This is a genomic window from Amycolatopsis sp. NPDC114478, from assembly GCF_055633805.1.
Window position 1 is genome coordinate 53689 of sequence record NZ_JBVKDO010000012.1, and the last position, 109183, is coordinate 162871.

General features: G+C 72.6%; 119 protein-coding genes and 1 pseudogene (2 of these 120 running past the window's edge). 62 read left to right on the plus strand and 58 right to left on the minus strand.

Features of this window, described 5'->3' with window-relative positions; genetic code table 11:
- From ACZ7OH_RS29835 to ACZ7OH_RS29895, 13 genes are all read right to left on the minus strand, one after another.
- A protein-coding gene (locus ACZ7OH_RS29835) for a serine hydrolase (RefSeq protein WP_470283844.1) crosses the window boundary here: on the minus strand, window positions 1-524 show its 5' end (the start). It extends 2824 nt beyond the left edge of the window; the window shows 524 of its 3348 coding nt (coding positions 1-524); its start codon is at window positions 522-524; the stop codon falls past the left edge of the window.
- Between the two features lie 26 nt (window positions 525-550).
- Complete coding sequence (locus ACZ7OH_RS29840) at window positions 551-1480, minus strand: ABC transporter ATP-binding protein (protein ID WP_470283845.1); 930 nt, start codon at window positions 1478-1480, stop codon at window positions 551-553.
- Window positions 1477-3366, minus strand: a complete 1890-nt coding sequence (locus ACZ7OH_RS29845) for a dipeptide/oligopeptide/nickel ABC transporter permease/ATP-binding protein (RefSeq protein ID WP_470283846.1) — start codon at window positions 3364-3366, stop codon at window positions 1477-1479. The genes ACZ7OH_RS29840 and ACZ7OH_RS29845 overlap by 4 nt, the downstream gene beginning before the upstream one ends.
- A gap of 1 nt (window position 3367) precedes the next feature.
- On the minus strand, window positions 3368-4348 hold the full coding sequence (locus ACZ7OH_RS29850) for an ABC transporter permease (RefSeq protein ID WP_470283847.1): 981 nt from the start codon (window positions 4346-4348) through the stop codon (window positions 3368-3370).
- The gene (locus ACZ7OH_RS29855; protein ID WP_470283848.1) at window positions 4345-5931 is read right to left on the minus strand and encodes an ABC transporter substrate-binding protein; all 1587 of its coding nucleotides are present in this window, start codon (window positions 5929-5931) and stop codon (window positions 4345-4347) included. Before ACZ7OH_RS29855 ends, ACZ7OH_RS29850 begins: the two co-directional genes overlap by 4 nt.
- A complete protein-coding gene (locus ACZ7OH_RS29860) occupies window positions 5928-6818 on the minus strand; it encodes a serine hydrolase (protein ID WP_470283849.1) in 891 nt (296 codons plus the stop codon). The genes ACZ7OH_RS29855 and ACZ7OH_RS29860 overlap by 4 nt, the downstream gene beginning before the upstream one ends.
- Window positions 6815-8194, minus strand: coding sequence for a serine hydrolase domain-containing protein (locus ACZ7OH_RS29865; protein ID WP_470283850.1), 1380 nt, complete (start codon window positions 8192-8194; stop codon window positions 6815-6817). The genes ACZ7OH_RS29860 and ACZ7OH_RS29865 overlap by 4 nt, the downstream gene beginning before the upstream one ends.
- 109 nt (window positions 8195-8303) lie before the next feature.
- On the minus strand, window positions 8304-8456 hold the full coding sequence (locus tag ACZ7OH_RS29870; RefSeq protein WP_400899566.1) for a hypothetical protein: 153 nt from the start codon (window positions 8454-8456) through the stop codon (window positions 8304-8306).
- Complete coding sequence (gene menC, locus ACZ7OH_RS29875) at window positions 8453-9559, minus strand: o-succinylbenzoate synthase (protein WP_470283851.1); 1107 nt, start codon at window positions 9557-9559, stop codon at window positions 8453-8455. Before menC ends, ACZ7OH_RS29870 begins: the two co-directional genes overlap by 4 nt.
- Window positions 9556-10440 carry a GNAT family N-acetyltransferase gene (locus ACZ7OH_RS29880; RefSeq protein WP_470283852.1) on the minus strand — a complete coding sequence of 295 codons (885 nt, stop codon included), beginning with the start codon at window positions 10438-10440 and terminating at the stop codon, window positions 9556-9558. The genes menC and ACZ7OH_RS29880 overlap by 4 nt, the downstream gene beginning before the upstream one ends.
- Before the next feature lie 31 nt (window positions 10441-10471).
- Complete coding sequence (locus tag ACZ7OH_RS29885; RefSeq protein ID WP_470283853.1) at window positions 10472-11593, minus strand: M20 family metallopeptidase; 1122 nt, start codon at window positions 11591-11593, stop codon at window positions 10472-10474.
- Window positions 11590-13062: an amidohydrolase family protein gene (locus tag ACZ7OH_RS29890; protein WP_470283854.1), complete on the minus strand. Its 1473-nt coding sequence runs from the start codon at window positions 13060-13062 to the stop codon at window positions 11590-11592. Before ACZ7OH_RS29890 ends, ACZ7OH_RS29885 begins: the two co-directional genes overlap by 4 nt.
- A 241-nt stretch (window positions 13063-13303) precedes the next feature.
- Window positions 13304-13954 (minus strand): TetR/AcrR family transcriptional regulator, encoded by a 651-nt coding sequence (locus ACZ7OH_RS29895; RefSeq protein WP_470283855.1) that lies wholly within the window; start codon window positions 13952-13954, stop codon window positions 13304-13306.
- A 125-nt stretch (window positions 13955-14079) separates the two neighbouring features.
- Here ACZ7OH_RS29895 and ACZ7OH_RS29900 point away from each other — a divergent pair, with 125 nt between their 5' ends.
- From ACZ7OH_RS29900 to ACZ7OH_RS29910, 3 genes are all read left to right on the plus strand, one after another.
- Window positions 14080-14502, plus strand: a complete 423-nt coding sequence (locus ACZ7OH_RS29900; RefSeq protein WP_470283856.1) for a DUF6010 family protein — start codon at window positions 14080-14082, stop codon at window positions 14500-14502.
- Window positions 14499-14699, plus strand: coding sequence for a hypothetical protein (locus tag ACZ7OH_RS29905; protein ID WP_470283857.1), 201 nt, complete (start codon window positions 14499-14501; stop codon window positions 14697-14699). Before ACZ7OH_RS29900 ends, ACZ7OH_RS29905 begins: the two co-directional genes overlap by 4 nt.
- A gap of 105 nt (window positions 14700-14804) precedes the next feature.
- Window positions 14805-16118 carry a jacalin-like lectin gene (locus ACZ7OH_RS29910; RefSeq protein ID WP_470284082.1) on the plus strand — a complete coding sequence of 438 codons (1314 nt, stop codon included), beginning with the start codon at window positions 14805-14807 and terminating at the stop codon, window positions 16116-16118.
- Here the strand turns inward: ACZ7OH_RS29910 and ACZ7OH_RS29915 are convergent.
- Complete coding sequence (locus ACZ7OH_RS29915) at window positions 16103-17308, minus strand: MFS transporter (protein WP_470283858.1); 1206 nt, start codon at window positions 17306-17308, stop codon at window positions 16103-16105. The two genes, ACZ7OH_RS29910 and ACZ7OH_RS29915, sit on opposite strands and share 16 nt — an antisense overlap.
- Window positions 17309-17375: 67 nt before the next feature.
- Here ACZ7OH_RS29915 and ACZ7OH_RS29920 point away from each other — a divergent pair, with 67 nt between their 5' ends.
- On the plus strand, window positions 17376-18347 hold the full coding sequence (locus tag ACZ7OH_RS29920) for an ArsR/SmtB family transcription factor (RefSeq protein ID WP_470283859.1): 972 nt from the start codon (window positions 17376-17378) through the stop codon (window positions 18345-18347).
- Here ACZ7OH_RS29920 and ACZ7OH_RS29925 read toward each other — a convergent pair.
- The gene (locus ACZ7OH_RS29925; protein ID WP_470283860.1) at window positions 18344-19567 is read right to left on the minus strand and encodes a hypothetical protein; all 1224 of its coding nucleotides are present in this window, start codon (window positions 19565-19567) and stop codon (window positions 18344-18346) included. The genes ACZ7OH_RS29920 and ACZ7OH_RS29925 overlap by 4 nt on opposite strands.
- Window positions 19568-19718: 151 nt before the next feature.
- On the minus strand, window positions 19719-19883 hold the full coding sequence (locus ACZ7OH_RS29930) for a hypothetical protein (RefSeq protein WP_470283861.1): 165 nt from the start codon (window positions 19881-19883) through the stop codon (window positions 19719-19721).
- Between the two features lie 129 nt (window positions 19884-20012).
- Between ACZ7OH_RS29930 and ACZ7OH_RS29935 the strand changes: the two genes are divergently transcribed.
- Window positions 20013-20855, plus strand: coding sequence for an alpha/beta hydrolase fold domain-containing protein (locus ACZ7OH_RS29935; protein ID WP_470283862.1), 843 nt, complete (start codon window positions 20013-20015; stop codon window positions 20853-20855).
- Between the two features lie 7 nt (window positions 20856-20862).
- Here the strand turns inward: ACZ7OH_RS29935 and ACZ7OH_RS29940 are convergent, their stop codons facing one another.
- The 5 genes from ACZ7OH_RS29940 to ACZ7OH_RS29960 all read right to left on the minus strand — a co-directional run bounded on the left by ACZ7OH_RS29940 (window position 20863) and on the right by ACZ7OH_RS29960 (window position 26321).
- Window positions 20863-21681, minus strand: a complete 819-nt coding sequence (locus ACZ7OH_RS29940) for a hypothetical protein (RefSeq protein WP_470283863.1) — start codon at window positions 21679-21681, stop codon at window positions 20863-20865.
- Window positions 21682-21853: 172 nt separating this feature from the next.
- Window positions 21854-24088, minus strand: coding sequence for an FtsX-like permease family protein (locus ACZ7OH_RS29945; RefSeq protein ID WP_470283864.1), 2235 nt, complete (start codon window positions 24086-24088; stop codon window positions 21854-21856).
- A gap of 151 nt (window positions 24089-24239) precedes the next feature.
- Window positions 24240-24920: an ABC transporter ATP-binding protein gene (locus ACZ7OH_RS29950; RefSeq protein ID WP_470283865.1), complete on the minus strand. Its 681-nt coding sequence runs from the start codon at window positions 24918-24920 to the stop codon at window positions 24240-24242.
- Entirely contained in the window at window positions 24917-25438 is a 522-nt protein-coding gene (locus tag ACZ7OH_RS29955) for a PadR family transcriptional regulator (RefSeq protein ID WP_400899537.1), read from the minus strand. Before ACZ7OH_RS29955 ends, ACZ7OH_RS29950 begins: the two co-directional genes overlap by 4 nt.
- A 43-nt stretch (window positions 25439-25481) precedes the next feature.
- Entirely contained in the window at window positions 25482-26321 is an 840-nt protein-coding gene (locus ACZ7OH_RS29960; RefSeq protein WP_470283866.1) for an NAD(P)H-binding protein, read from the minus strand.
- An 80-nt stretch (window positions 26322-26401) separates the two neighbouring features.
- On the opposite strand from ACZ7OH_RS29960, the gene ACZ7OH_RS29965 reads away from it, so the two are divergent.
- Window positions 26402-27025: a TetR/AcrR family transcriptional regulator gene (locus ACZ7OH_RS29965; RefSeq protein WP_470283867.1), complete on the plus strand. Its 624-nt coding sequence runs from the start codon at window positions 26402-26404 to the stop codon at window positions 27023-27025.
- A gap of 95 nt (window positions 27026-27120) precedes the next feature.
- Complete coding sequence (locus tag ACZ7OH_RS29970; RefSeq protein WP_470283868.1) at window positions 27121-29409, plus strand: PQQ-dependent sugar dehydrogenase; 2289 nt, start codon at window positions 27121-27123, stop codon at window positions 29407-29409.
- A gap of 31 nt (window positions 29410-29440) precedes the next feature.
- Here the strand turns inward: ACZ7OH_RS29970 and ACZ7OH_RS29975 are convergent, their stop codons facing one another.
- Entirely contained in the window at window positions 29441-30727 is a 1287-nt protein-coding gene (locus tag ACZ7OH_RS29975) for an RNA polymerase sigma factor (protein ID WP_470283869.1), read from the minus strand.
- A gap of 400 nt (window positions 30728-31127) precedes the next feature.
- Between ACZ7OH_RS29975 and fadD8 the strand changes: the two genes are divergently transcribed.
- Window positions 31128-32723: a fatty-acid--CoA ligase FadD8 gene (fadD8, locus tag ACZ7OH_RS29980; RefSeq protein ID WP_470283870.1), complete on the plus strand. Its 1596-nt coding sequence runs from the start codon at window positions 31128-31130 to the stop codon at window positions 32721-32723.
- A 4-nt stretch (window positions 32724-32727) separates the two neighbouring features.
- On the opposite strand, the gene ACZ7OH_RS29985 is transcribed toward fadD8, so the two are convergent.
- Together ACZ7OH_RS29985 and ACZ7OH_RS29990 are read right to left on the minus strand one after the other, a co-directional pair.
- Entirely contained in the window at window positions 32728-33603 is an 876-nt protein-coding gene (locus ACZ7OH_RS29985) for an RNA polymerase sigma-70 factor (protein WP_470283871.1), read from the minus strand.
- Window positions 33604-33676: 73 nt separating this feature from the next.
- On the minus strand, window positions 33677-34084 hold the full coding sequence (locus ACZ7OH_RS29990) for a cupin domain-containing protein (RefSeq protein WP_470283872.1): 408 nt from the start codon (window positions 34082-34084) through the stop codon (window positions 33677-33679).
- A gap of 71 nt (window positions 34085-34155) precedes the next feature.
- On the opposite strand from ACZ7OH_RS29990, the gene ACZ7OH_RS29995 reads away from it, so the two are divergent.
- The 5 genes from ACZ7OH_RS29995 (at window position 34156) to ACZ7OH_RS30015 (ending at window position 37045) form a co-directional block, all read left to right on the plus strand.
- Window positions 34156-34752 carry a nuclear transport factor 2 family protein gene (locus ACZ7OH_RS29995; protein ID WP_470283873.1) on the plus strand — a complete coding sequence of 199 codons (597 nt, stop codon included), beginning with the start codon at window positions 34156-34158 and terminating at the stop codon, window positions 34750-34752.
- A 56-nt stretch (window positions 34753-34808) separates the two neighbouring features.
- Complete coding sequence (locus ACZ7OH_RS30000; protein WP_470283874.1) at window positions 34809-35552, plus strand: SDR family oxidoreductase; 744 nt, start codon at window positions 34809-34811, stop codon at window positions 35550-35552.
- Window positions 35549-35983, plus strand: coding sequence for an Ohr family peroxiredoxin (locus ACZ7OH_RS30005; protein ID WP_400899518.1), 435 nt, complete (start codon window positions 35549-35551; stop codon window positions 35981-35983). Before ACZ7OH_RS30000 ends, ACZ7OH_RS30005 begins: the two co-directional genes overlap by 4 nt.
- Before the next feature lie 108 nt (window positions 35984-36091).
- Entirely contained in the window at window positions 36092-36481 is a 390-nt protein-coding gene (locus ACZ7OH_RS30010) for a nuclear transport factor 2 family protein (protein WP_400899516.1), read from the plus strand.
- 6 nt (window positions 36482-36487) lie between these two features.
- On the plus strand, window positions 36488-37045 hold the full coding sequence (locus ACZ7OH_RS30015) for a PadR family transcriptional regulator (protein ID WP_470283875.1): 558 nt from the start codon (window positions 36488-36490) through the stop codon (window positions 37043-37045).
- On the opposite strand, the gene ACZ7OH_RS30020 is transcribed toward ACZ7OH_RS30015, so the two are convergent.
- From ACZ7OH_RS30020 to ACZ7OH_RS30040, 5 genes are read right to left on the minus strand one after another with little or no spacing between them, the layout of a single operon-like run.
- Entirely contained in the window at window positions 37042-37686 is a 645-nt protein-coding gene (locus ACZ7OH_RS30020) for a response regulator (RefSeq protein WP_470283876.1), read from the minus strand. The genes ACZ7OH_RS30015 and ACZ7OH_RS30020 overlap by 4 nt on opposite strands.
- The gene (locus ACZ7OH_RS30025; protein ID WP_470283877.1) at window positions 37683-38816 is read right to left on the minus strand and encodes a sensor histidine kinase; all 1134 of its coding nucleotides are present in this window, start codon (window positions 38814-38816) and stop codon (window positions 37683-37685) included. The genes ACZ7OH_RS30020 and ACZ7OH_RS30025 overlap by 4 nt, the downstream gene beginning before the upstream one ends.
- Before the next feature lie 25 nt (window positions 38817-38841).
- Window positions 38842-39516, minus strand: a complete 675-nt coding sequence (locus ACZ7OH_RS30030; RefSeq protein WP_470283878.1) for a hypothetical protein — start codon at window positions 39514-39516, stop codon at window positions 38842-38844.
- Window positions 39513-40412, minus strand: coding sequence for an ABC transporter ATP-binding protein (locus ACZ7OH_RS30035; RefSeq protein WP_470283879.1), 900 nt, complete (start codon window positions 40410-40412; stop codon window positions 39513-39515). The genes ACZ7OH_RS30030 and ACZ7OH_RS30035 overlap by 4 nt, the downstream gene beginning before the upstream one ends.
- Complete coding sequence (locus ACZ7OH_RS30040; protein ID WP_470283880.1) at window positions 40409-40657, minus strand: PLD nuclease N-terminal domain-containing protein; 249 nt, start codon at window positions 40655-40657, stop codon at window positions 40409-40411. The genes ACZ7OH_RS30035 and ACZ7OH_RS30040 overlap by 4 nt, the downstream gene beginning before the upstream one ends.
- Window positions 40658-40830: 173 nt before the next feature.
- Here ACZ7OH_RS30040 and ACZ7OH_RS30045 point away from each other — a divergent pair, with 173 nt between their 5' ends.
- From ACZ7OH_RS30045 to ACZ7OH_RS30065, 5 genes are all read left to right on the plus strand, one after another.
- Window positions 40831-41781, plus strand: a complete 951-nt coding sequence (locus ACZ7OH_RS30045) for a hypothetical protein (protein ID WP_470283881.1) — start codon at window positions 40831-40833, stop codon at window positions 41779-41781.
- 256 nt (window positions 41782-42037) lie between these two features.
- On the plus strand, window positions 42038-43234 hold the full coding sequence (locus ACZ7OH_RS30050) for a hypothetical protein (RefSeq protein WP_470283882.1): 1197 nt from the start codon (window positions 42038-42040) through the stop codon (window positions 43232-43234).
- A gap of 65 nt (window positions 43235-43299) precedes the next feature.
- Entirely contained in the window at window positions 43300-43593 is a 294-nt protein-coding gene (locus tag ACZ7OH_RS30055; RefSeq protein WP_470283883.1) for a hypothetical protein, read from the plus strand.
- A 57-nt stretch (window positions 43594-43650) separates the two neighbouring features.
- Window positions 43651-43818, plus strand: a complete 168-nt coding sequence (locus tag ACZ7OH_RS30060) for a hypothetical protein (RefSeq protein WP_470283884.1) — start codon at window positions 43651-43653, stop codon at window positions 43816-43818.
- A gap of 78 nt (window positions 43819-43896) precedes the next feature.
- The gene (locus ACZ7OH_RS30065) at window positions 43897-44688 is read left to right on the plus strand and encodes an IclR family transcriptional regulator (protein ID WP_470283885.1); all 792 of its coding nucleotides are present in this window, start codon (window positions 43897-43899) and stop codon (window positions 44686-44688) included.
- On the opposite strand, the gene ACZ7OH_RS30070 is transcribed toward ACZ7OH_RS30065, so the two are convergent.
- Both ACZ7OH_RS30070 and ACZ7OH_RS30075 read right to left on the minus strand, forming a co-directional pair.
- Complete coding sequence (locus ACZ7OH_RS30070; RefSeq protein ID WP_470283886.1) at window positions 44655-45680, minus strand: hypothetical protein; 1026 nt, start codon at window positions 45678-45680, stop codon at window positions 44655-44657. The genes ACZ7OH_RS30065 and ACZ7OH_RS30070 overlap by 34 nt on opposite strands.
- A complete protein-coding gene (locus ACZ7OH_RS30075; protein ID WP_470283887.1) occupies window positions 45681-47042 on the minus strand; it encodes an MFS transporter in 1362 nt (453 codons plus the stop codon). It lies immediately after the preceding gene.
- Window positions 47043-47190: 148 nt separating this feature from the next.
- Between ACZ7OH_RS30075 and ACZ7OH_RS30080 the strand changes: the two genes are divergently transcribed.
- Genes ACZ7OH_RS30080 through ACZ7OH_RS30105 form a run of 6 tightly spaced genes read left to right on the plus strand, consistent with a single transcriptional unit; the run spans window position 47191 to window position 52217 of the window.
- Window positions 47191-48075, plus strand: a complete 885-nt coding sequence (locus tag ACZ7OH_RS30080) for a DUF6282 family protein (protein ID WP_470283888.1) — start codon at window positions 47191-47193, stop codon at window positions 48073-48075.
- A gap of 12 nt (window positions 48076-48087) precedes the next feature.
- Window positions 48088-48951 (plus strand): cupin domain-containing protein, encoded by an 864-nt coding sequence (locus tag ACZ7OH_RS30085; protein ID WP_470283889.1) that lies wholly within the window; start codon window positions 48088-48090, stop codon window positions 48949-48951.
- Window positions 48948-49718, plus strand: coding sequence for an HpcH/HpaI aldolase family protein (locus ACZ7OH_RS30090; RefSeq protein WP_470283890.1), 771 nt, complete (start codon window positions 48948-48950; stop codon window positions 49716-49718). Before ACZ7OH_RS30085 ends, ACZ7OH_RS30090 begins: the two co-directional genes overlap by 4 nt.
- Entirely contained in the window at window positions 49715-50554 is an 840-nt protein-coding gene (locus ACZ7OH_RS30095) for an LLM class flavin-dependent oxidoreductase (RefSeq protein ID WP_470283891.1), read from the plus strand. The genes ACZ7OH_RS30090 and ACZ7OH_RS30095 overlap by 4 nt, the downstream gene beginning before the upstream one ends.
- Window positions 50554-51474 (plus strand): 3,5-dioxohexanoate:acetyl-CoA acetone transferase, encoded by a 921-nt coding sequence (kce, locus tag ACZ7OH_RS30100; protein ID WP_470283892.1) that lies wholly within the window; start codon window positions 50554-50556, stop codon window positions 51472-51474. The genes ACZ7OH_RS30095 and kce overlap by 1 nt, the downstream gene beginning before the upstream one ends.
- Window positions 51471-52217: an SDR family NAD(P)-dependent oxidoreductase gene (locus ACZ7OH_RS30105; RefSeq protein ID WP_470283893.1), complete on the plus strand. Its 747-nt coding sequence runs from the start codon at window positions 51471-51473 to the stop codon at window positions 52215-52217. Before kce ends, ACZ7OH_RS30105 begins: the two co-directional genes overlap by 4 nt.
- A 187-nt stretch (window positions 52218-52404) precedes the next feature.
- On the opposite strand, the gene ACZ7OH_RS30110 is transcribed toward ACZ7OH_RS30105, so the two are convergent.
- Window positions 52405-53565: an LLM class flavin-dependent oxidoreductase gene (locus ACZ7OH_RS30110; protein WP_470283894.1), complete on the minus strand. Its 1161-nt coding sequence runs from the start codon at window positions 53563-53565 to the stop codon at window positions 52405-52407.
- Window positions 53566-53706: 141 nt separating this feature from the next.
- On the opposite strand from ACZ7OH_RS30110, the gene ACZ7OH_RS30115 reads away from it, so the two are divergent.
- The 4 genes from ACZ7OH_RS30115 (at window position 53707) to ACZ7OH_RS30130 (ending at window position 56430) form a co-directional block, all read left to right on the plus strand.
- Window positions 53707-55263: an HD domain-containing phosphohydrolase gene (locus ACZ7OH_RS30115; RefSeq protein ID WP_470283895.1), complete on the plus strand. Its 1557-nt coding sequence runs from the start codon at window positions 53707-53709 to the stop codon at window positions 55261-55263.
- Window positions 55264-55329: 66 nt separating this feature from the next.
- Window positions 55330-55695 carry a DsrE family protein gene (locus tag ACZ7OH_RS30120; protein ID WP_400899466.1) on the plus strand — a complete coding sequence of 122 codons (366 nt, stop codon included), beginning with the start codon at window positions 55330-55332 and terminating at the stop codon, window positions 55693-55695.
- Window positions 55696-55699: 4 nt separating this feature from the next.
- Window positions 55700-56071, plus strand: coding sequence for a hypothetical protein (locus ACZ7OH_RS30125; protein ID WP_470283896.1), 372 nt, complete (start codon window positions 55700-55702; stop codon window positions 56069-56071).
- Between the two features lie 92 nt (window positions 56072-56163).
- A complete protein-coding gene (locus ACZ7OH_RS30130) occupies window positions 56164-56430 on the plus strand; it encodes a GlsB/YeaQ/YmgE family stress response membrane protein (protein WP_247023841.1) in 267 nt (88 codons plus the stop codon).
- Window positions 56431-56438: 8 nt separating this feature from the next.
- Here the strand turns inward: ACZ7OH_RS30130 and ACZ7OH_RS30135 are convergent, their stop codons facing one another.
- Both ACZ7OH_RS30135 and ACZ7OH_RS30140 read right to left on the minus strand, forming a co-directional pair.
- Entirely contained in the window at window positions 56439-57530 is a 1092-nt protein-coding gene (locus ACZ7OH_RS30135) for a S1 family peptidase (protein WP_470283897.1), read from the minus strand.
- Between the two features lie 179 nt (window positions 57531-57709).
- A complete protein-coding gene (locus ACZ7OH_RS30140; RefSeq protein ID WP_470283898.1) occupies window positions 57710-58531 on the minus strand; it encodes a helix-turn-helix domain-containing protein in 822 nt (273 codons plus the stop codon).
- Between the two features lie 64 nt (window positions 58532-58595).
- On the opposite strand from ACZ7OH_RS30140, the gene ACZ7OH_RS30145 reads away from it, so the two are divergent.
- The 4 genes from ACZ7OH_RS30145 to ACZ7OH_RS30160 all read left to right on the plus strand — a co-directional run bounded on the left by ACZ7OH_RS30145 (window position 58596) and on the right by ACZ7OH_RS30160 (window position 61833).
- Window positions 58596-59357: an alpha/beta fold hydrolase gene (locus tag ACZ7OH_RS30145; RefSeq protein WP_470283899.1), complete on the plus strand. Its 762-nt coding sequence runs from the start codon at window positions 58596-58598 to the stop codon at window positions 59355-59357.
- A 99-nt stretch (window positions 59358-59456) separates the two neighbouring features.
- Complete coding sequence (locus tag ACZ7OH_RS30150) at window positions 59457-60257, plus strand: alpha/beta fold hydrolase (protein WP_470283900.1); 801 nt, start codon at window positions 59457-59459, stop codon at window positions 60255-60257.
- Window positions 60254-61480 (plus strand): PP2C family protein-serine/threonine phosphatase, encoded by a 1227-nt coding sequence (locus ACZ7OH_RS30155; RefSeq protein ID WP_470283901.1) that lies wholly within the window; start codon window positions 60254-60256, stop codon window positions 61478-61480. The genes ACZ7OH_RS30150 and ACZ7OH_RS30155 overlap by 4 nt, the downstream gene beginning before the upstream one ends.
- On the plus strand, window positions 61477-61833 hold the full coding sequence (locus ACZ7OH_RS30160; protein ID WP_470283902.1) for an STAS domain-containing protein: 357 nt from the start codon (window positions 61477-61479) through the stop codon (window positions 61831-61833). Before ACZ7OH_RS30155 ends, ACZ7OH_RS30160 begins: the two co-directional genes overlap by 4 nt.
- On the opposite strand, the gene ACZ7OH_RS30165 is transcribed toward ACZ7OH_RS30160, so the two are convergent.
- A complete protein-coding gene (locus ACZ7OH_RS30165) occupies window positions 61812-62414 on the minus strand; it encodes a hypothetical protein (protein WP_470283903.1) in 603 nt (200 codons plus the stop codon). The genes ACZ7OH_RS30160 and ACZ7OH_RS30165 overlap by 22 nt on opposite strands.
- Before the next feature lie 101 nt (window positions 62415-62515).
- Between ACZ7OH_RS30165 and ACZ7OH_RS30170 the strand changes: the two genes are divergently transcribed.
- Window positions 62516-62647, plus strand: a complete 132-nt coding sequence (locus ACZ7OH_RS30170) for a hypothetical protein (RefSeq protein ID WP_400899448.1) — start codon at window positions 62516-62518, stop codon at window positions 62645-62647.
- A 52-nt stretch (window positions 62648-62699) separates the two neighbouring features.
- Here ACZ7OH_RS30170 and ACZ7OH_RS30175 read toward each other — a convergent pair whose 3' ends face one another.
- Complete coding sequence (locus tag ACZ7OH_RS30175; RefSeq protein ID WP_470283904.1) at window positions 62700-63554, minus strand: LysR family transcriptional regulator; 855 nt, start codon at window positions 63552-63554, stop codon at window positions 62700-62702.
- An 81-nt stretch (window positions 63555-63635) separates the two neighbouring features.
- Here ACZ7OH_RS30175 and ACZ7OH_RS30180 point away from each other — a divergent pair, with 81 nt between their 5' ends.
- The gene (locus ACZ7OH_RS30180; protein WP_470283905.1) at window positions 63636-64583 is read left to right on the plus strand and encodes a substrate-binding domain-containing protein; all 948 of its coding nucleotides are present in this window, start codon (window positions 63636-63638) and stop codon (window positions 64581-64583) included.
- Between the two features lie 34 nt (window positions 64584-64617).
- Complete coding sequence (locus tag ACZ7OH_RS30185) at window positions 64618-65043, plus strand: pyridoxamine 5'-phosphate oxidase family protein (protein ID WP_470283906.1); 426 nt, start codon at window positions 64618-64620, stop codon at window positions 65041-65043.
- Between the two features lie 315 nt (window positions 65044-65358).
- On the opposite strand, the gene ACZ7OH_RS30190 is transcribed toward ACZ7OH_RS30185, so the two are convergent.
- Window positions 65359-65793 carry a hypothetical protein gene (locus ACZ7OH_RS30190; protein ID WP_470283907.1) on the minus strand — a complete coding sequence of 145 codons (435 nt, stop codon included), beginning with the start codon at window positions 65791-65793 and terminating at the stop codon, window positions 65359-65361.
- A 424-nt stretch (window positions 65794-66217) separates the two neighbouring features.
- On the opposite strand from ACZ7OH_RS30190, the gene ACZ7OH_RS30195 reads away from it, so the two are divergent.
- The 4 genes from ACZ7OH_RS30195 (at window position 66218) to ACZ7OH_RS30210 (ending at window position 69516) form a co-directional block, all read left to right on the plus strand.
- The gene (locus tag ACZ7OH_RS30195; RefSeq protein ID WP_470283908.1) at window positions 66218-68230 is read left to right on the plus strand and encodes an MGH1-like glycoside hydrolase domain-containing protein; all 2013 of its coding nucleotides are present in this window, start codon (window positions 66218-66220) and stop codon (window positions 68228-68230) included.
- A 147-nt stretch (window positions 68231-68377) separates the two neighbouring features.
- Entirely contained in the window at window positions 68378-68695 is a 318-nt protein-coding gene (locus ACZ7OH_RS30200) for a hypothetical protein (protein WP_470283909.1), read from the plus strand.
- 36 nt (window positions 68696-68731) lie between these two features.
- A complete protein-coding gene (locus tag ACZ7OH_RS30205; RefSeq protein WP_400899434.1) occupies window positions 68732-69205 on the plus strand; it encodes a hypothetical protein in 474 nt (157 codons plus the stop codon).
- A complete protein-coding gene (locus tag ACZ7OH_RS30210; protein WP_470283910.1) occupies window positions 69202-69516 on the plus strand; it encodes a hypothetical protein in 315 nt (104 codons plus the stop codon). The genes ACZ7OH_RS30205 and ACZ7OH_RS30210 overlap by 4 nt, the downstream gene beginning before the upstream one ends.
- Before the next feature lie 44 nt (window positions 69517-69560).
- On the opposite strand, the gene ACZ7OH_RS30215 is transcribed toward ACZ7OH_RS30210, so the two are convergent.
- Entirely contained in the window at window positions 69561-69965 is a 405-nt protein-coding gene (locus ACZ7OH_RS30215) for a ChaB family protein (RefSeq protein ID WP_470283911.1), read from the minus strand.
- A 10-nt stretch (window positions 69966-69975) separates the two neighbouring features.
- A complete protein-coding gene (locus ACZ7OH_RS30220) occupies window positions 69976-70629 on the minus strand; it encodes a TetR/AcrR family transcriptional regulator (protein WP_470283912.1) in 654 nt (217 codons plus the stop codon).
- Between the two features lie 114 nt (window positions 70630-70743).
- On the opposite strand from ACZ7OH_RS30220, the gene ACZ7OH_RS30225 reads away from it, so the two are divergent.
- Both ACZ7OH_RS30225 and ACZ7OH_RS30230 read left to right on the plus strand, forming a co-directional pair.
- Window positions 70744-71328: an SRPBCC family protein gene (locus ACZ7OH_RS30225; RefSeq protein ID WP_470283913.1), complete on the plus strand. Its 585-nt coding sequence runs from the start codon at window positions 70744-70746 to the stop codon at window positions 71326-71328.
- A gap of 21 nt (window positions 71329-71349) precedes the next feature.
- Window positions 71350-71673 carry a hypothetical protein gene (locus tag ACZ7OH_RS30230; RefSeq protein WP_470283914.1) on the plus strand — a complete coding sequence of 108 codons (324 nt, stop codon included), beginning with the start codon at window positions 71350-71352 and terminating at the stop codon, window positions 71671-71673.
- Here ACZ7OH_RS30230 and ACZ7OH_RS30235 read toward each other — a convergent pair.
- Together ACZ7OH_RS30235 and ACZ7OH_RS30240 are read right to left on the minus strand one after the other, a co-directional pair.
- Entirely contained in the window at window positions 71663-71959 is a 297-nt protein-coding gene (locus tag ACZ7OH_RS30235; protein ID WP_364455042.1) for a DUF1540 domain-containing protein, read from the minus strand. The genes ACZ7OH_RS30230 and ACZ7OH_RS30235 overlap by 11 nt on opposite strands.
- A 132-nt stretch (window positions 71960-72091) precedes the next feature.
- Window positions 72092-72931 carry an LLM class F420-dependent oxidoreductase gene (locus ACZ7OH_RS30240; RefSeq protein WP_470283915.1) on the minus strand — a complete coding sequence of 280 codons (840 nt, stop codon included), beginning with the start codon at window positions 72929-72931 and terminating at the stop codon, window positions 72092-72094.
- Between the two features lie 121 nt (window positions 72932-73052).
- Here ACZ7OH_RS30240 and ACZ7OH_RS30245 point away from each other — a divergent pair, with 121 nt between their 5' ends.
- The 3 genes from ACZ7OH_RS30245 to ACZ7OH_RS30255 all read left to right on the plus strand — a co-directional run bounded on the left by ACZ7OH_RS30245 (window position 73053) and on the right by ACZ7OH_RS30255 (window position 75232).
- A complete protein-coding gene (locus ACZ7OH_RS30245) occupies window positions 73053-73538 on the plus strand; it encodes a hypothetical protein (protein ID WP_470283916.1) in 486 nt (161 codons plus the stop codon).
- A gap of 334 nt (window positions 73539-73872) precedes the next feature.
- Entirely contained in the window at window positions 73873-74634 is a 762-nt protein-coding gene (locus ACZ7OH_RS30250; RefSeq protein WP_470283917.1) for a choice-of-anchor P family protein, read from the plus strand.
- Window positions 74635-74638: 4 nt separating this feature from the next.
- Complete coding sequence (locus ACZ7OH_RS30255) at window positions 74639-75232, plus strand: class F sortase (RefSeq protein ID WP_470283918.1); 594 nt, start codon at window positions 74639-74641, stop codon at window positions 75230-75232.
- Here ACZ7OH_RS30255 and ACZ7OH_RS30260 read toward each other — a convergent pair.
- Genes ACZ7OH_RS30260 through ACZ7OH_RS30270 form a run of 3 tightly spaced genes read right to left on the minus strand, consistent with a single transcriptional unit; the run spans window position 75198 to window position 78561 of the window.
- Window positions 75198-75935 carry a succinate dehydrogenase/fumarate reductase iron-sulfur subunit gene (locus tag ACZ7OH_RS30260; RefSeq protein WP_470283919.1) on the minus strand — a complete coding sequence of 246 codons (738 nt, stop codon included), beginning with the start codon at window positions 75933-75935 and terminating at the stop codon, window positions 75198-75200. The two genes, ACZ7OH_RS30255 and ACZ7OH_RS30260, sit on opposite strands and share 35 nt — an antisense overlap.
- Window positions 75932-77863, minus strand: coding sequence for a fumarate reductase/succinate dehydrogenase flavoprotein subunit (locus ACZ7OH_RS30265; RefSeq protein WP_470283920.1), 1932 nt, complete (start codon window positions 77861-77863; stop codon window positions 75932-75934). Before ACZ7OH_RS30265 ends, ACZ7OH_RS30260 begins: the two co-directional genes overlap by 4 nt.
- Window positions 77863-78561 (minus strand): succinate dehydrogenase cytochrome b subunit, encoded by a 699-nt coding sequence (locus ACZ7OH_RS30270; protein ID WP_470283921.1) that lies wholly within the window; start codon window positions 78559-78561, stop codon window positions 77863-77865. Before ACZ7OH_RS30270 ends, ACZ7OH_RS30265 begins: the two co-directional genes overlap by 1 nt.
- An 82-nt stretch (window positions 78562-78643) precedes the next feature.
- Between ACZ7OH_RS30270 and ACZ7OH_RS30275 the strand changes: the two genes are divergently transcribed.
- Genes ACZ7OH_RS30275 through ACZ7OH_RS30285 form a run of 3 tightly spaced genes read left to right on the plus strand, consistent with a single transcriptional unit; the run spans window position 78644 to window position 81673 of the window.
- The gene (locus tag ACZ7OH_RS30275; RefSeq protein ID WP_400899411.1) at window positions 78644-79579 is read left to right on the plus strand and encodes a LysR family transcriptional regulator; all 936 of its coding nucleotides are present in this window, start codon (window positions 78644-78646) and stop codon (window positions 79577-79579) included.
- A 23-nt stretch (window positions 79580-79602) separates the two neighbouring features.
- A complete protein-coding gene (locus tag ACZ7OH_RS30280) occupies window positions 79603-81168 on the plus strand; it encodes an amidase (RefSeq protein WP_470283922.1) in 1566 nt (521 codons plus the stop codon).
- 31 nt (window positions 81169-81199) lie between these two features.
- Entirely contained in the window at window positions 81200-81673 is a 474-nt protein-coding gene (locus ACZ7OH_RS30285) for a MarR family winged helix-turn-helix transcriptional regulator (protein WP_470283923.1), read from the plus strand.
- 10 nt (window positions 81674-81683) lie between these two features.
- Here the strand turns inward: ACZ7OH_RS30285 and ACZ7OH_RS30290 are convergent, their stop codons facing one another.
- Window positions 81684-82817, minus strand: coding sequence for an alpha/beta hydrolase family protein (locus ACZ7OH_RS30290; RefSeq protein ID WP_470283924.1), 1134 nt, complete (start codon window positions 82815-82817; stop codon window positions 81684-81686).
- A gap of 34 nt (window positions 82818-82851) precedes the next feature.
- The gene (locus ACZ7OH_RS30295; RefSeq protein WP_470283925.1) at window positions 82852-83436 is read right to left on the minus strand and encodes a helix-turn-helix domain-containing protein; all 585 of its coding nucleotides are present in this window, start codon (window positions 83434-83436) and stop codon (window positions 82852-82854) included.
- A gap of 65 nt (window positions 83437-83501) precedes the next feature.
- On the opposite strand from ACZ7OH_RS30295, the gene ACZ7OH_RS30300 reads away from it, so the two are divergent.
- From ACZ7OH_RS30300 to ACZ7OH_RS30320, 5 genes are read left to right on the plus strand one after another with little or no spacing between them, the layout of a single operon-like run.
- A complete protein-coding gene (locus ACZ7OH_RS30300) occupies window positions 83502-84023 on the plus strand; it encodes a class I SAM-dependent methyltransferase (protein WP_470283926.1) in 522 nt (173 codons plus the stop codon).
- Window positions 84020-85567 carry an MFS transporter gene (locus ACZ7OH_RS30305; protein WP_470283927.1) on the plus strand — a complete coding sequence of 516 codons (1548 nt, stop codon included), beginning with the start codon at window positions 84020-84022 and terminating at the stop codon, window positions 85565-85567. Before ACZ7OH_RS30300 ends, ACZ7OH_RS30305 begins: the two co-directional genes overlap by 4 nt.
- On the plus strand, window positions 85564-86847 hold the full coding sequence (gene eno / locus ACZ7OH_RS30310) for a phosphopyruvate hydratase (protein ID WP_470283928.1): 1284 nt from the start codon (window positions 85564-85566) through the stop codon (window positions 86845-86847). The genes ACZ7OH_RS30305 and eno overlap by 4 nt, the downstream gene beginning before the upstream one ends.
- Before the next feature lie 37 nt (window positions 86848-86884).
- Entirely contained in the window at window positions 86885-88333 is a 1449-nt protein-coding gene (locus ACZ7OH_RS30315; protein WP_470283929.1) for a phospholipase D-like domain-containing protein, read from the plus strand.
- A gap of 35 nt (window positions 88334-88368) precedes the next feature.
- Window positions 88369-89139: an isocitrate lyase/PEP mutase family protein gene (locus ACZ7OH_RS30320; protein WP_470283930.1), complete on the plus strand. Its 771-nt coding sequence runs from the start codon at window positions 88369-88371 to the stop codon at window positions 89137-89139.
- Between the two features lies 1 nt (window position 89140).
- Here the strand turns inward: ACZ7OH_RS30320 and ACZ7OH_RS30325 are convergent, their stop codons facing one another.
- From ACZ7OH_RS30325 to mftR, 6 genes are all read right to left on the minus strand, one after another.
- Window positions 89141-90715, minus strand: coding sequence for a succinic semialdehyde dehydrogenase (locus ACZ7OH_RS30325; RefSeq protein WP_470283931.1), 1575 nt, complete (start codon window positions 90713-90715; stop codon window positions 89141-89143).
- On the minus strand, window positions 90712-92340 hold the full coding sequence (locus ACZ7OH_RS30330; RefSeq protein ID WP_470283932.1) for a GMC family oxidoreductase: 1629 nt from the start codon (window positions 92338-92340) through the stop codon (window positions 90712-90714). The genes ACZ7OH_RS30325 and ACZ7OH_RS30330 overlap by 4 nt, the downstream gene beginning before the upstream one ends.
- An 84-nt stretch (window positions 92341-92424) precedes the next feature.
- On the minus strand, window positions 92425-92751 hold the full coding sequence (locus tag ACZ7OH_RS30335) for a hypothetical protein (protein WP_470283933.1): 327 nt from the start codon (window positions 92749-92751) through the stop codon (window positions 92425-92427).
- A gap of 77 nt (window positions 92752-92828) precedes the next feature.
- Complete coding sequence (locus ACZ7OH_RS30340) at window positions 92829-93731, minus strand: DUF1648 domain-containing protein (RefSeq protein ID WP_470283934.1); 903 nt, start codon at window positions 93729-93731, stop codon at window positions 92829-92831.
- Entirely contained in the window at window positions 93728-94075 is a 348-nt protein-coding gene (locus tag ACZ7OH_RS30345) for a GntR family transcriptional regulator (RefSeq protein ID WP_470283935.1), read from the minus strand. Before ACZ7OH_RS30345 ends, ACZ7OH_RS30340 begins: the two co-directional genes overlap by 4 nt.
- A gap of 61 nt (window positions 94076-94136) precedes the next feature.
- The gene (gene mftR / locus ACZ7OH_RS30350; protein WP_470283936.1) at window positions 94137-94790 is read right to left on the minus strand and encodes a mycofactocin system transcriptional regulator; all 654 of its coding nucleotides are present in this window, start codon (window positions 94788-94790) and stop codon (window positions 94137-94139) included.
- Window positions 94791-94895: 105 nt separating this feature from the next.
- On the opposite strand from mftR, the gene mftA reads away from it, so the two are divergent.
- From mftA to mftD, 7 genes are all read left to right on the plus strand, one after another.
- Window positions 94896-94994: a mycofactocin precursor MftA gene (mftA, locus tag ACZ7OH_RS30355; protein ID WP_086681996.1), complete on the plus strand. Its 99-nt coding sequence runs from the start codon at window positions 94896-94898 to the stop codon at window positions 94992-94994.
- A complete protein-coding gene (mftB, locus tag ACZ7OH_RS30360; RefSeq protein ID WP_400899379.1) occupies window positions 94984-95277 on the plus strand; it encodes a mycofactocin biosynthesis chaperone MftB in 294 nt (97 codons plus the stop codon). The genes mftA and mftB overlap by 11 nt, the downstream gene beginning before the upstream one ends.
- A complete protein-coding gene (mftC, locus tag ACZ7OH_RS30365; protein WP_470283937.1) occupies window positions 95277-96443 on the plus strand; it encodes a mycofactocin radical SAM maturase in 1167 nt (388 codons plus the stop codon). The genes mftB and mftC overlap by 1 nt, the downstream gene beginning before the upstream one ends.
- Entirely contained in the window at window positions 96407-97111 is a 705-nt protein-coding gene (mftE, locus tag ACZ7OH_RS30370) for a mycofactocin biosynthesis peptidyl-dipeptidase MftE (protein ID WP_470283938.1), read from the plus strand. The genes mftC and mftE overlap by 37 nt, the downstream gene beginning before the upstream one ends.
- Window positions 97108-97881: a mycofactocin-coupled SDR family oxidoreductase gene (locus ACZ7OH_RS30375; protein WP_470283939.1), complete on the plus strand. Its 774-nt coding sequence runs from the start codon at window positions 97108-97110 to the stop codon at window positions 97879-97881. The genes mftE and ACZ7OH_RS30375 overlap by 4 nt, the downstream gene beginning before the upstream one ends.
- A 305-nt stretch (window positions 97882-98186) precedes the next feature.
- The gene (mftF, locus tag ACZ7OH_RS30380; RefSeq protein WP_470283940.1) at window positions 98187-99605 is read left to right on the plus strand and encodes a mycofactocin biosynthesis glycosyltransferase MftF; all 1419 of its coding nucleotides are present in this window, start codon (window positions 98187-98189) and stop codon (window positions 99603-99605) included.
- Window positions 99602-100786, plus strand: coding sequence for a pre-mycofactocin synthase MftD (mftD, locus tag ACZ7OH_RS30385; RefSeq protein ID WP_470283941.1), 1185 nt, complete (start codon window positions 99602-99604; stop codon window positions 100784-100786). The genes mftF and mftD overlap by 4 nt, the downstream gene beginning before the upstream one ends.
- Here mftD and ACZ7OH_RS30390 read toward each other — a convergent pair.
- On the minus strand, window positions 100778-101206 hold the full coding sequence (locus tag ACZ7OH_RS30390; protein WP_400899369.1) for a MerR family transcriptional regulator: 429 nt from the start codon (window positions 101204-101206) through the stop codon (window positions 100778-100780). The two genes, mftD and ACZ7OH_RS30390, sit on opposite strands and share 9 nt — an antisense overlap.
- Before the next feature lie 37 nt (window positions 101207-101243).
- Between ACZ7OH_RS30390 and ACZ7OH_RS30395 the strand changes: the two genes are divergently transcribed.
- The gene (locus ACZ7OH_RS30395) at window positions 101244-101861 is read left to right on the plus strand and encodes a class I SAM-dependent methyltransferase (RefSeq protein WP_470283942.1); all 618 of its coding nucleotides are present in this window, start codon (window positions 101244-101246) and stop codon (window positions 101859-101861) included.
- On the opposite strand, the gene ACZ7OH_RS30400 is transcribed toward ACZ7OH_RS30395, so the two are convergent.
- Entirely contained in the window at window positions 101848-104112 is a 2265-nt protein-coding gene (locus ACZ7OH_RS30400; protein ID WP_470283943.1) for a glycoside hydrolase family 3 N-terminal domain-containing protein, read from the minus strand. The genes ACZ7OH_RS30395 and ACZ7OH_RS30400 overlap by 14 nt on opposite strands.
- Window positions 104113-104261: 149 nt before the next feature.
- Here ACZ7OH_RS30400 and ACZ7OH_RS30405 point away from each other — a divergent pair, with 149 nt between their 5' ends.
- Window positions 104262-105665, plus strand: coding sequence for an alpha/beta hydrolase (locus ACZ7OH_RS30405; RefSeq protein WP_470283944.1), 1404 nt, complete (start codon window positions 104262-104264; stop codon window positions 105663-105665).
- Here the strand turns inward: ACZ7OH_RS30405 and ACZ7OH_RS30410 are convergent.
- Window positions 105575-105937: pseudogene (locus ACZ7OH_RS30410) on the minus strand (trypsin-like serine protease); the annotation flags it as partial. The gene ACZ7OH_RS30405 and the pseudogene ACZ7OH_RS30410 sit on opposite strands and share 91 nt — an antisense overlap.
- Window positions 105938-106239: 302 nt before the next feature.
- Between ACZ7OH_RS30410 and ACZ7OH_RS30415 the strand changes: the two are divergent.
- Entirely contained in the window at window positions 106240-107001 is a 762-nt protein-coding gene (locus tag ACZ7OH_RS30415) for a polysaccharide lyase family 7 protein (protein ID WP_470283945.1), read from the plus strand.
- 122 nt (window positions 107002-107123) lie between these two features.
- Here ACZ7OH_RS30415 and ACZ7OH_RS30420 read toward each other — a convergent pair whose 3' ends face one another.
- From ACZ7OH_RS30420 to ACZ7OH_RS30430, 3 genes are all read right to left on the minus strand, one after another.
- A complete protein-coding gene (locus tag ACZ7OH_RS30420; protein ID WP_470283946.1) occupies window positions 107124-108146 on the minus strand; it encodes an LLM class flavin-dependent oxidoreductase in 1023 nt (340 codons plus the stop codon).
- A 91-nt stretch (window positions 108147-108237) separates the two neighbouring features.
- Complete coding sequence (locus ACZ7OH_RS30425; RefSeq protein ID WP_470283947.1) at window positions 108238-108855, minus strand: hypothetical protein; 618 nt, start codon at window positions 108853-108855, stop codon at window positions 108238-108240.
- Between the two features lie 14 nt (window positions 108856-108869).
- Window positions 108870-109183, minus strand: partial view of a hypothetical protein gene (locus ACZ7OH_RS30430; RefSeq protein ID WP_470283948.1) — the 3' portion only. 130 nt of this gene lie beyond the right edge of the window; 314 of the gene's 444 nt are visible here — the last part of the coding sequence; its start codon lies beyond the right edge, outside the window; the stop codon is at window positions 108870-108872.

A 109183-nucleotide genomic window follows, 5' to 3' on the forward strand; every position in this document is an offset into this window, starting at 1 on the left:
ACGTCGAGGACGTGGACGTGCTGGCGCAGCGTGCGGAGCAATCCGGCGCCGTCGGCCTTGAAGTCGAGCCGGTCGGCGACCACGGGGGCGCTTCCGCGGCGGCCCTGCGCGCCGTCGTCTTCGCCTTCCTCGGCCGCGAGGTCGATCGGGGCGCTGAAGGCGATCTCGGCGCCGTCGGGCCGCCACACCGGGGTGCCCGCGCCGAGCGGCAGGGTGGTGACCTGCTCGGGCTCGCCGCCGTCGGCGGGCAGCAGCCACAGCTGCGCCGGGCCGTCCTGGGCGCGCAGGAACGCGATCCGCGTGCCGTCCGGCGACCACACCGGGGCGCCGTCGGCCCGGCCGCGGGTCAGCCGGCGGGCCTCGCCGCCGCCGGTGGCGACCTGCCAGAGCGAGCGGGTGTCGGTGTCCTTCTCGCGGTCCGCGGTGCGCACCGCGTAGACGATCCGGGCGCCGTCGGGCGAGATCGCCGGCTGTTCGGGGAACTCCAGGGCGTACAGGTCGTCGGTGCCCAGACGTCGGGTCATGCGGGATCTCCTTGTGGGAAACGGTTTCACGCGGCGAAGTGGCAGGCCGCGCGGTGCGGCCGGTGGGCGGCGTCGTCGGCCGGGTCGGCTTGGGTGCAGAGCGTGCGGTCGGTGTGCACGAGCGGGCCGATCGGGCAGCGCGGGTGGTAGCGGCAGCCGGCCGGCGGGTGGTGCGGGTCGGCGGGTTCGGTGTCGGCGAGCGGGTCGTCGGTGTCGGCGAGCAGGCTGCGGTGCGCGGACGGCGCGGAGGCCAGCAGGTCCCGCGTGTACGGGTGCTGCGGGTCGGTGAGCACCTGCTCGGCCGGCCCGGCCTCGACGATCCGCCCGAGGTACATCACGGCGACGACGTCGCTGACGTACCGCACCACGGCGAGGTTGTGCGAGATGAACAGCATCGACAGTGCCAGCCGCCGCTGGACGTCGCGGACCAGGTTGAGCACCGCGCCCTGCACCGAGACGTCGAGCGCCGAGGTGATCTCGTCGGCGATCAGCACCTTCGGCTGCCCGGCCAGTGCCCGGGCGAGCGCGACGCGCTGGCGTTGCCCGCCCGAGAGCTGCCCGGGCCGCATCGCGGCGCGTTCCGGGTCGAGCTGGACGAGCTCGAGCAGCCGGGCCACCTCGGCGCGGCGGGCCGCGCGGGCCGTGCCGCGGGGCATGGCCTCGGTGATCGACTCGCCGATCGCCATCCGCGGGTCCAGCGACGAGTACGGGTCCTGGAACACCATCTGCACCCCGCGGCGCCGGGGCGGCCGGCGCACGTCGACGCCGTCGAGCAGCACCCGGCCGGCGTTCACCGGCGCGAGCCCGACCGCGGCCCTGGCAAGCGTCGACTTGCCCGAGCCGGACTCGCCGACCAGGCCGACGACCTGTCCGGACGGGACGGTCAGGCTCACGCCGTCGACGGCCGTCAGCCTGCCGTAGCGGACGCTCACGGCGTCGAACTCCAGGGCACTCATGCCGCTCCCTCCTCGTGCGACTGTCCGGAAAGGACACTCACCTGCGGGTGCCAGCAGGCGACCCGGTGACCGTCCGCGGTCGGTGCCAGTACCGGGTCCTCGGCCCGGCACTCCTCCGAGGCCAGCGGGCAGCGGGCGGCGAACGCGCAGCCGCCGGGCACCTGGTCCGGCTCCGGCGGGCGGCCGGGGATCACGGCCAGGGGCTCGTCGCGGTCGGTGTCGAGGTCCACCGTCGTGGCCAGCAGCGCCCGCGTGTACGGGTGCTGGGCCGGGCTCCCGGTCGGCAGGTCCTCCACCACGCGCCCGGCGTACATCACCAGCATCCGTTCGCACGTCTGGGAAACGACGGCGATGTCGTGGCTGATGAGCAGGATCGCCGCGCCTTCCGCATCGCGGGTGCGGGCGAGCAGGCGCAGGACCTGCCGCTGCACGGTGACGTCGAGCGCGGTCGTCGGCTCGTCGGCGATGACGAGCTTCGGCTGCCCCATCAGGCCCATCCCGATCATCGCCCGCTGCCGCATGCCGCCGGAGAACTCGTGCGGGTACTGCCGGGCCCGCCGGGCCGCGGCCGGGACGCGCACCGCGGCCAGCCGGTCGACCGCGCGGGCGAACGCCGCGCGCCGGGACAGGCCGTGGTGCTGTTCGGACACCTCGGCGAGCTGCCGCCCGACCCGGCGGGCCGGGTTGAACGACGTCATCGGGTCCTGGAACACCATCGCCAGCGACGTGCCGAGCTCCCGATCCGGCGCCTTGTCCACGGGCTTGCCGTCGAACTCCAGCCGGTCCGCGGTGACCACGCCGGGCGCTTCGATCAGCCGCGACACCGCCAGCGCGGTCAGGCTCTTGCCGGAGCCCGATTCGCCGACGACGCCGATCGCCTCGCCGGGACGGACGCTGAAGCTCACCCCGCGCACCGGCACGGTCCAGCCGGCCGGGCCCGGGAACGCGACCCGGAGGTTCTCGACAACCAGCACCGCGTCGGCGGCGGGTTCGGCCCCGACAGTGTCCCCCGACGCGGCCGGCAGCGGTCCCGCGGCGCGCCGCGACGCGCGCGTGCGGACGCCGACCACCGCGGCCACCGTCTCCCCGACCAGGTTGAACGCCAGCCCGGCGAGCACCACCGCCGCGGCGGGCGCGAGCGCGGCCACCGGGCTGACGTAGATGCCGTCCAGCCCTTCGCGCAGCAGCCGGCCCCAGTCGTAGTCCGGGGCCTGCACACCGATCCCGAGGAACGACAGCCCGGCGAACGCGAGCAGCGACGAGCCGGCCCCGATCGTCGCGTTGACGACGAGGGGCTCCCCGATGTTGGGCAGCACGTGCCGGGCCAGCAGCCGGATGCGGCCGACACCGGCGATCCGGGCCGCGGCGATGTAGTCGCGCCCGCTCACCGACGCCGACAGCGTCTGCACGAGCCGGGCGAACCCCGGCGCCATCGCGAACGCGATCGCCAGCACCGCGCCCTGCGTGCCGACGCCGAAGATCACCGCGAAGAACAGCGCCAGCAGCAGCCCGGGGAACGCGACCGCGATGTCGACGGCCGCGACGAGCAGCCGTCCTGCCCACCGCGGCAGCACCGACGGCAGCGTGCCGAGCAGGACCCCGACCCCGACGCCGATCGCGGTCGCCAGGAGGGCGAGCCCGATCGAGAGCCGGGTCGCGACCAGGGTGCGGAAGAACAGGTCGCGGCCGAGGGAGTCGGTGCCGAACCAGTGCGCACCCGACGGCCCCTGGCCGATCGCGTCGGTGTCGATGGCCCCGGCGGCGTCGCCCCACACCAGCGGGGCGACCACCGCGAGCAGGACCACCACGGCCAGGAGCACGGCCGAGCACGCGCCCACCGGGGTGCGCACGGCGGCCGTCCACGCCGATCCACGTCGTCGCGCCATCTCAGGCCTCCCGAATCGCCGAGCGGGGGTCGAGCAGCCCGAGCACGACGTCGACCAGCAGGTTGACCAGCAGCACGCCGACGCCGTAGACGAGCACGATCCCCTGCACCAGCGGGTAGTCCTTCGTCACGATCGACTGCACGATCGTCGAGCCGAGACCGGGCCAGGCGAACACGTTCTCCACCAGGACCGTGCCCGCCACCATCGCGGTCAGCATCAGCCCGCCCAGGGTGAGCGTCGCGGTCAGCGCGTTCGGCAGCGCGTGCCGGATGTAGACCAGCCGCGCGGGCAGCCGCTTCGCCCGCGCGGTGCGGACGAAGTCGGCGCCCAGCACGGAAAGCAGCTCGACGCGGATGATCCGGGCCAGCACCGCCGCCGGCCCGATCGCCAGCGCCGCCACGGGCAGGACGTACGAGGTCGCGTCGTCGGTGCCCGCCACCGGGAACCAGCCGAGGCCGACGGCGAGCAGCGCGACCAGCCCGACCCCGATCAGGAACTCCGGGATGGCGGCGATGAACACGCTCACCGACGTGAAGCCCAGCTCCGCGCCCCGGCGGCGGCCGCCGCGGGTGAGCACCGCGAAGCCGACGCCGGCCGGGACTGCGACGACCACCACGACCGCGAAGGCCAGCACGGCCAGCTGCAACGTCGACGGCAGCCGGTCGCCGATCACCTGCGCCACCGGCTGCCCGCTCGCCATCGACGTCCCGAAGTCGCCGGTGAGCAGGCCGCGCACGTAGTGCCCGTACTGCACCCACAGCGGGTCGTCCAGGCCGAGTTCAGCCCGCTTCGCCGCCACCAGCGCGGCGGGGGCGGTCATCCCGAGCGACGCGCGCACCGGGTCGCCGGGGACCAGGTGGATCATCAGGAACGCCGCGGTGAGCAGCGCCCACAGCGAGACGGCGAACCGGGCCAGCCGCCGCGCGGCGAACGCCGGCCACGGGTTGCCCCGCAGGCCGGCGGGCGCCGCCGCCGTGGTCATTTCGCGTACATCCGGATCGAGGCCGGCGTCAGGCTGCCCTGGCTGAGGGCGAACTTCGCGCCGCTGGCGTAGGTCGGCACGACGGAGTCGAAGTACGGCACCGCGTCCACCCGCTTGATCAGCGCGGTCTCCGCCGTGTTCCAGTCCGCGCAACTGGCGTCGCCGGGCTTCGCCGCCGCCTGCTGCGCCGCCTGGTCGTACCCGGGGTTGGCGACGTGGGCAAAGTTCGTCCCGTCGGGCGCGGCCGGGCCGGAGACGAACGGCACCAGCTGGCTCGGCAGCGAGAACCCGACCGGGGCGAGGGAGACCTCCCACTCGCCGGTGCCGAACAGGACCTGGCTGAGGCCGGGGCTGTCGACGGCCTTGAGCGCCACGTCGGCGCCGAGCGACTTCCACTGCTGCTGGACCAGCTCCGCGGTCGGCGCCATCGTCGGGCCGAGCTGGGTGCCGTAGAGGACGGTGAGCGAAAGCTTCTTGCCGCCCTTGGCGCGCACGCCGTCCGCGCCCTTCGTCCAGCCCGCGGCGTCCAAAGCGGACGCCGCCGCGGCCGGGTCGTGGGCCGGCAGGTTCCCGGTGACGGTGTCGCCGGGGCACACCTCCGGCTCGTTCGTGATCATGCCCTTCGACGGCTTGCCCGCGCCGCTGGTCAGCACCTTGCCGAGCTGGGGCAGGTCGAGGGCGTGGGTGAGCGCGCGGCGGACGGCTTCGTCCTGCCCCGGCCGCCCGGCCACCTCGTTGTAGAACACCTCGCCCATCGGGGCCGTGAAGTCGGCGTGGAAGAGCTTGCGCGCCTCCAGCCGCTGCCGGTCCGGCCCGTTGATCTGCGCGGCGTTCAGCTCGCCGGACAGCAGCAGGTTGGTGGCGGTCGTCGTGTTCGGGATGACCCGGACGACGACCTTGTCCGGCAGGCCCGGTTCGGCCTTCCAGTCGCCGGGACCCCACGTGTAGTCCTTGCGGCGGGTGAACGTGTAGTGGTCGTTGGGCACGGCCTCGCTGACGGTGAACATCCCGGTGCCGGCCTCGCCCTTGGCGAGCAGCTTGCGGTCGGCGAGCCCCTTGGCGCAGGCGATCGGCACGCCGCCGACGTTGCGGGCCAGGAACGCGTCCGGCTTCCCGCTGGTGACGCTGATCGTGCCGGCCGCGTCCGCGGTCGCCTTGGTGCCCGGGGCGATGTACAGCCCGGCGATGGGCGACTTGTTCGCCGGGTCGCCGATGAAGTTGATGTTGGCCGCGACGTCGGCGGCGGTCAGCGGGGTGCCGTCCGCGCAGGTGAGGCCGGGGCGCAGCGTGAAGGACGCCGTCGTGGTCGACGCCTCCCACTTCGCGGCCAGCCCGGCGATCGGCTTGCCGCTGTCGTCGAGGTTCAGCAGCGTGTCGTAGAGGAACCGGTCGACCTGGATGGCCACCGACAGCACGGTCATGTGCGGGTCGAGGCTGCCGGGGTCGGAGCCGACGCCGAGGCTGAAGGTCTTGCCGTCGACCGGCGTGCCGTCCCCGCTGCCGGCGCTGCCCGATCCCCCGCAGGCGGTCGCGGTGAGCGCGAGCACCCCGAGCACGACCCCCGCCGTCCGAGTCCTGGTCATGGCGTTTCCTTCCGGAGGTGGTCCACGGCGAGGCGGGCGGCCTTGCCGATCGCGGCGTCGACGGCGGGTTGCCGCTCGGCCAGGGAGTCCGCGCGGGTGAAGACGGCGACGGCGAACCGGCGGCCGTCCGGGTAGGACACGACGCCGGCTTCGTTGCGGACGGCCGGGAGCGTCCCGGTCTTGGCCGCGATCCGTGCGTCGGAGCCGAAGCCGGAGGAGATCCGGTGCGGCCAGATCTGCTGCGCCATGATCGTGCGGACCCGCTCGCACGCGGCGGGCTCGCCGGCGCGGTCGGTCCAGATCGCTTCGAGCAGGGTGGTGACTTCCCGGGGCGTGGACGACGTCGTCCGCTCCGGGTCGAGCACCGCGAGCTTCCAGGTGCGTTCGGGCGTCGCCCCGGCGAACACGGCCTCGAGGTCGGCGTCCTCGGTCGCGCCGAGGTCCGCCAAGACGGAGGCGAAGAGGTCTTCGCAGCAGCCGATCAGCCGGGTGCGGTGCAGGCCCAGATCGGTGAGGACGCGGTCGACGGCGGCCTGGCCCACGCGGTGGTAGATGACGTCGGTGGCCGCGTTGTCGCTCATGGTCAGCATGAACAGCGCGAGGTCGCGCCACGTCATTTCGACGTCGTCGGCGCAGCCGGCGGTGGCGATCCCACCGATGCGGTAGCGCTTGCCGACGCGGGTGCGCTCGGTTTCGTCCAGCCGGCCGGCGACGACCTCGCGGGCGTAGGCGACGGCGACCGGGATCTTGAACACCGACGCGAGCACCACCGGGTCGTCCGCGCCGGCGGCCACCTCCCCCTCGCCGCCGATCTCCCGCGCGTGCAGGAAACCCCGCGCGCCGGCCGCCAGGAAGGCGTCCGCGATCCGTTGTTCGACCTTGCTCACGCGCTCACCCGCCGGTCGGCGCGGCCGGTGTGCAGGTACAGCGCGCGGCCGGTGCCGTCGTCGCCGACGAAGGCGTGCGGCAGGTACATCCCCTGCATCGGCTCGCGCAGGATGAGCGTGTCGCCGTTCATCGCGACCAGCTCGGTCTTCTCCGGCTTGGCCAGCTCGGCGAAGATCCCCTTCGGGACGCGCTCGACCCAGACGCGGCCGTCGTCGTCCTGGCTGACCGTGATGTCCGCGACCGACGACGAATACTCGCCGACGTACCGGGTGGCGTCGATCCGCGGCGCGGCCGGGTCGGGCACCGGCGGCGCCTTGAGCTCGATACCGGTCAGCTCCTTCAGGAGGTGGCCGACGACTTCGTGGTAGACGGCGATCGGGTTGCCGCCGTTGGTCAGCAGCGCCACGGCGACGCCCTGCTCCGGCGCGAGGCGCAGGAAGGCCGACTGGCCGATCGTGCCGCCGTCGTGGCCGACGACCGCGCCGCCCTCCGACAGCGACCAGCCGAGGCCCCACGCGTCGCCCATCATGCCGAGGTCGGGCAGCTCCACCACGCGTTCCCGCATGGCGCGGGCGCTTTCCGCGCTGAGCACGCGGGTGCCGTCCGGGCCTTCGCCGTCACGCAGGTGCATGCCGGCGAACGTCACGAGGTCGCGCGGGCGCATGGCGAGCATCGAGCCGGCCGGGGCGTTGGACGCCGCCAGCGCCCAGACGCCCGCGGGCTGCGGGTCGGCCCCGGGCTCGGGCGTGAGGTGGCCGAGCGCGGCCCGGAAGCGGATCGCCTCGTACGGGCTGGCCGCGGCGTGCGTCAGTCCCAAGGGGACGAACAGGTGGTCGGCCAGGCAGTCATTGTAGGACTTGCCGCGCAGCACTTCCACGACCCGGCCGAGCACGCAGAAGGCGGCGTTGTTGTAGGAGAACATCTCGCCGGGCGGGAACAGCTGCGGGACGTCGCCGAGGGTCGCGACGTACTTCTCGACGCAGTCGGCGCCGCGGCCGGTGTCGGTGAAGATGTCGCCTTCGAAACCGGAGGTGTGGCACATCAGCTGCCGGACGGTGATCTTGGCAGCTGAAACACGGTCGGCGATCGTGAACTCCGGCAGGTACTTCCGCACCGGCTGGTCGAGGTCGAGCAGGCCCTCGTCGGCAAGCTGCAGGGCCAGCGTGGTCGTCCAGATCTTGGTGATCGACCCGATCTGGAACAGCGAGTCGGCGTCGGCCTCGACGCCGGTGCCCTTGTTGAGCACCCCGGCCGCGTGGTCGATGATCTCGCCGCCGGCGTACACGGCCACGGCCGCGCCGGGCACGTCGTGTTCGGCCAGCACAGCGGGGAGCCGGGTCTCGAGCCAGGCGGCGAGTTCGGTGAGTTTCGACATGGTTGCCTCTCTGGGAACCGGCGTTGCGGGGGATGCTAGGACGGGAACCGGGGCGGCCGATTCGTCGAAACCGACGAGACCCGGCGGAACTTTCATCGCGGGGGACGAATCACCGCGGGTCGCGCGGCCGGAACCGCCGGGACGGCGCGGCCCGCACCGCCGCGTACGCCACCGCGACCCGGACCCGCGCCTTCGACGTGGCGACCGCCGCCTTGAGCGCGTACTCCCGGACCCGCGCGGCCACCGCGTCCACTGTGGTCATGACGTCAGCCAGGACTTGGCGGTGGTGACCTCGGCGAGCCGCTCCGGGATCGGCGTGACGCCGAGGCCCGGTCCGGACGGCACCGGCAGCCGGCCGCCTTCGAGCACGAACGGCTCGGTGATGTCGCTGGTGTAGAACCGGTCCGACGCCGAGGTGTCGCCGGGCAGCGTGAACCCGGGCAGCGAGGCCAGGGCGACGTTGGCCGCCCGGCCGAGCCCGGTCTCGATCATGCCGCCGCACCACACCGGGACGCCGTGGGCGGCGCAGACGTCGTGCACCCGCCGCGCCTCCAGGTACCCGCCGACGCGGCTCGGCTTGATGTTGACGATCCGGCAGGCGCCGAGCTTGATCGCGTCGGCGGCCGAGCGCGCGGAGACGACGGACTCGTCCAGGCAGATCGGCGTCCGGATGTGCTTGGCGAGCTCGGCGTGGCCGAGCACGTCCTCCTCTTCGAGCGGCTGCTCGATCAGCAGCAGCTCGAAGGGGTCGAGCCGCTGCAGCTGCGGCACGTCCGAGAGCGTGTATGCGGTGTTCGCGTCGACCTGCAGCAGGATGTCGTCGCCGAAGCGTTCGCGGACGGCGCGCACCGGCTCGACGTCCCAGCCCGGCTCGATCTTCAGCTTGATCCGCACGTACCCGGCGTCCAGGTAGCCACCGACGACGTCGAGCAGGTGCGGGATCGTTTCCATGATGCCGACCGACACCCCGCACGGCACCGAGTCCTTTGTGGACCCCAGCGCCGTCGCGAACGACATGCCGTGCGCGCGGAGCTCGGCGTCGAGCACCGCCATCTCCAGCGCGGCCTTGGCCATCCGGTGGCCCTTGAACTTCGCCAGCAGCGGCGCGACTTTGTTCGCGGTGAGGTCGTCGGCGGCCAGCAGCGCCGGCACGAGGAAGGTCCGCAGGACGTGCTCGACGCCGTCGACGTACTCCGACGAGTAGAGCGGGTCGACCATCGCGCCGCACTCGCCCCAGCCCTCGCCCTCCGACGTCACCGCGCGCAGGACCAGGAGTTCGCGTTCGGCCTGCGTGCCGAACGACGTCCGGAACGGTGCCACCAGGGGCATCCGGACGCGCAGCAGTTCCACTCCGGTGAGTTTCACGACGTTCGCTCCTTCGCGACCACGTACCAGCCGGCCCGATCGAATCCGATGACCGAGGCGCCGTCGGCGAGCAGGCCGCCGAGCACCTCCCGCAGGGCGACCCGCCACGCGCGGCCCCGGTCGGGGTCGGCGCGCCGGAGCGCCTCGATGTCCGGCGGCACGGCGACGAGCACGACCGGCGCGTCGGCCGGTCCGGTGACCGGGCCGCCGCCGGAGTCCGCCGCCAGCGCGACCGCGGCACCCTGGGCCCTGAGCGCCGCCGCGTCGAAGGGCGCGGGCGAGCCCTCGGCGGCCGACCGCACGGCCGGGCTCGCCAGGTCCCACACGGCCATGATCCGGTCGGTGTCGCCGGCGCCGTTGATGCCGTCGTGCATCGGGCCGTAGAAGTCGGGCAGGTACTGCTCCGGGCGGGCGGCGAGCTTGGTCAGGTTGAAGTGGGCGTTGCGGCGCACCAGCGGGTCGAACGTCCACGAGATCACCGGGACGTCCTGGCGCAGCGCCCACGCGCGCTGGTGCAGCTTGAGCGCGAAGCCGATGCCGCGGCCGTGCCCGGCGGTGGCGACGCCGGCGATGTGGCTGTGCAGTCCCCCCTTCGCGGGACCGCCGAAGAACCCGAAGCAGGCGCCGAGCAGCTCGGGCCCGTCGAAGGCGCCGGCGACGTAGTTGCCCGCCGAGACCATGGCCCGCAGCAGTTCCGACGTCACCGGCTGGTTTCCCGGCGCGGGGCGCCAGATCGACTCGAAGAGCCGGGTCACGGCGGTCAGGTCGGCGACCTCGGCCAGGGTCCGGACTTCGACCCCCGAGGCCGTGGCGGCGGCGGTCGCCGCGGCGGCCGCCTCGTCCCGCAGCGGCGGGGCTGTGTTCGTCACGACTTCTGTCACACTCCGATCCTGGCCGCAGAAGCCCCGCGGGTCACCGTTGTCCCGCACCGGTTTCGCCCCGCGTGTTCGTCGGCGCGGACGAACTTCGTTGCGCCAGCACGGTTTCGGTGAGCGCTGCGAGCAGAGCGGTGCGGCGGGGCAGCTCGGCGACGACGACGTGCTCGTCGTCGGCGTGGGCACCGCCGCCGACCGCGCCGAGGCCGTCGAGCGTCGGAATGCCCAGTCCCGCGGTGAAATTGCCGTCGGAAGCGCCGCCCACCGCGGCTTCGGTGAGCGTTCCGCCCGCGAGTTCGTTCGCGAGCACGAACAGCTCCGCCGACGCCCGCGCGTCCAGCGGCGCGCGGTTGATGCCGCCGGCGATGTGGATCCTGGCCTCTTCGTGCACCGGTGCCAGGCTTCTGATGGCGCGGTCGACGCGTTCTTGTTCGGCCGCGTCCCACACCCGCACGTCGACGGCAACACTTGCCTTGGCGGGCACCGTGTTCGTCGTGGTCCCGGCCGCCAGCGCGGTCGGGACGACGGTGGTGCCCCGGTCCAGGTCGGCGAGCGCGGCGATCGCGAGGATCTGGTGCGCGACCTCGATCCCCGCGTTGACGCCCTTCTCCGGCTCGAGCCCGGCGTGCGCGGCGCGGCCTTCGACCTCGACGCGGTACAGGGAAACGCCTTTGCGGCGCGTCTTCAGCGCGCCGCCGTCGGCCGAGGCTTCGAGCACGAAGACCGCGTCGCAGCTCTTGGCTTCCTCCTCGATGAGCGAGCGGGACAGCGGCGAGCCGATTTCCTCGTCACCGGTGATGAGGATCGAGAGGCCGTCGCGGCCGGGCAGCGCGGCAGCGGCGTGCAGGGCCATCACGACACCGGCCTTCATGTCGAAGCAGCCGGGGCCGCGCAGGGTCCCGTCGCGGACTTCGAAGGGGTGCGTCCGCAGGGATCCCAGCGGCCACACGGTGTCGTGGTGGCCGAGCAGCAGGACCCGCGGCTCGCCTTCGCCGAACCGCCAGCGCAGGTGCGTGCAGCCGTCGGTGACGATCCGTTCGGGCTCGACGCCGAGCAGGCGCCGGCCGATCCCGGCGACGACCTCGGCACTGCGCGCGACGGCTTCGTGGTCGGCCGAGGGCGACTCGCAGCGGACGAGCGCCTCGATGTCGTCGATCACCGCGGCTCACCCCGCAGCGGCTTCCCGGGCAGCGCGTCGGTGTTCAAGTTTCCGTCGCCGACCACGGGAACCCCGCCGACGTAGAGGTGCCGCACTCCCACTGACGGCCGGGTCGGGTCGGTGTAGGTCGCGGTGTCGGTGATCGCAGCGGGGTCGAGAACCACGAGGTCGGCGTCGGCTCCGGCACCGAGGTGGCCCTTGCCGCGGGCGGCGGGCGCGACGTCGTCGAGGAGCCGCGAGGGCAGGTACGAACAGCGGCGGAACGCTTCGAGCCAGCTCCACGCCCCGGTTTCGCGGACCATCAGGCGCAGGGTCTTCGCGAAGGTGCCCGCGGTCCGCGGGTGCGTCGTGCCGCCCGGCGGCAACGGCCACTCGGTGCTCTCGGTGCGGCCGTCCTTCCAGTACACCGGCATCGCGTCGCTGGCGACGACGGCGTCGGGGAAGGCGAGCGCCTGGTGCAGCAATCCGCGTTCGCGGGGGTCGGTCTCGTCGAGGAACTCCAGCAGACAGGGCGCGCCCGGGTCTTCCGCCCGCAGCTGCCGCAGCCGGGCTTCGTCGCGCACCCGCTCCCCCGTCTCCAGGATGACGACGCTCGACGGCTTCAAACCCTTGAGCCGCAAGCGGTCCGGCTCGATGAAGGCGGCGCCGACCGCCGTGCTGCCCGCGCCGTACGGGTAGGCCTCGACGGTGACCCGCGAGCCTTCGCTCCGGGCGGTTTCGAGCGTGGCGAGCACGCGGTCGATGTGGTGGCCGGAGGTGCTGTTGACGTGGCAGTGGTGCATCGCGGCGCCGGTCTCGCCCGCGGCGGCGACGATCTCCACGGAACCGTCGACCGGGATCGCCGGGTCGACCTCGACCAGCTCGCGGACGTGGGTGTAGGTCGGCACGCCGGCCTTCGCGGCGAGGTGCGCGACGGCCAGGAACTCGCCGGGGTCGGTGGCGGGCGCGTAGCCCATCAGGATGCCGATGCCGAGGGCGCCCCGGGCCAGCTCGCCTTCGAGCAGCGCGAGCCACGCGACCAGTTCCTTCTTCGACGAACTCCGTTGCCACTGCGGGTTTCCGAGGATCGAGAGCCCGCTGTCGATGCTCGCGTCGGGCGCGATGTTCGCGAGCACCTGGGCCCGGGCGGCGCCCCAGGAGGCGGAGAAGCCGTAGTTCAGCGGACGGCCGGCTTTCGCGGCTTCGGCGTAGGCACGCTCGATCGGCATCAGCCCGGCTTCGAGGTCGAGAGCGGTCGTGACGCCGTCCATGGCCTGCAGCCGCTGCCCGGCGACGGAGTGCACGTGGCTGTGCAGGTCGACGAACCCGGGCCCGACGACCAGCCCGGTGACGTCGACGACGACCGCGTCCGGCGCGTCGAGGTCCGGGCCGACGGCTTCGACCCGGCCGCCGTCCAGCAGGACGTCGGCGACGCCGTCGAACCCGCTCCCGGGGTCCACGACCCGGCCGCCCCGCAGAAGTATGTGCACCCGTCCGCCTCCTCGTCGTCGCTTCCCGGCGACGTTAGGAGGATTTGCGGCGGGGCCGTTCGTCCGCGGCGACGAACCGGGACGGCGGGGTTCAGCGGCGCGGACGAACCGGGTCGCGCGGACCGGCCTGGCGACCGCCCGGAAGTGGGCTGTTCGGAGACCGCCCGCGGCGAGGGGGCGGCCGCCCAACGCAACCGGACCACCGAGCTGGCCGCACCCCGACCGGCCGCCGCGGCGGGGTTCAGCCGCGCGGACGAACCGGGGTCACCGGGGCCAGGAGGAGGCCGGTGATCGCGTCGATCAGGCCCGTCCCGGCGTCGTCCCACGTCGCGCGCGGGGTCGGCGTGCCCTCGGCCAGGGCCCGCTCGCGCTCGGCCACCATGTGGATCATCAGCTGGCGGGCCATGTCGCCGCGCTCCGCGCGGACGTCGGCGGGCAGGCCGTCGAGGCAGCGGTTCAGCCCCTCGACCGCGCGGGCCAGCGCCGGGGACGACAGCGACTCCTCGGCGATGATCTCGCGCAGCGCCGGGTCGGTCATCACCTGGGCGCTGAACCGGGCGAACCACGTCGGGGCGCCCAGCTCGCGCAGGTACGTCGTGCTCGGGAGGACCAGGCAGGCCACCCAGGCACGCAGGTCGCCGTCGCCGTCGATCGCCTCGACGAGCTCCGCGCGCAGCCGCTCCATGCGCTCGGCGTGCCGGCGGACGATCGCCCGGACCAGGTCGACCTTCGTGCCGAAGTGGTAGTTGACGGCGGCGTTGTTGCCCTGCCCGGCGGCCTCGCTGATGTGCCGGTTGGACACCACCTGCACGCCGTGCTCGGCGAAGAGCCGCTCCGCCGTCACGAGGATGCTTTCCCGCGTCGCACTCGCGCGGGCCGCCTTCACGTTCATTCCGAAACCACCTGATCATCCACCGGCCCCCTACCTTACGGAGCCGCCCCGGCTGGCGAGAAACCGGCGGAACGTGGCAGAACAGCCACTGGCCGCCCCGGGCGGCCGTTCCTAGCGTGTCGATCATGATCGCAGTGCTCGCGCCGATCCTGATCGGCCTCCTCTACGTCGGGCTCAACTCCCTCATCGCCGAGCCGCACCGGCAGAAGTTCAACGCCCTCATGGTCGGCGGCGCGGGCGCGGCCTACCTCTCCGGCGGCGCACTCGGGCCATGGGAACTCGTGTTCTGCGCGGTCATGACGTACGTCGCCTTCCGCGGGCTCGACTCGTGGACGTTCATCGGGATCGGCTGGCTCCTGCACACCGGCTGGGACGTCGTCCACCACCTCAAGGGGCAGCCGATCCTGCCGTTCGCGCACGACTCGTCGTTCGGCTGCGCGTTCTGCGACCCCGTGATCGCGATCTGGTGCTTCACCGGCGGCCGGTCGGTGTGGCGCCGGTCCCGGCGGGTTGACGCGCCGGAGCCCCGGGTACTCGGGGGAGCATGAGCACCGACGTCGAACGCGCCGCGCACGCCTTCTGCCCGCGGTGCCACCCCTATCCGCAGCCGGGCGACGTGCTCATCGCGCTGTGCGGCGCCCGGCACCCGTACTACGGGCGCCGCGACCGGCCGGTGAACACCTGCCCCGCGTGCGTCCGGCTGGCCTCGGCGTCGGTCTACGCGTGCGGTCACCCGGGGGGCTGAGGGGCGGTTGTGTGAGCGCGAACAACGGGCTAACGTGAGAAACATTCACGATCCTGCCGGCTGTTCCCGCTCCCCCGCCACGGAAGGAACACCGCCTTGCGCAGAGTGTTCACCGCCTTCGCGACGGCCCTGCTGGCCGCGTCCGGGCTCGCCGCCGCCACCCTCCCCGCTGCCGCCGGCGGAGGCACGTTCAGCGTGCTGAGCTACAACGTCGCCGGCCTGCCCGAGGGCATTTCCAGCGCGCCGACCCCGCGCGCGTCGAGCACGACGGCGATCGGGCAGCGCCTCGGCCCGTACGACGTGGTGCACGTCCAGGAAGACTTCAACTACCACGCCAACCTGTACGCGGCCGACACCCATCCGTACCGGACGCCGACCAGCGGCGGCGCCGGGATCGGGAGCGGGCTGAACAGCCTGTCGTCCGTGCCGTCCGACGAGCTGGAACGCGTCCATTGGGACTCGTGCCAGTTCGACTCCGGCGACTGCCTGACGCCGAAGGGCTTCACGTTCACCCGGCTGCGGCTCGCCGAAGGCGTGTACGTCGACGCGTACAACATCCACACGAACGCGGGCACGAACGACGGCGACCTCGCGTCGCGCGCGGCGAACCTGCGCCAGCTCACGGCGTACATCGCCACGCATTCGGCGGGCAACGCGGTCGTCGTCATGGGCGACACCAACACGCGCTACACGCGGGCCGCCGACACGATCCGGGCGTTCGCCGCGGACAACGGCCTGACCGACGCGTGGGTCCGGCTCGAACGCGGCGGTGTCCCGCCCGCGGCCGGCAGCGATCCCCTGGTGTGCGACGAAACCGCGGTCACCAACGCCTGCGAGGTCGTCGACAAGGTGCTCTACCGCGGCAACAAGCAGATCTCCCTGGACGCGACGTACTACAACAACGAGCACAACGCGTTCCTCGACCCCTCGGGCGCGATGCTGTCGGACCACGATCCGGTGACCGTGCGGTTCAGCTGGTCGGCCGACCCCGCGTTCCGGCTGAGCGACCGCTTCGGCGGCCCGCACGGGACGCCGTTCACCGACCTGGACCGCGTCCCGCCGGCCGCCCGTGCCACGAGCCTGGCGTTGAGCGCGGGCAGCCGCGTCGACCGGATCGGCTTGACTCTCGCCGACGGCACGAGCCTCGGCCACGGTGGAACCGGCGGCACGGCACGGACTTACCAGCTGGCCGAGGGCGAGTACGCCGTGTCCGCCGAGCTGTGCCGCGGCAGCTACAACGGGCACACGCGGATCTTCTTCGCCCGCTTCACGACGAACCGGGGCGGCGTGCTGGCGGGCGGCACGACGACGGCGGACTGCACCACGGCGACCGCTCCCGACGGGTGGCAGATCGCGGGCTTCCACGGCCGGGCGGGCGACGAGGTCGACCAGTTGGGCCTGATCTACACCCGCCGCTGACCGGCATACGTCCACTCAGGACTACGCAGCGATCGGACCAGTACGGGCAGGACCGCCAGCAGGGCGATCCCGCGCACGGCGGCCGCCACGAGGTAGGGCGCCCGCAGCCCCAGCTGATGGGCGACCAGCCCGCCGGCCAGGGTGCCCACCGGGATCAGACCCCAGCCGAGCAGGCGGTACGCGCTCGTGACGCGGCCCAGCAGCGCGGCCGGGACGAGCTGCTGCCGAAGTCCGATGGTGACGATGTTCCACAGCGTCGTCACGAAGCCGGTGACCGCGAGGAACCCGCCGAGCACGACGGGATCGCGGCTCAGGCCGGCGCCCGCGAACGCGCCGACGTTGGCCGCGAGCGCGGCCAGCAGCGCCGCCCGGGCGCCGATCCGGGCCACGATCCGCGCGTTGACCAGGCCGCCGAGGACGCTGCCGAGCGCCGCCCCGGCGAGCAGCAGGCCGTAGCCGCCCGCGTCGAGGTGCACGACTTCGGTGGCGAGCAGCACCAGCGTCGCGGCGGCGAGCTGGCCGCAGAAGGTGTTGACGCCCACCAGTATCGCCAAGGTGCGCAGCAACCGGTGCCTCGACAGCCACGACAGCCCTTCCCGGACCGCGGAACGCGTCCGGACGACGTGTGTTCGCCGGGGCAGCGTCGCCACCAGCACCGCGGAAAGCGCGAACGAAACGGCGTCGAGGGCGAACGGCAGGGCCGCCGCGACGCCGAACAGCAGGCTGCCCAGCGGCGGGCCGGCGAACTGCCCGGTGATCGTCGTGACGGCTTGCTGACGACCGTTGGCGCGCGGCAGCAGGGGCTGTGCGACCACGTCCGGCAGGATCGCCTGCGCGGCGGTGCCGAACACGACGTCGCCCGCGCCGATCCCGAACGCCGTGACGACGAGGACCGGCACCCCGGCCGCGCCGCACACGGCCAAGACCGCGGTCACGGCGACCAGCACGGCCTGCACCGCTTGGGCACGCCACATCAGGCCGGCCCGGTCGTGGCGGTCGGCCAGCGCCCCGGCGGGCAGGGACAGCAGCAGCCACGGCAGGTACGCCGCGGCCGACACGAGCGAGACGAGCCGGGGGTCGTGGGTCACCGTGACGGTCAGCAGCGGCACCGCCGCGGTGAACGCGCCGGTGCCGAGGTTGTCGATGCCGGTGGCCCACCAGAGCCGCCGATACGCCGTCGGCAAGGTCATGATCCGGAGCCTGCTGGCCCCCACCGGGCCGGGACACCATTTAGCGCGGTGCTACATACTCGGGACCATGGTCCTGACGATCGAACTCGACGTCGCGGAGCTGGCCGCGACCCGCGTCGCGATCTCCCCGCTGTCGGAGACGGTCGCGTGCCTGCGGCAGCTGGGCGGCCGCGAACGGCAGGCGAGCGCGCTGCCGTGGCTGCGCTGGGCGGAGGACGAACTCGCCCGCGCACCGCTGGACCTGGCGTGGACGTGGCCGCTGGTCGTCAGCGACCGGCCCAACTGGCCGGAGTTCCTGGTGCCCGCGCCCAGCGGCGCCGGTCCGTCCATAGAGGACGATCTGGCCGCGCTCCGGCGGACCACCGCGCGGCAGGTCCGGCGCAGTCTCGGCCGGGTCTTCGGCACAGACCTGCGCGGGACGACCGCCGACCTCGCCGAGCGGCCGGCGGAGGGGCTGAAGGTGATCGCCGGCGAGCTGCGGGAGGCGCACGACCGCCTGATCGCCCCGCACTGGCCGCGGATCCGGGCCGTCCTCGACGCCGACGTCGCCCACCGCGCCCGGACGCTCGCCACGGGCGGCGTCGAAAAGCTGTTCGCCGGCCTGCACCCGGAACTGGGGTGGCGCGACGGCCGGCTGCTGCTGAACGGCGACCGCCGCCCGGTGCACCGCGGCCCCGGCGGGCTCGTCCTCATCCCCGTCGTGCTCGGCTGCCCCCACGTCCTGGTCAAGCGGAGCACGTCCACGCAGACGACGGTCCGCTACCCGGCCCGCGGCCGCGGCGCCCTGTGGACGGCGGGCACCCGGCCCCCGGCGGCCGGCACGGTCCGGCTGCTCGGCCGGGCGCGGGCCGGGCTCCTCGAAGCCCTCCGCTCCCCCGCCACCACGACCGAGCTCGCCCGCGCGCTCGGCGTGACACCCAGCGCGGTTTCGCAGCACTTGGCCGTGCTGCGCGAAAACGGCCTGGTGGACCGGGAACGGTCCGGGCGCCAGGTGTTGTACCTGATCTCGGCACTCGGAACGTCCCTGCTCGGCGGCTAGCCCAGCGACGTCAGCGGCACCGCGAACACCGACCGGCCGCAGACCTGGCTCTGCGCCTGGCAGTCCGCCGTCGACCACTCCGACTGCGACCACACGAGCCCCGTCGACCAGTCGTACGTCAGCGCCTCCGGGTGGACCGCCCAGCACGCGGCCGTGGAACCGCAGCTCGCGGCCGTGCTCGCCGCGGTCGTCTGGGCCCAGAGCTGGCCGTTGATCGTCGCCGAGCTGTGGGCGACGTACCACTTGCCGTCGTGGGACAGGACGCCCTGCATGTTGCCCACGTAGCTGCGGTACGCCTCGGACGCGGTGCCGGTCAGCAGGTAGTCGGTGCCCATCGGGAAGCGGTAGAGGCGGCCGTGGAGGCTCTGGTCGGAGAAGTACTCCGTCGTCACGATCGACGCCGGGCTCGTGCTGCGGTCCAGCGAAATCGACGAGAAGCACGGCACGCCCGTGTCCGACGCCATGCTGCACGTGCCGCCGGCGTAGGTGTAGTAGCCGACCTGCATCATCGCGTACTTGTACGTGTACGCCGCATACCCACCGGACGTCTTGCCGATCGCGTTCGACGTCGTGTCGGTCAGCTGCAGGATGTGCTTGGTGCTGAACACCCGGATCGCGGTGGACGTGTTGCCCTCGGCGGTAACGTAGATCTTGTCGCCGTACCAGGCCATCCCGCCCATGTGCGCCTGCGCCGCGGAGAAGCTGCTGCCGGTGCTGTTCGGCACGGCCAGGTACATCATCCGGTGCGCGGCGGAGGCGGGGGCGTTGTAGTTGATCGCCTGGATCCGCGCGTCGTTGTACCGGCCGAGCGCGTCGGTGCCGTGCCAGCCGGACAGGATGATCTTGTCCGCGCCCCACAGGCCGTCGTCGTCGGCGTCGCCGGAGGTCGTGATGCCCTGCGGCACCCAGGTGGTGCTGCCCGCGCGTTCGGAGTCCCAGCACAGCGACTTCGCCGCCACCGGCGCCTTGGGCAGCGCGGCTTTCTCGGCCGTCGTGCAGCCGGTCATCGCGTAGCTGGTGTCGTTGACGACGGTGTTGAGGCTGACGTTCGGCAGCGCGTTGTCCAGCGCGCTCAGCGCCGCGGCGGGCGTGGCGTGCCAGACGAGGTTCTGCTTGGTCGTCGTGGTCAGCGGGTCGCTGTAGGCGGCGCTCGCCGTCCCGGGCAGCGCCAGCGCGCCGGCCGCCACCAGCGCGAGCAGGAGGACTTCACGGATTCGCATGGGTGACAGTGCGCCAGACGGGGATCCAAAATCCGTACACCCGCTTGTACGGCTCTTGTATCAGCCGGCCGTCCGGCAACGCGATCGCACCGACGCCCGCGGCCGTCGCGCCGGTCACCGCGCGATGACTTCGCGCGCCCGCGAAACCCCCTCACGCGTCGGCAGGAACGCCGCCGGGATCGTGGCGAGCTGGACCGGGTGGATCGAGGTCCCGGACGTTCGCGTAGGCGGACATCGCCGACGGCACGAGCCGGGCGCCCCACGCCGCGACGATCACGCGACTGCGCGCCCACGTCAGCCCGGCGTCGTCGGCCACACCGAGGTCCGAGCGGAGGTAGGCCTCGCCGAGCCCGACGGCGGCGAGGGCACCGCCGGGTGGGGCGGCGCGGCTCCCGCATCCTGATACGGCTGGCCACCGTGACCGGTATGCCCCGATAGTAGCGGGGTGCTCACTTCCCGTGCCCCGCTCACCCTTCCCCGGGCCGACCGGACCGAGACGCGAGTGTCCTATCGGGACGCACTCGTGGCACCCCTGCCCGGCTACCGGCCGCTGCTGCTGGACCTCGTCGTCCCCGCGGGCGCCGGGAGCCATCCGGTGGTCGTCTACCTCTACGGCGGCGCTCCGGCGGCCGGGTCGCACAAGCACAGCAGGCTCGGCGACCGCGTCACGGACCGGTTGGTGGCGGCCGGGTTCGCCGTCGCGCGGGCTCAGTACCGGCACGGGCGCGAGGCCCCGTTCCCGGCGCAGGTGCACGACGTCAAGGCCGCGGTCCGGTGGGTTCGCCACCACGCGGCCGAGCTGGAGCTCGACGCCGGCCGCGTCGGGGCGTGGGGACATTCGGCGGGTGGCTACCTCGCCGCCATGCTCGCGGTGACCGCGGACGACCCGGCCTTCGACGGCGACCTCGGGATCACGGGCCCGTCGAGCCGCCTCGGCGCGGCGATCGCGTGGAGCCCGCCGACGGACTTCACGCGCATCCCGCCGCCCCCGGCGGACTCGGTGTTGCACAGCAGCGGCCACGACCCGCACGACTGGCTCCCCGGCCCGACGGCGAGCCCGCTGCTGCACGCGTCGGCGACGTCGGCGCCGCTGCTGCTGGCCCACGGCACCGACGACGCCGGCATCCCGATCGCCCACAGCGAAGCACTGGTCGCCGCGTACTGGCGCGCCGGCGCCGACGCGGACCTGATCCGGCTGGACGGCGTGGGCCACTTCTACGGCGAGCGGAAACTCGAGCAGGTCACCGACGCCGGGATCGCGTTCCTCCGCAACCGGCTGACCGTCTGAGCGGCGCTCAGCCGACGATGTCGATGTCGAACGCCTCCGCGGCGCTGTATTCGAGGTCGGCCCACACCGCGCCCGGCAGGACGAAGCGGCGGTGGGACGTCAGCCGGTCGTCGTAGTTCGGGTCGGTCTTCGGGTTGTGGCCGACGCCCACCCTGTCGGAGCCCCACGCGAAGATGTTGCCGACCCACATCGGCTTCGACACGCCGTCCCGGTTGATCGGGGGGCGGACGACGATGGCGGCGCCGGCGCTGCCGGACAGGTTCAGCCGCACGGTGTTCTGCCCGTCGTTGGGCGGGGTGACGGTGATGCGTTCCATGAGCTCCACTTCCGGTTCGGTGGTCAGCGACGCCGGCGAATCCACGCCCGGCCAGTAGTCCGCGACGACGGAGATGTCGATGCCGGGCGCGACGTCGAGCAGGTACTGCGCGGCGATCGCGCCGGCGGGGATCTCGGGTTTGCCGGTGGCCGTGGCGATCCAGTACAGCGGCGGTTCGACGCCCTGGTCCGCGAACGCGGCCTTCACCTTCGGCCAGGTCGACCGGTTGCAGTAGATGACGGGGTGCGCGAACCCCGACTCGCGCCGCATCCGGGCCCAGCCCGGCGCCTCGTCGGCGGTGGCGTCCCCCGGCTCGATGTCGAGGACGTGCCCGTCGTTGGTCGAAGCCTTCTTGACGATCCGCACCTGCAGCGCGTCCGGGAAGAGGCCCCAGTCCGCGGCGCTCCACGGCGCGAGCCTGATCCGGTCGACGTACCCGGCCACGAGGGCGGGCCGCTGGTCCTTCCGCAGGATGTTGCCCGCGGTGACCGCGTCGTACATGATACGCATCGGCTCGCCTCGAAATCGTGGATCGGCGAATATCGGCGTATTCAGGATCTCCCGAAACGGAAAACGGTGCCAGGGCGGATGGGGCGCCTTTTCGGGCAGGATCCGTTTGTCCGTAAAGGCTTTCCGAGCCGCCGACGGATCCGGAAACAACCGGACCCGCCGTCTTTCCCGCTCATTCCTCCCGCAGATTCTCCAGGCTCGTCGTCCGCCACAACGCGGGCAGTGTCAGCGCGGTGACGAACAGTACCGCGGCGATCGCCGTCGCCGTCAGGACCGCGATGGCCGGCCCGTCGACCACCATCGGCCGGTGCACGACGAGGGTCAGGACGAGCCAGTCGAGGGCGAGCCCGGCCGGTACGGCGACGGCCACCGCGACCGCCACCGGGATCGCGAGCTGCCACACCAGCGACCGCGCGAGCACCCCGCGTCCGACGCCGTTGGCCATCAGCGCGGCGAGGCTGCGCCGCCGTTCCCGCAGCTGCTCCCACGCGGCGACGAGCAGGCTGCCCGCGACGAACAGCAGCACGAGCACCGAGCCGACCGAGAGCGCCCGGGTGATGAGCGCGTACGTGCCGTCGGTTTCGCTCCCGAGCGAGTACACGGTTCCGTTCCACCCCACCGTGTTCCGGACGCGTTCCACCAGGTCCGGGTCGGCGGTGGGGACGTCCGCGGACACCGACAGCCCGACGCCGGTCGCCGTCGCCAGCGCGGCCGGGGTGACGAGCAGCGCCGCCGATTCGCCGCGGGCGCCGGCGACGAGGTGGACCGCCGGGATCGTCCACTGTGGAACGGCGTGCGGGTCGGCGCGGCGGCCTTCGTCGAACCACACGTGGTCGCCGGCGTCGGGCAGGTAGCCCACGGACCCGGTGGCGTAGACGTCGCCGTCGCGGCAGTCCACGAGCCCGGCGCGGGCCCGCAGCTCCGCGCACGACCCGACGGCGATCGAGGCCCGCTCCCCCGCGGCGTTCTCGATCAGGCCGCGGGACCGCAGCTGCGCGTCGCGTTGGCCCGGCAGCGCGCGGAATGTGGCGGCGAACGCCTCGGCGTCGGCGTAGCTGGTCGCGAAGTAGCTCGCGAGCAGCTTGACCTCCCGCGGCGCGGGCCGGTCGCTCTCGGTGCGGGCGTAGACGCCTTGCAGCGCAATGGATCCGGCGAGTACGACGGCGATGCCGCTGACCAGGCGCGCGGCGGTCGCGCTGTCCAGCTGGAGCCGGCGGACGGCCAGCAGCCAGGCGGGCGAGCCGCCGTGCAGCAGGCCCGCGACCCGCTCGACGAGCCAGGGCAGCACGAGCGGCACGGCCGCGAGGACGAGCACAATACCGGCGATCACGCCGGGGCTTTCGGCGTCGTCGGTGCCGGTGAACAGCAGGGCCCCGCCGACGGCCGCGGGCAGGAGGCGCCAGCCGAGCCGGCGCCGGACCCGCGTCCCGCGCCGCACGACGCCGAGCGGCTCGATGACGACCGTCCGCAGCGCGAACACCGCCGCCGCGCAGGCGAGCACCGGCAGCACCAGCAGGGCGGGGAGGCCCAGCCGCCAGTCGGGGACGAGGTCGGTGCCGAAGAGGCCGCCGCGGAAGGCGGTCACGGTGATCCGCGGGACGAGCACCCGGACGAGCTGGAACAGCCCGAGCCCGGCGAGCAGGCCCGCGAACGAGCCGAGCAGGGCCTCGCCGGCCGCGATCCGGCGCACCTGCCCGCGGTCGGCGCCGATCAGCCGCAGCGCGGCGAGCCGCCGGTCCCGCGCGGCGGCGGCGAGCCGGGTGCTGGTGACGACGAAGACGAACACGGGGACTAGGCAAGTCGTCGCGCCGACCACGACGAGCAGCAGCTCGAGCGAGCCGAGGGGACGCCGGTGCGTCTCGGCGCCGAACCGGCTGACCGGCGAGGCGTCGCGCAGCTGCGCGACAGTGGCGGAGCCGACGTAGAAGAAGAGCTCGTGCGGTCCGGTCAGCCCGGCGTCGCCGATGGTGCCGATGACGCGTCCGGGGAACCGGGGGCGCAGGAGCTCGCCTTCCGGCGACTGCAGCAGATCCACGAGCGCCGGGGACAGCACGGCCTCCCCGGGGCCGGGCAGCCGATCGACGCCGGGAGCCGTGGGCGGGTGCGGGCCGGTGGGCTGCACGAGGTAGCCGCCGAGGCCGCGGCCGCGGTATTCGTCGGCCCGGGCGAGGGCGTAGACGGGATCGACACCGGGGGCGGTGGCCGCGAAGTCGAGCACGCGCGCACCGGCCCGGTCGTCCCGGGCGCCGATGAGGTGGGGCACGGAGGTGGCGGTGAGCAGGACGACCACGCCGAACCCGACCCCGGCGGCGGTGAGGGCGAGCCGCACCAAGGCGGTGCGCGCGCCCCCGCCACCCAGGGCGAGACGCACGCCGAGGAGGAGGTCGGCGGTCCAGCGGCGGATCACCGGACCACCTCGGAGGGACGGAGGTGGCCGGCGCAGGGCACGAGCGAAGCCACGACCGCTGCCGCGCCTCGCAGCTGGGATCGGCCGGCAACCGCCCCGACCCCGGACTCCCCCTTTCCCCGATCCCGGAACCGCCCTCCGCACGACCCGATCACCGGATCACCTCCAGCTCCCGGGTCCGGCCGTCGCGGACCACGACCTCGCGGTCCGAATACGCCGCCACGCGGGGTTCGTGCGTCACCAGCACCACCGCCGCCTCGCGGTTGCGGGCCGCCGTCGTCAGCAGCTGCATCACCTGCTCGCCGTTCAAGGAGTCCAGCGCCCCCGTCGGCTCGTCGGCGAACACCACCCGCGGGCCCGTCACCAACGCCCGGGCCACCGCCACGCGCTGGCCTTGCCCGCCCGACACCTCGCCCGGGCGGCGGCCGGCGATGTCGCCCAGGCCCAGCTCGCCCAGCATCTCCCGCGCGCGGCCGGCCGAGGCCCGGCCGCGCTCGCCGTTCAAGCGCAGCGGCAGGGCCACGTTCTCCAGGCACGTCAGCTCGGGGACGAGCTGGCCGAACTGGAACACGAACCCGAAGTCGGTGCGGCGCAACGCCGACCGCGCGCGGTCTGTCAGCGCCGCCAGGTCCTGACCCTGGTAGCGGACCGCGCCGTCGTCCGGCCGGACGATCCCGGCCAGGCAGTGCAGGAGCGTCGACTTGCCCGCCCCGGACGGGCCCATCAAGGCCACCACCTCCCCCGCGCGCACCCGCAGGCTCGCCGCCGTCAGCGCGTCCGTGGGCCCGTACGCCTTGCGGACGTCGGCCGCCTCCAGCAGCACGGTGCTCACGCGATCTCCTTCGCCAGCTGGTCGAGCCGGGCCGTGGTCAGCTCCAGCCAGCGGAGGTCGGCTTCCAGGTGGAACAGCGCGTGGTCGCAGACCAGCTGGTCGACGAGGTCGCCCCCGGTCTTGCGGCGGGTCAGCTCGCGCATCGCGTCGAGGTGGGCCGTGCGCTGGACGTCGAGGACGTCGGCGGCCGGGCGGCCGGACAGCAGCGCCAGCACCACCTTCGTGTACAGCGTGTTCTGCAGGTACGCCTCGGGTTTCTCCGGGGTCGCCAGCCACGTGCCGACGTCGGCGACCCCGGCCTCGGTGATGGCGTACCGCTTCCGCTCCGGGCCGCCGCCCGCCTCGACGCCGTCGGCCTCGACGAGGCCCTGCTTCAGCAGCCGGGCCAGCGTCGAATAGACCTGGCCGTAGTGGACGCGCCGGTCGTGCCCGAACCGGTCGTCGTAGGCGCGCTTCAGGTCGTAGCCGTGGCGCGGCCCGTTCTCCAGCAACCCGAGCAGGGTGTGTCCGATCGACATGCGGGCGACTCTACACGAGGTGTATAGCCGGAGTGCATAGTGATCACTCGAACAGGGTCCGCAGCGGCGTGGCCGGCCGTCCGATCAGGTCTTCCAGCTCGGGACCGGTCGCCGCGAACTCGCCCCGGCGGGCCGCGCGGAACATGCCGAGCAGCAACGTGGCCCGGTCCTCCGGGACGCCGTGCCCGACCAGGCCGGCCACCCACTCGTCGTCCTCGGCGACCACCCGGCGGATCGTGCGTCCCCAAAGGTCGCTGAGCATGTCCGCGACATCGGCCAGGTCGTGCGCGACCGGCGCGGTCAACGGCGGCGTCACCCCGTCGAACCGGCCTTCGCCGGCCAAGACGACCGCCGCGGCTTCGGCGAGATCGGCGTGCGCGGTCCACGAAACGGGTCCGTCGGCGGGCGCGACCAGTTCCCCGGTTTCCCGCGCCTGACCGACCAGCAGTGGAACGGTGCTCGCGTAGAAACCGTTGCGCAGCGCGGTGAACACCCCGGCCGCCAGGTGCCGCTCGGCCGCGGCGTGGTCGGGCATCGGCGCGAACAGCGAGTCCTCGGCCGCGGCCTGGTGGCTCGTGTAGAGAACGCGCTTGGCGCCCGCGTCCCGCGCGGCTTCGATCGCCGCCGCGTGGCGGCTCACGGCCGTCTCCCCCGTTTCATCCGTCGAGACGATCAGAACTTGGGAAGCGCCCTCGAACGCGTGCGCAAGCGACTCCGGATCGGCGAAGTCGCCGCGCCGGACCCGCACTCCGCGTCCGGCAAGGCCCTCGGCCCGGCCGGGCTCTCGCACGCTGACGCCGAGCTGCTCCGCCGGCACGCGCCGGAGCAGCTCCTCGACGATCAGCGAACCCAGCTTGCCGGTTCCCCCGGTGATCACGATCATGGTGGGCCCCTTCGATTGGTTACCACTGATACTAACCACGTTAGCACCACTGATAGCAAGCATGCGTTACCATCGAAATCATGGCGAAGGACCGGAGCGAGACGCGGGCACACATCCTCGAGACCGCCGCGCGGCTCCTGCACGACGAAGGCGCGGCCGCGCTCACCATCCGCGCGGTCGCCCAGGCCGCGGGCCTGCAGGCCCCCGCCCTCTACCGGTTCTTCGAGGACAAGGACGCGCTCCTCGACGCCGTCGCCGAGCACGTCTTCGCCGCCTACGTCAGCACGAAAGCGGCCGACGAAGACAGCGACCCGGTCGAAGACCTCCGCGCCGGCTGGACCGCGCACCTCGGCTTCGGCCTGGCCAACCCGGCCCTGTTCGGCCTGCTCGTGACGCCGGGCCGGACGTCCCCGGCGGCCGAGGCGGGCCTCGCGGTCCTGCGCGCCCGGGTGCACCGCGTCGCGGAAGCCGGCCGGCTTCGCGTCCCCGAAACCCTCGCCGTCGAACTGATCCACGCCGCCGGCACCGGTGCGGTGCTCGCCCTGCTGAGCCGGCCCACCGAAGGCCTCGCCGACGCCATGTACGAAGCCGTGGCCGCCCGGATCCTGACCGACGCGCCGGCCCCGCCCGCCGTCCCACCCGACTTGCCGATGCTCACCGGCGCCGAGCGCGCCCTGCTCGCGGAGTGGCTCGGCCGCGGCTGAGCGGTTCGTGTGCATTTTCCGTCTCGATGTAACAACTATCGGACTTCCGGCGCCATAGGGGACGGTCCGGTCCCCGCGCACCAGGAGTCCTCGTGATGCCTTTCCCGTTCCCCCGAAGATCGCGCCGCGCCCTCGCCGCGGCGGTCGTCGTGCCGGTCGCCGCCGCCCTCGCGGTGGCTCTCGCCGCACCCGCGGCCGCCGTGCCCACCGGGTTCACCGACACCGTCGCGATCGGCGGGCTGACCTCGCCGACCGCCGCGGCGTTCGCGCCCGACGGCCGGGTGTTCGTCGCCGAGAAGAGCGGCCTGGTCAAGGTCTTCGACTCCCTCGCCGACCCCACGGCGACGGTGTTCGCCGACCTGCGGACGCCGACCCAGGACTTCTGGGACCGCGGCCTGCTCGGCCTCGCCGTCGACCCCGCGTTCCCCGCCCGGCCGTACGTCTACGTCTCCTACACGCTCGACGCCCTGCCCGGCGGCACCGCGCCGCAGTGGGGCGACGCCTGCCCGACCCCGCCCGGCGCGACCGACCAGGGCTGCGTGGTCACCGGCCGGGTCTCCCGGCTCACCATGGGCCCGGACGGCACCGCCGTCAGCGAGAAACCCCTCGTCACCGGGTGGTGCCAGCAGTTCCCCAGCCACTCGGTGGGCGCGCTGGCCTTCGGCCCGGACGGCGCCCTGTACGCGGGCGGCGGCGACGGCGCCAGCTTCAACTACGCCGACTACGGCCAGACCGGCAACCCGTGCGCCGACCCGCCCTCCCCCGCCGGGACCAACCTCGCCCCGCCGAACGCCGAAGGCGGCGCGCTGCGGTCGCAGTCCCCGCGCCGCGCGGCCGGGCAGCCCGTGCTGCTCAACGGCACGCTGCTGCGCATCGACCCCGACACGGGCGACGGCCTGCCCGGCAACCCCTTCGCGAACAGCACCGACGCCAACGCCCGGCGGGTGATCGCCTACGGCGCGCGCAACCAGTTCCGGTTCGGGTTCCGGCCCGGGACCAGCGAGCTGTGGGCCGGTGACGTCGGCTGGAACACGTGGGAGGAGATCAACCGCGTCGCGAACGCCGGGGACGCGGTGGCCGAGAACTTCGGCTGGCCGTGCTTCGAAGGGACCGCCCGCCAAGCCGGCTACGACGGCGCCAACCTCGACCGCTGCGAATCGCTGTACACCACCGGCGGGCAGACCGCGCCATACTACGCCTACAACCACAACGCCAAGGTCGTCGCGGGTGACCCGTGCCCGACCGGCGGCTCGTCGATCAGCGGGATCGCCTTCGAGTCGGGCAGCAACTATCCCGCCGCGTACGCCGGCGCGTTGTTCTTCGCCGACTCGTCGCGCGGCTGCATCTGGGCGATGCAGACGGCGAACGGGCAGCCCAGCCCGAGCCGCCTGGTGCCGTTCGTGACCGGCGCCAGCACACCCGTGCAGGTGCTGACGGGCCCCGGCGGTGACGTCTTCTACGTCGCCCTGGGCAGTGGCGAGCTGCGCCGCGTGAGCTACCCGGGCGGCACCAACCGGCCGCCGGTCGCCGCCGCCACGGCGACGCCGTCGAGCGGCCCGGCGCCGCTGACCGTGCAGTTCGACGGCACCGGGTCCACCGATCCGGACGCCGGCGACGTGCTGTCCTACGCCTGGGACCTCGACGGCGACGGCGCGTACGACGACTCGTCCGCCGCCCGGCCCACCTGGACCTACACCGCATCGGCCGCGGTCGACGCCGGGCTGCGGGTGACCGACTCCCACGGCGCGACGGCGACCACGACGGTCCGGGTGACCGTCGGGACGCCGGCCGGGCTCGACCCGGTCCCGGTCATCGACGCGCCCGACGCGGCGCTGACCTGGTCGGCAGGCCAGACCGTCGCGTTCTCCGGCCGGGCGATCGACGCCCAGGACGGCGACCTGCCGCCTTCGGCGCTGTCGTGGCGGCTCGCGATCCGGCACTGCGCGGCCAACGGCACCTGCCACACGCACAACGTCCAGGACTTCCCGGGCGTCGCGGCGGGCACGTTCGTCGCGCCGGACCACGAGTACCCGTCGTACCTGCAGCTCACCTTGACGGCGACGGATTCGACGGGCCGCACCGGGTCCAAGACGATCGACCTGCAGCCGAAGACGGTGACGCTGAGCTTCACGTCGAGCCCCGACCAGGCACTGCTGACCGTCGGCGGGACGCAGCAGCGCACGCCGTTCTCCCGGACGGTGATCGCCGGCTCGACGAACTCGATCAGCGCGGACAGCCCGCAGAACCTGCCGCCGCTCAACCTCAAGTACGCCTTCTCGAGCTGGGCGCACGGCGGGGCGCGGACGCAGAACATCGTCGCCCCGGCGACTTCCGCCACCTACCGGGCGAAGTACCGGCTCTGCTGGCTGCTGCAGCCCTGCTGAGCGGACGACCCGGCCTCCGCGTGGGGCCGGGTCATCCCTGGGGCTGCTTCGTCTTCTCCGCCTTCTTCGACTCTTTCGCGGCCGACTTCGAGGCTTGCTTCGACTCTTTCGCGGCGGACTTCGAGGCTTGCTTCGACTCTTTGGCGGCTTGCTTGTCGTTCGTGGCCGTGCCGCCGGCTCCGGTCGCCTCGGCCGATCCGTCGGCCGCGGTCTCTCCCGCGGACGACTCGGCCGTGGGGGGCGCCGACGTGAGCTGCACTCCGGCGGGGGTCCCGCGGTCGCCACCGCCGGGGACGCCCGGCGCGGGCCGGGCGCCGGGCGCGGGCCGGGCGCCGGTGGACTGCACCGTCGTGCTGCCGTCGGCGCCGGTCGCCGGGGGTGGCGCCAGGTCCGACGTGCCCGCCCCGATGGTCACCGTCGTCACCAGCGCCGCGCTCGCGGCGGCCACCTTCGCCGCGGTGGCCCACGACAGGGCGGACGCACCCGTGCCGGCGGCGCCGGACGAGGCGACGGTTCCGCCGGTGGTCAGCCAGTGCGTCACGACCGGGATGCCGAGGATGAGCGGGGCCACGGTGGCCGGCAGCTCCGCGTTGAGCTCCTTGAGCCCGACGGCCAGCTTCCGGCAGTCCGCGCAGCGGTCCAGGTGCGTGGTGATCCGGTGGCTCTTGTGGTCCCCGACGCCGTCGCGCACCCAGCGGGCGAGCTGGCCGGAGATGATCCGGCAGTTGCGCCGCCGGGCTTCGGGGACGTGCTGGTCCAGGTAGGCCTGCCGCAGCCCTTCCCGGGCGCGGTAGGCCAGCGCGGCGACGCTGTTCGGCGTCATGCCGAGGTCCTGGGCGATGCGGGCCGGCGACTCGCCTTCGATCTCGGTGCGCCACAGCACGGACCGCCACCGCTCGGGCAGGCTCGCGAACGCGTCCGCGGCGACGGTGGCGTGCATCCGGCTGCCGACCGGCTCGTCGCTGCCCTCGCTGGGCAGGACGTCCGGGACCTCGGCGACCAGCGACAGCGCGGAGTCGCGCCGGCGCCAGCTGATCATCGTGTTCCGGATCGTCGTCAGCAAGTAGGGCCGGAATTCTTCGTCCGGGCCCTCGCCGGCGCGCAGGATCCGCAGTACGCGGGTGAACCCTTCGGCGATGAGGTCGTCCCGCTCCGCTTCACCCGACGCGATCGCGGCCGCCACCCTGCGGGCGGCGACCAGGTGCCGGTCGTAGAGCTGGCCGTACGCGGCGAGATCCCCGTCGCGCACCGCCCGGATCAAGACCGCGTCGCTCGGGACGTCCGCCGTCCCGGCCACCGCCGGTGCCACCTCGGTCACCCACTCCCCCTTGCTCGTGCGCTTGCACGTGCAGAACGTCCCCGCGATAGTCGTCCAACGAGCGGCCGGGCGCAAGGTCTCGGCGCGGAAAGCCCTCTTTCTTCCGCGGTGAGCGGCCCGGACCCCCGTCTTGTCAGGTGACTGAGCATTCCCGCCGGGTTTCCTCCCGATCCGGCGAAGCGTCGTTGCCGGAGGCGTTAGAGACGAAGGCGGTGGCCACCGCCTCACTGTCCGATGTGGACGCTCGCCGTCCCGCGCACCTACATCGGCGTGACGGCGCTGCGGACCTCGGCACGACGACACCGTTGTCAGCGCCGTCGGCCGCAAGCCCTTGCGCCAGGACGGTCCAGGGCATAGAACTATAACGTGTTCTAGTCTTGACGGCGGGGAAGGGACTCCGATGGGCGAACCGGCGATGCGGTATCCGAACCACCTCGGCCACTTGGTCGTCTCCGCCCTGAAACGCCACCGGGACGCGCCGGTCATGGTGCTGGGCGAGACCACGATGACCGGGGCCGGGACCGCCGAGCAGGTCAGCCAGTACGCCCAGGCCTTCGAGGAGCTCGGGGCCGGCACGGGCGCGGCGGTGGCGCTGCTCTCGCTGAACCGCCCCGAGGTCCTGCTGATCATCGCGGCCGGCCAGCTGCAGGGTTCGCGGCGGACGGCGCTGCACCCGCTCGGCTCGCTCGACGACCACGCCTACATCCTCGGCGACGCCGGCATCACCACACTGATCATCGACCCGGTGCCGATGTTCGTCGAGCGGGCGCTCGGCCTGCTCGAGAAGGTCCCCGGCCTCACGCAGGTGCTCACCATCGGGCCGGTGCCCGAGCCGCTGGCCCACATCGGGCACGACCTCACCGCGACCGCCGCGAAGTTCGCGCCCGGCCCGCTGGTGCCCGCCGCCCTGCCGCCGGACCAGGTCGTCTCCATCACCTACACCGGCGGGACGACCGGCAAGCCCAAGGGCGTCATGGGCACCGCGCAGGCGATGGCGACGATGACCCAGATCCAGCTCGCCGAGTGGGAGTGGCCGGAGGCCCCGAAGTTCCTCATCTGCACACCGCTTTCCCACGCCGGCGCGGCGTTCTTCGCGCCGACGCTGCTGAAGGGCGGCTCGCTGGTCGTCGTGCCGAAGTTCGACCCGGCCGACGTCCTGCGGATCATCGAGGAGGAGCGGATCACGGCCACCATGCTGGTGCCGACGATGCTCTACGCGCTGATGGACCACCCCGACTCGCGCACGCGCGACCTGTCGTCGCTGCAAACGGTGTACTACGGCGCCGCGTCGATCAACCCGGTGCGGCTGCGCGAGGCGATCGACCGGTTCGGGCCGATCTTCGCGCAGTACTACGGCCAGTCCGAGGCGCCGATGGCGATCAGCTACCTCGCCAAGGGCGACCACGACGACGCGCGGCTGGCCTCGTGCGGGCGCCCGTCGGCGTTCCTGCGCACGGCACTCCTCGACGCCGAGGGCAACCCGGTCGCGCCCGGCGAACCCGGCGAGATCTGCGTGGCGGGACCGCTGCTGGCCGCCGGGTACTGGAACCTGCCGGAGGTGACGGCGGAGACGTTCCGCGACGGCTGGCTGCACACCGGCGACGTCGCCCGCGAGGACGAGGACGGCTTCTGGTTCATCGTCGACCGCGTCAAGGACATGATCGTCACGGGCGGGTTCAACGTGTTCCCCCGCGAGGTCGAGGACGTGGTGGCCGAGCACCCGGCGATCGCGCAGGTGGGCGTGATCGGCACCCCGGACGAGAAGTGGGGCGAAGCGGTGACGGCGGTGGTGGTGCTGCGCTCGGACGCGGCCACCGACGACGCCGCGATCGAGAAGCTGACCGGCGAGCTCCAGGCGTCGGTGCGGGAGCGCAAAGGCCCGGTGCACGTGCCGAAGCAGGTGATCATCGCCGAGTCGCTGCCGATGACCGGGCTGGGCAAGCCGGACAAGAAGGCGCTGCGGGCGAAGTACGAGCCCCGACGCGCCAGCGTGTAGGGCGTTATACGGCGGCGACCGCCTTGAGCTTGCCCGGGTTCATCATCCACAGCACCTGGTCGATGCCCGCGGCCGAGGCGGTCACCGTCAGCACCGTGAACACCTCGCCGTCACGGGAAAGCAGCATCGCGTGCGCGCCGTTGACGAGCGCCGGGGTCACGGTCACGCCCACCCAGAAGCGGTCCTTGAACGCGCGGACGTACTTCGCCACCGTCGTCGCGCCGCGCACCGGGATGCGCGACGCACGGGCCACGCCGCCGCCGTCGGAGTAGCTGATCACGTCGGCCGCGAACAGCTCCTCCAGTGTCGACAAGTCGCCTTCCTGGGCCGCGGTGACGAACGCGGTCAGGAGCCGGCGCTGCTCGGGCGGGGCGGCCGGCGTGCGCCGTTCCGCGGCCAGGTGCTTGCGCGCGCGGCTGACGAGCTGCCTCGCCGCGACCTCGGTCGTCTGCACGATCTCGGCGATCTGGACGTACGGGTAGTCGAACGCCTCGCGCAGCACGTAAGCCGCGCGCTCAGTCGGCGTCAGCTTCTCCAGCAGGAGCAGCACCGCGAGCTCCAGCGCCGCACCCCGCTCGGCCCCCAGCTGGGGATCGGCCGAGGTGTCCACGGGCTCGGGCAGCCACGGACCGATGTAGGTCTCGTGGCGCGCGTACGCCGTCTTTGTCGCGTTGATCGCCAGCCGGGTGGTCGTCGTGGCGAGGTAGGCCGCCGGGGTCCGGACGGCGGCCCGGTCACTGGCCTGCCAGCGCAGCCACACCTCCTGGAGCAGGTCCTCCGCGTCGGCGGCGCTGCCCAGCATGCGGTACGCGATGCCGAAGAGCCGCGGCCGCACCTCCGCGAAGACGGCGGTCGCGTCCTCGAGGCCGGTGTCCTCCATGCGTGCGGATCCCTTCTGACAGCGGCAGCGTACCGGCGGCGCAAGACCGGCGTTGATCATCCGATCCGGCGAATCACGGCCGCGGGGCCCGCCGGTTCCGGCGCTGCTCCACCTCTTCCGCGCTCACCGGCTCCAGCATCGGCCGGCCGGGCACGCAGAACATCGTGACCACGAACGCCGATTCGGCGTCGGTCAGGTGGTTGCCGTCCTGGTAGTGGATGACGTCGCCGCCCGGCTCCCAGAACGCCTCGCCCGCCTTGACGACCCGCTCGGGCTCGCCCTCCAGCTCGAAGACGATCTCGCCCTTGAGCACATAACCGTAGGCCGGCCCGGAATGCCGGTGCGGCGGCGCACCCGGGCTGCCCGGCGGCAGCGTGACGAGGATCGTCATGGCTTCGGCGTTTTCGTGGATCTGCGGCGCGCCCGGCACGGTCGCGACGACGTCCAGCTGCGGGGGCGGCCCCGGGATGTGGGTGGTCATGCCAGTGAAGACAAGACAGCCCCGGCCGTTGTGACACGTCACGTTCCGGGCCGCCGTCTTGTCGAACGGGCATGGTCGATCCCGCGCTGGCCGAGCTGCTGGCCGAACGCCGTCACCTCGAGGACGTCGCCACCTGGCTGACCGGGTCCGGCGAGGTCGCCGACGAGGCCTACCGGGCCTGGTACGCGCTCGGTCCCGCCGACCGGGCGACCGTCGCATCGCCGGCGGACTGGCTGGCCCGGGCGGTCGGCCGCGCGTGCCTGCACCGGCTCGCGGTCCCCCGCACCACACCCGACGAGCTCGGCCGGCGGTTCCGCGCCGCCTGCTCCGCGGAGTCGGTCGAGGCACTGGGTGCGTTGCTGGCCGACGACGTCACCGCCTGGTTCGACGGCGGCGGGAAGCTGCGCACGACGGACCGGCCGGTGCGGGGCCGCGCCGAGGTGACGCGGGCCGTCCTGGCCCTGCTCGCGCCGCGGCCCGGCACGCGCGTGGCCGAGCACTCGGTCAACGGGAGCACCGGCCTCGTCGTGCGGGTGGACGACCGCGTTGCGGCGGTCGTCCTCTGGCGGGCCCGCGACCGGGTGGTCACCGACCTCTGGCTCGTCCTCAACCCCGCGAAGCTGCGAGGCTGGCCCGTTGTCACGAACGAACGCGCTGTCTTGTCCTAGTGGGTGCGCAGCCGTTGCGGGACCTCCGGGACGGCGCCCGAGAGGAAGGAACGGACATGAAGGTCGTCGTCATCGGCGGAACCGGCCTGATCGGCACGAAGGTGGTCGCGCGGCTGGCCGGGCACGGCCACGAGGCGGTCGCCGCCGCCCCCAGCACCGGGGTGAACACCCTGACCGGCGAAGGGCTGAAGGAGGTGCTGCTGGGCGCGGACGTCCTGATCGACGTGTCGAACTCGCCGTCGTTCGCCGACGACGACGTCATGAACTTCTTCCGCACCTCCACCGGAAACCTCGTCGCGGCGGCGAAGGAAGCGGGCGTCACGCACTACGTCGCGTTGTCGGTGGTGGGCACCGACCGGCAGCCGGACGTCGGGTACTTCCGCGCCAAGGTCGCGCAGGAGAAGCTGATCACCGAGTCGGGCCTGCCGTTCTCGATCGTGCGGGCGACGCAGTTCTTCGAGTTCGCCGGCGGGATCGCGGACACGTCGACGACGGACGGCGTCGTGCGGCTGCCGGGCGCGGGCGTGCAGCCGATGGCGGCGGCCGAGGTGTCCGCGGCCGTCGCCCGGACCGCGGCCGGGCAGCCGGTCGGCGGGATCACCGAGATCGCCGGCCCGGAGGTCTTCGGCCTCGACGAGTGGGTGCGCACCGTGCTGACCGCGCGCGAAGACCCGCGCGAGGTCGTCACAGACCCGGCGGCGCCGTACTTCGGCGCGGTGCCGGGACCGCGGGACCTCCTGCCGGGCCCCGACGCGAAGCTGGCCGAGACCAAGCTCGCCGACTGGCTGGCCCGGTCGTGACGGCGCCGCACGGGTGGCCCGGCGCCACCCGTGCGGGCACGGCGTTCTACACGACCACCGTGACGGTGGACGGCGGTTCGCTCGCGCACGGCCGGGCGTCCGGCCGCGCGCGGTCCGCCGACGGCACGCTCCGGCTCGACCTGCGGCTCCCCGCCGAGCTCGGCGGGGACGGCGCCGGCACGAACCCGGAGCAGCTGTTCGCCGCCGGGTACGCCGCCTCCTTCCACGCGACGCTGAGCGTGCTCGCGCGGGAAACCGGCGCCGACCCGGCCGCGCTGACCGTCGCGGTGACGGTGGCCGTCGGCCGCGACCCGGCCGGCGCCGGTTCCCTGCTGCGCACCGAAGTCGCGGTGACGTGGCCGGGGACCGACGACGTGCAACGGTTGGTCGAGCGGGCGAAAACCCTGTGCCCGTACGCGAAACTGGGCTAACTGCCGACGTGCCCGTCGCGCGCGCTGGTCGGCGACCTGCGCACTGCGCAGGTGCGCTTGTGCACGCGGTACACTCCTACTCAACAAATTGACTAGGTGAGGTGAGGCATGACCAGCTTCCGGAAGGCCGTCGAGGCCCGGGATCCCGAGGCCATGGCCGCGACGCTGGCGGAGAACGTCGTGTTCCGCAGCCCGGTGGCGTTCAAGCCCTACCCGGGCAAGGCGATCACGGCCGCGATCCTGCGCGGCGTGCTGCGGGTGTTCGAAGACTTCCGTTACGTGCGCGAGCTGAGCGGCGGCGAAGGCCGGGACCACGCGCTCGTCTTCGAGGCCCGGATCGGTGACGCGCGCGTCGAAGGCTGCGACTTCCTGCACTTCGACGACGACGGGCTGATCGACGAGTTCACGGTCATGGTCCGGCCGCTGTCGGCCGCGCAGGCGCTGTCGGAGGCGATGGCGGCCCAGTTCGACCAGATCCAGCGCGAAGCACTCAACTAGTTCACCATGGCTCTCCGTCACGCGCTGATGGCGGCACTGCTCGAGGGCGACGCCTCGGGCTACGACCTGGCGAAGGGGTTCGACGCGTCGGTGGCGAACTTCTGGCCGGCGACACCTCAGCAGCTCTACCGCGAACTGGACCGGATGGAAGCGGAGGGCTTGGTCCGCGCCCGGTTGGTCCGCCAGGAGAAGCGACCGGACAAGAGGCTGTTCTCCCTGACGGACGCGGGCACGCGGGCCCTCCACGACTTCACGGCGCACCCGCCGCGCCCGGGCGTGATCCGCGACGAGCTGCTGATCCAGGTCCAGGCGCTCGACTCCGGTGACGAGGCGGCGGTCCGCCGGGCGCTGGCGGAGCGGATGACCCGGGCGGAGGCGAAGATCGCCCGTTACGAGCGGCTGCGGGCGGGTCTGCTCGACGGCCGGTTCGAGGACGAGTACCTCGCGGAGGCCGAGCGGGTGGGCCCGTACCTGACGCTGATGCGCGGGCTGGCGTTCGAGCGGGAGAACCTCCGCTGGTGCGAGCAGTCGCTGAAGATCCTCGAACGACGGGTGCCGCGCTAGCTCAGGCCGGCGTCGTGGACCAGCAGCGCGACCTGGGTGCGGTTGGCCGCCTCGAGCTTGGCCATGATGTGTCCGATGTGGACCTTCACGGTCGACTCGCTCACCACCAGGGCCTTCGCGATCTCCGCGTTGCTCAGCCCGCGTCCGATGTGGACGGCGACGTCGTGCTCCCGGGGCGTCAGCTCGGCCAGCCGCGCGCGGGCCCGCGAACTCCCGCCCCCGGAAGCGAAGTCCGTCAGCAACCGCTTGGTGATCTTCGGCGACAGCATCGCCTCGCCGCGGGCCGCGACGCGGACCGCGTTGACCAGCTCGCGGGGCGGGGTGTCCTTCAGCAGGAAGCCCGCCGCGCCGTGGCGCAGGGCCGCGTAGACGTACTCGTCGACGTCGAACGTCGTCAGCACCACCACCGCCGGCGCCGCGGGGTGCGCCGCGAGCAGCTTGACCACCTCGATGCCGTCCACCTTCGGCATCTGGACGTCGGTCAGCACGACGTCCGGCCGGAACCGGTCGGTCAGCTCGACCGCCCGCGCGCCGTTCGTGTCCTCGGCGACCACCTCGACGTCTTCGGCCGACTCGAGGATCATCCGGATGCCGCTGCGGACCAGCTCCTCGTCCTCCAGCAGCACGACCTTGACCGTCACTCGCCCTCCCCGACCGGCGGGCCTACTGAAAAGCGCGCTGATACTTGAAATCGGCCGTCCCCCGTCGGGCCGGTGCGCAGGTCGCCCCCGGCCAGCTCGACGCGTTCGCGCATGCCCACCAGCCCGTAGCCGGACCCCGGGACGGCGCTGCCGTGCGGGGTCAGCCGGTTGGTCACCTCGACCGCCAGCCGCTCCCCGGTGACGGCGAGCCGGACGTCGACGGCCGCGTGCGGCGCGTGCTTCCCCGCGTTGGTCAGCGACTCCTGCACCACCCGGTAGACGGCCCGGCCGACCTGGTCGGGCACCGCGGGCAGCGGATCCGGCAGCGTCAGCTCGACCCGCGCCCCGGTCGCCGCGACCTCCGCCACGAGGTCTTCCAGCGACGCCAGCACGCCCGGACCCGCGTCCGAGGCCGGGGCGTCGTCGCGCAGCACGCGCAGGATGCCGCGCAGCTCGTCGAGCGCCGTCGCGCTGGTGGCCCGGATCGTCTCGGCGGCCTGCTCGGTCTTCTCGTCCGGCGCCCGCAGCGACAGCGCGCCCGCCTGCAGCGCGACGGCGGTCACGCGGTGGGCGACGACGTCGTGCATCTCGCGCGCGATCCGCCGCCGTTCGGCGAAGACGGCTTGGTCGGCCAGCAGCGTCCGGGCCCGCTCGGCCTCCTCGGCGCGGTCCCGCAGCACGGCCAGCAACGTCGCGCGCTGGTGCATCCACAGCCCGCCCAGCACCGGGCCGAGCACGAAGAACCCCAGCACGAGCGCGACCATCATGAGGCCCCCCGGCTGCCGCAGCAGGCCGAACGCGTTGCCGGTCGCGCCGGCGACGACGACCGCGGCCCCGGTCTGCCAGCTGACGCCGTGCCGGGCCGCGACCGAGTACGTCGCGATGGTCACCGGCAGCAGCGTCACGCCGGCCGGCAAGCACAGCGCGGCGACCGCAAGCACGAGGAGCGGCCACCGGCGCCGCGCGAGCAGCGCGAGCCCGGAGACGACCACCGCGGGCACGTAGAGCGCCGGGTGCTGGTCGCGCGGGTCGCCGCCGAGCAGGCTGAACGCGATCGTGGCCGCCGCCACCGCGACGTCGAGCGCCAGCAGGACGACGCGGCCGTCCCACCAGCTCAGCCAGCGCTTCACCGTGCCCAGGTTAGGGCGCGCCGGATCAGCCGTCACGGCGAGCCAGGGTGAACGTCGCCGCGCCCAGGGCAAGGACCACCAGGGCGGCGAACACCGCGGTCCCCGGCAGTGCGGACCGGGCCGTGCCACCGAAGGGCAGCGCGGTCACCGGCACGCGGGTAAGCGTGGCCAGCGCCGTCTCGGCGACGAAGGTCCACCCCGCGAACAACCCGACAGCGAGCCCGGTGTGGCGCAGCAGCCCGCCGAGCGCGACCCCGGCGAGTCCGGAAAGGACGGTCAGCGCGAGCACCCCGGCCGCGGCCTTGCCCGCCGCCCCCGCGCCGGCGGGCAAGGCGCCCCCGCCGGTCAGCACCCCGGCGGCGGTCAACACCACCATCAGCACCCCGCCCAGCAGCGCGAGCCCGGCGGTGACCAGGGCCCGCGCCGCGACGATCCGGGCCGGCGAGCGCAGCACCAGCCGGGTGGTCGCGAGGGTGCCGTGCCGGCGGTCGAGGCCGAACGCGGCGATCCCGATCGCCGCGACCAGCAACGCCCCCAGCCGGGTGGCCGGTCCGAACGCCGAGGTGAACGCGCCGAAGTCGCGTTTGAGACCCCAGAACAGGCCGGACGCGAACTGCAGCACCCCCGCTCCCGCCAGCAGCAGCCACGTCGACCGCAGCGAGCGGGCCCGCACCCACTCGTAGGCCAGCGCGTGCTTCACGGCAGCTCCCCCCGGTGCCGGCCGGCGGCCGCGGTCGCGGCGAGGAAGGCGTCCTCCAGCCCGCTGCGCCGCACGAACAGCTCCCGCACCGCGACGCCCGCGCGGCCGGCGACCGCCGCCACCCGCTCGGTGTCGGCGGTCTCGACGACCAGTTCGCCGGCGTCCTGCCGCACGCGCAGCCCGGCGCGGGCCAGCGCGACCATCAGCACGCTGGGCTGCTCGGCGCGCACCACGACGTCCGCGTGCGCGTGCCGCCGGACGAACTCCTCCAAGGGCCCCGCCGAAACGAGCCGGCCGGCGCCGATGACGATCAGGTCGTCGGCCAGCAGCGACAGCTCCGCCAGCAGGTGCGACGACGCGAGGATCGTGCGCCCCTCCCCCGCCAGCCGCCGCAGGAGGTCGCGGATCCACCGCACGCCTTCGGGGTCGAGCCCGGTGGCTGGCTCGTCGAGGACCAGGTACTCCGGGTCGCCGAGCAGCGCCGTGGCCAGGCCGAGCCGCTGCTTCATGCCGAGGCTGAACCGGCCGGCGGGCCTGCTCGCGACCGACTCGAGGCCGACGGTAGCGAGAACCTCCCGCACGCGCCGCGCGCCCACGCCGCCGCCCGCGGCGACCATCCGCAGATGCGCGGCGGCCGGCCGGGCGGGGTGCACCGCGGCGGCGTCGGTGAGCACGCCGACCGTCCGCAGTGGACCCGGGACGTCCGCGTACACCCGGCCGCCGAAGGTGGTGCGGCCGCGGCCGCGGGTCAGGCCGAGCATCAGCCGGATGGTCGTCGACTTGCCGGCGCCGTCGGGCCCCAGGAAACCGGTCACCACGCCGGGCCGGACGGTGAAGGACAGGTCCTCGACACCGGCGCCGCGGTAGGTCTTCGCGAGCCCGTCCGCGACGATCACCGGCGGACCGGGAGGTAGGCGTCGCGACGGCCGACCGCGAACCACAGCAGGCTGCCCAGGAACGGCGCGCAGAAGGCGAAGATCACCCAGACGAGCTTCATGCCGCCGGTGAGCCGCGAGCCGAGGATGCTGACCAGCGCGGCCACGAACAGCACCACGAAGGCCAGCAAGACGGCCCCGGTCAGGCCGAGCAAGAGCCACGACCAGGTTTCCTCGTGGCCTCGGATCAGGGCGGCCGGCTGCATGGGCGTTCTCCTCACGTCGGTGTCCCACAGCCAAGATCGCCGATCGCGCGCGTCCGCACATCCGATCTTCGGGGAGTCCGGGCTAGGCGGAAAGTACTAGGCCGCCCGGCGGGCTTGTACGGCTCTTGTACGGCGTCGGCCGACGATTCGCCGGACATCCCGATGGAGGAAACGTGAACACCACACTCAAGGCGGCCGTGGCCACGATCGGCCTGGGCGTCGCGCTGACCGGGCCGGCCGCACCCGCGGCCCAGGCCGCGTCGGCCTACCCCGTCACGACCACAGTGGACGGTCGGACCGTCAAGGACCCCGACGTGGCCGTCGGCCGGCAGCGGATCGCCGACATGTACCCGTCGGGCACTTCGGTGACGCTGGCGTGCCAGGACACCGGCCCGGTGTACGGCGGCAGCAGCATCTGGGACCTGACCACGGACGGCCTCTGGGTGCCCGACGCCTACGTCAAGACCGGCTCGACGTCGATGGTCGCGCCGCGGTGCACCACGCCGCACGCGTTCCCGGCCAAGGCCGACCTCAACGGCCGCGCGCACAAGGGTGACGCGGCGGACGCGGCAGGCAGCGTGGCGGACAAGTACCCCGCCGGCGCGTCGGTGCCGGTGGTCTGCCAGGCCACGGCGTCGGACGAGATCTGGGACCTCACCAGCGACAACTTGTGGGTGCCCGACGCCGTGGTCAAGACCGGGACCGACGGGTTCGTCGACGGCGTCCCGCACTGCGACACCGACGGCCTCAAGGCGGCCGGCACGGCGTTCCCGGCGGACCCGCGCGCCGACAGCGCGATCGCGTTCGCCAAGGCGCGCCTGGGCCACACCGACTGGAACAACCAGTGCGAGCTGTTCGTCGAACGCTCCTTCGGCACCAGCGCCCGGTTCGCTTCGGCCACCACGCACTACCAGTGGCAGAAGGCCAACGGCCGCATCCACACCGGTTCGGTCGCCCCGGCCGGCGCGGCCGTGTTCTTCACCAGCACGACCAGCAACGGGCACATCATGCTCGCGCTCGGCGGCGGCGTCGCGATCAGCACCGGCCCGTCGGTGTACCAGACGAGCACGTACGCTCAGCGCTCCGACTACCTCGGCTGGGCCTACGTGCCGTCGAGCTGGTAGCCCCGCGCACCGCGCCGACGTCCTCGAAATCGATCTGCCACCCGGCGGGCACCAGCGCTCGCTCGAAGCACACCCGGTGCTCGCCGGGTTCCGGTTCGGACTCCATGACTGCGATCACAGCACGTCACCCGGACCGCGCAGGTCTCAATGTGAGACGTCGCGAAAAGACCTTCCCTTTTTCACCGAGAAGCCGTTGCCCATTCACCCCGCCCGGTTCTACCTTGTCCCGGGCATTGATCGGACTACTGGGGGTCTCATGTCATTGCGCCACCGATTAGTCAACGCCGCCGTCGGGGCGGGCGTCCTCGCGAGTCTGGTCGCCGCACCATCGGCGGCCCTCGCCGCGGCCGGGCCGACCACCCTGCCCGCCTCGCAGTACACCCTGGCCGCGAGCTACGACCAGTTCGACACCGTCAACTCGGCGCTCGTCTCGACGCTGGGCACGGCGGCCGTCCACACGGTCATGGACAACGCGAACCACGACCGGGCGGCGCTGCCGTCTTCGTTCTCCGTCGCCGGGCTGTCGACCGGGTTCCGGTTCGACAGCGGCGACAACGCCGACTGCACCAACTACCCGCAGGGCATCACGACCAGCCGCGACGCCGTCGGCACGGCCAACAGCGGCAACTACGACGGGCACCAGCTCGTCCTGGTCAGCTGGTACACCAAGGACGGCTGCGACGGCGGCCAGACGCGCAGCCGGATCACCCTCGCCGACTGGGACGCCACCTACCCGAACAAGTACCGCAAGGTGCTGCTGGTCGAGCCGACCGGCACGGCGGCGGCCCCGGACTTCAAGGACATCCCGATCCACGCCGGCGGCGTCTCCTGGTACGGCGACTACCTCTACGTCGCCGACACCGGGAAGGGCATGCGGGTCTTCGACATGCGGAAGATCCTCAAGACCGACCCCGGCGGCACGGCCGACCAGATCGGGCACCAGTCCGGCAGCACGTACTACGCCCACAACTACGGGTACGTCCTGCCGCAGGTGGGCACGATCACGTCCAAGACGACGTCCGGCACGAACCTCGCGTGGTCGTCGATCTCCCTCGACCGGGTGAGCAAGTCGATCGTGATGACGGAGTACACCTGCCCGTCCGGCTGCACGGACTACCCGAACCGCGCGCCGCGGGCGATCCGCTACCCGTTCGCCTCGTCCGGCACGTTCGCCGCCACGACGACGGCGAGCCAGGCGCTGCAGCTGCCCTGGTACAAGCTCAACGGCGTGGCCTCGCACAACGGACGCTGGTGGTTCAACTCGTCCGGCTCGAAGCAGCTCCACTACTGGACGCCGGCCGCCGGGCCGTCGACGTTCGCGTGGGTGGGCAGCGGCGAAAGCCTGTCCTACTGGGAGGACGACACCGCCGCCGACCTGCTGTGGTCGCTGCAGGAGGGCGCGGGCAACCGCAACGTCTTCGCGGTCACCCAGGCCACCTACGGCGGTGGCTGAGGTAGCCTGACCACATCGGACGATTCGGACAGCTGAGCAACCCGAGGCGGTACCGCCGCCTCGGGTTGCTGCTTGCCGTCCTGCTGTTCTTCGGCGGGACGCCGGCGGTTCCCGCGTGGTCGCCGGCACCCGAGGGCCCGGCGGTGGCCACCGCACCGGCGCACGACCTCGTCACGGTCCGGCCCGCCGTCCCCCGCGGCCCGGCCACCACCCCGGTCCCGTGGGCGCTCACCCCGTCCTCGGCCACCGTCGCGCCCGCCCCGAAGTGGTGGCGCGCCGAACTCCCCGGTGCGGCGCTGCGGGCCGTCGCACTCCCCACTTCGCGGTCCACCCGCGCTCCGCCTGCCTTCGCCAACTGAACCCGTTCCAAGGCGCCGCGCCCGGCGTCGTGTTCCCTGCTGCGCGAAGGAAAACCCATGTCCGTTCTCGTGTTGACCCTGCTGACCGCCACGGTGGCGGTGGCCGTCGGGTTGCTGGTGAAGATGTTCCGGGAGGACCGGCCCCTGCTGGGCGGGCTCGGCATCTGCCTGCTCGTCGGCCCCGGCGCCGTCCTGGCGTTCCTCCACGTGGGCCTGACCGGCTAGCCCGGGTCGGCCTCCGTCCGGTCCGGTAGCCTGTGTTCACGAAGTGAACAGCTGTACCAACTCCGGGCGGAGGCCCTCGTGACCAAACCGACGCGCTCCCCGGACACCCGCGCCGACCAGGCGGACATCCAGGCCGTGAGCCGGGTCAGCCAGATCCTGTCCCTGTTCGACCCGGCCACGCCCGAGGTCACCGCCGGCGAGGTCGCCGAGCGGCTCGGCCTCAACCGCACCACGGCGTACCGCTACTGCACGTCCCTGGTCGCGGCGGGACTTCTCGAGCGCAGCAACGAAGGCGGGTACGTCCCCGGCGGCCTGCTGCTGCAGCTGGGCGCGTTCGCCATCGGCCACCGCCGCGTGGTCAACCTCGCGCCGCGGCACATGCAGGCGCTCTCGCGCGCCACGCAGACGAGCGTCGTGCTCAGCCTGTGGGGCCTCACCGGCCCGGTGGTCTCGCGGGTCGAGGAGAACGCGTCGACGATCGTCATCGTGTCGGTGCGGGTGGGCAGCCACCTGCCGCTGGACACCGCGCAGAGCAAGGTCTTCCTCGCCTACCACGCCGACCAGCTCTCGATGGAACGGCTGATCGGCAACCTCTCCGGCACCGCGCGCGACGAGCTGCGCGCCGACGTCGACCGGGTCCGCGCGGTCGGGCACTGCTCGGCGATGAGCACGCCGGGGATAGTGGCCGTGGCGGCGCCGGTCTTCGACGAGTACGGCATCTGCGCGACGATCGCGATCGTGGGCCCGGACAACACGCTGTCGATGGGCGACGACACGCCCGAGCTGCGGGTCGTGGTCGACACTGCGCGCGAGCTCACCCTCGAACTGGGCGGGCACTACCGGCCCGACGACCTCCAGCGCGCGGTGTAGGGCAGCCACGCCGGCGACGGCAGCGGCGGGACGTCCGCGTACTCGCGCGTCCCGGCCAGCGCGCTGCCGATGAAGTCTTCGGTGACGCCGGAAACTCCGTCGACCAGCTCTCGGAGGACGGCGGGTCCGCCGATCCACAACGCTGTCACGACTTCGACGGCCCGTGCGCCGGCGGCGAGGAACCGCAGCACGTCTTCAGGCGTGCGAGCGCCGTTCGTCCCGATCAAGGGCACTTCGAGCTGCTGGAAAGCCTTACCTACCCAGTAAAGGCTCATCGGCAGGCACCCCGGTGAGCTCCACGCGCCCCACGAGCCGAGCACCGAGCCGCCCTCGAGGTCCGGCAGGAAGCCCGGGTAGCGGCCGACCAGCCCGACGGCGTCCGCGCCGGCCGAGCGAGCCGCGCGGGCCAGCGCGACGACGTCCGACGCCTGGCCCGGCAGCTTCACGAACAACGGGACGTCGACGGCGGCCCGCACGGTCCGAACCGCGTCGGCCACACCGTCCACTTCGGTCAGTTGCCGCACCGCGCGCGCCTCACGGCCGTGCGGCGCGCCCATGTTCAGCTCGACCGCCGGCACCACCGACGCCAGCGCGCGGCCGATCCGCGCGGCCGCGGCCGGGTCGCCCAGGGTGATGCTGCCGACCACCGGGCAACCGCGTGCCGCGCCGTGGGAAGCGGCGGCGGCCAGCATCGCCAGCCAGTCGTCGAGGTCCACGGCCGCGAGCCCGGACCGGTTGAGCAGCCCGTCACCGGCCCGGGCCGTGCCCGGCGGCCGCACCTCGCCGCCGGTGGAAACGAAGGCGTAGTCGGCGATGGCCAGCTGCTTTCGGGCCGCCGCGCTTTCGTTCACCGACTTCGCCACCACCGCCCCGGCGCCCGCGTCGACGCACGCGGTGATCCCGTCCAGGGTCATGGTCAGCTCCGAGGAGCCGACCCACACCGGGTTGGCGGTGGCGAGGCCGCCGACATCCAGACCGTCCACACCGTCCACTCAGGACAGTTTCGGGATCGTGCTGTCGTCGGCCATGTCGACGTCCTTCGTCTCCGGGCCGAGGAACCCGCCCAGGCTGATCAGCAGGCCGGCGAGCACGATCAGGACGCCCGGGGCGAGGTGCGCCGGCATGAACCCGTCGAACCGCTGCAGGTAGAACTGGTAGAACGCCGGGGCGATGAGCGCGAGGCTGTACCCGACGCCGTAGCCGGTGGACCGGATGCTCGCCGGGAAGCGCTCGGTCAGGTAGGCCGCGATCGGGCCGAACGTGCCGACGGTGAACACGCCGATCAGCACGCCGAAGCCGAGCGCCGCGCCGAACCCGCCGTTCGAGGTCATCAAGAGCGTGTACGACCCCGCGCCGAGCACGACCATCGCCAGGCCGTAGCCGATGTAGAACCGCCGTCGCCCGATCCGCTGGGACAGCAGGCCGAACAGCGGGTAGGACAGCGCGGCGGACGCGTTGATCACCAGCATCGTCAGCGTGACCTCCTTGCTGGACAGCAGGAGGTGCGCCTTCAGCTGCGCGGGTGTCACGGCGGCTTCCATGTTGGTCGCCAGCCACGTGCCGGTCATCAGGATGAACACCTGGCCCAGCGCCCGCGGGTACTTCTTCACCAGCCGCACGAGCGGGAGCTTGTGCTTCTCGCCGGTCAGCTCGACCGGGGGCTCGTGGACCTGCTTGAGGTAGTAGCGGAACAGCACGGCGGCCAGCAGCGCGCCGACGAGGAACGGGACCCGCCAGCCCCACTGCACGTACGCGCTGTGCAGGCCGGCGGCGGGCAGCAGCTGCAGCATCAGCAGCGTGATCGCGGCAATCACCGCGTACGCGGCGGGCGAGGTCGACGTGATGATCGAGGCGTAGAGGCCGCGCTTGTGCTTCGGGCTCCACTCCATCGCCAGCGGCACCGCCGTCGTGTACTCGCCGCCGAGGAAGATCCCGTCGACGAACCGCAGCGCGATCAGCAGGCCGACCGACCACATCCCGATCGTCTCGTGGCCGGGCAGGCAGGCGGTGATCAGCGTGATGACGCCGAACCCGCCGACCGCGACCAGTGTCGTGCGCTTGCGCCCGACCGTGTCGGCGAAGTGGCCGAAGATGACCGCGCCGAGCGGGCGGCCGATCAGCGTCGAGGCGAACACCAGGGACGCCAGCAGGGCCGTCGTGCTCGCGCTGAGGTTCGCGGCCTGGAAGTACGCGGTCGCCGGCGCCAGCACGACGATCGGCAGGTAGATGTCGAACTGGTCGACGAAGTAGGCGAGCGTTCCGCCGCGGACCGCGGCGCGCACCTTCGCGGGGTCCGGGCCGTGCGGGGTGCCGGGGCGGACGGCCGCCTCCGCGGCGTCGGGCGGTGTGGACATCGGTGTCCTCCGTTTTCGAACCTAGTGTTCACGAAGCGAACGTCAGACACTCTAAATACCGCCAACCGTGAACACAAGAGCGGTCACAGGGTTGACAGCCGGTCTTATAGTGAACTTTGACTTCATAATGCGAACGAGAGGCACTCTGATGAGCCCCGCCATCGCCGCCGTCCTGGACGGCCTGGTCGACATGCACGTCCACTCCGGGCCGAGCCCGTTCCCCCGGCGCTTCGACCACGTCGAGGCCGCGCAGGACGGCGCCCGGATCGGGATGCGCGCCATGGTCGCGAAGTCCCACCACCACAACACCCAGATGGACGTCCTCGCGATGAAGGGCCGCCTCGCCGACGTCCGGGCGCAGGTGTTCGGCGGGATCGCGCTGAACAGCACGGTCGGCGGGCTCAACGTGCACGCCGTGCGGATGACCCTGCGGATGGGCGGCAAGGTCGTCTGGTTCCCGACCATCTCCTCCGGCCGGCACATCGACTGCCACCCCGAGGACGGCGCCTTCCCGACCACGACCGTCCCGCTGACGCTGGAGCGCATCGACATCGTCGACGGTGAAGGCTCGCTCAAGCCCGAGGCGCTCGAGATCCTCGACGAGATCAAGGAGCAGCAGGCCGTCCTCAACGGCGGGCACATGTACCCCGAGTACATCAAGACGCTGTTCCGGGAGGCGCACGAGCGCGGGATGAAGCGGATGGTGGTCAGCCACCCCGACTTCGTCATCGGCGCCGACCCGGCGCTGTGCCGCGAGCTGATCGAGCTCGGCGCGTTCATCGAGCACGAGGTCGGCATGTACGACCCGGAGGGCACGCAGAAGTGGGATCCGAAGAACCTGCTGACCTGGATCGAGGCCCTCGGCCCGGAGCACACCGTGCTGGCGTCGGACTTCGGTCAGAAGGCCAACCCGAAGCCGGTCGACGCGTGGCTGCGCGTCGGCGAGGCGCTGCTCGACCTCGGCCTGCCGGAGAAGGACCTGCGGCGGATGGTCCGCGACAACCCGACGTACCTGCTGAACCTCGACGCCTGAAAGGACCCGCTCGTGTACGAAAAGGACGATCCCCGCTCGGCCCTGGCCACCGCGGCCCGGCCCGACAGCGGCGCCGCGATCACCGCCGCGCAGTACCTCGACCTGCGGGAAACGCCGGTCGTGCGGGCGCAGAACGTCATCCTCGTCCACACCGACGCCCGCGACGGCGACGACCTCGACAACGGGACCCTCGAGGGTGAGCTGGCGATCATCGTCACCGCCGCCTCCCCCGCGTTCACGGTGTTGACCGACGACGGCGCGACCAAGGTGGACTCCCCCGGGCTCGTGGTGGTCCCGCCCGGCGCGTCGCGGATCGGCGTCCACGGCGACGGCCCGCTCGTCCGGCTGGTCGAGGCGACCGAACCCGCGTGGCGGGACCGCGTCGCGAACGCCGGCGCCTACGCCGAGAACCACCCGCGTGTCACGCTGCTGGAGCGCTGGCCGGCCCCCGCCGAAGAGCGGGTCCGCTTCTATTCGCTGGCGGACGTCCCGGACGACCCGAAGCGGTTCGGGCGGATCTTCCGGACGCGGTCGTTCATGGTGAACTTCCTCCCGCTGCAGAACGGGCCGCGCGACCCGCGCAAGCTCTCGCCGCACCACCACGACGACTTCGAACAGCTTTCCCTGGCCGTGCAAGGGGAATACGTGCACCACATCCGCACGCCGTGGCTGCCTGACAGCACGACGTGGCGCGAGGACGAGCACGTGCGGATCGGCAGCCCGTCGGTGACGATCATCCCGCCGCCGACCGTGCACACCTCCGCGGCGAGCGACCCGGGCGTCAACCAGCTGATCGACATCTTCAGCCCGCCGCGGGTGGACTTCTCGGAGAAACCGGGCTGGGTCCTGAACGCCGACGACTATCCGATGCCATGAACGGCCGGACCGGAGGCGGGCTCTTCACCCGTCCCGCCACTCCCGTCGGGACGTGGCTGAAGATCGCCTCGACCGAGCCGGCCGAGATCATGGCGTTCGCCGGGTTCGACTTCGTCGTCATCGACCTGGAACACGCGCCGCTGGACCTGGTGACGGCGTACCGGCTGATCAACACCGCCGCGGCGCTCGGCATGACGCCGATCGTGCGGGTGCCGGACAAGACGCCGTCGACGATCCAGAAGATCCTCGACGCGGGCGCCATGGGCATCCTCGTGCCGCACGTCGACACCGTCGAAGAGGCGGCGGCCGTCGGTCGGGCGTGCCGGTTCCCGCCGCACGGCGTCCGCGGTGCCGGCGGCACCAGCCGAGCCGGGGCCTGGGGGCTGCGGCCCAACGCCGAGTACCTGGCCGCCGGCAACGACGACGTCCTGTGCATCCCGCAGCTGGAAAGCGTCGAAGCGATCAAGGCCGCGCCGGAGATGCTCGCACTGGACACAGTGGACGCCGTGTTCGTGGGCGCGGCGGACCTGTCGATGTCGATGGGGTCGACGCCCGCGTCCCCCGACGTACTCGACCTCGTCGCCTCGGCGATCGCGGCCGCGCACGACGCCGGGAAGAAGTGCGGGCTCGCCTTCGGCGGGGTCCCGGAGAAGGCGGCGCGGGCTGTCCGGGACGGCTGCGACTTCGTGTTGCTCAGCAACGACACGACGATGCTGGCCGAAGCCGCCCGCGGCCTGGTCCGGGCGTTCCGGGACGCGACCGCATGACGCTCTCGCTGCCGCGCACCGCGTTGTCGATCGCCGAGCTGGACGACCTCGACCACGACGGGGCCGTCCGGTTCGTGCGTGCGCTCGAGGACGCCGGCCACCGGATGGTCTGGATCCCCGAGGTCAACGGGCGGGAGGCGTTCACGACGGCGGCGCTGGTGCTGGCGTCGACGTCCCGGCTGATCGTCGGCAACGGCGTCGCCCGGGCCCTCGAGCGCGTGCCGAAGTCGGCGGCCTCGGCGGCGCGCGACCTCGCCGCCGGCTACCCCGGGCGGTACGTGCTGGGGCTCGGGGTGAGCGGAGCGGTCCGCGAACGCGGGGTCGGACCGCTCCCCTTCCTGCGCGAGTACCTCGACGGCGTCGACAAGGTGGCGCACGGGGTACCGAAGGTGCTCGGGGCGTACTCGGCGGGGATCACGCGGCTGGCCGCCGAGCGCGCCGACGGGCTGATCACGTTCCTCGTCACGCCGGAGCACACCCGCTGGGCGCGCGAAACGGTCGGCGACCTCTTCCTGTCGGTGGTCCAGTGGGCGGTGGTGGGCCGGTCGCGCGCCGCCGCCCGCGAGGTCGCGCGCGATCGGCTCGCCTACTACCTGACGCTCCCCCACCAGCTCGCCAAGCTGAAGCGGCTCGGCTTCACCGACGCCGACCTCGCGCCGCCGGGATCCGACCGGCTCGTCGACGCGCTCGTCGCCTGCGGCACGCCTGCCCAGGTGCGCGAGACGGTGCGAGCGCAGTACGACGCGGGCGCCACACAGGTCGCGTTGACGCTGGTCGGGCCGCTCGACGACGCCAAGCTCGACGCCTACCGCGCACTCACCTTGGAGGAGAACTGATGCGCCCGGCCGAAAAAGTCATCATCACGACCGCCATCACCGGCTCGGTGAACATCCCGTCGCAGAGCCCGTACCTGCCCCTGTCCGCCGATGAGGTCGCCGACGCCGCGCTGGAGGCGATCGAGGCGGGATCGGCGATCGTCCACCTGCACGCCCGCGAGCCGGACGGCCGGCCGACGCCCGATCCCGACGTCTTCGAGAAGATCGTCGGGCGGATCACCTCGGAATCCGATGCCGTCATCAACATCACGACGGGCGGCGCGTCCTCGATGACGATGGACGAACGGCTCGCGGCCGCCTACCGGCTGCGGCCCGAGCTCGCGTCGATGAACATGGGGTCGATGAACTTCGTCTACTCGGGCATCGCCGACAAGGTGACCGAGTGGAAGCACGACTGGGAGAAGCCGTACGTGCTCAACACGTACTCGAAGCCGTTCGTGAACACGTTCGACAAGATCGAGCACACGCTGCGGACGCTCGGCGAGTCCGGGACGCGGTTCGAGTACGAGTGCTACGACATCGGGCACCTGTACTCGCTGGCGTACTTCGTCGAGCTGGGCCTGGCGAAACCGCCGTTGCTGATCCAGGGCGTGTTCGGCGTCCTGGGCGGGATCGGCGCCGACCACGCGAACCTGGAGCACATGGTGCGGATCGCGGACAAGCTCTTCGGCGACGACTACTGCTTTTCGGCGTTCGCCGCCGGCCGGGACCAGCTGAGCTTCGGCACGCACAGCGCGTGGCTCGGCGGGCACGTGCGGGTCGGCCTGGAGGACAGCCTGTGGATCGGCAAGGGGCGGCTCGCGGAGAGCAACGCCCAGCAGGTCCGGAAGATCCGGGCGGTGGTGGACGACCTCGGGAAACCGATCGCCACCCCGGCCGACGCACGCGCGATGCTGGCACTGCGAGGAGGAGCGGCATGAGTTTGCTGACGGGCAAGGTGGTCCTGGTCGTCGGGGCCAGTTCGGGCATCGGCGCGGACGCCGCGCGGGTGTTCGCCGCGGACGGTGCGTCGGTGATGCTGGTGGCCCGGAACGAGGAGCCCCTGGCCAAGTTGGCCGCGGAGCTGTCCGACCACGACGTCGCCTACACGACGGGCGATGTGTCGTCGGCGTCCGATGTGGACGCGTTCGTCTCGGCGACGGTGTCCCGCTTCGGCCGGCTGGACGGCGCGTTCAACAACGCGGCAATGGGCGGCGGCGGTCGGCTCGACCAGGTGTCCGAAGCGGACTTCGACCGGATCATGGCGGTCAACGTCAAAGGCACGTGGCTGTGCTTGCGGGCAGAGGTCGCGGTGATGGAGGCGCAGGGGTCCGGCTCGATCGTGAACGTGAGCAGCATCGGCGGCCTCCGAGGCAGCCCGGGCATGGGCGCGTACCAGGCGACGAAGCACGCGGTGATCGGCCTGACCCGCACGGCCGCCCACGACTTCGGGCCATTGGGCATCCGCGTCAACGTGCTCGCCCCGGGCCCGACGGAGACCCCGATGCTGGACGAGCTGCGCCGCACGATCCCGGGCGGAGTGGAGGCCCGCATCGCGGCAACGCCGTTGCGGAAAGCGGGCACGGGAGCGGAAGTCGGCTCGACGGCGGCGTTCTTGCTGAGCGACCGGGCAAGCCACTTGAGCGGAGTGGTAGTCCCAGTCGACGGCGGCTTCACCGCGTGAGGCCGCCGGGTGGTGGGCCAAGGTTCGCCACCCGGCTACGCCTCGTCGGCAACCGGCGGGACCGGCACCTTGAACCACGGCCTCCGCCGGAAGCCGGCCACCCGCAACGGGTTCAAGTACAAGCGCACCGGCAACCGCACGGGAAGGACGATTCCGGAAGCCGGCAACCAGCCGGCCCGCCGCCCCTTCAGGCCAGGTCCGGGATCAGCTCGCCGATCAGCCGGATGCTCTTCAGTACCTTCTCGTGCGGGATGCCGCCGATCTGCTGGAGGCACATCATCCGGTCGATGCCCAGTTCGGCGTACGCGCGCAGCTTCTTGCGGCACGTCTCCGGGCTGCCCACGATCAGCGAGTCCTGCGCGCTCAGCACCTCGAAGACCTCCTCGTCCGGAACCTGCTCGCCCTGCAGGATCCGGGCGATCAGGAGGTTCGCCTCCGACGGCGCGTTCGACGCTTCGCCGCGCAGGAAGTCGCCGGTCAAGCCCGGGGACTTCACGAGCTCTTCGTTGCGGGCGTTGGCGCGCACGAACTCCGTCGCCGCTTCGAAGAACGTCAGCGCCGTCACCGTGTACCACGCCGCGGCCGCCGCCGCGCCGTTGCGCATGGCCTCCTCGTCCGTGTCCGCGTAGTGGACGAACGTGAAGAAGCCGACCTGGTCGTTGACGAACGCCCCGACCGGCTCGGTGCACTGCGCGGCCGCCGCCCGGTACAGGCCGATCAGGCGGCCCGCGCGCTCGAGGGACTCCCACATGGTCGTCCCGAGCACGCCCACCCCGCGGCGCCCGGCTTCCTCGAACGACGCCGGGCTCGCCGCGGCCTGCCACAACGGCGGGTGCGGCTGCTGCAACGGCTTCGGCCCGATTCCGACACCGTCGACGCGGTAGGCGTCGCTCTCGTAGGAGAACCGTTCGGAGGTCCACATCTTCGGCACCATCTCGAAGGCCTGCTGCGTCTGCGCGCGGGCGTCGTCCGGCTCGATGCCGAAGAGGCGCCACTCGGGGATGGTCGACCGGGTCAGGCCCAGTTCGACGCGCCCGCCGCTGAGGTGGTCGAGCGTCGCCGCCCGCTCGGCGACGCGGATGGGGTGGTTGAACCGCCCGGGCGCGAGCACCGCGGAGTGCCCGAGCCGGATCCGGCTGGTCCGCTGCGAAAGCGCGGCCAGCATGAGTTCGGGCGCGGAGGAAAGGCTGAACTCCCCGGCGCCGTGGTGTTCGACCTGCCACCAGCACCCGTAGCCCAGTTCGTCGGCGAGGACGGCCTGTTCGATGGCTTGCCGGAACCGCAGCTGTTCGTGCCCTTCGGGCCAGGGCCGCGGGTTCTGGATCTCGTTGAACAGGTCGATCTTCATCCACGGCCTCCGCTTCATCGGGGTCACCGCAGAGTCAGTCTCCGAGAGCGACTGGGTCGTTACGGATGGTCACCCGGACGGAGCAGCTTGGTCACCGGGCCGCCCCGGTGGCACGCTTCTTCCGGACGAAAGGCGGTGCCCATGGCCTTGCAGCCGGCCGGGCCGCGGCGGGCCGAGGTGCTCGCCGCTCTTTCGCTCGCCATCGATCTCGGGCTCGGGCAGCCCATGGAGCACATGCTGCGCTCCGCGCTCATCGCCACCCGGCTCGCCGACCGGCTCGGGCTCGACGGCGAACAGCGCGGCACCACCTTCTACGCCACCCTCGTCGCCTGGATCGGGTGCCACGCCGACTCGCACGAGCTCGCCGCGTGGTTCGGGGACGACATCGCCTTCCGCTCCGCCACCTACCGCGTCGACTGGGCCGGCCTGCCCTTCCTTCGCCTGCTCGCGACGCACGCCGGGCGGGACCGGACGCCCGTCGCGCGCGGGGTCGTCGCCGCCGCGTTCCTCGTCAACGCCCGGGGCCGCCTCGCCGAGCTCATCCAGTCCCACTGCTCCTCCGCCGGGCGGCTCGCCGACCGGCTGGGGCTGAACGAGACCGTCGCCCGGGCGCTGGCCGGCACCTTCGAACGCTGGGACGGCAGCGGCCTGCCCACCGGCGCGCGCGGCGACCGGCTGCCGATCGAAGTACGTGTCGTGCACCTCGCCGAGGTCGCCGAGGTCCACCTGCGCCGCGGGGGCGTCGCCGCCGCACGAACCATGGCCGAAGCGCGCAGCGGCCGCCAGTTCGACCCCGCGGTCGTCGCCGCTTTCACCGGCGCCGCAAGCGAAATCCTCGACGGCCTGCTCGACGACGACGTCTGGACGGCCGCCCTCGAACAGGCCCCCGACCGCGATCGGACGCTGACCGACGACGAGCTCGACGACCTGCTCACCGCGATCGGCGACTTCGCCGACCTCAAGTGCCCCTTCGCCCTCGGGCACTCGCGCGGGGTCGCCGACCTCGCCGCCGAAGCCGCCCGGCGCAGCGGACTGTCCGAACCGGACATCCGGCTCGTCCGGCGGGCCGGGCTGGTGCATGACCTCGGCCGGATGGGCGTGCCCAACAGCATCTGGGAGAAACCCGGCCCGCTGTCGGAAGCCGAGCGCGAACGCGTCCGGCTGCACCCCTACCTGACCGGCCGGATCCTGCGCCGGGTCACGGGCTTGGCGCAGGTCGCCGCCATCGCGGCGGCCCACCACGAACGGCTCGACGGCTCCGGCTACCCGCTCGGCGCGGCCGGCGCGGCCCTGACCCCGCACGCGCGGCTGCTCGCCGCCGCCGACGTCTACCACGCGCTGCGCGAACCGCGCCCGCACCGCCCGGCGCGCGACGCCGTGGACGCGGCCGAGATCCTGCGGCAGCAGGCGCGGGAGTCCCGGTTGGACGCCGAAGCCGTCGACGCCGTGCTGCTCGCGGCCGGGCACGCGCGCCGCCGGACGTCCTACCCCGCGGGGCTGACCGGCCGCGAGGTAGAGGTGCTGCGGCTGCTCGCCGGCGGCGGCTCGAACCGGGAGATCGCGCGGGCGCTGTCGATCAGCGAGAAGACCGTCCGCAACCACGTCGAGCACATCTACGCCAAGGCCGGGGTGTCCAACCGGACCGGCGCCGGGCTGTTCGCGCTCGAACACGGCCTCGCCGGCCTGCCCGGAAGATGAGGCATCCGCCCCATGCGCGGGCGGCGGGGCGAGCACGAGGCTGAGGCGAACCGTAAGGAGCCCGCCATGCCCACCCGTGCCGTCATCAGCCTCACCACCGGTCTCGAAGACCCCGAGAAGGTCACCGTCGCGTTCCTCGTCGCGGTCGGCGCCGCCGAACAGCACCGCGCGACGCTGATGTTCCTCACCAAGGAGGCGGTCCGCCTCGCCCTCGACGGGTTCGCCCAGGCGACGGCATGTGAGGGCTGCCCGCCGCTGGCCGACCTGGTCAAGCGCTACGAAGCCGCCGGCGGCCGGTTCCTGGTCTGCCCGATCTGCTTCACCGCCCGCCACCTCGCCGACGACGGCCTGGTCGCCAACGCGTCCCTCGGCGGCACGGTGCCGATGTGGGAGTGGATCGGCGACGAGCCCGTCACGACGTTCAGCTACTGACGCCATGACCACCGCAGGCGAGCAGTTCGCCCACGCGCTCGCGGCCCGTGACTCCGCCGGGCTGCACGCGGTACTGGCCGGCGAAGTCGACTTCGCCGCGTTGACCCCGGGCCGCCACTGGAGCGCCACCGATCCCGCGGAGATCGTCGACGACGTGATCCTCGGCCGCTGGTTCGGCCCCGGCCGGACGATCCACGAGCTGTGCTCGGTGACCACCGGCCGGGTCGCGGACTGCGAGCACGTCACCTACCGGCTGCGGGTGGAGCGCGACGGCGTCGACCACCTCGTCGAGCAGCAGGCGTACTACACGGTGCAAAACGGTGAAATCGGGTGGCTGCGCGTCCTCTGCTCCGGTTACCGGGCGCTCGCCGGCTGAGAATCCGCTCACGTCGGCGTGGCTCAACGCGCCGGAGTGCCGTCCGCCTGCCATCCTCTTGCGGTCAGGAAGACAGGCGGACGGAGGCACCCGTGGGCGTCATCAGCTGGATCGTGCTCGGGCTCATCGCGGGCTTGATCGCGAAGGCCCTCATGCCGGGCAAGGACCCCGGCGGCTGCATCATCACGATCCTGCTCGGCATCGGGGGCGCGTTCGTCGGCGGCTGGGTCGGCAAGACCCTGTTCCACACGGATCTCGGCACGTTCTTCGATCTCCGCACGTGGGGCCTCGCGGTCCTCGGCGCGCTGATCATCCTGGTCATCTACCGGATGGCCTTCGGCCGCAGCCGCCGCGACTAGTCCGGGCCTCAGTTGAGGCTGACGCCGTAGGCGCTCATCGCCTCACCGACCGGCTGGAAGAACGACGTCCCGGAGCCCTTGCCGGACGTGATGCCGAGGCCGACGCTGCCCGCGAACAGGCAGCCGCCCGAGTCGCCCGGGTTGACCAGCGCGTCGGTCTGGATCAGCTGGGATACCGAGCCCTCGGCGTAGTTCACGGTCACGTTCGTGCGCGTGACCGAGCCCGACGTCAGGTGCGTGGTGCTGCCGCTCTTGCTGATCCACTGGCCGACCGTCGCGGTGCCGGCGGAGCTGATCCGCTGCGTGGAGCCGTTCCACAGGGTGACCGCGCCGGGCGCGCTGCCGGTGGTGTTGCGGATCAGGCCGTAGTCGTTGCCGGGGAAGCTCGACCCCTGCGACGGGCCGACGTTCCACTGCGACACCGCCCGCGTGCAGTGCCCGGCGTCGAGGATGTAGTTCTGGCCGCCGCGGTTGGTGTTGAAGCCGACCGAGCAGCGCGTGCCGCCGCCGGTGATGGCCTCGCCGTTGTAGATCACGGTGTGCATCTCGCCGGCGACCCTGTCGACCCGGACGCGGTCGCCGAGCGACGCCGCGGCCGCCAGCAGGGCGTCGGTGCCCTTGGCCGCGTCCGCCACCGTCAGCACGACCTGGTTGGTCTTCGGGTCGAGGCCGACCGAGGTGTGCGCGACCGCGGGCAGCGCCTGCAGGGCGTTCTGCGCGACCGCGAGGGCCGCGCCCGAGTGCTTGACGACCCGGGCCTGCGCGCCGGCCGCGGTGACCCGGTCGGCGGCTGCCTGGTCGAGCACGTTCACGACGGGCTTCGCGGCGGCGTCGAGGTAGCCGTCGACCGCGCGGGCGCCGAGCGCGGCGGTGACCTGGTGCAGGGTCTCGACGCTCGCGGCCTGCGTCCGCAGCAGCGCGACCGCGGCGGACTCGCTGATGCCGGCTTCCGCGGCGAGGGACGCGACGGCGTCGCGCTGGACGTCGGGTGCGTAGCCGTCGACAGTGACCGCGCCGGCCGGGCTCGTCAGGAAGCCGGCGACCGCGGCGGTGGCCACCAGCGCGGTGGCGGTGCGGGCGAGCAGGTGTCTTGTGCGCATGCCGGTACTCGCTTTCACGGGGAACCGGCGCGAGGGATGGCCGCGCCGGTCGCGATGGGTGTCCGGTGATCCGGTGCGCCCGAGGGTGATCCGGTCGAGCCCGCACAGTAACCGGGCAGCGAAGCGGACCAATCCCGCTCGTGGTCCGCCGACCGTCCACTTGCGACCGATCCGGCGGCTCAACTCCTTGGCGGCGCAGGCCAAGCGACGTCGTCGATCGTCAGGAAGGGCTCGCCCGCCACGACCGCCGGCGTGCTGCCGGTGAACGCCCGGACCTCCCGGTGCAGGTGGGACTGGTCGGCGTAACCGGCGTCCGCGGCGACGCGGGCCGCGTCGTGGCCAGCGACCAGCCGGTGGACGGCGTGGTCGAAGCGGACGAGCCGCGCCGCCCGCTTGGGCGGCAGCCCGGCCTGCGCCTGGAACCGCGACCACAGCCGCTTGCGGCTCCAGCCGACCTCGGCGGCCAGCTCGTCGACGCGGACCCGGCCGCGGGTGCGGACCATCCGGTGCCAGGCCCACGCGACCTCCGGGTCCGCCACCGGTCCCGTCTCACCGCGGCGGGCGAGCAACGCGTCGGTCAGCGCGAACCGCTCGTCCCACGACGAAGTCTCGCTCAGCCGCTCGCCGAGCCGCGCCGCTTCCCGGCCCCACAGGTCGTCCAGGGTCACGAAGCCGTCGAGTTCGCCCGGGCGGACGCCGAGGACCGCGCCCGCGACCACCGGGGGCAGGCGGACCTGCACGCAGGCGAAGTCCGTCGCCCGCGTGATGCGCGTCGTGCCGAAGCCGAGCCCGGCGACGACGCTCCCCCGCTGCCGGCGCCCGGCGGCGTCGGCCACGGCGACGGTGCCGGACCCGAAGATCACCGCCAGCGTCACGGCCGGAGGCGGGACCAGCATGAGGCCGGCCGGGGTGCGGCCGCGGTCGCGGAAACCGGCCATCGTCGCCCCGGCGACCCGCCCGGGCCGCACCGGACGAGCGACGTCCCACAGCGCCTCGGCCACGGTTCCAAGCTACGCGGAACATTCGTCCAAGCCACGCGGGTGGCCGCGCGGCCAGGCTCGGCGCATGACGAACCTGCACGTGACCGACGACGGCCCCCGCGACGCCCCGGTCCTCCTCCTCGTCCACGGATCCGCGTCCTCGGTCCGGTCCTGGGACGCCCTGCTCCCGCTGCTGCTCGAGAACCACCGCGTGGTCCGGGTCGACCTGCTCGGGCACGGCCGGTCGGTCAAGCCGGCCGACGCCGACTACGGCATCGCCGAGCAGGCCCGCCGGGCCGGAGCCGAGCTGCACCGGCTGGGCGTCGGGCACGCCGTCGTCGCCGGCCACTCGACCGGCGGGCTCGTCGCGACCGCGCTCGCCGAGGAGCGGCCCGGCCTGGTGACCGCGGTCGTGCTGGTCAACACGGGACCGAGCATGGACACCTACATCGGGCCGCAGACTGCTTTCGACCCCGAGCAGTGGGCGCGGCTGACCGACGCGCAGATCCGCGAGGCGATGAGTTCCGCGTTCCGCCCCGGCTTCGAAGCTCCGGCGCCGCTCGTCGAGGACGTGCGGGGAATGACCTTCGCCGCCTTCGCCGCGGCGCAGCGAGGAGCCGTCGAATACCTTGTGCGGCAGTCGATCCCGGACCGGCTGACGGCGCTGGGCACGCCGGTGCTGGTGCTCTTCGGCGAGGACGACCGGCGGTGGCGGCCGTCGACGGCGCTCGCGGCCTACCGGGCCGTGCCGGGCGCGCGGGTCGTGGCGCTGCCCGGCGTCGGCCACTCCCCGATCCTCGAAGACCCGGGGAGGACGGCCGAGGCGCTGCTGGCCTTCACCGGGTGATGGAACGGCGGAGACCGATAGTCGTACCCACTTCGGCCGGGAACCAAACAAGCCCGGCTCGGCCCACGCCGCCGCGGCGCGGGTGGCAGGATGTGGCCGGTGAGCATGCGGACCAGGAACAACGTCGTCGAGGACGGGCCCGAAGACGCGCCGGTGGTGCTGCTCGCCCACGGGTTCGGCTGCGACCAGAACCTGTGGCGCCTCGTCGTTCCCGCGCTCGCCGAGCGGTACCGGGTCGTGCTGTTCGACCACACCGGCGCCGGGCGCTCGGACCTGTCCGCGTGGACGCCGGAGCGCTACGGCACCCTCGACGGCTACGCCGACGACATCCTGGCCCTGTGCCGCGAACTCGACCTGACCGACGTCGTGCTGGTCGGACACTCGGTCAGCGCGATGATCGCCGTCCTGGCCGCCAACCGGGAGCCGGCGCGGTTCGCGAAGCTCGTGCTGCTCACGCCGTCGCCGTGCTACATCGACGACGACGGCTACCGCGGCGGCTTCAGCCGCGAGGACATCGACGAGCTGCTCGAAGCGCTGGAGTCGAACTACCTCGGCTGGTCGGCGACGATGGCGCCGGTGATCATGGGCAACCCGGACCGCCCGGAGCTGGGCGAGGAGCTGACGAACAGCTTCTGCCGCACCGATCCCGCGATCGCGCGGGTCTTCGCGCGCGCCACTTTCCTTTCCGACAACCGCGACGACCTGCCGAAGGTCTCCGTGCCGACGCTGATCGTCCAGTGCGCGCAGGACGCCATCGCGCCGCCCGAGGTCGGGCAGTTCACCCACGAGCGGATCGCCGGCAGCCGGCTGGTGACGCTCGACGCGATCGGGCACTGCCCGCAGCTCAGCGCGCCCGAGGCCACCACCGCCGCGATCACGGCGTTCGTGAGCGGCCCATGATGTGCGAAGCCGACGCGGGCGGCCGAAAGGGCGCGGACCCGGCGTTTTCCGCGTTGCTGGAAGACAGCGCGGAGGACCTCTACGAGAACGCCCCCTGCGGCTACCTCTCGACGCTGCTGGACGGCACGATCGCGAAGATCAACGCCACCCTGCTGGACTGGCTGGGCCACGAGCGCGAGGAGATCGTCGGGCGACGGCGGTTCTCCGACCTGCTGACCGTCGGCGGCCGGCTCTACCACGAGACGCACTTCGCGCCGTTGCTGCGCATGCAGGGCGAGCTCGGCGGCGTCGCCTTCGAGCTGAAGACGGCGACCGGCGGCCGGCTGCCGGTGCTGGTGACCTCGACGGTCAAGACCGGCTCCGACGGCGAGGCCCAGCTCATCCGCACCACCGTGTTCGACGCGCGCGACCGCCGCGCCTACGAGCGGGAACTGCTGCGGGCGCGCGACGAAGCCGAGCGGGAACGCGACCGCGTGCAGCGGCTGGCGCGGACGCTGCAGCAGACGCTGCTGCCGCCGGCACCGGCCGAAGTGCCGGGCATGCAGGTGGCGGCGTACTACCACCCGGCGTCGGCCGACGAGGTCGGCGGCGACTTCTACGACCTGTTCCCCGTCACCGGCGACACGTGGGGGTTCTTCCTCGGCGACGTCTCGGGCAAGGGCGCCCAGGCCGCGGTGGTGACGTCGCTGGCGCGCTACACGCTGCGGGCGGCCGCCGTCCACGACCCCGACCCGACCGTCGCGCTCGGCATCCTCAACACGGCGCTCAACCAGCAGTTCCACAGCGACGACCCGCGCTACTGCACGGTGATCAACGGCCGCATCCGGCCCGAGGGCGACCACGCGACGATCACCCTGGCCGGCGGCGGCCACCCGCCCGCGCTGCTGATCCCGGCCGACGGCGCCGCGCGGTTCCTGCCGCTGCGCGGCGGCCAGCTCGTCGGTGCCCTGCCCGGCGCGCGGTTCGTCTCGCTCGACGTGCACCTGGCGCCCGGCGACACGCTGCTGCTCTACACCGACGGGCTGACCGAAGCCCGCGCGAACGGCCGCACCCGTTACAGCGAAGAACGGCTTCGCGAAGACCTGACCGGCCTGGCCCCGGCGACCGCCCCGGCGGTGGTCGAGGCGGTCACCGACCTGCTGGCCGGCTTCGGGGACGGCGTCGACGACGACACCGCCCTGCTGGCGTTCGGCATTCCCCTGCCCGGAGGCGATCAGTCATGACGAGCCCGTTCTCGACCTCGACCGAAACCGCGGACACGGGGCCGATCCTGACCGTCCGCGGCGAACTCGACGTCGCCACCGCGGCCCGCCTGCGCACCCGGGTCGGGGAGCTGGCGCTGGCGGCCGGGCAGCTGCTGGTGGTCGACCTGGCCGGCGTGACGTTCTGCGACTCCAGCGGGATCTCGGCGTTGATCGCGGCGCGCAACGCCGCCGAGTCGGCCGAGGCGTCGATCGCCCTGGCCGCCGTGCCGGCCCGGCTCACGAGGACGTTGGCGCTGACGGGGTTGTCGGACTTCTTCCCCACCTACGCGACGGCCGAGGAGGCCATCCGTCAGAGGCAGGGCGGCCGGTAGCCGTCGATCCGCAGGCCGCGGAACTCGAGCCGGTTCGGCGTCTTGCCCACGAAGACCAGGCCGCGGGCTTCGGTGAGCACCGACGCGAACGAGTACGACGGCGTCCCCAGCTCCGGCAGTGACGTCCACGCGCGGGGCCGGAAGCCGAAGAACTTCGTGACGAGCTTCCCCCGCGTCGACGGCACCAGGGTGAGCCACTTGTCGCCGCCGCTCCAGTGCGACGCCGGGCGCAGCTGGACGTAGAGGTCGTCGGTGGCGCGGTAGGTCAGCCAGAAGCCCGCGGAACGGGAGAGGTCGGCCTGCGCCTCGAACCGGTTCCCCAGCCACACGACGGCCACGTGCCACTCGGCGTTCCGGAAGTCGATCTTCGCCGTGTACCGGTTTCCGTCGCGGACAAGAAGGTTCCCGGTGGCCGGGACGGTGGTGCCCTCACCGCTGGCGAGCCACTGCTGCAGCCGGTCGATCGACGGCGTCGCGCACTCGCACGGCGCTGCCGGCGACGCGTCCGCGGCCGAGGTGACCAGGGAAAACAGGAGGAGGGATGCGATGACCGCGAGCGTCCGGGCGAAGGCGAGGCGCATGCGGGGAAGCTAGCACACCGGATGTGGCCCGGGTCACGGAATGCGCGTCGATCTCGGGCGCTACACAGGGGTAGGAACCGATCGAATCCCCAAGGAGGGCCATGTCCGCCACCACCACGCCGGCCGAGGCCGCGACCACCCCGGTGGTCCCGGTGCTCGACGACTTCGACTTCGACCTGACCGACGGCGCGGCCTGCCGCATCGACGACCCGGACTGCGAAGCCTGCCAGTGAGCCGGTGTCCCCGGTGCGGCTCTTCCCGCACCGGGGACGGCCTTTCCCGCCGTCATTTCGGGTGGCCGGTCGCGGCCACCTGGACGAAGCTGCGCACCAGCGGGCTGCGGCCGCTCTTCGGCCACGCCACCACGAGGTCGCTCGGCGGCCGGTCCGCCAGGGGCACGACGACGAGGCCGGCCGGCAGCGGCTGGTCGACCGGGGCGAGCGCCGCGGTTCCGTTCCACAGCACCGCCTGCAGACACTCCTGGACCGTCCGCAGCACCGGCGATGCCTCGTCCGGCGCGCCGCCGGTCCAGTAGGCGGTCCACAGTGGATCGGTCCCGTCGGGCAGCCGGACCCACCGGCGGTCCTTCAGCTCGGCGGCGGGGATCGAGGAGTGGCGGGCGAGCGGGTCGTCGTCGCGCACCACGACGCCGACCGGCACCGAGCGCAGCACGTGCGTGCCGATTCCGGTGGTGTCGAAGGGGGTTCGCGTCAGGGCGACGTCGACGAGACCGGCGCGCAGGCCCGCCGTCGGGTCGCCGAGGCCGGCTTCGTGGACGCGGACGTCGACGTGCGGGTGGCGTTCCCGGAACAGCGGGACCAGCCGGGTGCCGACGTGCTCGGCCGCGTCGGCCAGGGTGCCGACGGTCAGGCTCGCCGCACCGGCTGCGGCGGTGACCCGGCCGCGGATCCGGTCGGCCTGCTTGAGGAGCGCGTCCGCCTCGGTGTAGAGCGCCGCGCCGGCGGGGGTGAGGGTGACGCCCTTGGGCGTGCGCTCGAACAGGGCGGCGCCGAGCTCGTCCTCCAGCTGCCGGATGGCCCGGCTGAGCGGCGGCTGCGTCATGTGCAGGCGGCTCGCGGCCCGGCCGACGTGCCGTTCGTCGGCGACCGCGACGAAGTACTTGAGCGCGCGCAGGTCCACCGCGACACGATACCTTCGCGGTATCGGGAGGACCGAGCCGGACTTGGACGCGTGCGGGGCCGGTGGCGAACGATCGTGGGTATGACTCTCACGATCGGGTGCTACTCATACGACACGACTCGGCCGCTGTTCGACCGCACCGACGTCACGGTGAAAACGGCGGCCACGCTGCCGGAGATCTTCGAGCGGACGATCCGCGACCACGAGTTCGACGTCGCCGAGCTCGGGTTGACGTTCTACTTGCGGCTGCTGGAATCCGGCCTGCCGTACGTCGCATTGCCGATCTTCCCCAACCGGGTGTTCCGGCACTCGTGCGTCTTCGTGAACAAGCGGTCCGGGATCACCGGACCGGGTGATCTCGTGGACCGGACGATCGGCGAGTTCGGCACTTACGGGCAGGACTCCGGCGTGTGGGCCAAGGGAATCCTGATGGACGAGTACGGTTTCGAGCCCGCGCGGAACCGCTGGGTGATCGGCGGGCTGGACCGGCCGGCGGAGCCGTTCGGCTTCACCCCGCACCCGCACCCGGACGACGTCTCGGTGACGACGTCCGACCGGACGCTCGGCGACTTGCTGGCCGCGGGCGAGATCGACGCGCTGTTCACGGCGAACGTCCCGCAGTGCGTGCTGGACGGCGCCCCGGACGTCGTCCGCTTGTTCCCCGACTTCGAGCCGGTCGAGCGCGACTACCACCGGCGCACGGGGATCTTCCCGATCATGCACGCGGTGGTGATCCGCCGCGAGCTGCTGGACTCGGCGGCCGAGGTCTACCGCCTGTTCTCGTCGGCGGCGGAGTCGGCCGCGGACCGCTACCGGCGCGACCGCCGCCTGTACCAGGTGCCGACGATGGTGCCGTGGATGAACGCGCTCGTCGAGCGCACCGAAGCCGAGTTCGGATCGGATTGGTGGCCCTACGGGATTTCAGCCAATCGAGCGACTTTGGAGACTTACTTGCGCTACCACCATGAGCAGGGACTTTCCGCGCGACAGTGGGCGATCGAGGAGGTCTTCGCGCTCCCGGAGACGTGATCTTTTGTCGGTGGGGGCCGGTAGCGTCGGGCGCATGGCTCTTTCGACGGAGGAACGCGAGAAGTTTTTGGCCGAACCCCACATCGGGGCGCTGTCGGTGACGGAGCGCCCGGACCGGGCCCCGCTGACGGTGCCGCTGTGGTACCAGTACACCCCGGGCGGCGAGCTGTGGATCCGGACGCTGCCGGAGTCCCGCAAGATGAAGGCGATCGACTCGGCGGGGCGGTTCAGTTTGCTGGCCCAGCGGGCGACACCGACGGTCAGGTACGTGTCGGTGGAGGGGCCGGTGCTCCGGACCGAGCCGGACAGTCCGGCGCGGGCCCGGGAGATGGCGGCGCGGTACTTGCCGGAGGAGAAGGTCGAGGAGTACCTGGAGTTCGAGCGGACCCGGGTCGGCGAGCATGTCGTGGTGTTCCTGCGGCCGGAGCATTGGCTGTCGCTGGACATGGGGGCGGTGTGATGTCCACATCGGACTGACCCGGGGCGGGACGAGGCAGCTCACGGCCGAGGTGCGCGGCGGCCAGATGCGCGGCGGAGGTGGCCGAGGTGTGCTCCTCGCCCACGGCCGGCGGGCCAGGGCCGTGCGCCACCGCTGGTGCCGATTCGCCGGCCAGCCGCGGTCGATCACTCGGCGGCCGCGGCGAAATGCGCGCGAGCCGCGCGCCCAAGGTGACCTTCGCGCGCCGCCACGAGGAGAGTCCATCAAGGCGCGTTGGCAAGCGAGCAACTCTTCCAGCCCGCGAGAGCCGATCAACAGTGCGTCACCAAACCGCGCTCAGTGGTAAGGCGCTCCGCCCGGCGCCTGCCGTGCCCGTGGCGCCTGCGCCCGCGGCACCTGGGCTCGAGGCACCTGCGCTCGAGGCGCCTGTCCCCTTGGTGCCTGCCCACGCGGCACCTGCGCCCGCGGTGCCTGCCCGCGAACCATCTGCGTCCGCGCCGCCGGTGGTGGGCCCGCTCGCCTCGCCGGGGGACGAGCCGCCGCCGGGCGGGGCTCCCGTTCCGCCGGCTCCTCGCGCGCCCGGGATGGCCGGTTCGCCCACGAATCGAACAGCACGATCAAGCCCGCGAACACCGCGCACCCCAGCCCGAGGGCCACGTTGACCAGTGACCCGATGATGCCGGCCACCAGCAGCACCGGCAGCACCGCCATCAGGCAGTACGGGTCGATCCTGCCGAACTTCGGGCGGGACGGCCCCTCCCGGGGACTCACCGCGCGACCTCCGCTTTCCCTCGCGCCATGGTCGCAGTATGCAACCCGCAGCCCCGCGCGGCCACCTTCCGACCACAAAAAACCGGACAAAGCGACCAACTACGCAGGATCCCGCAGGGCGATCTCGACCTCCGAGCCCGTCAACCGGCGGGGGCCGACGTAGTACAGCACCGCCCCGGCCGCCAGCTCGGCGACCCACGACGGGTTCACCACCAGCCCTTCGCCGGTGCGCGCCGCCAGGACCGCTGCCGGCAGCAGCCACCCCGGTTCGGTTTCCAGGCGCGGACAGCCGCGAAAGGATGAACGGTGTTCACCGGACCGGGACGGCCGGACAAGAATGGACAAATTCCCGTGCTCGGCGGGGAAAAACCGGCGTTCCGTGGTGCACTGTCAGCGGTCCCCCGGCGCCGGAAGAGGTACGCGCATGAGGAAACGGGTCCGTTCGGCACTCTTCGCGACGGTGCTCGCGTGCGGCTTGATCGCCACCCCGGCGGCCGCCGCCGCGGCGCCGCCGGGCATCGAGTTCGCGAACCCCGCCAGCCAGGCATTGTTCGGCACCGCTTACCAGGAAGCGCTGGACAACCTGCTGCGCACCAACACCATCGGCTACGACGCGAAGTACGACAAAAGCGGCCTGCTCGACCCGGGGACCGGCATCGTCCGCGCGGGCGGCGGCTACAACCAGCCGTGGACGCGCGACGCGTCGGTCAACAGCTGGAACGCCACGAGCCTGCTCTCCCCCGCGCTCGCCCGGAACACCCTGTGGGCGGTCGTCGACAAGGACGCCGGCGGCGCCCTGCGCGTGCAGCAGGACGACCAGCAGTGGGACCAGGTCGTCTGGGCGACCGCCGCGTGGCACCACTACCTCGTCACCGGCGACACGGCGTTCCTCGGCGACGCCTACCGCGCGACGGCGAACACGCTGACCATCCGCGAACACGCCACCACGGCCGGCTTCAATGCGACGTACGGGCTGTTCACCGGCGCGTCGTTCTTCAACGACGGCATCGCCGGCTACCCCGCGCCGCCCGCCGACGCCACCGAGTCGGTCAGCACCGGCAGCATGCCGTGGCCGGGCGTCGCGAGCGGGATGTACCTGAGCACCAACGAGGTCTACTACGCCGCGTACGTCAACGCCGCGAACATGGCGGAGAAACTGGGGCGCCCGGGCGCGGAGGTCGCCGGCTACCGGACCAAGGCGAACGCGCTGAAAGCCGCGATCAACGACCACTTCTGGAACGCGAAGACCGGCCTGTACGACTACCAGCTCCTCGCCGACGGCACCCGCGGCGCCTACCAGGAAGGCACCGGGCTCGCCTTCGCGCTGCTCTTCGGCGTCGCGAACCCGGCGCAGGCCCGGTCGATCGTCGCGAACGCCCGGGAAATGACGTGGGGCATGCCCGACACGTTCCCGAACTGGGCGCGCTATTCGGACGCGCAGCCCGGACGGCACAACGCGATCGTCTGGCCGCTGGTCCAAGGGCTCTGGGCGAAAGCCCTGGCCGGGCAAGGGAACCAGAGCGCGTTCGCGTCCGAGGTGGCGCGCCTGGCCAAGCTGGCCGACGGCAACAGCGGGTTCTGGGAGATCTACAACGGCGGCACCGGCGTCGTGGACGGCGGCTACCAGCGGCTCGGTGACACCGTGAAGTTCCACTGGGGTTCCGAACCCGACCAGACCTGGTCGGCGACGGCGTTCCTCGACATGATCCACACCGGCCTGTTCGGGCTGACGTTCACCGACCGCGGCCTGGTCTTCACACCCGACCTCCCGGCGGGCTGGGGTGACGTGACCCTCCGGAACCTCCACTACCGCAACGCCACCCTCACGATCGCGCTGCACGGCGCGGGCACCAAGGTCGGCTCGTTCACGATCGACGGCCGGCCCGCGCCCGGCAACGCCGTCCCGGCCACGCTGACCGGCGACCACACCGTCTCGATCACGCTCACCGGCGCGGCCGCCGGCGACCGCGACGGCGACGGCGTGCCCGACGCGGCCGACCGCTGCGCCGACACCGCGGGCACCGTCGACGGCTGCCCGGCCCCGGCCCACCTCGAAGCGGAGGACGCGCTCAACACCGGCGGCGTGAAGGCGAACGTGAACCACATCGGCTACTCCGGCCGGGCGTTCGTCGACGGGCTGTGGGCGCAGGGCGCGGCTTCGTCGTTCACGCTGCACCGCGCGTCGAGCGACCCGGCGACGGCCGCGCTCACCGTGCGCTACGCCAACGCCAACAGCGACACCCGCACGATGACGCTGTCGGTCGACGGGCAGCGGCTGCGGCAGGTGAGCTTCCCGAAGGTCTCCGACAGCTGGGACGCCTGGGGCACGGTGACCTTCGGCGACGTCCCGCTCAGCGGCCGGGACCCGGTGGTCACGCTGTCCTACGCCCCCGGTGACACGGGCTCGATCAACCTCGACTGGCTGGCCGCCGGCTGACCCGTCACCCGAACCGGTGAACCCCCGGCCCGGCCGTCACAGCCGGGCCGGGCGGGCCCTCTCGTTGTTCGTCGCGGTGGCCGGGCGGCACGCCCCCCGACCGGCCGGCCACCGCGCACACGTCGCCGGGCCCCGCATACTGGACCGGTGAGCGAACCGATCCCGCTGTTCCCCGGCTCGCGCGTCGACCCCGCGCGGTTCGCCGACGCGCAGCACCGCCTCTTCACCGGGATGCGGCTGCGGATCGGCCGGTCCGGCATCGCGCACCGCGTCGCGTGGGTGCCCTGGCTCGACGAGCTGACCCTGCCCGCGCCCGCCTGCCACCAGGGGTGGTCCGGGCTCGGCGCGGCGGGCGAGATCACCCCCGCCGACGGGCCGGTGACCTGCCGCAAGTGCCTGCGCCTCGGCGGCGAACCGGACGATCCCGCCCAGCACCCCCTGTTCGCGCTGCCGGAACCCCACTGACCGGTTAGCTCCGCACCGGCCGGGTACCTGCCTGGGATGACGGAGAACCGAGACCCCGGCGCGTCGGTCCGGCAGTTCACCGCCGAGCTGGCCGACGCGGCGATGGCGGGCGCGTACGACGACGTGGCCGACGCGCTGGGCGTGCTCGCCCGCGTCGGCTCGAACCGGATCCCCGGCGCGATCGTCGCGGAGCTGGTCGGCCGCTGCGCGTCGGTGGTCCGCGCCCGCCAGCCGGCCGATCCCGGGGCGGTGTTCACCGTGGCCGTGACCGACGAGCGGGCCCGGCCGGTCGAGGTCGACCGGCTGCCGCCCGGGCCGCTGGCCGCCCTGCGCGCCCTCCTGGCGGACCTCGGCGAAGACCACGAGAGCCGCGACATCCACCTGGAGCTGGCCGCCCGCGGGCGGCCGGACGACGTCGTCGGCGTCGTGATCCACCTGCTCGTGTGGCTCGTCGAACTGTCCGGCAGCGAGGCGGCGACCTTGCCCCCGCTGAGCTGTTTCGCCCGATGAACCCGGCCGGAGACGGCGCGATCGAGGTCAGCGACCCGGTGGACGGGACGGTGACCGTGCGCGCGCACGGCGCCCCGGACGCGGCGGACCTCGCCGCGGCACTGGCCGGCGCCACCCGCGGCGCGGCGACGGTGCTGCTCGACCTGACCGGGGTCGACCACTTCACCACCGAAGCCGTCGCGGCGATCATCCCGCACCTGCGGCAGCCCGGCAGCCGGCTGATCGTGACGGCATCGGCCGCGGTGGAGGGAAAGCTCGCCCGGCTCGGCTTGAGCGGGCTCGTCGCGCCGTCGACCGAGTCCCGGGCCTGAGGCCGCCTTCGTGGCGAGACTGTCCGCCGGGCGCTGAGCGACCTTCAGTTCCCGCGGCGGGCCCGGTCGGTCCGCCGCCGGTTCTCCTTCTCCAGCGCGGCCACCAAGTCCTCTTTGGACATTCGCGACCGGCCGGGGATGCCGAGCTGCTTGGCCCGCTCGTAGAGGTGCTGCCGGCTGGCCGTCGCGTTGACGCCGCCACGCGTCGGCTTGGCCGGTTGCCCGGCGCCGCGAGCCGCCTGCTCGTCCGACGGGCCGCGCTCGGGCTTCGGCTCCCAGTGGTCGCCGACCTTCTCGAACGAATGCTTCAACGCCGAGTACGCCGTCTGCTGGGCGCGGCGGCCCGGACCGTAGGTGCGCAGCGCCGAGTCGTGCGCCGCCACCCACGTGTCCTGCGCCTTGCGCGGCGATCGCAACAGCGTGCTGGGCAGGTCTTCGCGTCCGGGCATGCCGGCTCGGCTACCCCCGCCTGCCCGGCGCCAAACCGGCGATCTCCTCGTCGAGCAGCGGATCCGGGTCGAACAGCATCCCCGCGAAGTGGCCGGCCAGCTCCAGCGAGAGCACGCCGTGCAGGCGCGTCCAGAACGACAACGCCCGGTGCAGCACCGCGGGCGGCGCGGGATGGCCGCCCGCCCACGCCCGGTGGTCGTCGAGGTGCGCGTCGAACGGCGTCTCCGGCCCGCTCTCCCCGAGCGCCCCGCACGCTTCGATGAGCACCGCCATCACCTCGAACGAGATCGCGGTCGTGTCGTCGGGGGCGTGGTAGCCGGGGACGGGCGTGCCGTAGATCAGGAAGTACCGCTGCGGGTCGCCGCGGGCCCAGTCCCGGATGACGTGCGCCAGCCCGGCCAGGTCGGCGCCGTCGTCGTACGCCGCGCGGACCGTGTCGGCGATGCTCCGGTACGCGTCGCGGATGAGCGCGGTGATCAGCTCGTCGCGGCTCGCGAAGTACCGGTAGAGCGCCGGGCCGCTCATGCCCAGCTGCTTGGCGATCGCGTTCAGCGACAACGCCGGCACGCCCGCCGTCGCGATCTGCTCCCACGCGTGCTGCTTGATCTCCGCGCGCACCTGCGCCCGGTACCGCTCGCGCGAAGTCGGTCCTGCGTCCGTCATGACGGCTCCTTCCTGGCGAGTTAGAGGCTATCACTTTTCTTATTGACACTAAGCAGGTCATGGTTATAGCTTCTAACTACAGCAAGAGCCACTAACTCACCGAGGAGAAACGCCATGCTCAAGGCCTTGTTCGCCGTCCCGCTGGCCGCCGCGGCCCTCTTCGCCGCCGCTCCGGCGGACGCGGCCACGACCCCGCTGACCTGCCGCGGTCAGGGCATCGACCCGGCCGCGCAGCTGCACTACGGCGCCGAAACGTTCGTCAACGCGCCGCTGAGCACCGTCTGGAAGGTGCAGACGGGTGTCGACGGGTGGCCGGCCTGGCAGTCCGCGGTGACCAGCGCGAAGCGGCTGGATCCGGGTCGCCTGCACCCCGGCTCGCGGTTCCGCTGGACGACGCCCGTCCCGGCGACGCCGTCCTCCCCCGCCACCACGCTCGTCATCACGTCCACGGTCCACCAGGTCCAGCGCGAGCACTGCGTCCGCTGGAGCGGCCCCGCGATCGGCGACGGCCTGCGCATCGACCGGGGCGTCCACGTCTGGACGTTCACGCCGGTCCGGGGCGGCGTGAACGTCCGCACCGAGGAGAGCTGGACGGGCAGCCAGGTCGAGGCCGACCCCACGACGGCCATCCGGTTCCTCGCCCCGGGCCTCGACCGCTGGCTGGCCGACCTCAAGACCGCCGCCGAAGCCGCGTGCTGACGCGCTGAAAAGGAGAGGACGATGACTGCGACCACTCGCGGCGTTCTCGTCGCCGCCTGGGCGTTCCCCGTCATGGTGCTCGGCCAGTTCGCGTTGCTGGCCGGCATCCCGGCCGCGATCGTGCTGGTACGCACCCTGCGTTCGCCGGCGGCGCGCTGGTGGGGCGCGCTGATGACGACGGCCTATGTCGTCCCGCTGGCGGTCTGGCAGCTCGGGCCCAGCACGGCACCGAGCCTGTCGAAATCCTTGAGTCCGGTGGCGACCGGCGTCGTCGCCGCGGCCGGTGCCGCCGCGGCCGCCGGGCTGCAGTTCGCCCGGCGGCGCGCCGCGGCGGCTACTTCGTGAAGGTGAGGCAGTTGGCGGAGTGACCGCCCTCGCCCGGGCCGACGCGCACGCTCGACGCCGTGCACTCCAGCGCGGAGTTGTGCCGGCAGTCGGCCCGCGAGCAGGCGCCGACCTGGGCCACGACGCGGTCGAGGCCGCCCTTGGTGTTCAACGGGACGAACGTGCCGCAGTCGGCCGACCCGTTGTCGCCGCCGACGGTGATCGCGAAGGCGTGGCAGCCGTCGTGGTTGTAGGAACAGCCGCTGACGGTGCATTCGTGCACGGCGGGCATTTCGGTGGTGGTCATGCGCGGCTCCTGGATCCGTGGTGGGAAACAGTTCGGAGTCCCGACGCTCCCACCGGGTCCGGGGTCGCGCAATTCGCGGTAACCGGCCGGGTGATCGGCTCCGCACGCCAGGGTGAAGCCGCTCCGACCGCGTCAGCGCAACGGCTCGAGCGCCTTCGCCAGCGGCTCCAGCACGGCCGGGGTGTGCGGCGGCGGCAGGTAGACGATCGCGAGGTCGAGACCGGCTTCGCCGAGCGCTTCCGCTTCGGCGGCGACCTTGGCGTAGTCGCCGTCCGGGCTCAGCCGGACGTGCGAGGACAGCAGGATCTCGCTCGGGTCGCGGCCGATGTCGGCGCAGTGGCGGTGCAGGACGTCGCGCTTGTGCGCGAACTCCTCCGGCGAGCCGCCGACGAAGTTCCAGTGCTGGGCGTACTTCGCGGCCGTGCGCAGGGTGCGCTTCTCGCCGCTGCCGCCGATGCAGATCGGCGGGTGCGGCGTCTGCACGGCCTTCGGCTCGCAGCGGGCGTCGGTGAGCTGGTAGTGCTCACCCTGGAACGTCGTCGTCTCCTGCGTCAGCAGGCCGACCAGCACCTCGCACGCTTCCTCGAAGCGGTCGCTGCGCTCCTTGACCGAGCCGAGCCGCATGCCGTACGCGCCGGACTCCTCTTCGTTCCAGCCCGCACCGATGCCGATCTCCAGCCGGCCGCCGGAGACGATGTCGAGGGTCGCGGCCATGTTCGCGAGCAGCGCCGGGTGGCGGTAGTGGATCCCGCTGACCAGCGTGCCCACCCGGAGCCGCTTCGTGGCCTGCGCGAGCGCGGTGAGCGTGACCCAGCCTTCGAGGCACGGACCGGTCGAGTCGGAGAAGATCGGGTAGAAGTGGTCGAACGTCCAGCCGGACTCGAACAGCTCGATCTCGTCGGCGGCCTGCCACACCGCGAGCATGTCCGCCCAGGCGGTGTCCTGGGGCGAGGTCTTGATGGCGAATCGCATGATCGTGATCGTAAGCCTGGAGTTCCTCCAGGTGGGAGCCCCCGCGCCGGTCGCTCGATCCGGTGAAACTCCCCGTCGCGCCGCCGTCTCCGGGTACCCCTTCGAAAAGGAGGAGGAGACGATGCCCGACAACGAACTCCCGGGGTTCCTGATCATCGGCCTGATCTTCGTGGTGGCCGACGGCCAGATCCTCTACCGCGGCGGCCGCCGCTACCTGAGCGGCCCGGACGGCGGCGAAGGCACCGGATCGATGGCCTGGATGGTGGTGACGGTCTTCCACCTCGTCGCGTTCGGCGTGCTGGCGCTGCTGTCGGTGGTGGGCCCCGGCTGGTCGGGCACGACGGCGGCGCTGGTCGGCCGGCTGGGCGTGTTCCTCCTGCTGCTCGCGGTGGCCCACGCGCTGACGGTGGCGGTGCTGGGCCGCCGCCGGCAGGACACGATCGTGGAGACGCACTTCCAGGAGAGCGACCGGCCGGCCGAGGTGTACGTCCAGCCGGCGGCGGAGCCGCCGCTCGACCAGACGACCGTCACGCCGGTTCCGGGGCAGAACGGGACGGCCCCGCACGTGAGCCCGGACATCGGGAACCACGGTCCGTACCGCGCTTGAGCGGCACCGAAACGCCGTGGTGGTCACATGACGCTGCGTGTTCGCCGCCGCCCGTCCAGGTAATCACTCTTCCGTGTCTGGGCGGGCGCTGAACCGCCTCGAATGCCGCAACGCGCACTACTCCCCGTCCGCCGATCGCGGAATTCTCCGCGTCGGCGTGACCGCTTCGAGTTGCCGACACCGTCGGTGATCACTTTTCGCGTTCCGCCGGAAACGTCGGCGCCGCAACGAATCCTTGCCCCCGGTAGCGATTTTGGTAGCGTTCGGTCGCCGCCGGGGCACGACCCCGCTGCGGCTTCTCCCCGTTTTCCGTTCCGGCGAAAGGACTTTCCCCATGCGCACGACCCTGCTCCGAGCCGGGAGCCTGGCCGGGGTGACCGTCGCCGTGCTCGCCGGCTCCACCGGTGTCGCCACCGCGGACGACACCGTCACCGGGTCCGCCTACGGCGCCTCGGCGAGTGTTTCCCTGCTGCCCGGGGTGCTCACCGGCGGTAAGGGGATCACCGTCGACACCGGCCGGCTGGCCGAGTCGGGCAGCGCCGGTCCCGCCGAGGCGAGCGTCGCCGACATCCCGCTCAAGGGGCTCGTCACCGCCAAGGCCATCAGCAGCTCCGTCGTCGGCGGCGCCGGTTCCGTGGCTGCCAAGGCGAGCGTCGCCGAGGTGACCCTGCCGCTGCTCGCCGCGGCCGCCGGGCGCGTGCCGTCGATCCGGCTCATCAGCGCCCGCTGCGGGTCCGCGGACGGGCACGTCACCGGCAGCAGCGACCTCGCCGGCGTCAACCTCGGCCGGCTGGGCACGCTCCCCGCCGCGACGTCGCCCAACCAGAAGCTGGGCATCCCCGGGGTCGCCGAAGTGACCGTGAACGAGCAGCTCCAGCGCTACGACGGCGCCCTCGAAGTGACGGCTCTGCACATCAAGCTGCTCGGCGGCAAGGCCACCGGCGCGCTGGGCAGCGGCGACATCAGGCTCGCGTCCGTCACCTGCGGCCCGTCGAAGGAACGCGCGCCCGAAGCGCCGCCGCGCGGGCCGGGGCAGGTCGTCGTCATCCCCGCCGGGGCGCCGCAGACCGGCGACGGCAGCCTGGCCGAGGGCTGAGCCGATGCTGCGTCGCGCACTCCTCATCGCCGCCTCCGCGCTGCTGCTCGCCGGCTGCGGCGCGACGGCGACCCCGGCCGACACGCCGGCGCCGGCGTCGGCACCGGCCGCCGCGGGCCTGACGCGGTCCCTGCCGACCGCGCTCGACGTCCCCGCGATCGACGCGAAGTCGACGCTGGTGTCCCTCGGCCTGAACGCCGACCGCACGGTCGAGGTCCCGCCGGTCGACCAGCCGCTGCAGGCCGGCTGGTACGAGTACGGCCCGACGCCCGGCGAGGTCGGGCCGGCGGTGATCCTCGGCCACATCGACGGCGACCACCGCAAGGGCATCTTCTGGCGGCTGCACGAGCTGAAGCCCGGCGACCCGGTGCACGTCGACCGCGCCGACGGCGGCAAGCTGACCTTTGAAGTGACGAAGGTCGACCAGATCGCCAAGAAGGAGTTCCCCACGGAGGCCGTGTACGGCAACACGACCGACGCGGAACTGCGGCTGATCACCTGCGGCGGCAAGTACGACGCGGCGAACCGCAACTACCTCGACAACGTCATCGTGTACGCCAAGCTCAAGCCCGGCTCGCCTTCCGGAACTCCCGGTTGAGAGCGGCGATGCTCGCGAAGGGGATCCCCTTCGGGCAGGCCGCGACGCACTCGCCGGTGTTGGTGCAGCCGCCGAACCCCTCGGCGTCCATCGCGTCCACCATGTCCAGCACGCGCCGCGCCCGTTCCGGTTGCCCTTGCGGGAGCAGCGAAAGGTGCGTCACCTTCGCGGCGGTGAACAGCGTCGCCGAGCCGTTGGGGCACGCCGCCACGCAGGCCCCGCAGCCGATGCACGTCGCGTTGTCGAAGGCCAGGTCCGCGTCCGGCTTCGGGACCGGGGTCGCGTGGGCGTCCGGGGCGCTGCCGGTCGGGGCGCTGACGTAGCCGCCGGCCTGGACGATCCGGTCCAGCGCCGAGCGGTCGACGACCAGGTCCTTGATCACCGGGAAACCCTTGGCGCGCCACGGTTCGACGTCGATGACCTCGCCGTCGCGGAACGAGCGCAGGTGCAGCTGGCACGCCGTCGTGCGCTCCGGCCCGTGCGCCTGGCCGTTGATCACGACGCCGCAGGAGCCGCAGATGCCTTCGCGGCAGTCGTGGTCGAACGCGACGGGCTCCTCGCCGTTCGCGATGAGCTCCTGGTTGAGAACGTCGAGCAGTTCGAGGAAGGACATGTCGGGGCTGACGCCGGCGACCGGGTAGGACACCAGCCTGCCCTCCGTCGCCGGGCCGGCCTGCCGCCAGATGCGGACGGTGAGGTTCACGTGTAGCTCCGCTGGGTGGGGTGGACGTGCTCGAAGGTGAGGTCCTCGCGGTGGAGCACCGGCTGGCCGTCCGGCCCGCCGTACTCCCACGCCGCGACGTAGGAGAACCGCTCGTCGTCGCGCCGGGCCTCGCCTTCGGGGGTTTGGTGTTCTTCGCGGAAGTGGCCGCCGCAGGACTCCTCCCGCGCGAGCGCGTCGACCAGCAGCAGCTCGGCCAGCTCGAGGAAGTCCGCGACGCGGTTGGCCTTCTCCAGCTCCTGGTTCAGCTCCGCCGCGCCGCCGGGGATCCGGACGTCCCGCCAGAACTCCGCGCGCAGCTCCGGCACGCGGTCGAGGGCCTTGCGCAGGCCTTCGCGGCTGCGGGACATGCCGCAGTGGTCCCACATCAGCAGGCCCAGCTCGCGGTGGAACGAGTCGACCGACCGCGTCCCCCGGACCGAAAGCAGCCGCGTGATCCGGTCGCGCACCTCGGATTCCGCCTGGGCGACCGCGTGCGGCGGGACGTCGCCGAAGCGGTTTCCGCCGAGGTAGTCGTTCAACGTCGCCGGGAGCACGAAGTAGCCGTCGGCGAGCCCCTGCATCAACGCCGACGCGCCGAGCCGGTTGGCGCCGTGGTCGGAGAAGTTGGCCTCGCCGATGACGAACAGCCCGGGGATCGTGCTCTGCAGGTCGTAGTCCACCCACAGCCCGCCCATCGTGTAGTGGATGGCCGGGTAGATCCGCATCGGCACGCGGTAGGGGTCCTCCGCCGTGATGCGCTGGTACATGTCGAAGAGGTTGCCGTAGCGGGCTTCGATCGCCGGGCGGCCCATGCGCTCGATCGCGTCGGCGAAGTCGAGGTAGACGCCCAGGCCACCCGGCCCGACGCCGAGCCCGGCGTCGCAGACGTTCTTCGCCGCCCGCGACGCGATGTCCCGCGGCACCAGGTTGCCGAAGCTCGGGTACAGCCGTTCGAGGTAGTAGTCGCGGTCGGCCTCGGGGATCTCCGCCGGCGGCCGGGTGTCGCCCGGGCGCTTCGGCACCCAGATCCGGCCGTCGTTGCGCAGCGACTCGCTCATCAGCGTCAGCTTCGACTGGTGCTCCCCCGACCGCGGGATGCACGTCGGGTGGATCTGGGTGAAGCACGGGTTCGCGAAGTAGGCACCGCGCTTGTGCGCCCGCCAGATCGCGGTCGCGTTGGAGCCCTTCGCGTTGGTGGAGAGGTAGAAGACGTTGCCGTAGCCGCCGGTGGCGAGGACGACGGCGTCGGCCAGGTGCGTCTCGATCTCGCCGGTGACCAGGTCGCGGGCGACGATGCCGCGCGCCCGGCCGTCCACGACGACCAGGTCGAGCATCTCCGTGCGCGGGTGCAGCTCGACGTTTCCCGCGTCGATCTGCCGGGACAGCGCCTGGTAGGCGCCGATCAGCAGCTGCTGGCCGGTCTGGCCGCGCGCGTAGAACGTCCGCTGCACCTGCACCCCGCCGAAGGAGCGCGTGTCGAGCAGGCCGCCGTACTCCCGGGCGAACGGCACGCCCTGCGCGACGGCCTGGTCGATGATCTGCGCCGACACCTGGGCCAATCGGTACACATTGGACTCCCGGGACCGGAAGTCACCGCCCTTCACCGTGTCGTAGAACAGGCGGTACACCGAGTCGCCGTCGTTGCGGTAGTTCTTCGCCGCGTTGATCCCGCCCTGCGCCGCGACCGAGTGCGCGCGCCGGGGCGAGTCCTGGAAGCAGAACTGGACGACGTGGTAGCCCTGTTCGGCCAGCGTCGCCCCGGCCGAGCCGCCGGCGAGGCCGGTGCCCACGACGATCACGCGGTGCTTGCGCCGGTTGGCCGGGTTCACCAGCTTCGCCGCGAACTTCCGTTCGTCCCAGCGGTTTTCCAGCGGGACGGCCGGTGTCTTCGTGTCGGCGATCGGGTCGCCGGTCAGGTAGTCGCCCATCAGTCCACCAGTCCCGTCATGATCGCGACCGGCACGAGCGCGTAGCCGCCCGCGACCACGACCGCCGTCGCGTTGCCGAAGATCTTGATCGCCCGTTCCCGCCGCGCGCTGGTGACGCCCAGCGTGCGCGCGGCGCTGGCGAAGCCGTGCTGGATGTGCAGGCCGAGCATCACCAGAGCGGCGAGGTAGATCAGGTTCACCCACCAGACCTGGAAGTCCGCAACGACGTTGTGGTACGGGTCGCCCGGCACGAAGTCGCGGTTCACCGTGCCGACGGTGAAGTCGAGGATGTGCCAGACGACGAACAGCGCCAGCGTCGCCCCGCCCCAGCGCATCGTGCGCACGGCGAAGGTGGCGCGCACCGGCCGCCGGTGGACGTACGGGACCGGCCGGGCCCGGCGGTCACGCTGCACCAGCTGGACGGCCGCGGTGACGTGCAGGACGAGCGCGACGAGCAGGACCACCCGCTGGATCCACAGGAACCAGGCGTAGTGCAGGACCGGCTCGCCGATCGTCCGCAGCCAGTGGGCGTAGTGGTTGAGGTCGTCGGCACCGAGGAACGTCTTCAGGTTGCCGACCATGTGCGCGAAGACGAACGCGAGCAGCAGCGCGCCGGTCACCGCCATGACGATCTTCTTGCCGATCGTCGAGGCCCAGAACTGCCGGACGGAGCGCCGGCTCGCGAGGTCGTTCACCACCCGATCGACGTTAGGAGCGCGTCCATCAGAGGTCAAAGACATGATAACTCTGCTCTCGATAGGCAGTGGCTATCCTCAGGCCATGCAGCTGCACCAGCTCGCCTACTTCGTCGCCGTCGCCGAGCACCGGCACTTCACCCGCGCGGCCGAGGAGATGCGGGTCGCGCAGCCCTCGCTGTCGCAGCAGATCCGCACGCTCGAACACGACCTCGGCGCGCCGCTGTTCCACCGGATCCGCGGCAACGTCTCCCTCACCGAGGCCGGCGAGGTGCTGCTGCCGATCGCGCGGCGGATCCTGGCCGAGACGGAAAGCGCGCGGCTCGCGATCCGGGAGCTGGACGAGCTCGACCGCGGCCGCGTGCGGCTCGGCGCGCCGCCCAGCCTGTGCACGGGCCTGCTGCCCGCGATGCTGTCGGCGTTCCGCCGCCGGTACCCGGGCATCCAGCTGGAGCTGCAGGAAAGCGGTTCGCGCGACCTGCGCCAGCGGCTGTCCGAAGGCGCGCTGGACCTGGCGCTGCTGGCCGGCGCCCCGGCGGACCCGCACCTGGCGGCGACCCCGTTGCTGCTGGAAGAGCTGGTCGTCATCTCCCCCGCCGACGCGCCGGTGCGCAAGACCCGGCTCGACGTCCGCGAGCTGGCCGACGTCCCGCTGGTGATGTTCCGCCGCGGCTACGACGTCCGGGAGGCGACGGTCAACGCCTGCCGCGCGGCCGGGTTCGAGCCGTCGTTCGCCATCGAGGGCGGCGAGATGGACGCCGTGCTGGAGCTGGTGCGCGCCGGCGTCGGGTCCGCGGTGGTGCCGAGCACCGTGGCGGGCGACCGGTTCCGGCGGACGCGGTTCGTGCCCGAGGCGGGCATGACGCGGATCGTGCAGCTGGCGTACCGCAAGGAAGTGGAGCCGACCCGGGCGGTCCGCGCGCTGCGCACCGCGCTCGTCGGGTTCGTGGCCGACCGGGCGAGCCTCCCGCCCGGCATCGAGTCCCTTGTGGACAGACAAGCCCGACCAACGGGGGGTTGACCGCCGGCCCGTTCAGGAGTGCCATGGACGCCGTGAATCGTCTGCGCTCGGCCGCCGTGCTCGCCGCCCTCGCCGGTTCCCTCCTGGTCCCGGCCCCCGCCACCGCCGCGCCCGCGCTGGGGTTCGACCTCGACGCGGCCACCATCCCCGAACTGCAGCAGCGGATGGACCACGGCGGCCTCACCGCCGTGCGGCTGACCGCCGCCTACCTCCGCCGCATCGACGCCCTCGACGGCAAGGTCCACTCGGTGGTCGCCGTCGACCCGGGCGCGCTCCGGGCGGCCGCCGCCAGCGACGCCCGCCGCCGCGCGGGCCACCCGCTCGGGCAGCTGGACGGGATCCCGGTGCTGCTCAAGGACAACATCGACACGCGCGCGCAGCCGGCGACCGCGGGTTCGCGGGCGTTGCCGCGCAGCCGGCCGGCCGCCGACGCGGCGCTGGTGGACCGGCTGCAGCGCGGTGGCGCGGTGATCCTCGGCAAGACGAACCTGTCGGAGTGGGCCAACTTCCGGTCGACGCATTCGACGTCCGGCTGGTCCGGGGTCGGCGGCCAGACGAACAACCCGTACGTCCTCGACCGCAACCCGTGCGGCTCGTCGTCGGGTTCCGGCGCGGCGGTCGCGGCGACGCTGGCCCAGGTCGCGATCGGCACCGAGACCGACGGCTCGATCGTCTGCCCGGCCGGCGCCAACGACGTCGTCGGCGAGAAACCGACGCTCGGGCTGGTCAGCCGGACCGGCGTCGTGCCGATCTCCGCGCAGCAGGACACCGCCGGGCCGATGGCGCGTCACGTCGTCGACGCGGCTGTCACGCTGTCGGTGCTGCAGGGCCGCGACCCGGCCGACCCCGCGACGGCCGCGATCCCCGCGGGTCAGCCGCGGGACTACGCCGCGCTCCTGCGCCCGGACGCCCTGCGCGGGGCCCGCATCGGCGTCTGGCGGCTGGCCGGCCTCGACGCCGACGTCGACCGGGTCACCGGCGACGCCGTGCGGACGCTGACCGCCCGCGGCGCGACGGTCGTCGACGTCGATCTGCCGTACCAGGACCAGATCGGGGCGGCCGAGACGCCGGCGCTGCTGACCGAGTTCAAGCGAGACCTGAACGCCTACCTGAAGCACCGGCCGGGGCACCCCGCCACGCTCGACGAGCTGATCACCTTCAACCGGCGGGACCCGATCGAGCTGTCGAAGTTCGGGCAGGAGCTGTTCGAGCAGGCCGCGGCCGCGCCGGCGCCGAGCGACCCGACGTACCGGCAGCAGCGGGCGACGGCCACGTCGCTGGCGCAGCGGTCGATCGACGAGACGCTGTCGCGGCTGCACCTGGACGCGATCGTGGCGCCGACCAACAGCCCGGCGTGGAAGACGGACTACGCGGCGGGCGACGCGTTCGTCCTCGGCTCGTCGACCCCGGCGGCCGTCGCGGGCTACCCGAACGTGTCGGTCCCGGCCGGGTTCGCGGGCCCGCTGCCGATCGGGGTGTCGTTCTTCGCCGGCCGCTGGGCCGACGCCCGCGTGCTCGCTTTCGCTGCGGCGTTCGAACGCGCCACCCCGGCGCGCCGGGCTCCGGCGTTCCTTCCCACCGCTGGTTAAGGTGGGAGACCGACGGTGAGGAGAGCGGCCGATGGTCACCCGCGCGGAGCGGAACGCGACGGACCCCGACTTGGGTGTCCTTTCGGGACGGCTCCTGTTCGCGGTGCAGCACGAGCTCTTCGCGACGCTGGCGGAGCGGGGGTTCGACGACCTGAAGCACCGGCACGGCGCGGTGCTGGCGTACCTCGACCCGGACGGCGTGCGGGCGACGGAGCTGTCCCGGCTTTCGGGGCAGTACAAGCAGATCATCGGCACGCTGATCGACGAGCTGGCGGCGCTGGGGTACGTCGAGCGGCGGCCGGACCCGAGTGACCGCCGGGCGAAGCTGATCTGCCCGACCGAGCGGGGCCTGGCCCAGATGCGCGAGGCGGACGCGATCATGGCGGCGATCCAGCGCCGCCACGCGGAGCGCCTGGGGCGCGAGGACTACGACCGGTTCAAGCGCACGCTCGCCGACATCACGGAACACCAGCGCAAGCACGCGGGTGCGGCCGACGAGGACTGACCGCTCGCGCTCACACCCGCTCCGCGAGCCACTCGACCACCTGGCGCCAACTCTCGTGAGCCGGGTCCAGCACGTGGAAGTGGTCCGCGCCCGGCACTTCCAGGTACTCCGCCTCCGCCACCCGCGCGGCGTACGTCCGGCTGAACGCCGGAGGCACCACGTCGTCGGCGTCGCCGTGCAGCGCCAGTACCGGCACCCCCGCCCCTGGCAGTTCGGTCGGCGAGGTCGTCGCGTACCGGTCCGGAACGTCGGCGACGTGCCCGCCCAGCAGCAGGTTCACCACGCCCTCGCCGACACCCGCCGCGACCGTCGGCCAGAACTCCGGGTACGCGGCTTCCGGCGCTCCGGCCGGCCGCGCGGCCGGCCCGTCGGCCAGCACCGTCCCGAACCCCGTCCGGTCGGCCTCCACCAGGTCCAGCACCCCGGCCAGCGAAACCGCCGCGACCGGCACCACCTTCGGGTTTGCGCCCACCGCACCCGCGGCCAACGCCGGCCGGTGCGCGGACCACGCCGCGAGGTGGCCGCCGGCCGAGTGGCCGACCACCGCCACCCGCGCGAGATCCAGCGCCGGGTCCAGGTCCGCGACCGCGTCGACCGCCGTCGCGACGTCCTCGAACGTCGACGGCCAGCCGCCGCCGTCGCCGAGGCGGCGGTAGTCCGCGTTCCACACCGCGTAGCCGCGGGCGACCAGGTCGTCGGCCGGCGGGGTCGCCGTGCGGCGGTCGAACATCGCCGTCCAGTACCCGCCGTGCAGCAGCACCACCACCGGGAACGGCCCCTCGCCCGCCGGCCGGTACAGCTCCCCCACCTGCGCCGGGTGCGGGCCGTACGCGACGGTGCGCACCGGGCCCGGCGGGTCGTCGTAGCGGGCACCTCGGCGCGAGCTCACCAGTGCGTCGATCGTGGCGAAGAACTCCGCGATCCGCGGGTCGTCGCCGCCCTTGGCCTTCGACTCGTCCCACGCCGTGTCGTCGATCCACTCGACGACGTCCAGCCACGTCTCGGCGTCCAGGCGCACCAGCTTCGCGGAGACGAACCCGCGCCGCCCCTCTCGGAAGGCGGCCAGCATCCCGGGCCGCGCGGCGAGCATCGCCGAGGTCCGCTCGGGCCGGACGGTGAACGTGGTCAGCTCGATGACGGCCACGTCGTCCCCTCCATTTGGTCCATATTCATGACTATCATGTTTTTGGACTGGTTGTCACGCGGATGTGCGCCCGTTCGCCCTGCCGCCCGATGAGACTGAGGAACTCGACCGGGCCCGCGCTCGTGGCCCCGAACCAGTGCGGCGTGCGTGTGTCGAACTCCGCCGCCTCCCCCGGCCCGAGAACCAGGTCGTGCTCGCCGAGCACCAGCCGGAGCGTCCCGTTCAGCACGTAGGCCCAGTCGTGGCCCTCGTGGGTGCGCAGCTCGGGCTCGCGGTCCCCGGCGGGCAGGACGAACTTGTACGCCTGGATGCCGCCCGGCCGGCGGGTCAGCGGGATGACCGTCGAGCCGTCCGCGCCGGCGAGCGGCCGCAGGGTGACGCGCGGGTCGCCCGTCGGCGGCGCGTCGACCAGCTCGTCGAGCGTCACGCCGTAGGCCCGCGCGAGCGGCAGGAGCTGCTCCAGCGTCGGACGGCGCAGGCCGGCTTCCAGCCGGGAGAGTGTGCTGGCCGAGATCCCCGTCTGCTCGGCCAGCGCGGTGAGGGTGATTTCCCGTTGCTGCCGGAGGTGCTTGAGCCGCGGCCCGACGGCGTCGAGGGCCCGGTCGATCGAGTCGTCCATGCCCCCATTTTGCCGATCGGCAAGAAACTTTGCCAATTCGCTGAGCGCCCCGGCACGGTGGCGAGGTGAACGACTTCGACCAGCCCTTCTGGGACCAGCACTGGCGGCAGGCCCGCCACCACGGCACCGCACCGAACCCCCACCTCGTCCGCGAGACCGCCGGCCTCACGCCGGGCACAGCGCTCGACGCCGGCTGCGGCCGGGGCGCCGAAGCCAGCTGGCTCGCCGCCCGCGGCTGGGCCGTCACGGCGGTGGACATCTCCATCGAAGCCCTCGGCCAAGCGGGCGCGAACACCGTGGCCTGGGTCCGGGCGGACCTGACGACCTGGGCGCCCGCCACGCGGTTCGACCTGGTCACGACCCACTACGCGCACCCGGCGATGCCGCAGCTCGCCTTCTACCAACGCATTTCCGAGTGGGTCGCCCCGGGCGGCACGCTGCTCGTCGTCGGCCACGCGCGCGGACACCACGTCGCCGAGGCGTCGGCCACGGCGGCGGACATCACCGCGCTCCTCGACGGCTGGGAGATCGGCACCGCCGGCGACCACGGCCACGACGTCGTCGTGCGGGCGAGGAGGACGGCATGAGCGCGATCGTCGACGACCCGCGCCGGCGCCGCGCGATCCTGCTCGGCGTCTGCCTCGCCCTGATGGCGGTGGTCGCGTCCGTCTCCGGCCTGAACGTCGCCCAGCCGCAGCTCGCGGTCGAGCTCGGCGCGTCGCAAACCACCGTCTTGTGGATCGTCAACGGATACGCCGTCACCCTGGCCGCGCTGCTCCTGCCGCTCGGCGCGGCCGGCGACCGCCTCGGCCGGAAACCCGTGCTGCTGACCGGGTTGGCGCTCTTCGGGATCGCGAACCTCGCGGCGGGCCTGGCGCCGTCCGCCGGCACCCTGCTGGCGGCCCGGCTGCTGGCCGGGGCGAGCGCGGCGATGATCATGCCGGTCACCCTGGCCGTCATCACGTCGACGTTCCCGGACGCGGAGCGGTCCCGCGCGATCGGCGTCTGGACCGGCGTCGCCGGTGGGGGCGGGATCCTCGGGATGTTCCTGTCGGCGGTGCTGGTCGACCTGGCGAGCTGGCGGTGGCTGTTCGTGCTGCCGATCGCGCTCGCCGGAGCGGCCGCCGTCGTGACCCTGCGATCGGTGCCCGACTCCCGCGCCGGAAACCGGCACGGCTTCGAGGTCGTCGGCGCGGCACTGTCGTCGGTCGCCGTCGTCGGCTGGGTCTTCGTCCTCCACGAAGGACCCGACCGCGGGTGGACCGCGCCGGTGACACTGCTGAGCCTGGCCGCCGGGATCCTCGGCCTCGCCGGGTTCACCGCGTGGGAACTGCGCCACCCGGCCCCGCTGCTCGACGTCCGGCTCTTCCGCGAGCGCGGGCTGACCGGCGGTTCCGGGACGCTGCTGGCCGTCTTCGGCGTGCAGGCGGGGATCTTCGTGGTCCTCTTCCCTTACCTGCAGGCGGTGCTCGGCTGGTCCGGTTTCCGCGCCACCTCGGCCCTGATGCCGACGGCACTGCTGATGATGGCCGCGTCCGGCCTCGCCCCGAAGGTGGCCGCCCGGATCGGCGGCCGCCCGACGATGGCAGCGGGCCTCGTCGTGAGCGTGACGGGCCTAGGGCTGATGGCCGCGTTCGTGTCCGTCGACGGCGGCTACCTCTCGATCCTGCCCGGGATGCTGCTGATGGGGCTGGGGATGGGCCTGACGATGACCCCGGCCACCGAGGCCATCACCGGCTCGCTGCCGCGCGAACAGCAGGGCGTGGCGTCCGCGCTCAACGACGTCACGCGGGAGCTGGGCACGGCCCTCGGCGTCGCGCTGCTCGGCGCGATCCTGACCGCCGGCTACCGCGGGGCCGTCGAGTCCCGGCTGGCCGGGGCGCCGGCCGACGTCGCGCTCCGGGGCGTCGCGAACGCCGTCGCGGCCGGTCCGGCGGTGGCCGGCGCGGCCCGGGAGTCCTTTGTGGACGGGTGGCGGCAGTCGATGTGGGCCGGTGCCGCCGTCCTGCTGCTCGTCCTCGTGCTCACCCTGGTGAAGAGCCCCTTATCGATTCAGAGATCCTCTGCTAGCCTGCGTCGCGGGACGGCTCCGGCCGGCACCCTGGGGACCGACTCCGAGGAGATGGAATGACGGCAATCGCCCGTGTCCGTGGTCGTGAGGTGCTCGACAGCCGGGGCAACCCGACCGTCGAGGTCGACGTCGTGCTGGAGGACGGCTCGCTGGGCCGCGCCGCGGTCCCTTCAGGTGCCTCGACCGGCACGCGGGAGGCCGTCGAGCTACGCGACGGCGACAAGGCGCGCTACCACGGCAAGGGCGTCCGCAAGGCCGTCACCGCGGTCAACACCGAACTGGCCGAAGCGGTCGTCGGGCTGAACGCCGAAGCCCAGGCCGAGGTCGACGCCGCGCTGATCGCCGCGGACGGGACGCCGAACAAGGCCCGCGTCGGCGCGAACGCGACGCTCGGGATCTCCCTGGCCGTCGCGAAGGCCGCCGCGGCGGCGAACACGCTGCCGCTGTACCGGTACGTCGGCGGGGTCTTCGCCCACCAGCTGCCGATGCCGATGATGAACATCGTCAACGGCGGCGCGCACGCCGACAACCCGATCGACTTCCAGGAGTTCATGATCGGCCCGGTCGGCGCGAAGACGTTCGCCGAAGCCGTGCGGATGGGCTCCGAGGTCTTCCACACGCTGCGCGCGTCGCTCAAGAAGGCCGGACACGGCACCAACGTCGGCGACGAAGGCGGCTTCGCGCCCAACCTCGCGTCGGCCGACGAAGCGCTCGAGTTCGTCGTGCGCGCGATCGAGGAAAGCGGCTACACCCCCGGCGAGGACATCGCCCTGCTGCTCGACCCGGCCGCGTCGGAGTTCTACGACAACGGCGTCTACGACTACCGCGGCGAAGGCATCAAGCGCAGCGTCGAAGAGCACGTCGCCTACCTCGCCGACCTGACCACGCGCTTCCCGATCGTCTCCATCGAGGACGGCCTCGCCCAGGACGACTACGACGGCTGGAAGCAGCTCACCGACGGCATCGGCGACCGCGTGCAGCTCGTCGGCGACGACGTCTTCTGCACCAACGTCAAGCTGCTGCAGGACGGCATCGACCGCGGCATCGGGAACTCGATCCTGATCAAGGTCAACCAGATCGGCACCCTCACCGAGACGCTGCTGACCGTCGACACCGCGCACAAGGCCGGCTACTCGGCCGTGATGTCCCACCGCTCCGGCGAAACCGAGGACACCACGATCGCCGACCTCGCCGTCGCCACCGGCTGCGGCCAGATCAAGACGGGCTCGCTGTCCCGCTCGGACCGCACGGCCAAGTACAACCAGCTCATCCGCATCGAAGAGGAGCTGGGCGCCGAAGCGCGCTACGCCGGGCGCGCGACCCTGCGCGGCAGCCGCTGATCGGCGAACCGGGCCGATCTGTAGTCACATAGGACGGGTGAAGTCTTTTCACTCCTTCTTGGACAAGGCAGATGAACGGCTCGGCGACGGGCTCGAGCACGTCCTGTGCGCCCATCACCGGCGGCGGCTGCGCGCGCTGGGGTGGGGTGACGTGCTCGAGCCCGGCGGTGACCGGTTCGGCGGACGGGCCGCGGTCCGCGACGGCAACCGCGTCGAAGTGCTGATCGACGGCGAGGAGGTCCTCCCCGCGATCGAAAAAGCCATCCGGTCCGCGCAGTCCCACGTGCACATCGCCAACTGGCACGCGAGCGCCGACTTCCGGCTGACGCGCGAGCCCGGCGCCCTCACCCTGCGGGAACTGCTCGCCGAGACCGCCGAGCGGGGCGTCGAGGTCCGGGTGCTGCTGTGGGCCGGGCCGCCGGTCCCGGCGTTCCAGCCGACGCGGGGCCTGGCGCAGCGCGAGCAGCGGAAGTTCACCGACGGCTCGGCCGTGCGGTGCGTGCTGGACTCCCGCGAACGGACCATGCACTGCCACCACGAAAAGCTCGTGGTGGTCGACGACGAGGTCGCGTTCGTCGGCGGGATCGACTTCACCGCGCTGGAGGGCGACCGCCACGACAGCCCGGAGCACCCGCCGCGGCCGATCGGCTGGCACGACCTGACGTCCCGGCTCGAGGGCCCGGTCGTCGCCGACGTCGCGGACCACTTCCGGCGGCGGTGGTCGGAGGTCGCCGACGAGAACCTCCCGGCGCCGCACGTGCCCGGGACGGCGGGCCGTACGCGCGTCCAGCTGCTGCGCACGGTGCCGAACTCCACCTACGCCTTCGCGCCGAAGGGCGAGTTCACGATCCTAGACGGCTACCTGCGCGCTTTGCGGTCCGCGCGGCGGCTGGTCTACCTGGAGAACCAATTCCTGTGGTCGCCGGAGATCGCCGAGGTGCTGCTCGACAAGCTGCGCAACCCGCCCGAGGACCGCTTCCGCATGGTCTTGCTGCTCCCCCGCAAGCCGAGCAACGGCGCCGACACCACCCGCGGCCAGCTGGGCCGGCTGCTCGACGCCGACGACGGGAACGGGCGCCTGCTCGCGGCGACGATCAGCGCGCACGACGGGGAGTCCGCCGCGCCGGTCTACGTGCACGCGAAGCTCGGCATCGTCGACGACGAGTGGCTGACCGTCGGGTCCGCGAACCTCAACGAGCACTCGCTGTTCAACGACACCGAGGTCAACATCGCGACCGACGACCACGAGCTGGCCCGCACGACGCGCCTGCGGCTGTGGGCCGAGCACCTCGGCCGCGAGGTGGCCGAGGTGGACGGCGACCCGGCGGACGTCGTCGACCACCTCTGGCGGCCGCTGGCCGAGGAGCAGCGGGAGCGGGAACGCCGGGGTGAGCCCCGGACCCACCGGCTCGTGCTGCTCCCCGGCGTCTCGCGGCGGGCGGGCCGGCTGCAGGGCCCACTGCGTGGACTCCTCGTCGACGGCTGAAGCGGAGATCGCCCGCCCGCTCTAGATTGGGCGGCATGACTTCCACCGCCGACAAGGCCACCCGGCTGCAGGAGCTGCACGCCGCGCCCGAGCTGCTGCTCGTCGTCAACGTCTGGGACGCCATCACCGCCAAGGTCGTGGCCGAGACGCCCGGCACGCAGGCTCTCGCGACCCCGAGCCACGGCATCGCCGCCTCGCGCGGCTACCCGGACGGCGAGAAGATCCCGCGCGACGAGATGATCGCCGAGGTCGCGCTGATCGTGCGGACCGCGGGCGACCTGCCGGTCACCGCCGACCTCGAAGCCGGCTACGGCGACCCGGGCGGCACCATCGCCCGCGCGATCGACGTCGGTGCGGTCGGTGCCAACCTCGAAGACCAGATGAAGCCGCTGGGCGACGCCGTGAAGGCGGTCGAAGCCGCCGTCGTGGCGGCCCAGAAGGCCGGCGTCGACTTCGTGCTCAACGCCCGCACCGACGCGTTCATCAAGACCGCCCCGGAAACCGCGCTGACCGAAGCGATCACCCGCGGCCGCGCGTACCTCGACGCGGGCGCGTCCAACTTCTTCGTGCCCGGCAAGCTCGACGAGAACCAGGTCTCGCGGCTCGTCGAAGAGCTGGGCGAGCGCAAGGTCAACCTCATCGGCATCCCCGGCTCGATCCCGCTGAAGCGCGCGCAGGAGCTCGGCGTCTCGCGCGTGTCCTACGGGCCGTGGAGCCAGAACGTCGCCCTGACCGCGCTGGCCAAGCTCGCCGAAGACGTCTACGCCGGCGGCGGCCTGCCCGCCGACACCCGCAAGCTCAACTGACCTACCGGATCCGCAGCTTCCGCATGAGCTTGAGCCCGGACAGCATGCTTTCGACGTACTTCTCGTAGCCCTGTCCGGGCCGCGGGCCCATGACCTGCTTCTTCAGCACGGCCAGGTTCTGCCCGTCGGTGTACTTGAGCAGGCCCTGGTCGCCGTGGCGGGCGCCGACCCCGGAGCTCTTCACGCCTCCGGACGGCGTCCCCTTGGCGGCGAACGCCGTCGCGAGGATGTCGTTGATGTTGACGTTGCCGGACTCCAGGCGGGCGGCCACGGCCCGCGCGGCGTCGATGTCCCGGCTCCACACCGAGGCGTTGAGGCCGTAGTCGGTGTCGTTGGCCAGCTCGACGGCTTCGTCGACCGTGCGGTACTCGTGCAGCGCGATCACCGGGCCGAAGGTTTCGGTGACGCCGCAGAGCATGTCCTTGGTGACGCCTTCGAGGATCGTCGGCTCGAAGAACGCCGGCCCGAGGTCGGGACGCGGCCTGCCGCCGCAGAGCACCGTCGCGCCCTTCGCGACGGCGTCGTCGACGTGCTCCTTGACCCGGCGCAGGTGGTCGGGCGAGACGAGCGAGCCCATGTCGGGCCCGAAGTCGTAGGCCGCGCGGACGTCCAGCGCGTTCGTGGCCTTCACGAACGCGTCCTTGAACTCGTCGTAGCGCGACTCCGGCAGGTAGATCCGCTCGATGTGCATGCAGATCTGGCCGGTGTTGCCGAACGCACCGAAGATCGCGCCCCGCACGGCTTCGGCGATGTCGGCGTCGTCGAGGAGGATCATCGGGTTCTTGCCGCCGAGCTCCAGGCAGCAGCCGATGAGGTTGCGCCCGGCGCGTTCGCCGATCACCCGGCCGGTCGCCGTCGAACCGGTGAACATCACGTAGTCGGCCTGGTCGATGAGCGTCGGGCCGACGTCCGGCCCTTCGCCGCAGACGACCTGGAACAACCCTTCGGGCAGGCCGGCCTCTTCCAGCATCCGGATGCCGTACAGCGGCGAGAGCGCGGTCTTGTTGTCCGGCTTCAGCACCACCGCGTTGCCGGCCATCAGCGCCGGGATCGCGTCGGAAATGCCGGTGGCGAACGGGAAGTTCCACGGCGCGATGATCCCGACGACCCCCTTGGGCTGCCGGACCTCGGTCGACGTCGTCAGCAGCGGCACCGGCCCGCCGCGCTTCACCGGCGCGAGCAGCTTGGCCGCCCGCCGCAGGTAGTGGCTCATCACCATCGCGGGATCGCAGGTCTCTTCGATCGCCATCCGCCGGTTCTTGCCGCTCTCGACCTGGATGAGGTCGGCGACGGCCCGCGCGCGGTCGACGAAGAGCGCGTGCGCCCGCTTGAACACCGTCAGTCGCTGCTTGAGCGGCGTGGCCGCCCACTTCCGTTGTGCTTCACGGGCGGTGGCGAACGCCTGCTCGATGTCGGCCGGCGTCGACTGCGGCAGGTCGACGAGCGCCTCGCCGGTGTAGACCTCGGTCAGTTTCCAGGTCTCGCCGGCCGAGCCCGGAACCCGGGCGACCAGCTCCCGCAGAAACTCGTCGGTCACCGACGCCGGACGGGTGAGCTGCAACGGCGTCACGGTCACGATGCGCTCCCGAGGACGAGCTGCGCGCCCATTTCGCCGATCATGATGGCGGGCGCGTTGGTGTTGCCGCCGGTGATGGACGGCATGATCGAGGCGTCGCAGACCCGCAGGCCCTCGACACCGCGCACCTTCAGGTCGGGGCCGACGACGGCGAGCTCGTCGACGCCCATCCGGCAGGTGCCGACGCCGTGGTAGACCGACGTCGCGCGGTTGAGGATCGCGTCGCGCAGCTCCTGGCCGCGCAGGTCCTTACCCGGGTGGATCTCTTCCTTCACCGCGCCTTTGAACGCCTTCGACGCGAAGATCTCGCGGACCATCTCCGAGCCTTCGGCGAGCACTTCGAGGTCGGCGGGGTCGGAGAGGTACTGGAAGTCGATCAGCGGCGCGGCCGTGGGATCGGCCGAGGCGAGCCGCAGCGTGCCGCGGCTCTTCGGGTAGATCAGCGTCGACAGCACCGTGAGCGCCGGGCGCTTGTCGACGTCGTGGCGGATCGGCGCGTCCTGGTTGGGCGAGACGTACGCCCACGGCAGGAGGTGCAGCTGGAGGTCGGGCACCGTGTCGGCCTGGGACGTCTTGAGGAACGCGACCGCCTCGAAGACCGAGTTGGCCAGGAACGTGGTGCCGGGCTTCAGCAGCTCACGGGCCAGGCCGCGGGCGAAGTACGGCGCGGAGCCCTTGTTCTTGCTGGAAGACACGTGGAACGTCAGCGCGTGGAACATGTGGTCGTGCATGTTGTCCCCGACCGGCAGGTCGGCGAGGACGTCGATGCCGTGCTCCTTGAGGTGCTCGGCGTGGCCGATCCCGGAGAGCATGAGCAGCTGCGCGGAGCCGGCGAACCCGGCAGAGAGGATGACCTCCTTGCCGGCGCGGACGACTCGGCTCCCCCGGCCGTCGGCGACCTCGACGCCGGTCGCGCGGCCGTTGTCGAAGAGGATCTTCTTGACGAGCACCCCGGACTGGAGCTGCAGCGTCGGCGGGGCGAGGTGGTGGAGGTAGCCGCGCGAAGCGCTGTAGCGGAGGCCGTCGGCAGCGTTCTGCTGCATCCGGCTGACGCCCTCCTGGGATTCGGCGTTGTAGTCGTCGAGGATCTTGCAGCCGAGCGCGTCGGCGGTGGCGTCGACGAACTGCAGCGAGCCCTCTTGGGGATTCTTGGCGCGGGTGACCCGGATCGGCCCGCCCGCGCCGCGGAACGCGTTCTCGCCGTCCTCGAAGTCCTCCATCCGCTTGTAGGCGGCGTTGACGCGGTCGGCGTCCCAGCCGGTGTTGCCCTCGGCGGCCCAGGAGTCGAAGTTGGCGCGGTTGCCGCGGACGTAGACCATGCCGTTTATGGAGCTGGAGCCGCCGACGACCTTGCCGCGCGGCACCGGCATCCGGCGATCGAGAACGTGTTTCTGCGGAACGCCGTAGAAGCCCCAGTCGAAGGGCTTCTTGAGCTGCGGCACGGCGTGCATCGGGCCGACCAGGCCCGGTTTCTTGATCAGCAGCCGCTCGTCGCTCTTCCCGGCTTCGAGCACGATCACGCTGGCCCCGGACTGCGCCAGCCGCCCCGCGATCGCCGCCCCCGAGCTCCCCGACCCGACGACGACGTAGTCGGCCTCGTCGCCGCGCGGCGCCCTGTTCGCCATGTCCGCTCCTCGGTCCCGCCGGTGCCAAACTATAACCTGTTCTAGTTTGGCACGGTATAGCGTCGCCGCCTCGGAGCGCAACGGCTACGCCCCGTCCATGGCCTTCTTGATCTCCGCGACCAGCTTGCGCACCCGGGCGGTGTCGAGGCCGCCGTAGCAGAACGTGTTCATGTCGACGCGGTCGCCGCCGCTCGCGGGGTTCTCCACGATGTCGGTGGACGCGCCTTCGACGGTGAAGGTCAGCCGCCCGGGGCGCGAGAACCCGGGTTCGGAGTTGCCGATGTTCTTGATCTTGGTGACGCTGAACGTGTGCTTGCGGTCGTCGCCGAAGACGCCGTCCTTGACCGCCGCGCTGATCGTGACTTCCGTGCCACTGAACCGGATGGACCGCCGTCTGGCGCGCACGAGCATGCTTCCTCCCCGCGGAAACCGGAGGGAAAACTGTAAGCAGTCACCCCATCGAGCGACAAGCCCCGGCGGCACCCGCCTCAGCCGGCCGGTGAGCGGTGCCGGGCGACGTAGTCGTTGACCAGCCCGGCCGCCGTGTGCGCGCCATCGACGGTGACGACGATCGTGCCTCCGGAACACAGGCGCAGCACGAGGCCGTCGCCGGCCCGGATCACGACCGCGGACCGGCCGGGGCGCCGCCGCCAGCCCCAGCCGCCGTAGGCCAGCGGCACGATCCGGTCGGCGCGTGCTTCGGCGATCTCCTCGTAGGCCAGGTTCCGGCGCGGCCAGCCGAGCAGCCCGATCCGCACGCGCACCCCGGCCGGCCCGACCAGCACCCGCACCGACGAAAACACCAGCGCCACCAAGGCGACCACCAGCCCGCCGAGCCACGCGTGCGCGCTCCCCAGCACCGCCGCGAGCGCGGCCACGAGCGGCGCGACGGCGATCAGGGCGAGGTTGTGCGCGGTCCCGGACCAGACCACCTGTTCGCTCGCCCCGAGACCGGCCGACGGAGCCGGCCCCGACGCCGTCGCCTCGGCCGGTTTCGCGGGCGCCAGCCACCAGCCCGCGGCGATCGCCACCAGGCCCACGCCGAGGATGCCGAACGCGACGGCCCAGTTCACCGGCCGGGCGTGCGTCCACGACGGCACGCCGGCGTTCGCCCACAGCCCCACCGAATGCGCGGCCAGGAGGATCCCGCCGAGGCCGTAGACGCCGGGCGCCGCCGAGATCATCCGGGCCACGGCCACCCACGCCACGCACCAGAAGCCGGCCGCGCCCGCCGTCACCAGCCACCAAGGGGCGTGGCCGTCGGGGACGCCGGTCCACGACCAGTGCACGGCGATGGGATCGGGCAGCCGCGGCGCGAGCACGATCGCCGGCACGACGATGCCGAGCAGGACGACGGCCGGAACCCCGTACCGCAAGACGGCGGACCTCATCGGGCCTCCTCGATCATGGCGACCAGCTCCTCGTGTTCGATCCCGAGCCGCCGCGCCTCGTCGACCAGCGCGCGGATCCGGTGGTGCAGTTCGGCCCGGTCCGGTCCCGCGGCCAGCACGGTCACCCCGCGCCCCCGCCGCACGGCGACGAGGCCTTCGTCGGCGAGCTGGGCGTAGGCGCGCAGCACGGTGTGCATGTTGACGCCGAGCGAGGAGGCGAGCTCCCGGGCGGCGGGCAGCCGCTCACCGACGTCAAGCTCCCCGGCCGCGAGAGCACGCCGCACCCCCGCGGCGATCTTCTCGTGCAGCGGTGCGGTGTCCCGGTCGTCGAGTCGCAACAGCATTGTTCTACAGATACTAGAACAAGCCAGCACTCGGCGCCAGTGCCGGCCGTCCGAGCAGCGATCAACCTCGGGCGGCCACCGGGGAAACGTCCGGCTCCTCGCCCAGCACGTCGTCAGTGAGCCCCGCCGCCAGCGCTCGCAGCGCCGCGTCCAGGTACACCGTCAAGTCCGCGTCCGCCCGAGCCGACCAGCGGTCGTACGCCGCCCGGCAGGCCGCCAGGACCGCCCGGCCCACCACCAGCGGGTACAGCGAGTCCTCCGGCTGGCCCGACCGGCGGGCGACGAACGCGCTGATCGCCCGCTCCCACGCGTCGTAGTGGACCGCCGCGCTCGCCGCCAGCTCCGGGACCGTGCTCAGCAGCGTCATCCGCCGGCGCAGCTCCGGCACGTCGGCCGCGCGGTAGTGGTTCGCCTCGAGCACCGCGCGGCGCACCCCCTCCAGCACCGGCAGGTCCGCCGGCGCCCCGGCGAGCAGCGACCGGATCGTCTCGACCTCGGTGTCGAACTCGTTCCAGAGGACGTCGGCCTTCGCGTCGTAGTAGCGGAAGAAGGTCCGCCTGCTGACGCCGGCCGCCGCCGCGATCTGGTCGACGGTCGTTTCGTGGAAGCCCTGTTCGCCGAACAGCCGCAGCGCGGCGACCTCGAGTTCGCGGGCGCTCGTGCCCGGCGGACGGCCCCGGCGGTTCGCGGGGCGGGCGAGCACGTCATCGGTCATCCGGGTGCCGTTCCGTCGTGAGCCTTGATTATCGACACGCGGTGACATTACTCTCCCCCTATTCGTCACTGCGTGCCGAAAATCATCACTGCCGAAGGAGCCAGGATGAGCGAGAACCAGACCACGCCCGAGACCGACGAACCCGTCACCGAGGAACTGCTGGTCGAAGAGGTCTCCATCGACGGCATGTGCGGTGTCTACTGACGACTCGCCGGCGGGGTTCGACCTCGACGCCGCGTGGCGCCTGGACGACCGGGTGTCGATCCGGCCCGAGCGGTTCGGCGCCCTGCTGTACCACTTCGGCACCCGCCGGCTCTCCTTCCTGAAGAACCCGACGCTCCTGGCCGTCGTCCGCGGCCTCGCCACGCACCCGGACGCCCGGGCCGCGTGCGCCGACGCCGGCGTCGGCCCCGGCGAGCTGCCGCGGTACCGCGCGGCGCTGGCCGCCCTCGCCGACTCGCGCATGATCCAGCCGAGGAGTCTCTGATGTCCCTTGTGGACGAATTCCAGTACGGGCTCGACGCCCCGATCTGCCTCACCTGGGAACTGACCTACGCCTGCAACTTGTCTTGTGTGCACTGCCTTTCCTCGTCCGGACGCCGGGACCCGCGCGAGCTGTCCACAGTGGAGTGCAAGGCGCTGATCGACGAGTTCGAGCGCATGCAGGTCTTCTACGTCAACATCGGCGGCGGCGAACCCACCGTGCGGCCGGACTTCTGGGAACTGGTCGACTACGCCACCGAGCACCACGTCGGCGTCAAGTTCTCCACCAACGGCGTCAAGATCACGCCCGAAGTGGCGCGGCGCTTGGCCGCGAGCGACTACGTCGACGTCCAGATCTCGCTCGACGGCGCCACGGCCGAGGTCAACGACCACGTCCGCGGCCCCGGCTCGTACGCCACCGCGGTCCGCGCCATGCGGAACCTCTCCGACGCCGGCTTCGAGAACTTCAAGATCTCGGTCGTGATGACGCGGCACAACGTCGGCCAGCTCGACGAGCTCAAGGCGATCGCCGACCGCTACGGCGCCCAGCTGCGGATCACGCGGCTGCGGCCGTCCGGCCGCGGCGCCGACACCTGGGACGAGCTGCACCCGACCGCGGCCCAGCAGCGTTCGCTGTACGACTGGCTCGTGGCGCACGGCGAGAACGTCCTGACCGGCGACTCGTTCTTCCACCTCGCCGGCTACGGCGACGGCGGCCTGCCCGGGCTCAACCTGTGCGGCGCCGGGCGCGTCGTGTGCCTGGTCGACCCGGTCGGCGACGTCTACGCGTGCCCGTTCGCCATCCATGACACGTTCCTGGCGGGCAACGTCCGCGGCGACGGCGGGTTCACGTCGGTTTGGCGCGAATCCGAGCTGTTCACGTCGTTGCGTTCGCCGCAGAGCGGTGGCGCCTGCACGTCGTGTTCGGCGTTCGACGCCTGCCGCGGCGGGTGCATGGCCGCGAAGTTCTTCACCGGCCTGCCGCTGGACGGCCCGGACCCGGAATGCGTGCGCGGCCACGGGGAGCCGGCCCTCGCGGGCGTCACGAGCGTCCCCAAGCCGTCGCTGGACCACTCGCACCGGCGGCGCCCGGTCCCGGTCACCATCGGGATGCGCCGGCCGCCGGAGCGCGCGTGCGACGAGAACCCCCTCGCCGGCTTCAGGCGCTGACCGTGCGGCTCGCGGACCTCTCCTGGCCGGACGTCGCCGCGCGGGCGGCGATCCTGGCGGTGCCGGTGGGCGCGACCGAGCAGCACGGGCCGCACCTGCCGCTGTCGACCGACACGGATATCGCGCTAGCGCTGTGCGATCGGCTGGCGGACGCGCGCACCGACGTGCTGGTGGCGCCGCCGGTGGCCTACGGATCCAGCGGCGAGCACGCCGGGTTCGCCGGGACGCTGTCGATCGGCCAGGAGGCGACCGAGCTGCTCCTGCTGGAACTGGGCCGGTCGGCGACGGAGACGTTCCCGCGGTTGTTGTTCGTCTCCGCCCACGGCGGCAACGCGGCGCCGGTCGCCCGGGCCGTCGCGCGGCTGCGGGCGGAGTCGCGGAACGTCGAGGTGTTCCAGCCGCACTGGGACGGCGACCCGCACGCCGGGCGTCCGGAAACCGCGCTGCAGCTGGCTTTGCGGCCGGGCGGCGTCCGGATGGACCGGGCGGTGGCGGGCGATCGGCGTCCCCTCGGGGAGATTTTGCCGCTGTTGCGGGACGGCGGGGTGCGCGCGGTGACCCCGACGGGCGTGCTCGGCGACCCGACCACCGCGACGCCGGCGTACGGCCGGGCGTTGCTGGACGAGCTGACCGCGCGTTTGGTGTCCCATGTGGATGGTTGGGCATGAGGACCGCGCTCGTCACCGGGGCGGCCCGGGGAATCGGGGCGGCGACTGTTGTTCATTTGGCGGAGCAGGGTTACGCCGTGCTCGCCGTCGATGTGGCTGCCGATGATCCGGCGCTGCCGTACGGGCTGGGGAGTTCCGCGGAGCTGGCGGCCGTTGCCTCTAAATCGGGCGCGGAGGTGTTCGTCGCCGACGTGCGGGACCCCGCGGCATTGGCTGCGGCGGTGGCGGTCGTCGAGCGACGGTGGGGTGGCCTCGACGTCGCGATCGCGGCCGCGGGGGTGATCGCCGGGGGTGTGCCGCAGTGGGAGGTGCCGCCGGAGCAGGAGGACGCGGTGCTCGACGTGGACCTGCGCGGAGTGCTGAACCTGGCGCGGGTGGCTATCCCGGCCCTGCTGCGGCGCGCGGAGCCGAGGTCGGGCCGGTTCCTGGCGGTCGCCTCCGCCGCGGCGACGCGGGGGTTGCCGATGCTGGCGGCTTATTGCGCGGCGAAGGCGGGGGTGGCGGGCTTGGTGCGCGCGCTGGGCGCCGAGCTGGGCGGGACGGGCGTGACGGCCAACGCGGTCAGCCCCGGTTCGACCGACACGCCGATCCTCGCCGAGAGCGCCCGGCTGTACGGGTTGCCGGGAGCGGGGGATTTCGCTGGACAGCAGCCGGTGGGGAGGTTGCTGGAGCCGGCCGAGATCGCCCGGGTACTGGCGTTCCTGGCTGCGCCAGAGAGCGGCGCAACGACCGGCGCGGTGGTGCCGGTAGACGGAGGCCTGGCCCTGTGACGGCTCACCTGTCCTCCGCGGCGGACTTCGCCGGGCCGCTGCGGGCGCCCGACAGCATCGCGACCACCGGTGCGGTCGAAAGAGGTCTGCCCCAATGACTACTCCCCTGCCCGCCGCGCGGAACTTCGTCGGGCCACGATCGTCCGGACGGTGGCGGGCGCCCGACAGCAGCGCGACCACCGGCGCGGTCGTCGGAGGGCTGCCCCAATGACGGCTCACCTGTGCTCCGCGCGAGACTTCGCCGGACCGCTGCGGCCACCCGACAGCAGCGCCACCACCGGCGCGGTCGACGGAGGGGCGACCCGATGACCACTCCCCTGCCGACCGGCTTCCGGATCGTCCTCGATCCCGACACCAAGCACCTTCGCGATGACCTCTGGTTCGGCGGCTCACCCGCCCGCGTCCTCCGCCTGACCGCCGCCGGGCGGCGAGCCTGGCGAGAACTCGCCCACGGCCCCGTCACCTCCCCCACCGCCGGTGCGCTCGCTCGGCGGCTGACCGATGCCGGCTTCGCCCATCCCGTTCCGCCCACCCCCTCCGAACCCCCCGATCTCACCTTCGTCGTCCCCGTCCTCGACCGGCCCGGCCCTCTCGCCCGCTGCCTGGCCTCGCTCGGCCGCCACCCCGTCCTCGTCGTCGACGATGGCTCGGAAGACCCCCAAGCGATCGCCAAAACAGCCGCCGAACACGGCGCGAAACTCATCCGCCGGGAAGAAAACGGCGGTCCCGGCGCGGCCCGGAACACCGCGCTCGACCACGTCACCACCGAACTGGTGGCCTTTGTGGACAGTGACTGCGTCGCACCCGGGGACTGGGCCGATCAGCTCGCCACCCACTTCGCCGACCCTCTGCTCGCCGCGATCGCTCCGCGCGTCCGTCCGCTCACGCAGCACACCACCGCCGGCCGGTACACGAAAGCCGCCGGCAGTCTCGATCTCGGGGACCGGCCTGCGCGCGTTGCTCCGCGGACTCGGACCTCCTACGTCCCCACCGCCGCGCTGGTCGCCCGGCGGGCCACTCTCCAAGAAGTCGGCGGGTTCGATCCCGGACTCCGCGTCGGCGAGGATGTCGACCTGGTCTGGCGGCTGCACGCCGCCGGCCACAGAATCCGGTACGCCCCCGATGTCCACGTCGGCCACCACGAACCCGAGACCTGGCGCGCGCTCCTCGGCCGGCGCGCGCGGTACGGCACCTCCGCCGCCCCGCTCGCGCGGCGTCACCCCGGGTACCTCGCGCCGCTCGTGCTGCACCCGTGGCCGGCCTTGACCGTCGCCGCGCTGCTCGCCCGGCGGCCCCTGCTCGCCGCCGGCGGCTTCGGTGGCGCCGTCTTCAGCATGCTCAAGACGTTGCGGGACAACGACATCCCCACCGAAGGCGTCGTCCGCGCGATGGGGACCGCCGTCCACCAGACCTGGCTCGGCGCCGGCCGCTACGGGACGCAGTTCGCCGCGCCGGTCCTCGCCGCGCTGCTGGTTCCCCGCGGGTGGGGCCGGCGTGCCGCCGTCGCGTCGCTGCTGCTCGGCCCGCCGCTCACCGCGTGGGCGAAGCGCCGTCCCGACCTGGACCCCGTCCGCTACACCGCCGGCGCCCTCGCCGACGACATCGCCTACGGCGCCGGCGTCTGGGCCGGCTGCCTGACCCACCGGACCGCCGCGCCGGTGCGGCCCGAGATCGCTTGGCGCCCGGTGCGCGTCGACAGCAAGGAAAAGCGAGGCCCCGCATGAGCAACGCCTGGTTCGAGTCGATCGCCGAAGCCCAGCGGCGCGCGAAGAAACGCCTGCCGCCGTCCGTCTACTCGGCCCTGATCGCCGGCTCCGAAAAGGGCCTGACGCTCAAGGACAACCTCGACGCGTTCGACGAGCTGACGTTCGCCCCGCGCACCGCCGGGCAGTCCGGCGAACGCGCGCTCGCCACCACCGTCCTCGGCCGCGAGATCGCGCTGCCGGTGGTCATCTCCCCCACCGGCGTCCAGGCGGTGCACCCGGACGGCGAGGTCGCCGTCGCCCGCGCGGCCGCCGCCCGCGGCACCGCGATCGGCCTGAGCTCCTTCGCCAGCAAGCCGATCGAAGACGTCGTCGCCGCCAACCCGAACACCTTCTTCCAGGTCTACTGGACCGGCAGCCGCGACGACATCCTCGCCCGGCTCGACCGCGCCCGCCGCGCCGGGGCCGCCGGGCTCATCCTCACCTTGGACTGGTCGTTCTCCCACAGCCGCGACTGGGGCAGCCCCCACATCCCCGAAAAACTCACCCTCCGCGAGCTGCTGCGCTTCGCGCCCGAAGGCCTGACCCGGCCGCGCTGGCTGCTCGACTACGCGAAAACCCGCCGGCTGCCCGACCTCAGCGTCCCGAACATGGCCGAACCCGGCGCGCCGGTCCCCACGTTCTTCGGCGCGTACGGCCAGTGGATGCAGACGCCGCCGCCGTCGTGGGACGACGTGGCCTGGCTGCGCTCGCGGTGGGACGGGCCGTTCCTGCTCAAGGGCGTCATCCGGGTCGACGAGGCCCGGCGCGCGGTCGACGCCGGGGTCAGCGCGATCTCCGTATCGAACCACGGCGGCAACAACCTCGACGGCACCCCGGCGACGATCCGGGCGCTCCCGGCGGTCGCCGACGCCGTCGGCCACCAGGTGGAAGTCCTGCTGGACGGCGGGATCCGCCGCGGCAGCGACGTCGTGAAGGCGCTCGCCCTCGGCGCCACGGCGGTCCTCATCGGCCGCGCGTACCTGTGGGGCCTGGCGGCGAACGGCCAAGCCGGCGTCGAAAACGTCCTCGACGTCCTGCGGGGCGGCATCGACTCGACGCTGCTGGCGCTCGGCCACCGCAGCGTCCACGACCTGAGCCGCGACGACGTCCGGATCCCGGAGACGTTCTCCCGTGCCCTCGGGACCACGAGCTCAGTGTGAGTGGGCTTCTTCCAGAGTCGCCCCGGCCAGGCGCGCGGCGACGCCGCGGCGGAAGTTCGGGCAGTCGTGGACGTCCTCGTGCGGGCAGTCCAGGCCGTGCGCGATCGCGGTGCGCGCGGCCTGGGCGCGGGCGATCCGGGCGTCCAGTTCGGCGAGCTTGCGCTGCTGCAGTTCGCGCCAGGCCGGCGCGGCGGACGTGCGCAGGGCGATCAGCGTCTTGAGTTCGCGGACCGTGAACCCGACATCGCGCAGGATCAGGATCTCGCCCACCTGCGTGACGGCCGAAGGCGGGTAGCGCCGCTGGCCGGCGACGCGCTCGGGCGCGGTCAGCAGGCCTTGATCTTCCCAGTAGCGCAGCGCCGAAGTGGCCACGCCGGTGCGGCGGGCCAGCTCGCCGATCGTCAGCTGCTCCTCGGGCATTTGACTTCGAGCGTACTTGAAGCCGTTCACTCGCGGCATGGCGAAGACAGGTCTCAAGCAGCGGATGATCGGGCAGTTCCACCACCCCCGCGGGCTCGGCGGGCGGGTGGCCGGGTGGGTGATGGCCCACCGCGGCTCCAACCGGCGGCGCAACGTCTGGGTGGTCTCCCTCCTGGACGTCCGGCCCGAGGACCGGGTGCTCGAAGTCGGGTTCGGTCCCGGGATCGCGCTCGGTGAGCTGGCCGCCCGCGCGACCCGGGGCCGCGTCTACGGCGTCGACCACTCCGCGGTGATGGTCGAGCGGGCGGGCCGGCGCACCCGGGCCGCAGCCGACCGGATCGAGCTGGTGCACACCTCGGTGGACCGGCTGCCGCCGTTCGGCGAACCGCTCGACGCCGTCCTGGCCGTCAACAACGCGGGCTTCTGGCCCGATCCGCCCGCGCGGCTTCGCGAGCTGCGGGGCCTGTTGCGCCCGGGCGGGCGCATCGCGCTCGCGTCCCAGCCGCGGTGTCCCGGCGCCGACCGGGGCACCACGGCCCGGGCCGCGCGGGAACTGCAGGACCTGCTCACCGAAGCGGGGTTCGCCGAACTGCGGGTGGAGACGCTCGACCTCGATCCGCCGGTGGCGTGCGTCCTCGGCGTCAACCCACGGTGAAGCTCGCCGTGAGCGTGGCCGCCGAACTCGTGCCGACGTACACCTCGATCTTGCCCGGCTCGACCCGGAACTTGGCGGCGTTGTCGTAGAAGCCGACGTCGTCCGGGGTGAGCGTGAACGAGACCTGCCGCGACGCGCCCGCGGCGAGGGTCACCCGCTCGAACCCGCGCAGCCGCCGGACCGGCTGGACGATGCTCGCGACGGGGTCGCGCAGGTAGAGCTGGACGACCTCGTCGCCCGCGCGGGAACCGGTGTTGGTCACCGTCGCCGTCACCTGGATACGGCCACCGCGGATCGGCAGCCGGGTGCTCGACAGGCGCAGGCCGTCGACGCGGAACGTCGTGTACGACAGGCCGAAGCCGAACTCGTAGAGCGGGCCGGTCTCCAGGTCGAGGTACTTCGACGTGTACTTGTTGTTCGGATCGGCGGGGCGGCCGGTGTTCTCGTGGTTGTAGTAGATCGGGACCTGCCCGACTGCGCGCGGGAAGCTGACCGGCAGCTTGCCGCCCGGGTTGACCGTGCCGAACAGGACGTCCGCGACCGCGTTCCCGCCCTGCACGCCCGGCGCCCACGCCTCGAGGATCGCCGGCGCGTTGTCGTGCAGGTACGGGATCGTCAGCGGCCGGCCGTTGACCAGCACCACGACGAACGGCTTGCCCGTCTCCTTGATCGCCGCCACCAGCTGCTGCTGCACGCCGGGCAGGTCGATGTTGCTGCGCGCGGCCGCCTCTCCGCTCATCGCGGCGGTTTCGCCGACCACGACGACGGTGACGTCGGCCGCGCGGGCGGCCTGCTGCGCGGCGGCGAACCCGCTGGTGTCGGTCCCGTCGACCGCGCAGCCGGCGGTGTAGGTCACGGTCGCGCCGGGCGCCGCGGCCTTGATGCCGTCCACGACGGTCACCGGCGGGGTCGTGCCCGCGCCGGTGCCCAGGCCGGCCCAGGTGCCGTTGAGGTCGTAGGTCGCCGCGCCGAGCGGGCCGACGACGGCCACCGAGCCCACGGACTTCGCCAGCGGCAGCACCGGCCCGGCGTTCTTGAGCAGCACCATGCACCGCCCGGCGGCCTGCCGCGACGCGGCCAGCGCGGCCGGCGACGGCGCCTTGACCTCGCCGGCTTCGTCGACGTACGGCCGTTCGAAGAGCCCCAGCTTGACCTTGACCAGCAGGATCCGGCGGACGGCGTCGTCGAGCTGGTCGAGGGTGATCCGGCGCTGGGCCAGCAGCTGCTGGCCGTAGGTGACGTAGTTGGTGCTGACCATCTCCATGTCGACGCCGACGGGCAGCGCGGCCGCCGCGGCGTCCGCGCCGTCGCCCGCGAGGCCGTGGTTGATCAGCTCTTCGATGCCGGTGTAGTCGCTGACGACGAACCCGCGGAACCCGTAGGCGCCCTTGAGGACGTCGTGCAGGACGTACCCGTTGCCGTGCGCGGGGACGCCGCTGATGGTGTTGAAGCTGGCCATCACGGTCGCCACCCCGGCCTCGACGCTCGCCTTGAACGGCGGCAGGTAGAGGTTGTGCAGCCGCTGGAGCGAGACGTCGACGGTGTTGTAGTCGCGGCCGCCCTCCGCGCCGCCGTAGGCGACGAAGTGCTTGGCGCAGGCGGCGAGGCGGTCCGGTGACGAGTAGTCGCCGCCCTGGTAGCCGCGGACCTTCGCCACGGCCATCTGCGAAGCCAGGTAAGGATCTTCGCCCGATCCTTCGGCGATGCGCCCCCAGCGCGGCTCGTGCGTGACGTCCATCATCGGCGCGTACGTCCAGTGGATGCCGCTGCGGCGGGCCTCCTTCGCCGCGACCGTCGCGTCGGCGCCCGGCACGCCGGGGTCGAAGCTCGCGCCCTGGGCCAGCGGGATCGGGAAGTTCGTGGTGTAGCCGTGGATCACGTCGAGGCCGAAGATCAGCGGGATGCGCAGCCGGGTCCGCTCGACGGCGATCTTCTGCAGCGCGTTGAGCTTCGCGGCGCCCACGACGGAGAAGACCCCGCCCAGCTGCCCGGTCGCGAGGGCCGTCCGCGCGAGGTCTTCGGTGCCGACCAGCTGCAGCTGCCCGAGCTTCTCGGCGAGGGTCATCTTCCCGAGCAGGTCCTCGACCCGCGGGTTCCGCTCGGGCCGGGCGGCGGGGTCCGCGGCGGCGGGCGGGGCGAGCACCGCGGCGGCTCCCCCGGCGGCGAGGAGACCGCCGACGCCGGCGAGCAGGCTGCGCCGGTTGACGCCGTCGGCGGTCGAAGCGGCCGCGTGACTCTCGGGCTGTTCCATGGCGGGGACCCTTTCGCGAGAGGACGAAGGCCGTCAGCATAAGCACGTCCGCCGCCGCGGACCGGTTGGTTTTTCCTTGCCGCGAAGGCTTGTGGTCCGCACCCGGGCGTCCTACGGTCGACTGCGGACCGACACGTGGAGGGGGCGCCGTGCGGGCGTTCGGAGCTGTCCTGGCAAGCGCTTTCTTGCTGACCGGTGCGACGCCCGCCCTCGCGGACGCGGCCTGGTCGCCGTCCCCGATCGCCTGGACGACCTGCCCGGACGACCCGGACAACCCCGGCGTTCCCGACGGGGAGTGCGGCACGCTCCGGGTGCCGCTCGACTGGGACCGGCCGCACGGGCCGTCGATCGGCCTCGCCGTGGCCCGGCACCGCGCGACCGATGCCGCCCACCGCGTCGGTGTCCTGCTGGCCGACGCCGGCGGCCCCGGCTCGTCCGGCGCGGAGATCGCGCTGTCCCCCGGCTACTTCGGCGCGGAGGTCGAGGCCCGGTTCGACGTCGTGGGCTTCGACCTGCGCGGCACCGGCAACAGCGAGCACATCGACTGCGGCTTCCCGGCGGGCGCGCCCGACAACGAGCCCGCCGACCGGACGCGGTTCGCCGCGCTGCGCGCGTACAACCGGCAGGTGGTGGCCGACTGCCGGGCCCGGAACCTGCCGGTGTTCGACCACGCCGACACCGCCACCAACGCCCGCGACCTGGACGCCGTCCGCCGCGCGCTGGGCGAGGACCGGATCAGCTTCCACGGCGCGTCCTACGGCACGCTGCTCGGCCAGCAGTACGCCGAGCGGTACGGCGACCACGTCCGCGCGATGGCGCTGGACGGCGTCATCGACCACAGCGTCGACCTCGCGCACTTCGTGGGTGACCGGGCCGCCGCCGTGGACGAGCTGTTCGGGCAGTTCACCGACTGGTGCGAGCGGACGGCGACCTGCGCGCTGCACGGCCAGGACGTCCTCGCGACCTGGCGGCGGGCGCAGACCGCCGCCGACGGGATGCCGCTTCCGCACAACTGGTTGCGCGACCAGGTGTACGGGGACATGCGCATCCCGGACTGGGACGACGTGGCCCGGGTGATCGCCGGCACCGCGGCCGGCAGCCCGCCGCTGCGGGCCGAGTTCACGCCCAACTACGAGTCGATCCGGCTGGCCGTCGTCTGCCAGGACTTCGACCTGCGGATGCCGGACTTCGCGCGGTATTCGGCGATGCACGCCGAGGAGCTGCGCCGGTCGCCGATCATGCGCGGCAGCACGATCGGCCACGACGAAGCGACCGCCTGCCTCGGCGTCGCCGGCCCGCCCGCGAACCCGCCGCACCGGCTGAGCATCCCGCGAGCGCCGCGGATCCTGCTGCTCAGCAGCCGCTACGACCCGGCGACGCCGTACGCCTGGGCGGTGAACGTGCACCGCCAGGCGCCGGCGAACACGACGCTGCTGACCTACGAAGGCTCGGGCCACGGGGCCTATCGGCGCACCGCGTGCACCCGGGAAGCGGTGGACCAGTACCTGCTGACGCTGAAGACACCCCACCGCGACTTCAGCTGTCCGGCCTGAGCCACTGCCCCCCGGTCCGGCTCAGCCCAGGTGATCACCGAGTAGTCGGTGCCAACGTTGGTGTACACCCCGGGGAAGTCCTTGCGCGCGCAGCCTTCGCCCCACGAGACGATCCCGGCGAGCTTGCCGTCGACGTAGGCCGGGCCGCCCGAGTCGCCCTGGCAGGAGTTCTTGCCGCCTTCGGGCACACCGTTCTCGGCGCAGGTGGCGTTGTCCACCACCGGCACCGACACCTTGAGCAGCGTGTCGGAGACGGCGCCGCCCTCGGACGTCGTGCCCCGCCCACGATCCGCGGGTCACCGGCCGACGCACCGGGGGCGGCGACCACGACGACAGCGGCGGCCACGGCGAGGGCCGTCGCGGCCCGCCGGACCACGGAACGTCCGTCTACCTGCATGAACGTCTCCCTTCGGGGACCTGGAAGGTGGTACCCGGGAGCAGACCGGACAAGTGGCGGAGAATCACGGGGAGCGGTGACTCCGGGGTCAATCCTTGACATGACGACAACAGGGCCTTACCGTTTTCCCACGCCGCCGGGTTGTCCAGACCATTTACATCGTGAAAGGACACCTCGATGCGCCTGCGTTCCCTGCTCGTCCTGCTGGCGGTGCCTGCCCTGGTCGCCACCGCTTCGCCCGCGTCGGCGGCCAACCCGGCCGTGGCGCCGGGCGGCAACTTCGACCTGGGGATCTGGCAGCTGCAGGAGCCGGTCGGCTCCCCCGGCTCGCCGACCACCATCTCCTCGTCCCGGCTGCAGGGCCCGAACGGCTTCCAGGACAGCTACTTCTACACCGACACCCGCGACGGCGCGATGACGTTCTGGGCGCCGGAAAAGGGCGTCACCACGCCGAACTCGAACTACGCGCGGTCCGAGCTGCGCGAGATGAACCGCGACGGGTCGGCGGCGAACTGGTCGCTGAGCGGGTCGCACAAGCTGAGCGCGACGCTGCGCGTGGTGTCGGTGACGTCGAACGTGTGCGTGGGCCAGGTCCACCTCGGTACGGGCGGCTCGTCGACGAAGCCGTTGCTGGAGCTGTACTACCGCTCGAGCGGCGACATCGTCCTCGGCACCGAGAACTCTCCGGACGGCGGCCAGACGCCGCACACGGTCGGGCACGTGTCGATCGGCAAGACCTGGACCTACACGATCGGCATCTCCGGCGGCAACACCATCGACCTGACGGTCAACGGCAGCACGACACACTACGCGATCCCGTCGTCGTTCAAGGCGTACAAGCAGTACTTCAAGGCGGGCTCGTACAACCAGTCCTCTTCGGACAGCACGACCAAGGGCGCCCGGGTCGCGTTCTACGGGTTGACCGTCTCACACGGCTGACGCTGTCCGGCCCGGTGGCCGCCACCACCGGACCGGCGCGGGCACGGCGGACATGATCCGGCGGCGCGGCCTCGACGCGACGAGCATCCGCGAGGTCACCGCCGCGATCGAGGGCTGATCGCTCAGCGCCAGCCGAGCTCCGGGGCCACGTGAGTCAGGATGCTCTCCAGCACGTGCACGTTGTAGTCGACGCCCAGCTGGTTCGGGATGGTCAGCAGGAGGGTGTCCGCGGCCTGGACCGCCTCGTCCTCCTTGAGCTCCCGCACCAGCTCGTCCGGCTCGGCGGCGTACGAGCGGCCGAAGATCGCGCGGGTGTTCTCGTCGATCATGCCGACCTGGTCGCGCGAATTGCGGTCGCGGCCGAAGTACGCGCGGTCGGTGTCGTTGGTCAGCGCGAAGATGCTGCGGCTGACCGACACGCGCGGCTCGCGCTCGTGGCCGGCCTCCTTCCACGCCTCGCGGTAGGCCTCGATCTGCTTGCGCTGCTGGACGTGCAGCGGCTCGCCCGTCTCGTCGTCCTTGAGCGTCGAGCTCTGCAGGTTCATGCCGAGCTTCGCGGCCCAGACGCTCGTCGCGTTCGAGCTCGAACCCCACCAGATGCGGTCGCGCAGGCCCTCGGAGTGCGGCTCGAGCCGCAGCAGCCCGGGCGGGTTGGCGAACATCGGCCGCGGGTTCGGCTGCGCGAAGCCCTCGCCCTCGAGCAGCTTCAGGAAGACCTCGGTGTGCTGCCGGGCCATGTCGGCGTCGGTCTCGCCGTCGGCCGGGGCGTACCCGAAGTAGCGCCAGCCCTCGATGACCTGCTCGGGGGATCCCCGGCTGATACCGAGCTGGAGCCGGCCCCCGGAGATCAGGTCGGCCGCCCCCGCATCCTCGACCATGTACAGCGGGTTCTCGTAGCGCATGTCGATCACGCCGGTGCCGATCTCGATCTTCGACGTGCGCGCGCCGATCGCCGAGAGCAGCGGGAACGGGCTCGCCGCCTGCCGCGCGAAGTGGTGCACGCGGAAGTACGCGCCGTCGACACCGAGCTCCTCGGCCGCGACCGCCAGGTCGATCGACTGGTGCAGGAAGTCGGCGGCGGAGCGCGTCTCGGAGTGCGGGCTCGGCGACCAGTGGCCGAACGAGAGGAAGCCGATCTTTTTCACGTCCGGTTCAGCGTCCGGGAGCCGGGTTTGATTCCCCGGTGTGAGCGGGCCGACCGCCGCCGCACCCCGCGCGCGGCGGCGGCCGGGGCGCTCAGCCGCAGTGCTCGGCCTTCTCCTGGTCGGTCATCGGCGCGGTGTGCTGCGTGATGTCGCCGGTCGAGCCGGGCACCGGGCCGTCCGCGTCGAAGTCCTGGTACCAGATGTAGTGGTCGTAGAACCGGTCCGGGAAATGCATTTCGTAGGTGCCGTGCACCTTCTGCATCTTCGGCGCGCGTTCCACCCAGCCCTTTTCCCCGGGCCGGACGTCGACGTTGGTCGCCTGCCCTTCGGTGTGCGAAGACTCCCACGTGTGCTGGTAGGACGTTTCGATCGACACCTTGAACACTTCAGAGAAACCGTATTCGGCGGACAACGATACGCCGAAACTGTTCGACTCCCCCGTCGTGTCGGACCAGTTCACCGTGCTGCGCTGCAGATCACCGGTGCAGTTGTAGGCGGCTTCACCGACCTGATGACCGGCCCCGGTGTGCTCTTCCGGCGGGCCGGCCGGGTGGAACACGCAGGAATCGGTGCCGTTGTCGCACTTGTCGAGCAGTTCCCGGGCGGTCGGGCCGCCGTCGGCCGACGCGCCGGGCGCGGTCAGCACGAGGCCGGCGACGGTCAGCAGGCCGAGGCCCGCCGCCGTCCACGCGTTTCGCTTGCTGGTCACGGTCACTCCTTCGCTCAGCTGAACCCGATGGACTGCGTGCGGTCGTCCATGAAGGACCCGACGTTGCCGGTGTTCTCCTTGAACGGGCCGTCCCGGTCGCCGCCGAGGTTCGGCTCGGGGTAGAGCCAGATCCAGCAGTTGCCCCACGGCTGCACGGAGGAGATCTTGTTCTTCCAGTCGTCGCCGAGGTCGAACTGCCAGTTGACCCAGCCGTCCTTCTTGCACAGTTCGGGTCCGGTGATGGTCAGCGAGTTCCCCGTGTAATCGGGGCCGTCGAAGAACGTGCCCTGGACGACCTGGCCGGCTTCCTGCGCGACGAGCGCCGAAC

Excerpts from the sequence above, each read along its gene's own strand:
- ACZ7OH_RS29840 (WP_470283845.1), bottom strand. The coding sequence starts at position 1,480 with ATGAGTGCCCTGGAGTTCGACGCCGTGAGCGTCCGCTACGGCAGGCTG.
- ACZ7OH_RS29845 (WP_470283846.1), bottom strand. The coding sequence starts at position 3,366 with ATGGCGCGACGACGTGGATCGGCGTGGACGGCCGCCGTGCGCACCCCG.
- ACZ7OH_RS29850 (WP_470283847.1), bottom strand. The coding sequence starts at position 4,348 with ATGACCACGGCGGCGGCGCCCGCCGGCCTGCGGGGCAACCCGTGGCCG.
- ACZ7OH_RS29855 (WP_470283848.1), bottom strand. The coding sequence starts at position 5,931 with ATGACCAGGACTCGGACGGCGGGGGTCGTGCTCGGGGTGCTCGCGCTC.
- ACZ7OH_RS29865 (WP_470283850.1), bottom strand. The coding sequence starts at position 8,194 with ATGTCGAAACTCACCGAACTCGCCGCCTGGCTCGAGACCCGGCTCCCC.
- ACZ7OH_RS29870 (WP_400899566.1), bottom strand. The coding sequence starts at position 8,456 with ATGACCACAGTGGACGCGGTGGCCGCGCGGGTCCGGGAGTACGCGCTC.
- ACZ7OH_RS29895 (WP_470283855.1), bottom strand. The coding sequence starts at position 13,954 with ATGAACGTGAAGGCGGCCCGCGCGAGTGCGACGCGGGAAAGCATCCTC.
- ACZ7OH_RS29900 (WP_470283856.1), top strand. The coding sequence starts at position 14,080 with ATGATCGCAGTGCTCGCGCCGATCCTGATCGGCCTCCTCTACGTCGGG.
- ACZ7OH_RS29905 (WP_470283857.1), top strand. The coding sequence starts at position 14,499 with ATGAGCACCGACGTCGAACGCGCCGCGCACGCCTTCTGCCCGCGGTGC.
- ACZ7OH_RS29915 (WP_470283858.1), bottom strand. The coding sequence starts at position 17,308 with ATGACCTTGCCGACGGCGTATCGGCGGCTCTGGTGGGCCACCGGCATC.
- ACZ7OH_RS29920 (WP_470283859.1), top strand. The coding sequence starts at position 17,376 with ATGGTCCTGACGATCGAACTCGACGTCGCGGAGCTGGCCGCGACCCGC.
- ACZ7OH_RS29925 (WP_470283860.1), bottom strand. The coding sequence starts at position 19,567 with ATGCGAATCCGTGAAGTCCTCCTGCTCGCGCTGGTGGCGGCCGGCGCG.
- ACZ7OH_RS29940 (WP_470283863.1), bottom strand. The coding sequence starts at position 21,681 with ATGCGTATCATGTACGACGCGGTCACCGCGGGCAACATCCTGCGGAAG.
- ACZ7OH_RS29955 (WP_400899537.1), bottom strand. The coding sequence starts at position 25,438 with ATGTCGATCGGACACACCCTGCTCGGGTTGCTGGAGAACGGGCCGCGC.
- ACZ7OH_RS29960 (WP_470283866.1), bottom strand. The coding sequence starts at position 26,321 with ATGATCGTGATCACCGGGGGAACCGGCAAGCTGGGTTCGCTGATCGTC.
- ACZ7OH_RS29965 (WP_470283867.1), top strand. The coding sequence starts at position 26,402 with ATGGCGAAGGACCGGAGCGAGACGCGGGCACACATCCTCGAGACCGCC.
- ACZ7OH_RS29970 (WP_470283868.1), top strand. The coding sequence starts at position 27,121 with ATGCCTTTCCCGTTCCCCCGAAGATCGCGCCGCGCCCTCGCCGCGGCG.
- fadD8 (WP_470283870.1), top strand. The coding sequence starts at position 31,128 with ATGGGCGAACCGGCGATGCGGTATCCGAACCACCTCGGCCACTTGGTC.
- ACZ7OH_RS29985 (WP_470283871.1), bottom strand. The coding sequence starts at position 33,603 with ATGGAGGACACCGGCCTCGAGGACGCGACCGCCGTCTTCGCGGAGGTG.
- ACZ7OH_RS29990 (WP_470283872.1), bottom strand. The coding sequence starts at position 34,084 with ATGACCACCCACATCCCGGGGCCGCCCCCGCAGCTGGACGTCGTCGCG.
- ACZ7OH_RS29995 (WP_470283873.1), top strand. The coding sequence starts at position 34,156 with ATGGTCGATCCCGCGCTGGCCGAGCTGCTGGCCGAACGCCGTCACCTC.
- ACZ7OH_RS30000 (WP_470283874.1), top strand. The coding sequence starts at position 34,809 with ATGAAGGTCGTCGTCATCGGCGGAACCGGCCTGATCGGCACGAAGGTG.
- ACZ7OH_RS30010 (WP_400899516.1), top strand. The coding sequence starts at position 36,092 with ATGACCAGCTTCCGGAAGGCCGTCGAGGCCCGGGATCCCGAGGCCATG.
- ACZ7OH_RS30015 (WP_470283875.1), top strand. The coding sequence starts at position 36,488 with ATGGCTCTCCGTCACGCGCTGATGGCGGCACTGCTCGAGGGCGACGCC.
- ACZ7OH_RS30040 (WP_470283880.1), bottom strand. The coding sequence starts at position 40,657 with ATGCAGCCGGCCGCCCTGATCCGAGGCCACGAGGAAACCTGGTCGTGG.
- ACZ7OH_RS30050 (WP_470283882.1), top strand. The coding sequence starts at position 42,038 with ATGTCATTGCGCCACCGATTAGTCAACGCCGCCGTCGGGGCGGGCGTC.
- ACZ7OH_RS30060 (WP_470283884.1), top strand. The coding sequence starts at position 43,651 with ATGTCCGTTCTCGTGTTGACCCTGCTGACCGCCACGGTGGCGGTGGCC.
- ACZ7OH_RS30075 (WP_470283887.1), bottom strand. The coding sequence starts at position 47,042 with ATGTCCACACCGCCCGACGCCGCGGAGGCGGCCGTCCGCCCCGGCACC.
- ACZ7OH_RS30080 (WP_470283888.1), top strand. The coding sequence starts at position 47,191 with ATGAGCCCCGCCATCGCCGCCGTCCTGGACGGCCTGGTCGACATGCAC.
- ACZ7OH_RS30090 (WP_470283890.1), top strand. The coding sequence starts at position 48,948 with ATGAACGGCCGGACCGGAGGCGGGCTCTTCACCCGTCCCGCCACTCCC.
- ACZ7OH_RS30095 (WP_470283891.1), top strand. The coding sequence starts at position 49,715 with ATGACGCTCTCGCTGCCGCGCACCGCGTTGTCGATCGCCGAGCTGGAC.
- kce (WP_470283892.1), top strand. The coding sequence starts at position 50,554 with ATGCGCCCGGCCGAAAAAGTCATCATCACGACCGCCATCACCGGCTCG.
- ACZ7OH_RS30105 (WP_470283893.1), top strand. The coding sequence starts at position 51,471 with ATGAGTTTGCTGACGGGCAAGGTGGTCCTGGTCGTCGGGGCCAGTTCG.
- ACZ7OH_RS30110 (WP_470283894.1), bottom strand. The coding sequence starts at position 53,565 with ATGAAGATCGACCTGTTCAACGAGATCCAGAACCCGCGGCCCTGGCCC.
- ACZ7OH_RS30115 (WP_470283895.1), top strand. The coding sequence starts at position 53,707 with ATGGCCTTGCAGCCGGCCGGGCCGCGGCGGGCCGAGGTGCTCGCCGCT.
- ACZ7OH_RS30120 (WP_400899466.1), top strand. The coding sequence starts at position 55,330 with ATGCCCACCCGTGCCGTCATCAGCCTCACCACCGGTCTCGAAGACCCC.
- ACZ7OH_RS30125 (WP_470283896.1), top strand. The coding sequence starts at position 55,700 with ATGACCACCGCAGGCGAGCAGTTCGCCCACGCGCTCGCGGCCCGTGAC.
- ACZ7OH_RS30135 (WP_470283897.1), bottom strand. The coding sequence starts at position 57,530 with ATGCGCACAAGACACCTGCTCGCCCGCACCGCCACCGCGCTGGTGGCC.
- ACZ7OH_RS30145 (WP_470283899.1), top strand. The coding sequence starts at position 58,596 with ATGACGAACCTGCACGTGACCGACGACGGCCCCCGCGACGCCCCGGTC.
- ACZ7OH_RS30155 (WP_470283901.1), top strand. The coding sequence starts at position 60,254 with ATGATGTGCGAAGCCGACGCGGGCGGCCGAAAGGGCGCGGACCCGGCG.
- ACZ7OH_RS30160 (WP_470283902.1), top strand. The coding sequence starts at position 61,477 with ATGACGAGCCCGTTCTCGACCTCGACCGAAACCGCGGACACGGGGCCG.
- ACZ7OH_RS30165 (WP_470283903.1), bottom strand. The coding sequence starts at position 62,414 with ATGCGCCTCGCCTTCGCCCGGACGCTCGCGGTCATCGCATCCCTCCTC.
- ACZ7OH_RS30170 (WP_400899448.1), top strand. The coding sequence starts at position 62,516 with ATGTCCGCCACCACCACGCCGGCCGAGGCCGCGACCACCCCGGTGGTC.
- ACZ7OH_RS30180 (WP_470283905.1), top strand. The coding sequence starts at position 63,636 with ATGACTCTCACGATCGGGTGCTACTCATACGACACGACTCGGCCGCTG.
- ACZ7OH_RS30185 (WP_470283906.1), top strand. The coding sequence starts at position 64,618 with ATGGCTCTTTCGACGGAGGAACGCGAGAAGTTTTTGGCCGAACCCCAC.
- ACZ7OH_RS30195 (WP_470283908.1), top strand. The coding sequence starts at position 66,218 with ATGAGGAAACGGGTCCGTTCGGCACTCTTCGCGACGGTGCTCGCGTGC.
- ACZ7OH_RS30205 (WP_400899434.1), top strand. The coding sequence starts at position 68,732 with ATGACGGAGAACCGAGACCCCGGCGCGTCGGTCCGGCAGTTCACCGCC.
- ACZ7OH_RS30210 (WP_470283910.1), top strand. The coding sequence starts at position 69,202 with ATGAACCCGGCCGGAGACGGCGCGATCGAGGTCAGCGACCCGGTGGAC.
- ACZ7OH_RS30215 (WP_470283911.1), bottom strand. The coding sequence starts at position 69,965 with ATGCCCGGACGCGAAGACCTGCCCAGCACGCTGTTGCGATCGCCGCGC.
- ACZ7OH_RS30220 (WP_470283912.1), bottom strand. The coding sequence starts at position 70,629 with ATGACGGACGCAGGACCGACTTCGCGCGAGCGGTACCGGGCGCAGGTG.
- ACZ7OH_RS30225 (WP_470283913.1), top strand. The coding sequence starts at position 70,744 with ATGCTCAAGGCCTTGTTCGCCGTCCCGCTGGCCGCCGCGGCCCTCTTC.
- ACZ7OH_RS30230 (WP_470283914.1), top strand. The coding sequence starts at position 71,350 with ATGACTGCGACCACTCGCGGCGTTCTCGTCGCCGCCTGGGCGTTCCCC.
- ACZ7OH_RS30235 (WP_364455042.1), bottom strand. The coding sequence starts at position 71,959 with ATGACCACCACCGAAATGCCCGCCGTGCACGAATGCACCGTCAGCGGC.
- ACZ7OH_RS30240 (WP_470283915.1), bottom strand. The coding sequence starts at position 72,931 with ATGCGATTCGCCATCAAGACCTCGCCCCAGGACACCGCCTGGGCGGAC.
- ACZ7OH_RS30245 (WP_470283916.1), top strand. The coding sequence starts at position 73,053 with ATGCCCGACAACGAACTCCCGGGGTTCCTGATCATCGGCCTGATCTTC.
- ACZ7OH_RS30250 (WP_470283917.1), top strand. The coding sequence starts at position 73,873 with ATGCGCACGACCCTGCTCCGAGCCGGGAGCCTGGCCGGGGTGACCGTC.
- ACZ7OH_RS30255 (WP_470283918.1), top strand. The coding sequence starts at position 74,639 with ATGCTGCGTCGCGCACTCCTCATCGCCGCCTCCGCGCTGCTGCTCGCC.
- ACZ7OH_RS30265 (WP_470283920.1), bottom strand. The coding sequence starts at position 77,863 with ATGGGCGACTACCTGACCGGCGACCCGATCGCCGACACGAAGACACCG.
- ACZ7OH_RS30275 (WP_400899411.1), top strand. The coding sequence starts at position 78,644 with ATGCAGCTGCACCAGCTCGCCTACTTCGTCGCCGTCGCCGAGCACCGG.
- ACZ7OH_RS30280 (WP_470283922.1), top strand. The coding sequence starts at position 79,603 with ATGGACGCCGTGAATCGTCTGCGCTCGGCCGCCGTGCTCGCCGCCCTC.
- ACZ7OH_RS30285 (WP_470283923.1), top strand. The coding sequence starts at position 81,200 with ATGGTCACCCGCGCGGAGCGGAACGCGACGGACCCCGACTTGGGTGTC.
- ACZ7OH_RS30295 (WP_470283925.1), bottom strand. The coding sequence starts at position 83,436 with ATGGACGACTCGATCGACCGGGCCCTCGACGCCGTCGGGCCGCGGCTC.
- ACZ7OH_RS30305 (WP_470283927.1), top strand. The coding sequence starts at position 84,020 with ATGAGCGCGATCGTCGACGACCCGCGCCGGCGCCGCGCGATCCTGCTC.
- eno (WP_470283928.1), top strand. The coding sequence starts at position 85,564 with ATGACGGCAATCGCCCGTGTCCGTGGTCGTGAGGTGCTCGACAGCCGG.
- ACZ7OH_RS30320 (WP_470283930.1), top strand. The coding sequence starts at position 88,369 with ATGACTTCCACCGCCGACAAGGCCACCCGGCTGCAGGAGCTGCACGCC.
- ACZ7OH_RS30330 (WP_470283932.1), bottom strand. The coding sequence starts at position 92,340 with ATGGCGAACAGGGCGCCGCGCGGCGACGAGGCCGACTACGTCGTCGTC.
- ACZ7OH_RS30335 (WP_470283933.1), bottom strand. The coding sequence starts at position 92,751 with ATGCTCGTGCGCGCCAGACGGCGGTCCATCCGGTTCAGTGGCACGGAA.
- ACZ7OH_RS30340 (WP_470283934.1), bottom strand. The coding sequence starts at position 93,731 with ATGAGGTCCGCCGTCTTGCGGTACGGGGTTCCGGCCGTCGTCCTGCTC.
- ACZ7OH_RS30345 (WP_470283935.1), bottom strand. The coding sequence starts at position 94,075 with ATGCTGTTGCGACTCGACGACCGGGACACCGCACCGCTGCACGAGAAG.
- mftR (WP_470283936.1), bottom strand. The coding sequence starts at position 94,790 with ATGACCGATGACGTGCTCGCCCGCCCCGCGAACCGCCGGGGCCGTCCG.
- mftA (WP_086681996.1), top strand. The coding sequence starts at position 94,896 with ATGAGCGAGAACCAGACCACGCCCGAGACCGACGAACCCGTCACCGAG.
- mftC (WP_470283937.1), top strand. The coding sequence starts at position 95,277 with ATGTCCCTTGTGGACGAATTCCAGTACGGGCTCGACGCCCCGATCTGC.
- ACZ7OH_RS30375 (WP_470283939.1), top strand. The coding sequence starts at position 97,108 with ATGAGGACCGCGCTCGTCACCGGGGCGGCCCGGGGAATCGGGGCGGCG.
- mftF (WP_470283940.1), top strand. The coding sequence starts at position 98,187 with ATGACCACTCCCCTGCCGACCGGCTTCCGGATCGTCCTCGATCCCGAC.
- mftD (WP_470283941.1), top strand. The coding sequence starts at position 99,602 with ATGAGCAACGCCTGGTTCGAGTCGATCGCCGAAGCCCAGCGGCGCGCG.
- ACZ7OH_RS30390 (WP_400899369.1), bottom strand. The coding sequence starts at position 101,206 with ATGCCCGAGGAGCAGCTGACGATCGGCGAGCTGGCCCGCCGCACCGGC.
- ACZ7OH_RS30395 (WP_470283942.1), top strand. The coding sequence starts at position 101,244 with ATGGCGAAGACAGGTCTCAAGCAGCGGATGATCGGGCAGTTCCACCAC.
- ACZ7OH_RS30400 (WP_470283943.1), bottom strand. The coding sequence starts at position 104,112 with ATGGAACAGCCCGAGAGTCACGCGGCCGCTTCGACCGCCGACGGCGTC.
- ACZ7OH_RS30415 (WP_470283945.1), top strand. The coding sequence starts at position 106,240 with ATGCGCCTGCGTTCCCTGCTCGTCCTGCTGGCGGTGCCTGCCCTGGTC.